This window comes from Acidimicrobiales bacterium, from assembly GCA_030747595.1.
In the GTDB taxonomy this organism is placed as follows: domain Bacteria; phylum Actinomycetota; class Acidimicrobiia; order Acidimicrobiales; family MedAcidi-G1; genus UBA9410.
The window spans coordinates 1-100,609 of record JASLKK010000011.1; the positions used below are offsets into that span (position 1 = coordinate 1).

General features: G+C 66.2%; 98 protein-coding genes and 3 tRNA genes. 32 read left to right on the top strand and 69 right to left on the bottom strand.

Features of this window, described 5'->3' with window-relative positions:
- Nucleotides 1–468 (bottom strand): SHOCT domain-containing protein (locus tag QF777_09235; protein MDP6911730.1); only part of this gene is annotated, 468 nt, incomplete at its 3' end.
- 674 nt (nt 469–1,142) lie between these two features.
- Nucleotides 1,143–1,775 carry a helix-turn-helix domain-containing protein gene (locus QF777_09240; protein ID MDP6911731.1) on the bottom strand — a complete coding sequence of 211 codons (633 nt, stop codon included), beginning with the start codon at nt 1,773–1,775 and terminating at the stop codon, nt 1,143–1,145.
- Nucleotides 1,776–1,840: 65 nt separating this feature from the next.
- Between QF777_09240 and QF777_09245 the strand changes: the two genes are divergently transcribed.
- The 8 genes from QF777_09245 to QF777_09280 all read left to right on the top strand — a co-directional run bounded on the left by QF777_09245 (nt 1,841) and on the right by QF777_09280 (nt 9,170).
- Complete coding sequence (locus QF777_09245) at nt 1,841–2,494, top strand: O-methyltransferase (protein ID MDP6911732.1); 654 nt, start codon at nt 1,841–1,843, stop codon at nt 2,492–2,494.
- Between the two features lie 3 nt (nt 2,495–2,497).
- On the top strand, nt 2,498–3,775 hold the full coding sequence (locus QF777_09250) for an MFS transporter (GenBank protein MDP6911733.1): 1,278 nt from the start codon (nt 2,498–2,500) through the stop codon (nt 3,773–3,775).
- Nucleotides 3,772–4,908 carry a zinc-binding dehydrogenase gene (locus tag QF777_09255; GenBank protein MDP6911734.1) on the top strand — a complete coding sequence of 379 codons (1,137 nt, stop codon included), beginning with the start codon at nt 3,772–3,774 and terminating at the stop codon, nt 4,906–4,908. Before QF777_09250 ends, QF777_09255 begins: the two co-directional genes overlap by 4 nt.
- Nucleotides 4,909–5,155: 247 nt before the next feature.
- Nucleotides 5,156–5,232 (top strand) — tRNA-Arg (locus QF777_09260).
- Nucleotides 5,232–6,152: an alpha/beta hydrolase gene (locus tag QF777_09265; protein ID MDP6911735.1), complete on the top strand. Its 921-nt coding sequence runs from the start codon at nt 5,232–5,234 to the stop codon at nt 6,150–6,152. The genes QF777_09260 and QF777_09265 overlap by 1 nt, the downstream gene beginning before the upstream one ends.
- Nucleotides 6,153–6,225: 73 nt before the next feature.
- Nucleotides 6,226–7,431 (top strand): cysteine--tRNA ligase, encoded by a 1,206-nt coding sequence (gene cysS, locus QF777_09270; GenBank protein MDP6911736.1) that lies wholly within the window; start codon nt 6,226–6,228, stop codon nt 7,429–7,431.
- Nucleotides 7,432–7,526: 95 nt separating this feature from the next.
- Entirely contained in the window at nt 7,527–8,912 is a 1,386-nt protein-coding gene (gene cysS / locus QF777_09275; protein ID MDP6911737.1) for a cysteine--tRNA ligase, read from the top strand.
- Nucleotides 8,913–8,978: 66 nt separating this feature from the next.
- The gene (locus tag QF777_09280; protein ID MDP6911738.1) at nt 8,979–9,170 is read left to right on the top strand and encodes a hypothetical protein; all 192 of its coding nucleotides are present in this window, start codon (nt 8,979–8,981) and stop codon (nt 9,168–9,170) included.
- An 11-nt stretch (nt 9,171–9,181) separates the two neighbouring features.
- On the opposite strand, the gene QF777_09285 is transcribed toward QF777_09280, so the two are convergent.
- Both QF777_09285 and QF777_09290 read right to left on the bottom strand, forming a co-directional pair.
- The gene (locus QF777_09285) at nt 9,182–10,108 is read right to left on the bottom strand and encodes a nucleoside hydrolase (GenBank protein MDP6911739.1); all 927 of its coding nucleotides are present in this window, start codon (nt 10,106–10,108) and stop codon (nt 9,182–9,184) included.
- Nucleotides 10,105–10,629: a hypothetical protein gene (locus QF777_09290; protein MDP6911740.1), complete on the bottom strand. Its 525-nt coding sequence runs from the start codon at nt 10,627–10,629 to the stop codon at nt 10,105–10,107. Before QF777_09290 ends, QF777_09285 begins: the two co-directional genes overlap by 4 nt.
- Nucleotides 10,630–10,788: 159 nt before the next feature.
- Here QF777_09290 and QF777_09295 point away from each other — a divergent pair, with 159 nt between their 5' ends.
- Entirely contained in the window at nt 10,789–11,757 is a 969-nt protein-coding gene (locus QF777_09295) for an LLM class F420-dependent oxidoreductase (protein ID MDP6911741.1), read from the top strand.
- Nucleotides 11,758–11,853: 96 nt separating this feature from the next.
- Here the strand turns inward: QF777_09295 and QF777_09300 are convergent, their stop codons facing one another.
- From QF777_09300 to QF777_09310, 3 genes are all read right to left on the bottom strand, one after another.
- The gene (locus tag QF777_09300) at nt 11,854–13,617 is read right to left on the bottom strand and encodes an NAD(P)/FAD-dependent oxidoreductase (protein MDP6911742.1); all 1,764 of its coding nucleotides are present in this window, start codon (nt 13,615–13,617) and stop codon (nt 11,854–11,856) included.
- A 144-nt stretch (nt 13,618–13,761) separates the two neighbouring features.
- Nucleotides 13,762–14,961 carry an acyl-CoA dehydrogenase family protein gene (locus QF777_09305; GenBank protein ID MDP6911743.1) on the bottom strand — a complete coding sequence of 400 codons (1,200 nt, stop codon included), beginning with the start codon at nt 14,959–14,961 and terminating at the stop codon, nt 13,762–13,764.
- Between the two features lie 171 nt (nt 14,962–15,132).
- Nucleotides 15,133–15,798, bottom strand: a complete 666-nt coding sequence (locus QF777_09310) for a DUF3499 family protein (GenBank protein ID MDP6911744.1) — start codon at nt 15,796–15,798, stop codon at nt 15,133–15,135.
- 107 nt (nt 15,799–15,905) lie between these two features.
- Between QF777_09310 and QF777_09315 the strand changes: the two genes are divergently transcribed.
- Nucleotides 15,906–16,595 carry an HAD family hydrolase gene (locus QF777_09315; protein ID MDP6911745.1) on the top strand — a complete coding sequence of 230 codons (690 nt, stop codon included), beginning with the start codon at nt 15,906–15,908 and terminating at the stop codon, nt 16,593–16,595.
- A gap of 104 nt (nt 16,596–16,699) precedes the next feature.
- On the opposite strand, the gene QF777_09320 is transcribed toward QF777_09315, so the two are convergent.
- Entirely contained in the window at nt 16,700–17,773 is a 1,074-nt protein-coding gene (locus QF777_09320) for an NAD(+)/NADH kinase (GenBank protein ID MDP6911746.1), read from the bottom strand.
- A gap of 81 nt (nt 17,774–17,854) precedes the next feature.
- Here QF777_09320 and QF777_09325 point away from each other — a divergent pair, with 81 nt between their 5' ends.
- Nucleotides 17,855–19,309 (top strand): MFS transporter, encoded by a 1,455-nt coding sequence (locus tag QF777_09325; GenBank protein ID MDP6911747.1) that lies wholly within the window; start codon nt 17,855–17,857, stop codon nt 19,307–19,309.
- Here QF777_09325 and QF777_09330 read toward each other — a convergent pair.
- The 3 genes from QF777_09330 to QF777_09340 all read right to left on the bottom strand — a co-directional run bounded on the left by QF777_09330 (nt 19,300) and on the right by QF777_09340 (nt 21,614).
- Nucleotides 19,300–20,157, bottom strand: a complete 858-nt coding sequence (locus QF777_09330) for a 3-hydroxybutyryl-CoA dehydrogenase (protein MDP6911748.1) — start codon at nt 20,155–20,157, stop codon at nt 19,300–19,302. The two genes, QF777_09325 and QF777_09330, sit on opposite strands and share 10 nt — an antisense overlap.
- Nucleotides 20,157–20,714: a peptidylprolyl isomerase gene (locus tag QF777_09335; protein MDP6911749.1), complete on the bottom strand. Its 558-nt coding sequence runs from the start codon at nt 20,712–20,714 to the stop codon at nt 20,157–20,159. Before QF777_09335 ends, QF777_09330 begins: the two co-directional genes overlap by 1 nt.
- 405 nt (nt 20,715–21,119) lie before the next feature.
- On the bottom strand, nt 21,120–21,614 hold the full coding sequence (locus QF777_09340) for a hypothetical protein (GenBank protein ID MDP6911750.1): 495 nt from the start codon (nt 21,612–21,614) through the stop codon (nt 21,120–21,122).
- 140 nt (nt 21,615–21,754) lie between these two features.
- Here QF777_09340 and QF777_09345 point away from each other — a divergent pair, with 140 nt between their 5' ends.
- Both QF777_09345 and QF777_09350 read left to right on the top strand, forming a co-directional pair.
- The gene (locus QF777_09345; protein ID MDP6911751.1) at nt 21,755–22,519 is read left to right on the top strand and encodes an ABC transporter ATP-binding protein; all 765 of its coding nucleotides are present in this window, start codon (nt 21,755–21,757) and stop codon (nt 22,517–22,519) included.
- A gap of 4 nt (nt 22,520–22,523) precedes the next feature.
- Nucleotides 22,524–25,250: an FtsX-like permease family protein gene (locus QF777_09350; GenBank protein MDP6911752.1), complete on the top strand. Its 2,727-nt coding sequence runs from the start codon at nt 22,524–22,526 to the stop codon at nt 25,248–25,250.
- Between the two features lie 149 nt (nt 25,251–25,399).
- Here the strand turns inward: QF777_09350 and QF777_09355 are convergent, their stop codons facing one another.
- Nucleotides 25,400–27,496 (bottom strand): AAA family ATPase, encoded by a 2,097-nt coding sequence (locus tag QF777_09355; protein ID MDP6911753.1) that lies wholly within the window; start codon nt 27,494–27,496, stop codon nt 25,400–25,402.
- A gap of 177 nt (nt 27,497–27,673) precedes the next feature.
- On the opposite strand from QF777_09355, the gene QF777_09360 reads away from it, so the two are divergent.
- The 5 genes from QF777_09360 (at nt 27,674) to lnt (ending at nt 33,477) form a co-directional block, all read left to right on the top strand.
- Entirely contained in the window at nt 27,674–28,708 is a 1,035-nt protein-coding gene (locus QF777_09360; GenBank protein MDP6911754.1) for a patatin-like phospholipase family protein, read from the top strand.
- 9 nt (nt 28,709–28,717) lie between these two features.
- Nucleotides 28,718–29,761: a uroporphyrinogen decarboxylase gene (hemE, locus tag QF777_09365; GenBank protein ID MDP6911755.1), complete on the top strand. Its 1,044-nt coding sequence runs from the start codon at nt 28,718–28,720 to the stop codon at nt 29,759–29,761.
- A 15-nt stretch (nt 29,762–29,776) separates the two neighbouring features.
- A complete protein-coding gene (gene hemG, locus QF777_09370; GenBank protein MDP6911756.1) occupies nt 29,777–31,240 on the top strand; it encodes a protoporphyrinogen oxidase in 1,464 nt (487 codons plus the stop codon).
- Between the two features lie 104 nt (nt 31,241–31,344).
- Nucleotides 31,345–31,944, top strand: coding sequence for an adenylate/guanylate cyclase domain-containing protein (locus QF777_09375; protein MDP6911757.1), 600 nt, complete (start codon nt 31,345–31,347; stop codon nt 31,942–31,944).
- Between the two features lie 36 nt (nt 31,945–31,980).
- On the top strand, nt 31,981–33,477 hold the full coding sequence (lnt, locus tag QF777_09380; protein MDP6911758.1) for an apolipoprotein N-acyltransferase: 1,497 nt from the start codon (nt 31,981–31,983) through the stop codon (nt 33,475–33,477).
- Here lnt and QF777_09385 read toward each other — a convergent pair.
- Nucleotides 33,454–34,239 carry a class I SAM-dependent methyltransferase gene (locus QF777_09385; protein MDP6911759.1) on the bottom strand — a complete coding sequence of 262 codons (786 nt, stop codon included), beginning with the start codon at nt 34,237–34,239 and terminating at the stop codon, nt 33,454–33,456. The genes lnt and QF777_09385 overlap by 24 nt on opposite strands.
- 1 nt (nt 34,240) lies before the next feature.
- A complete protein-coding gene (gene dtd / locus QF777_09390; GenBank protein ID MDP6911760.1) occupies nt 34,241–34,702 on the bottom strand; it encodes a D-aminoacyl-tRNA deacylase in 462 nt (153 codons plus the stop codon).
- A gap of 108 nt (nt 34,703–34,810) precedes the next feature.
- Here dtd and QF777_09395 point away from each other — a divergent pair, with 108 nt between their 5' ends.
- From QF777_09395 to QF777_09405, 3 genes are read left to right on the top strand one after another with little or no spacing between them, the layout of a single operon-like run.
- Nucleotides 34,811–36,106: a glycosyltransferase family 4 protein gene (locus QF777_09395; GenBank protein MDP6911761.1), complete on the top strand. Its 1,296-nt coding sequence runs from the start codon at nt 34,811–34,813 to the stop codon at nt 36,104–36,106.
- Nucleotides 36,107–36,139: 33 nt separating this feature from the next.
- Nucleotides 36,140–36,940: a class I SAM-dependent methyltransferase gene (locus tag QF777_09400; protein MDP6911762.1), complete on the top strand. Its 801-nt coding sequence runs from the start codon at nt 36,140–36,142 to the stop codon at nt 36,938–36,940.
- Nucleotides 36,927–38,048 (top strand): hypothetical protein, encoded by a 1,122-nt coding sequence (locus QF777_09405; protein ID MDP6911763.1) that lies wholly within the window; start codon nt 36,927–36,929, stop codon nt 38,046–38,048. The genes QF777_09400 and QF777_09405 overlap by 14 nt, the downstream gene beginning before the upstream one ends.
- 83 nt (nt 38,049–38,131) lie before the next feature.
- Here QF777_09405 and QF777_09410 read toward each other — a convergent pair whose 3' ends face one another.
- The 5 genes from QF777_09410 to QF777_09430 are packed head-to-tail and all read right to left on the bottom strand — an operon-like array spanning nt 38,132 to nt 42,444.
- Nucleotides 38,132–38,836 carry a class I SAM-dependent methyltransferase gene (locus QF777_09410; protein MDP6911764.1) on the bottom strand — a complete coding sequence of 235 codons (705 nt, stop codon included), beginning with the start codon at nt 38,834–38,836 and terminating at the stop codon, nt 38,132–38,134.
- A gap of 4 nt (nt 38,837–38,840) precedes the next feature.
- Nucleotides 38,841–39,317, bottom strand: a complete 477-nt coding sequence (locus tag QF777_09415; GenBank protein MDP6911765.1) for a GtrA family protein — start codon at nt 39,315–39,317, stop codon at nt 38,841–38,843.
- A 41-nt stretch (nt 39,318–39,358) separates the two neighbouring features.
- Entirely contained in the window at nt 39,359–40,405 is a 1,047-nt protein-coding gene (gene meaB, locus QF777_09420; protein MDP6911766.1) for a methylmalonyl Co-A mutase-associated GTPase MeaB, read from the bottom strand.
- A 6-nt stretch (nt 40,406–40,411) separates the two neighbouring features.
- On the bottom strand, nt 40,412–40,813 hold the full coding sequence (locus QF777_09425; GenBank protein MDP6911767.1) for a cobalamin-dependent protein: 402 nt from the start codon (nt 40,811–40,813) through the stop codon (nt 40,412–40,414).
- Nucleotides 40,813–42,444 carry a methylmalonyl-CoA mutase family protein gene (locus QF777_09430; GenBank protein MDP6911768.1) on the bottom strand — a complete coding sequence of 544 codons (1,632 nt, stop codon included), beginning with the start codon at nt 42,442–42,444 and terminating at the stop codon, nt 40,813–40,815. Before QF777_09430 ends, QF777_09425 begins: the two co-directional genes overlap by 1 nt.
- 61 nt (nt 42,445–42,505) lie before the next feature.
- Between QF777_09430 and QF777_09435 the strand changes: the two genes are divergently transcribed.
- The 4 genes from QF777_09435 (at nt 42,506) to QF777_09450 (ending at nt 45,347) form a co-directional block, all read left to right on the top strand.
- On the top strand, nt 42,506–43,012 hold the full coding sequence (locus QF777_09435; protein MDP6911769.1) for a MarR family transcriptional regulator: 507 nt from the start codon (nt 42,506–42,508) through the stop codon (nt 43,010–43,012).
- A 106-nt stretch (nt 43,013–43,118) separates the two neighbouring features.
- Nucleotides 43,119–43,316 (top strand): hypothetical protein, encoded by a 198-nt coding sequence (locus tag QF777_09440; GenBank protein MDP6911770.1) that lies wholly within the window; start codon nt 43,119–43,121, stop codon nt 43,314–43,316.
- 81 nt (nt 43,317–43,397) lie between these two features.
- Nucleotides 43,398–44,180 carry an acetoacetate decarboxylase family protein gene (locus QF777_09445; GenBank protein MDP6911771.1) on the top strand — a complete coding sequence of 261 codons (783 nt, stop codon included), beginning with the start codon at nt 43,398–43,400 and terminating at the stop codon, nt 44,178–44,180.
- Between the two features lie 36 nt (nt 44,181–44,216).
- Nucleotides 44,217–45,347, top strand: a complete 1,131-nt coding sequence (locus QF777_09450) for a hypothetical protein (protein ID MDP6911772.1) — start codon at nt 44,217–44,219, stop codon at nt 45,345–45,347.
- Between the two features lie 2 nt (nt 45,348–45,349).
- Here the strand turns inward: QF777_09450 and QF777_09455 are convergent, their stop codons facing one another.
- The 10 genes from QF777_09455 to QF777_09500 all read right to left on the bottom strand — a co-directional run bounded on the left by QF777_09455 (nt 45,350) and on the right by QF777_09500 (nt 56,377).
- Complete coding sequence (locus QF777_09455) at nt 45,350–46,222, bottom strand: Rieske 2Fe-2S domain-containing protein (protein ID MDP6911773.1); 873 nt, start codon at nt 46,220–46,222, stop codon at nt 45,350–45,352.
- Between the two features lie 5 nt (nt 46,223–46,227).
- Entirely contained in the window at nt 46,228–46,731 is a 504-nt protein-coding gene (locus QF777_09460) for a nuclear transport factor 2 family protein (GenBank protein MDP6911774.1), read from the bottom strand.
- A gap of 3 nt (nt 46,732–46,734) precedes the next feature.
- A complete protein-coding gene (locus QF777_09465; GenBank protein ID MDP6911775.1) occupies nt 46,735–47,523 on the bottom strand; it encodes a class II aldolase/adducin family protein in 789 nt (262 codons plus the stop codon).
- 63 nt (nt 47,524–47,586) lie between these two features.
- Nucleotides 47,587–48,531, bottom strand: a complete 945-nt coding sequence (locus tag QF777_09470) for an ABC transporter permease (protein ID MDP6911776.1) — start codon at nt 48,529–48,531, stop codon at nt 47,587–47,589.
- Nucleotides 48,524–49,534: an ABC transporter permease gene (locus QF777_09475; GenBank protein MDP6911777.1), complete on the bottom strand. Its 1,011-nt coding sequence runs from the start codon at nt 49,532–49,534 to the stop codon at nt 48,524–48,526. Before QF777_09475 ends, QF777_09470 begins: the two co-directional genes overlap by 8 nt.
- 138 nt (nt 49,535–49,672) lie before the next feature.
- Nucleotides 49,673–52,423: an ABC transporter substrate-binding protein gene (locus tag QF777_09480; protein MDP6911778.1), complete on the bottom strand. Its 2,751-nt coding sequence runs from the start codon at nt 52,421–52,423 to the stop codon at nt 49,673–49,675.
- A gap of 196 nt (nt 52,424–52,619) precedes the next feature.
- Nucleotides 52,620–53,651, bottom strand: a complete 1,032-nt coding sequence (locus QF777_09485; GenBank protein MDP6911779.1) for a dipeptide ABC transporter ATP-binding protein — start codon at nt 53,649–53,651, stop codon at nt 52,620–52,622.
- Nucleotides 53,641–54,681: an ABC transporter ATP-binding protein gene (locus QF777_09490; GenBank protein MDP6911780.1), complete on the bottom strand. Its 1,041-nt coding sequence runs from the start codon at nt 54,679–54,681 to the stop codon at nt 53,641–53,643. The genes QF777_09485 and QF777_09490 overlap by 11 nt, the downstream gene beginning before the upstream one ends.
- Before the next feature lie 4 nt (nt 54,682–54,685).
- Complete coding sequence (locus tag QF777_09495) at nt 54,686–55,855, bottom strand: M20 family metallopeptidase (protein ID MDP6911781.1); 1,170 nt, start codon at nt 55,853–55,855, stop codon at nt 54,686–54,688.
- Nucleotides 55,856–55,876: 21 nt separating this feature from the next.
- Entirely contained in the window at nt 55,877–56,377 is a 501-nt protein-coding gene (locus QF777_09500) for a GNAT family N-acetyltransferase (GenBank protein MDP6911782.1), read from the bottom strand.
- A gap of 98 nt (nt 56,378–56,475) precedes the next feature.
- Here QF777_09500 and QF777_09505 point away from each other — a divergent pair, with 98 nt between their 5' ends.
- Nucleotides 56,476–57,357, top strand: a complete 882-nt coding sequence (locus QF777_09505) for a PAC2 family protein (GenBank protein MDP6911783.1) — start codon at nt 56,476–56,478, stop codon at nt 57,355–57,357.
- Between the two features lie 40 nt (nt 57,358–57,397).
- Here QF777_09505 and QF777_09510 read toward each other — a convergent pair whose 3' ends face one another.
- The 12 genes from QF777_09510 to QF777_09565 all read right to left on the bottom strand — a co-directional run bounded on the left by QF777_09510 (nt 57,398) and on the right by QF777_09565 (nt 69,020).
- Nucleotides 57,398–58,168, bottom strand: a complete 771-nt coding sequence (locus QF777_09510) for an NUDIX hydrolase N-terminal domain-containing protein (GenBank protein ID MDP6911784.1) — start codon at nt 58,166–58,168, stop codon at nt 57,398–57,400.
- 54 nt (nt 58,169–58,222) lie between these two features.
- A complete protein-coding gene (locus QF777_09515) occupies nt 58,223–60,529 on the bottom strand; it encodes a [protein-PII] uridylyltransferase (GenBank protein ID MDP6911785.1) in 2,307 nt (768 codons plus the stop codon).
- Nucleotides 60,530–60,561: 32 nt separating this feature from the next.
- A complete protein-coding gene (locus QF777_09520; protein ID MDP6911786.1) occupies nt 60,562–61,800 on the bottom strand; it encodes an ammonium transporter in 1,239 nt (412 codons plus the stop codon).
- Between the two features lie 133 nt (nt 61,801–61,933).
- Nucleotides 61,934–62,443 (bottom strand): hypothetical protein, encoded by a 510-nt coding sequence (locus QF777_09525; protein MDP6911787.1) that lies wholly within the window; start codon nt 62,441–62,443, stop codon nt 61,934–61,936.
- Entirely contained in the window at nt 62,433–63,299 is an 867-nt protein-coding gene (gene larE / locus QF777_09530; GenBank protein ID MDP6911788.1) for an ATP-dependent sacrificial sulfur transferase LarE, read from the bottom strand. The genes QF777_09525 and larE overlap by 11 nt, the downstream gene beginning before the upstream one ends.
- 2 nt (nt 63,300–63,301) lie before the next feature.
- The gene (locus QF777_09535) at nt 63,302–63,985 is read right to left on the bottom strand and encodes a chlorite dismutase family protein (GenBank protein MDP6911789.1); all 684 of its coding nucleotides are present in this window, start codon (nt 63,983–63,985) and stop codon (nt 63,302–63,304) included.
- A 35-nt stretch (nt 63,986–64,020) separates the two neighbouring features.
- On the bottom strand, nt 64,021–64,806 hold the full coding sequence (locus QF777_09540; GenBank protein MDP6911790.1) for a formate dehydrogenase accessory sulfurtransferase FdhD: 786 nt from the start codon (nt 64,804–64,806) through the stop codon (nt 64,021–64,023).
- 139 nt (nt 64,807–64,945) lie between these two features.
- Nucleotides 64,946–66,565, bottom strand: a complete 1,620-nt coding sequence (gene groL / locus QF777_09545; GenBank protein MDP6911791.1) for a chaperonin GroEL — start codon at nt 66,563–66,565, stop codon at nt 64,946–64,948.
- A gap of 209 nt (nt 66,566–66,774) precedes the next feature.
- The gene (locus QF777_09550; GenBank protein ID MDP6911792.1) at nt 66,775–67,068 is read right to left on the bottom strand and encodes a MoaD/ThiS family protein; all 294 of its coding nucleotides are present in this window, start codon (nt 67,066–67,068) and stop codon (nt 66,775–66,777) included.
- Entirely contained in the window at nt 67,061–68,047 is a 987-nt protein-coding gene (locus QF777_09555; protein ID MDP6911793.1) for a glycerate kinase, read from the bottom strand. The genes QF777_09550 and QF777_09555 overlap by 8 nt, the downstream gene beginning before the upstream one ends.
- 56 nt (nt 68,048–68,103) lie before the next feature.
- Nucleotides 68,104–68,763, bottom strand: coding sequence for a LytR C-terminal domain-containing protein (locus tag QF777_09560; GenBank protein MDP6911794.1), 660 nt, complete (start codon nt 68,761–68,763; stop codon nt 68,104–68,106).
- Complete coding sequence (locus QF777_09565) at nt 68,760–69,020, bottom strand: DUF3263 domain-containing protein (GenBank protein MDP6911795.1); 261 nt, start codon at nt 69,018–69,020, stop codon at nt 68,760–68,762. Before QF777_09565 ends, QF777_09560 begins: the two co-directional genes overlap by 4 nt.
- A gap of 90 nt (nt 69,021–69,110) precedes the next feature.
- Between QF777_09565 and QF777_09570 the strand changes: the two genes are divergently transcribed.
- From QF777_09570 to QF777_09580, 3 genes are all read left to right on the top strand, one after another.
- Nucleotides 69,111–69,296 carry a hypothetical protein gene (locus QF777_09570; protein MDP6911796.1) on the top strand — a complete coding sequence of 62 codons (186 nt, stop codon included), beginning with the start codon at nt 69,111–69,113 and terminating at the stop codon, nt 69,294–69,296.
- 131 nt (nt 69,297–69,427) lie between these two features.
- Nucleotides 69,428–69,501 (top strand) — tRNA-Thr (locus QF777_09575).
- 85 nt (nt 69,502–69,586) lie between these two features.
- Nucleotides 69,587–70,204, top strand: coding sequence for a hypothetical protein (locus QF777_09580; GenBank protein ID MDP6911797.1), 618 nt, complete (start codon nt 69,587–69,589; stop codon nt 70,202–70,204).
- A 79-nt stretch (nt 70,205–70,283) separates the two neighbouring features.
- Here the strand turns inward: QF777_09580 and rlmB are convergent, their stop codons facing one another.
- From rlmB to ispD, 3 genes are read right to left on the bottom strand one after another with little or no spacing between them, the layout of a single operon-like run.
- On the bottom strand, nt 70,284–71,303 hold the full coding sequence (gene rlmB / locus QF777_09585) for a 23S rRNA (guanosine(2251)-2'-O)-methyltransferase RlmB (protein ID MDP6911798.1): 1,020 nt from the start codon (nt 71,301–71,303) through the stop codon (nt 70,284–70,286).
- Nucleotides 71,300–71,842: a 2-C-methyl-D-erythritol 2,4-cyclodiphosphate synthase gene (ispF, locus tag QF777_09590; protein MDP6911799.1), complete on the bottom strand. Its 543-nt coding sequence runs from the start codon at nt 71,840–71,842 to the stop codon at nt 71,300–71,302. The genes rlmB and ispF overlap by 4 nt, the downstream gene beginning before the upstream one ends.
- On the bottom strand, nt 71,835–72,509 hold the full coding sequence (gene ispD / locus QF777_09595) for a 2-C-methyl-D-erythritol 4-phosphate cytidylyltransferase (GenBank protein MDP6911800.1): 675 nt from the start codon (nt 72,507–72,509) through the stop codon (nt 71,835–71,837). The genes ispF and ispD overlap by 8 nt, the downstream gene beginning before the upstream one ends.
- Before the next feature lie 108 nt (nt 72,510–72,617).
- Between ispD and QF777_09600 the strand changes: the two genes are divergently transcribed.
- A complete protein-coding gene (locus QF777_09600; protein MDP6911801.1) occupies nt 72,618–73,277 on the top strand; it encodes a Crp/Fnr family transcriptional regulator in 660 nt (219 codons plus the stop codon).
- Between the two features lie 25 nt (nt 73,278–73,302).
- Here QF777_09600 and QF777_09605 read toward each other — a convergent pair whose 3' ends face one another.
- The 4 genes from QF777_09605 to QF777_09620 form a co-directional block, all read right to left on the bottom strand.
- Nucleotides 73,303–73,914: a dienelactone hydrolase family protein gene (locus tag QF777_09605; protein ID MDP6911802.1), complete on the bottom strand. Its 612-nt coding sequence runs from the start codon at nt 73,912–73,914 to the stop codon at nt 73,303–73,305.
- Nucleotides 73,915–73,991: 77 nt separating this feature from the next.
- Entirely contained in the window at nt 73,992–75,398 is a 1,407-nt protein-coding gene (radA, locus tag QF777_09610; protein ID MDP6911803.1) for a DNA repair protein RadA, read from the bottom strand.
- 33 nt (nt 75,399–75,431) lie between these two features.
- The gene (locus QF777_09615) at nt 75,432–76,970 is read right to left on the bottom strand and encodes a hypothetical protein (protein ID MDP6911804.1); all 1,539 of its coding nucleotides are present in this window, start codon (nt 76,968–76,970) and stop codon (nt 75,432–75,434) included.
- Between the two features lie 37 nt (nt 76,971–77,007).
- Nucleotides 77,008–79,545 (bottom strand): ATP-dependent Clp protease ATP-binding subunit, encoded by a 2,538-nt coding sequence (locus QF777_09620; protein MDP6911805.1) that lies wholly within the window; start codon nt 79,543–79,545, stop codon nt 77,008–77,010.
- Between the two features lie 175 nt (nt 79,546–79,720).
- Between QF777_09620 and QF777_09625 the strand changes: the two genes are divergently transcribed.
- Nucleotides 79,721–80,737 carry a polyprenyl synthetase family protein gene (locus QF777_09625; GenBank protein MDP6911806.1) on the top strand — a complete coding sequence of 339 codons (1,017 nt, stop codon included), beginning with the start codon at nt 79,721–79,723 and terminating at the stop codon, nt 80,735–80,737.
- A 22-nt stretch (nt 80,738–80,759) separates the two neighbouring features.
- Here QF777_09625 and lysS read toward each other — a convergent pair whose 3' ends face one another.
- From lysS to QF777_09695, 14 genes are all read right to left on the bottom strand, one after another.
- On the bottom strand, nt 80,760–82,199 hold the full coding sequence (gene lysS / locus QF777_09630) for a lysine--tRNA ligase (protein ID MDP6911807.1): 1,440 nt from the start codon (nt 82,197–82,199) through the stop codon (nt 80,760–80,762).
- The gene (locus QF777_09635; GenBank protein MDP6911808.1) at nt 82,196–82,984 is read right to left on the bottom strand and encodes a type III pantothenate kinase; all 789 of its coding nucleotides are present in this window, start codon (nt 82,982–82,984) and stop codon (nt 82,196–82,198) included. The genes lysS and QF777_09635 overlap by 4 nt, the downstream gene beginning before the upstream one ends.
- Nucleotides 82,984–83,937, bottom strand: coding sequence for a carboxylating nicotinate-nucleotide diphosphorylase (gene nadC, locus QF777_09640; GenBank protein ID MDP6911809.1), 954 nt, complete (start codon nt 83,935–83,937; stop codon nt 82,984–82,986). Before nadC ends, QF777_09635 begins: the two co-directional genes overlap by 1 nt.
- A gap of 157 nt (nt 83,938–84,094) precedes the next feature.
- Entirely contained in the window at nt 84,095–84,592 is a 498-nt protein-coding gene (gene folK / locus QF777_09645; protein ID MDP6911810.1) for a 2-amino-4-hydroxy-6-hydroxymethyldihydropteridine diphosphokinase, read from the bottom strand.
- On the bottom strand, nt 84,589–84,948 hold the full coding sequence (folB, locus tag QF777_09650) for a dihydroneopterin aldolase (GenBank protein MDP6911811.1): 360 nt from the start codon (nt 84,946–84,948) through the stop codon (nt 84,589–84,591). The genes folK and folB overlap by 4 nt, the downstream gene beginning before the upstream one ends.
- Nucleotides 84,945–85,478 (bottom strand): hypothetical protein, encoded by a 534-nt coding sequence (locus tag QF777_09655; GenBank protein MDP6911812.1) that lies wholly within the window; start codon nt 85,476–85,478, stop codon nt 84,945–84,947. Before QF777_09655 ends, folB begins: the two co-directional genes overlap by 4 nt.
- Nucleotides 85,479–85,503: 25 nt before the next feature.
- Nucleotides 85,504–86,286 (bottom strand): dihydropteroate synthase, encoded by a 783-nt coding sequence (gene folP / locus QF777_09660; GenBank protein ID MDP6911813.1) that lies wholly within the window; start codon nt 86,284–86,286, stop codon nt 85,504–85,506.
- A gap of 29 nt (nt 86,287–86,315) precedes the next feature.
- Nucleotides 86,316–86,900 carry a GTP cyclohydrolase I FolE gene (gene folE / locus QF777_09665; protein MDP6911814.1) on the bottom strand — a complete coding sequence of 195 codons (585 nt, stop codon included), beginning with the start codon at nt 86,898–86,900 and terminating at the stop codon, nt 86,316–86,318.
- Nucleotides 86,897–87,511, bottom strand: coding sequence for a hypoxanthine phosphoribosyltransferase (gene hpt, locus QF777_09670; GenBank protein MDP6911815.1), 615 nt, complete (start codon nt 87,509–87,511; stop codon nt 86,897–86,899). The genes folE and hpt overlap by 4 nt, the downstream gene beginning before the upstream one ends.
- A gap of 10 nt (nt 87,512–87,521) precedes the next feature.
- Nucleotides 87,522–88,487: a tRNA lysidine(34) synthetase TilS gene (gene tilS / locus QF777_09675; GenBank protein MDP6911816.1), complete on the bottom strand. Its 966-nt coding sequence runs from the start codon at nt 88,485–88,487 to the stop codon at nt 87,522–87,524.
- Nucleotides 88,463–89,584 (bottom strand): zinc-dependent metalloprotease, encoded by a 1,122-nt coding sequence (locus QF777_09680; protein ID MDP6911817.1) that lies wholly within the window; start codon nt 89,582–89,584, stop codon nt 88,463–88,465. The genes tilS and QF777_09680 overlap by 25 nt, the downstream gene beginning before the upstream one ends.
- A 41-nt stretch (nt 89,585–89,625) precedes the next feature.
- Nucleotides 89,626–89,760: a hypothetical protein gene (locus QF777_09685; GenBank protein ID MDP6911818.1), complete on the bottom strand. Its 135-nt coding sequence runs from the start codon at nt 89,758–89,760 to the stop codon at nt 89,626–89,628.
- Between the two features lie 70 nt (nt 89,761–89,830).
- Nucleotides 89,831–89,903, bottom strand: a tRNA-Thr gene (locus tag QF777_09690).
- Between the two features lie 85 nt (nt 89,904–89,988).
- Nucleotides 89,989–92,379, bottom strand: coding sequence for a UvrD-helicase domain-containing protein (locus QF777_09695; protein ID MDP6911819.1), 2,391 nt, complete (start codon nt 92,377–92,379; stop codon nt 89,989–89,991).
- Between the two features lie 115 nt (nt 92,380–92,494).
- Here QF777_09695 and QF777_09700 point away from each other — a divergent pair, with 115 nt between their 5' ends.
- Complete coding sequence (locus QF777_09700; GenBank protein MDP6911820.1) at nt 92,495–93,427, top strand: TIGR03621 family F420-dependent LLM class oxidoreductase; 933 nt, start codon at nt 92,495–92,497, stop codon at nt 93,425–93,427.
- Between the two features lie 47 nt (nt 93,428–93,474).
- Here QF777_09700 and QF777_09705 read toward each other — a convergent pair whose 3' ends face one another.
- The 7 genes from QF777_09705 to QF777_09735 form a co-directional block, all read right to left on the bottom strand.
- The gene (locus QF777_09705; protein ID MDP6911821.1) at nt 93,475–94,317 is read right to left on the bottom strand and encodes a hypothetical protein; all 843 of its coding nucleotides are present in this window, start codon (nt 94,315–94,317) and stop codon (nt 93,475–93,477) included.
- Between the two features lie 20 nt (nt 94,318–94,337).
- Nucleotides 94,338–95,165: a thioesterase family protein gene (locus QF777_09710; protein MDP6911822.1), complete on the bottom strand. Its 828-nt coding sequence runs from the start codon at nt 95,163–95,165 to the stop codon at nt 94,338–94,340.
- A gap of 7 nt (nt 95,166–95,172) precedes the next feature.
- Nucleotides 95,173–95,763 carry a TIGR03086 family metal-binding protein gene (locus QF777_09715; GenBank protein MDP6911823.1) on the bottom strand — a complete coding sequence of 197 codons (591 nt, stop codon included), beginning with the start codon at nt 95,761–95,763 and terminating at the stop codon, nt 95,173–95,175.
- The gene (gene guaA / locus QF777_09720) at nt 95,760–97,322 is read right to left on the bottom strand and encodes a glutamine-hydrolyzing GMP synthase (GenBank protein MDP6911824.1); all 1,563 of its coding nucleotides are present in this window, start codon (nt 97,320–97,322) and stop codon (nt 95,760–95,762) included. The genes QF777_09715 and guaA overlap by 4 nt, the downstream gene beginning before the upstream one ends.
- 18 nt (nt 97,323–97,340) lie before the next feature.
- Complete coding sequence (locus QF777_09725) at nt 97,341–98,504, bottom strand: GuaB3 family IMP dehydrogenase-related protein (protein ID MDP6911825.1); 1,164 nt, start codon at nt 98,502–98,504, stop codon at nt 97,341–97,343.
- A 141-nt stretch (nt 98,505–98,645) separates the two neighbouring features.
- Nucleotides 98,646–100,088 (bottom strand): pyridoxal-dependent decarboxylase, encoded by a 1,443-nt coding sequence (locus QF777_09730; protein ID MDP6911826.1) that lies wholly within the window; start codon nt 100,086–100,088, stop codon nt 98,646–98,648.
- 10 nt (nt 100,089–100,098) lie between these two features.
- Nucleotides 100,099–100,609 (bottom strand): CoA pyrophosphatase (locus QF777_09735; GenBank protein MDP6911827.1); only part of this gene is annotated, 511 nt, incomplete at its 5' end.

The window sequence follows — 100,609 nt, forward strand, 5'->3', positions numbered from 1 at the left end:
GACCCTGATTGACCGGAGCCATCGCTCCATCCCTTTCGCAGTCAACGACTTTTCTGGGGTTACAGATCTCGTCTCAGACACATACTCAATAACAAAGTCAAGTAACTCCTCGTCGTTCCACTTCCTGGAGTAGTTGCTGTGGAGCTTTTTCCCGGATCGAATACCAGCCGTGGCGCATGCAGCGGACCAGCTACCGAACACCTTGATAAAAATTGATGTTGTCGGACCATTCAGAAGCCCGAGGGTTCGAAGGTCGGAATACCGCTGAGCAGTCAATGGTTCTTGATGTGTGGCCGCCAGGCGCAAAACTGCCAATAATTCGTCGGACTCCCACGGCCTACGTCGGCTCCGGCCTCTAGGGCGTTCGCCTCTCAGCAGCTCAGCCTTCTGGTCTGCATACTCCGCTTTGGTGATGGCACCGCGGTCGAGTAGATCAGCAAGTTTCGACAGTTCGTCCGCAACAGCCACGTAAAGAGATTAGAGGGATGGAACTTTGGGCCGAAAGTGCCCTCTACGCACACCTACCCGGCGAATGGCCACCAGTTGACCACCAAACGGCCTGTTTTCGGGGTCTGGTAATGCTGTGACCTGCGCTTATGTGGTGTCGGAGGGGGGACTTGAACACCCCCCTCTTCGACGCAGAGTGGTCGCCCCATGCTGTCCGCTGTGTCGCATGGTCCCTAGTTCTCTAGGGGGTCGACCACGCTCCGTGTGCATGGTGTCCCACGTTGTGTGCCCAGTTTTCGCCGTTGGGCACCAACTAGGCGTCCCGGCTTCAGGTCGCAAGGGCGTGGGGTTACAAGTGCCCCCTCCTACCCCACCCAGGAACTGTCTGGACCGGTTCGGCCAAACCAGTTCAGGGCACTGTGAGACATAGAGGGCCATAGGAGATCAGTCCCGGTAGTCAGGCTTGGTGCCCTTCCCGAGATTGTGCCACTCGCAGCGGACGCAGAGGTTGTCGAAGTCATTTGTCCCACCCTTAAACAAGGGCACTTTGTGGTCGAGGTGCATTTTGACGCCGTCATCGGGAGGGTGGCGCGAAACCTCCAGACCCCTGTAACGAAGGGGTTCCCGGGTGCACTCCAATGACGCTGGGAACGCGTCAAGGGCGAATCAGGAACGCGGCCACGGCGTCTGGGACGTCACGCAGCTCCGCTGAGTTCACTTTCGAGGTCCCGTATGACGTGCAGCAGCTCGTCCCGCGTGTCATCGGTGGCCACGGCGAGCAGGCAGACACACATCGAGTAGAGCGCTTTGGCCCGGAAACCGGCCGGGTCGACCTCGCCCCGCGCCCACGAGACTGCCGCCCGGCGGAAGCCCTCGTAGCCCTCGGCGACCAGCAGATCGACACGGAGATCGCCGCGCAGCTTCCCCTCGTCAATCGCCTCCTCGACGGCAGTGTGTAGCCGTCTGATCGCGCGGGGGCCCTTGCGGAAGTCGTAGCCCTCGAGGAGCGCGGGCCGGGTCTTGTCGGCGCCGCGAACGACCCTTGCGACGCCCCGCTCGACCACCGCGAGCGCTCGGTCGACCGGCCGATCTACGGACCGGTCGACGTCGAGCCCACGATCGAGGTCGTCGAACGCACCGTCCCAGATGGCCGATCGGATCTCGTCCTTGGACCCGAACAGGTTGTAGATCGTGGGGACCGACACGTTCGCGGCGTCGGCCACCTTTCGCATCGACCACCCGTCGACGCCGTCGCGCTCGATCAGCTCACGCGTCGCGGTGAGGATCCGCTGACGGCGTCGCTCGATGTTGTCCTGCCGCAGTCCCATTGTTTGCACAGTGTACAAAAGATTGTACGGTGTGAAAAGCAACTCCCCCCGGAACGGAGACACCCATGGCGAAGGCACTCGGCCTCGACGACCTCCACACGTACGTCGTCGAACACAGTACGCCGCCCGACGAGATCCTCGAACGACTCACCGCCCGCACCGTAGAAGCAGCCGGCGTTTTCGCTCGGATGCAGATCGCTCCAGAACAGGGCGCCTTCATGACCTGGCTCACCCGCTTGATCGGCGCCGGCCAGGTGCTCGAGATCGGCACGTTCACCGGCTACTCCGCGATCTGCATCGCCCGCGGACTCTCCGCCGAGGGTCGGCTCGTGTGCCTCGACATCTCCGATGAGTGGACCTCCATCGGCCGAGAGGCATGGCGGGAGGCCGGCGTCGACGACCGCATCGACCTCCGCATCGGACCGGCTGCCGAGAGCCTCGCCGCGATGCCCGAGCAAGAGCAGTTCGACATGGCATTCATCGACGCCGACAAGGCGGGCTACGAGACCTACCTCGACCTCGTGTTCCCGCGGCTCCGGCCCAACGGCGTCGTGCTCGTCGACAATGTGTTGCGGAATGGTCGGGTCTTGGACCGCTCGGCCACCGACGACGACACCGTCGCCATCCGGGCCTTCAACGACGCCCGCGTCGGCGATCCCCGGTGGGATCTCGCCATGCTTCCGATCTCCGACGGACTCACCCTGCTTCGGAAGCGCTAGCGGTTGCGCCAGTCCCTCGCGCCAGAACCGACAAGTGGGCGGGACCCCCGTCGCACCTTCGCGTCGCTGAGGTTCCGAAACTACCGGCTGTACTTCTTCAGCCAGATCGTGTCGTTCAGCGGCACATGGATGCAGTCACTCGCCACCGCCTGGCTCGTCATCGAGCTGACCGGCAGCGGCACGGCGCTCGGCACGGTGATGGCGGCGAGGTTTGCCCCCACACTGTTTCTGGCTCCGTTCGGCGGCGTCATCGCCGACCGACTGGACAAGCGTCGGCTGATCGCAGCGACCCAGGCACTCCAGGGCGTGCTCGCGTTGATCTTCGGCCTCGTCACCGTCGCCGGAGTGGTTGAGCTCTGGATGGTCTACGCCCTGTCCGCCGGTTTCGGGGCCATCACCGCGCTCGACAATCCGAGCCGCCAGACCTTTGTGATGGAAATGGTCGGCCCCGACGACGTCAGCAACGCCGTGACGCTGAACAGCGTCGTCACCAACGGTGCCCGCGTGGTCGGCCCTGCCGTGGGTGGAGTCGTCATCGCCACCATGGGAGTGGGCGAGTGCTTCCTCATCAACGGTGCGAGCTACCTCACCGTCGTGATCGCGATGTACCTGATCCGGCGCGAGGACCTCCACCCGGCGGCACGCACGCCGCGCGCGCCGCGTCAGCTCCGGGACGGACTCCGGTATGTGTGTAGCGAGCCGATCCTTCGCACCACCCTGGCCATGCTGGTGCTCATCGGCACCCTCACCTTCGAGTTCGCCACGACCTTGCCGATGCTCGCCGAGTTCACCTTTGCCGCCGGCCCATCGGGCATCGCCGGCCTCACGTCGCTGATGGGACTCGGCGCCGTTGTCGGCGGGCTGATCGTCGCTTCGACGGGACCACCGACGCCGCGGCGCCTCATCGCCGTCGCGGCCGGATTCGGGATCGCCGTCGGCATCGTCGCGGTGATGCCGAGCATCGAACTCGCCTACCTCGCGATGCCCCTGGTCGGCGCAACGAGCATCGCCACCACTTCGCTCTCGAACGCAACCTTGCAGCTCAACTCCGACCCCGCGTTTCGGGGCCGCGTGATGGCCTTGTTCTCGGTCGCGATGATGGGATCGACACCCATCGGCGGCCCGATCGTCGGTTGGGTCGGCGGACACATCAGCCCCCGCGCTGCGCTCCTCGCCGGTACAGCCGGGGCTCTCCTCGCCGCTGCGATCGGCTGGTCACAGTTCCGCCGGCCAACACCGACCCCCGCCCACCGACCCGCTGAACAGGAGGCCCATCAATGAGCGCCGTCGACCAAGCCCTCCCGACGACGACCCTCGAACTCCGCTCGACCGTGGCCGACGACGCAACCGTCACGATGTCGCTGCACGAGGCCGGCGTAGCCCCACCCGACCGCCACGAAGTGACGGTCCGGATCGAAGCCGCGCCGATCAACCCCTCCGACCTGGGGGTGATGCTCGCCCGTGCCGATGTCGCCACCGCTCGGCCGCTTGCCGGTGAGACCACCGGGCTCCAGGCCGACCTGCCCCTGGGCGCGGCCGGGGCGCAGGCCGCCCGGCTCGGTCGGGCGGTGCCTTGTGGCAGCGAAGGCGGCGGAGTCGTCATCGCTGCGGGATCCTCTCCCGAAGCTCAGGCACTGCTCGGACTCACGGTCGGATTCGCATCTGGCAACTCCTACGCGCAGTTCCGCACCATCCCCGTCGCACAGTGCTTCCCCATGCCCCCGGGGACGACGCCCGAGCAGGCGGCGGCTCCGTTCGTCAACCCACTCACGGCGCTGGGGATGGTGGAGACGATGCATGAAGGGGGCCACCGTGCGATCGTCCACACCGTCGGGGCATCAAACCTCGGCATCATGCTCAACCGACTCTGCCAAGCCGACGGCATCCAACTGATCAACATCGTGCGGAGGGCCGAGCAGGCGGAGGTCCTGCGCGATCTCGGGGCCGAACACGTCCTCAATTCGACCTCTGACAACTTCGAGGACGACCTCGTCGAGCTACTCGGAGCCACTGGCGCGACGATCGGCTTCGACCCGATCGGCGGCGGCGAAATGACATCGACACTGCTCGCCGCGATGGAGCGCGCCGTCAGCACTCGCTACGACACGTACAGCCCACCTACGCACAAGCAGGTGTTCATCTACGGAGGCCTCGACCGCTCCCCGACGATGCTCCGACGCGACTTCGGAACCTCGTGGTCGGTGGGTTCCTGGCGACTCCGACCCTTCCTCGCTCGCATCGGCCCAGACCGTGCCGAGCCGCTCCGCCGGCGCGTTGCCAGCGAGATCACGACCACGTTCGCGAGCTCCTACGGCCTTCGGCTCTCACTTGCAGACGCCGTCGACCCCGACCGAGTACGCATCTACTCCCAGATGACCACCGGCAAGAAGGCGCTCATCGCCCCACAGGTCTGAGGGGCGGGGACTCGGGCCCGGTCCGGCGAGCCGTCCGAGTCGTTGGTCGACACTTCGACGCTCCGCGGGAGAGACCATCGAGATCGATACGCAGCCTCGTTGAAGTGGCCCAACGTGCGTGCATCGCCATCGACGACGGCAACCGCACCAAAGCTCGATCCCAAAGGGCCAAACCAGCCCCACCGGTAACCTTCACAGCGAGGAAGACCGTTATCGGCAGTAACGCGCCACATAACGCGCCGCCCTCGCCCTCGTAGCTCAGTCGGATAGAGCGACCGCCTCCTAAGCGGTAGGCCACAGGTTCGATTCCTGTCGAGGGCGCCATGAACCAGCCCTTAGACCCGACCCCGCAGGGCCCGACCTCACACCAAGACGCGCCTGCCTGGTACCGACACGCGCTAGACGTCCCACACGGTGACAGCACCGTCACTGTCGACGGTGCCGACATCCACTACCTCACCTGGGGCGAGCCCGACCGGCCCGGCCTCGTCTTCGTGCACGGCGGCGCCGCCCACGCCCACTGGTGGACTCACGTGGCCGCCCTGTTCGCCAGCAACTACCGCATCGCGGCGATCGACCTGTCCGGTCACGGTGACAGCGACCGTCGTGCCGTCTACTCCCTCAACGCCTGGACGGACGAGGTGGTAGCTGTCGCCGACGCCGCCGACATGGCCGGCCTGCCAATCGTCATCGGCCACTCCATGGGCGGCTTCGTCACTCTGGCCACCGCGGCCCGCCACTCCGACCGCCTAGCCGGCGGCGTAGTCATCGACTCGCCCGTCGTGAAGGCCGACCCCGAGATGGATACGGGCCGCCGTGACAACTTCCGGAATCCCAAGGTGTACCCGGACGCCGCCACGGCCATCGCCCGCTTCCGCACCGTGCCCGAACAGGACCACTACGAGCCCTTCGTGATGGCCGACGTAGCCGCCCGATCCCTGCACCCCTGCAACGGCGGCGTCACCTGGAAGTTCGACCCGCGGATCTTCCTGCCCGACCGCGCTGCCGCCGACGACCTGCTGCCCAGCATCACGTGTCGCATCGCCCTCTTCCGCGCCCAGCACGGTCTCGTCACCGCCGACATCGGCGCCTACATGTACGAACAGCTCGGACGGGTCACCCCGGTCGTCGAAATTCCTCTGGCCGGCCATCACGTCATGCTCGACCAGCCCCTGCTACTGGTCACCGCCCTTCGCACCCTGCTGGCCGACTGGGAACACTCTGTCCCGTTCGAGCGGGATTGACCCAGGGGTTCACTGGTCCGTTTCTCCCGGTGGGTCCCGCATCGGCCTCCCACGACCACTACCGTCGCCGGCCATGGGAATGCGCCTGCATGACACCGCTATAGGCGAGGTCGTCCCCTTCGAACCCGGCCCCAGGGTGACCATGTACGTCTGTGGCATCACGCCGTACGACGCCACCCACCTCGGACACGCCTTCACCTACCTGACGTTCGATCTCGTCGTCCGTCGACTGGAAGACCTGGGTCACGAGGTCCGCATGGTTCGCAACGTCACCGACGTCGACGACTCAATTCTCCCCAAGGCCCGCGAGCTCGGCATCGACTATCTCGAGTTGGCCGCCCGGGAGATGGACCACTTTCGCGCCGACCTGGCCGCGCTAAACCTGCGACCCGCCACGTCTGAACCCACGGCCACCGGTTCGATCGACGCCATGCTCGACCTCATCGGCCGCCTCGAAGCCAACGGCCACACCTACACCGTCGAGGGCACGACCTTCTTCGACGTCTCCACGTGGGACTCCTTCGGTTCGATGACCGGCTACGACGAAGCCACCATGCGGGCGTTCGCCGCCGAACGGGGCGGCAACCCCGACGACCCCCGCCTGCGCAACCCCCTGGATTTCGTACTCTGGCAGGCCAGCGCCGACGACGAACCCTCGTGGGACTCGCCCTTCGGCCCGGGGCGACCGGGCTGGCACATCGAGTGCTCGGCCAGGGCCAGGGCCGACCTCGGTGAGACCATCGACCTCCACGGCGGAGGTAACGACCTGACCTTCCCCCACCACGAGTGCGAAGCCGCCCAGAGCGAAGCAGCCACCGGCCAACCGTTCGCCCGCCACTGGATGCACGTCGGGATGGTCGCCTACGAGGGCACGAAGATGTCAAAGTCGCTGGGCAACCTCGTCTTCGTACGCAACCTGAGACACATCCACGACCCAAGGGCCATCCGCCTAGCCCTCATGGCCCATCACTACCGGGCCGGCTTCGAATGGTTCGACTGCGACATCGACGACGCGATCATCCGCCTCGACCGCCTCGTCACCGCAGCCCGACGCCCCAAGGGTCCGAACCCGGCACCCACGCTGGCTGCCGTGCGGGCTGCACTCGACGACGACCTCGACGCGGCCACCGGCTGCGAAGCCCTAGACATACTGGCCGGGGGGATCCTCTCGGGCACCGGCGACGACCCAACAGCCGCCGCCGGTCTGGCCACCGCAGCAGCCCTACTGGGCATCCACCTCGACGCCACCCTTCCCGAATCCTGGTCACGAACTACGTGATTCCCGGTCCACCCTCGGTAACCGAACCACCCCAGACCTGAGTCGGGCTGGTCATCACAGGCGGGCCGGTGGCGAGCGGACCGTATCCTGATCCGGTGCTGCGATTCACTGACAGCCTGACTGGCGAAAAAGTCGACTTCGTCCCACGCGAAGAGGGAAAGGCATCCGTCTACTGGTGCGGGCCCACCGTCTACGACGTCCCCCATCTCGGGCACGCCCGCAGCACGCTGGCCTTCGACCTGCTCGTCCGCTATCTGCGCTGGACGGGACTGGACGTCACAGCAGTGTCCAACATCACCGACATCGACGACAAGATCATCAACCGGGCGGCCGATGAGGACTCGACCGAACCCGAGGTGGCCCGCCGCTACGAGGTCACCTTCATTGAGCAGATGGATCGCCTCAACGTCGCCCACCCCGATCTACGACCCCGGGCCACCGAGTACGTCGACCGCATGGTCGAAGTGATTGGAGAGTTGGTCGAACGGGAGATGGCCTACACCACCGATTCGGGCGTCTATTTCGACGTCGATCGACTCGGCGAGTACGGCGCTTTGGTGGGCCGCTCGGTCGACGACCTCCGCGAGGGTGCAGGCGCCCGGGTCGACGTCGACGACGACAAGGCCGACCCGCTGGACTTCGCCCTCTGGAAGGCCGCCAAGCCCGGCGAACCCACCTGGGACTCGCCGTGGGGTCCGGGTCGCCCCGGCTGGCACATCGAGTGCGTGGCCATGTCGCTGCACCTCCTGGGTGACAGTTTTGACATCCACGGCGGCGGCGATGACCTCGTCTTCCCCCACCACGAGAATGAACGGGCCGAGGCACTGGGCTGTGGCCGGCCCTTCGCCCGCTACTGGGTCCACAACGGGATGGTCCAGGTCGACGGCGAGAAGATGTCCAAGTCGCTGGGTAACTTCACCACGCTGGCCGGCCTGCTCGACACGTGGGACCCAAGGGCGTTACGTCTGCTGGTGCTCCAGACGCACTACCGACGGACCATGGAGATCGGATCGACCACACTCGACCAGTCGGCCGCCGCACTGGCCCGCCTCGACCAGTTCTCCGATCGGATGGCCAACGCCGACCTACCCGAGGTCGGACCCGACGCCGACGTAGTGGCTCGGTTCCGGGCCGCCATGGACGATGATCTCGGCTCACCACAGGCCCTGGCCGTGATCTTCGACGCCGTCCGTGACGCCAACCGGGCGTTGGACGCCGAGGACGACAATGCCGCTGCTGCGTTATCGACCGCCGCCCTGGAACTGGCTGGCGTTCTCGGCCTAGTGCTGGGGCGAGCCGCTCCTACCGATGCCAGTGGCAACTCCGACGACGACGCCGAGATCGACGCCCTGGTCGATCGCCGCCTTGACGCCAAGGCGAAGAAGAACTTCGGAGAAGCCGATCGGATACGCGACGAGTTGACGGCCCGCGGCGTGGTGCTCGAGGACACGCCACGCGGCACCGCCTGGCGACGGGGCTGAGGGACTTGTTCTCCCAAGGCACTGTTCTCTGGAAGCTCTGGCACACTCCATCGTCCTGACGGGCCTATGGAGACGACGGCCACGCGTGCGAGGCCTGAGGACCTGGCCCGATCCGTCGCCGCCCTCGCTGACGCTCTGGCCTATGGCTGGGTGACCCTCACTGAGGCCGTGGCCGCAGCGACGCTGGAAGTCGGTGGCGACCCTGATCGGGTCGACCGGATTCTGGACTGCTTCGAGATGCCGTCGCTAGCAGGCTGACCCACGATTCGTCAGTCGGAGCAGGCAGCGTAGAGGCGGTCCTTGAAGGCGGCTTCGTCGACTTGCCAGACCACCCGGAGATTGGGCAGATCAGCCAGGAACCGGCGATCGGGGAGAGCCGCGCCACGGGTGGGCTCATCGAGCCCGACGATAAGTCGTTCTTCTGTGGATTCTGTGACGATCGACTCGTCGAGGGCGACGGCCATAGCGACCGGGTCCGGTAAATCCATACCAACCAGACCTCTGCCGCGACAGAACCGGTCGACCTCTGAATTGATGTCCACCGCGAACTCGCCGAGCCGGCCACACGACCGGAGTCGAGCCGACTCCTGAGGTGCCATGACCGCGTAGGTGCGGCTGATATTCCAGCCAATCATGGTCTTGGCCCCATTGGCGTCGAACACAATGGAAGCCGCTTCCGGATCAGCCCACACGTTGTACTCGCCGAGGGCGTTCATATTGCCCACACCGTCAGGAGAGCCAGCCATCAGGTAGGTGTGGGTGAAGCGAGTGAGTAGGTCGGGATTCTCGTTGAGGGCCATGGCGATGTTGGTGAGTGGTCCGAGTGTTACCAAGCCGTGCCGGTCGGGTTCGTCCGCGGCTACCCGAAGCAGCGCTTCGACGGCATCCTCGGCGCTAGGCCCGCGCGAAGGGGCGGGCAAGTCTGCGCCTCCCATCCCGTCTTCACCGTGTACCGACTGTGCCGTTTCCAGCGGCCGTCGCAGGGGCCGATCAGCTCCTACATGAACTGGTACCGAGCAGTGGTCAACGAGGTCAAGGGTGACAATTGCGTTTCTTACAGCCAGATCCAGCGGGACGTTGCCGGCAACGACCGTGACCATGCGGATTTCCACCTCTGGATCGCGTGCCGCGAGCACGATGGCTACAGCATCGTCGGAGGCGGTGTCAGTGTCGATGACAAGGCTCCGGTCCGTCACGTGCTGGCTCCATGGAGGTCGGTGATGGCTGGCCTCGGTGGCACGTCGGCCGGAGCCCGTTGCGACGCGCGTTCCTCGAGATACTCCTTGTGGTCCTGGTAGTTCCCGTCGATGACGAAGCCCCAGCCGCGGCCGTGTGGCTTGCCGGCAGCGAAGATCGTCCATACCGGACGGTCGCCCAAGGTGCTGACGATGCGGTGGATGGTGTCCGCGTCAATTCGGTTGACCTGCCCTGGGCGGTACCTGCGTACGTCGTCGCCATAAGGACCGCGTTCTTCGATGTAACTGCCCTTCACGATAAGGCTGCGTGACCACGAGAACGGATGGGTATGGGGGTAGGGGTCGCGGTCGGGAAGATTGATGGAATGCAGGAAGATCGAACCGAACGGTGTGTCGAATCGCCACCGCTCCAGATAAACCCGCTCCGGTTCGACAACGTCGTAGATGAGTTGTCGTCGGGCAAACGACCATCGCCATTCGCCATCGACCAGATTTTCTCTACGACGCCAACTCCATTTCATTACGGCTCAGGGTACCGAATCTCTTCCTACGGATCAGAAGGTTGGAGGGTCGAGCCCTCCCCGAACATCAAGTCACGCCTGCCCTGATGGCTACTGATGCCCAGAGGGATAGTTGAATGATCCACCGCCAACAATTGAAGCGACCCGAAAGACCCATCCATGACCCGTCTCGGCTATCAGATTCCGAACTTCACCTACCCAGGTACTTCGGAAGCAGGCATTTTCGATTTAGTCGTAGCCCAAGCCAAGGCGGCAGAAGCTGCCGGGTTTGACAGGGTCTTCGTCATGGACCACTTCTACCAACTTCCGGGAATTGGAAACCCGGAAGAACCGATGCTTGAGTGCTACTCGATCCTGTCAGCACTCGCCCAGCACACGAAGACAGTCCGTCTCTCGGCGTTGGTGACTGGCAACACCTACCGGCATCCCACCCTTTTGGCTAAGGCGGTAACCGCTCTTGATCACGTTTCATCGGGCAGGGCAACTCTGGGGATCGGTGCCGGTTGGTTCCAACTCGAACACGACTCCCTCGGCTTTGAGTTCGGCACGTTCACCGACCGGTTCGAAAAGCTCGAAGAGGCATTGCAGATCGTGATCCCAATGCTTCGCGGGGAAACAGTGAGCCTTGCGGGAAAGCACTACCAGGTTTCTGAGGCAGTCAACTCTCCGCGGCCTGTTTCCCGTATCCCGGTCATGATCGGTGGCAGCGGTGAGAAGAAGACACTCCGAATGGTTGCCCAGTACGCCGACGAGTCCAACCTCGCGACCGGCCCAGTCAGCGACATTCCTCACAAGCTTGAAGTACTAGAGGAACACTGCGACCGCCTGGGACGCGACAGATCTGAGATCGTGGTCACCAAACTGCAGATGGTTTGTGTTGCCCCAACCATGGAAGAGGCGGAATCGGACTTACGTGAGATTGGAGCAGCGAAAGGGTGGTCCGACGAGGTCATCGAGATGGCCAAGATGATCCTGATCTACGGAGATTCCGACACCGTCGGAGAAAAACTCCAGGCGTGCATGGACACCGGCATCGACGGGATGACCATCTGCCTCCCGGCCAATGGGCACAAGATCGAGCGCATTGGCCTCCTCGGCGAAATCGGATTGGCAGCAACGGCGAGTTGACCATTGGGATCGGTTGAAACCTGTCGACCCACTCGGACAGTCGGTTAGCCCACTCGTCCTGCGGTCCGGGTTTTTCGGCGGATGTTCCGCCGGGGGTCAGTCGGTGAACTCCAACCCGTCGAAGTTCCCGTCGGCCCGCCACCCTTCGAGGAGTTGGAAAAACTCGATGGATCCGCCCCCGTAGGGCGCGGCCTGGATGGCGCTTGGTTCGCGGGCTTGCCCTTCGTTGTTGTAGTAGCCGGGGGTGCAGTCCGCGCCGCCGAGCGTTCCCATGGCGCCGAGGCCTTTTTCGACGATGGTGGCTACCCATGCTTCTTCGCCTTGTTCGGACACTTCGACGGTGGCCGCTCCCTGTTGGAGGGCGTGGCCGATGATGTGGGCCAGGTGGGTGGTGAGTTCGTCGAGGAGGTGCGGGAAGTTCGCGGTGAACGCGGCTTGGCTGATCTGCATGAAGAAGCAGTTCGGGAACCCGCGGCTCTGCATGCCGTGCAGTGTCGACATGCCGGTGGCCCATTTTTCGGACAGGGTCTGGCCGCGGCTTCCGACGATTTCGTAGCCGGCCCGGCGGGCGTAGGAGGTTCCCACTTCAAAGCCGGTGGCGAAGATGATGCAGTCGACTTCGTATTCGACTCCGTCGACCACCAGGCCGTGTTCGGTGATCCGGTCGACGCCTTTCCCGGCGGTGTCGACGAGTTCCACGTTGGGTCGGTTGAACGCCGGCAAGTACTCGTCGTTGAACGTGGGGCGTTTGCAAAACATCCGGTAGTAGGGCTTGAGTTTCTCAGCGATTTCCGGGGAGTCGACGAGGCCGTCGACCCGGGATCGGATTTCGTTCATCTTGTCGAAGTTGGCCATCTCGAGGATCTCGGCAATGTCGGCGCTGCCGTCGGCTTGGGCGTCGCGGAAGCGGCGGATCATCATGCCGATCAGATCGGTCCACCCGTCGTCGACCAGGTCTTCGGTTTGGGGCACGCCGGAGACGAGGCCGTTGAAGTTCTCCATTCGCTGTTTCTGCCATCCGGGTTGAAGACCGGCGACCCATTGGGAGTCGGTGGGTTTGTTGCCTCGCACATCCACCGACGAGGGGGTGCGTTGAAACACGTAGAGGTGCTGGGCTGTCTCACCGAGAAACGGCACGCATTGGATGGCGCTGGCACCGGTGCCGATCACCGCGACCCGCTTGTCGCCCAACCGGTCAAGGTCCCCGCCGGGCCCGCCGCCGGTGTAGTCGTAGTCCCATCGGCTGGTGTGGAACGCGTGGCCTTGGAAGTCGCTGATGCCGGGGATGCCGGGGAGTTTCGGCCGGTTGAAGGGCCCGTTGGCCATGGCCACGAACCGGGCTCGCAGAGCGTCGCCCCGGTTGGTGGCGACGATCCACCGGGCGGCATCTTCGTCCCAGGTCATACCGGTGACTTCCGTTTGGAACATCACCCCGTCGTAGAGCCGGTAGTGCTCGCCGAGCCGCCGGCTGTAGTCGAGGATCTCCCGGGCGTACGAGTATTTCTCCTGGGGGATGTAGCCGACTTCTTCGAGGAGCGGCAGGTAGATGTAGGACTCGATGTCACACTGGGCTCCCGGGTACCGGTTCCAGTACCAGGTGCCGCCGAAATCGCCGCCTTTTTCGATGATCCGCAGGTCTTCCACGCCGGCTTCGCGGAGGCGGGCTCCCATCTGGAGGCCACCGAAGCCGCCTCCGACGACGATCACGTCGACCTCGTCGGTGAGCGGCGGCCGGTCGATGGGAGATTCGACGTACGGGTCGTCGGTGTAGTGGGCGAACTCTCCGACGACCTCTATGTACTGGTCGTTTCCGTCGGCGCGCAGCCGTTTGTCCCGCTCGACGCGGTAGCGGTCCCGCATAGCGTCGGGATCGAAGCGGCCCTCGGCGGGGCTGGCAGTTTCAGCCTGCCGGCTGGTGGTACTCAGCGTTGGGGTCCTTCTCCACGGAGCTGCGGTGCTGTCAACAAACGCATCGGTGAACGGTCTTTCAAAATACTCGACTGGTCAGTTGCGGGGCACGTCAGCCCAGGCGATCTCCTTGTCGACCCGCACGTCGCCGGGCAGGCCCAAGATCCGTTCGCCCAGGATGTTTCGCATGACCTCGGACGTTCCACCCTCGATGGTGTTGGCCCGAGACCGGAGAAATGCGTACCTGGGATGGATGCCCGGCCCCCGGAGGCCGGTAGGCCGCTTGCGTTCGTATCCGGCCTCGTAAACCATTCCGTCGGCACCCAGGAGGTCCATGCAGGTCTCGTAGATCCGCTGGTTCATCTCAGCCGACATCATCTTGGTGACCGACCCCTCGGGGCCAGGGTTGCCGGACTTAGAGGTCTCCCGGGCCCGCCAGTTCGTTAGGCGAAGTGCCTCGGCCTGACTCCACAAGTCGGTGACCCGGTCGCGCATCACGGTCCGCGTTACCGGGTCCAGCGAGTCCCTCGTCTCGCCCCACAGATTCACCAGGTCGCCAATGGGGCCCGAACCCTTCTTCGGCACGCCACCACCAAGGGCCACCCGTTCATTCATCAACGTGGTGACCGCCGCGGCCCAGCCGTTGCCGACCTCGCCGAACACCCGGTCGTGGGGAATCCGCACGTCGGTCAGGAAGATCTCGTTGAACTCGGCTTCACCGGTGATCTGGTGCAGGGGTCGAACTTCAACGCCCTCGGACTCCATGTCCAACAGGAAGTACGTAAGTCCCTTGTGCTTCGGCTGGTCCGGATCGGTTCGGGCAACCAACATCCCCCACCGAGATACATGGGCCAGCGTCGTCCACACCTTCTGGCCGTTGACGATCCACTCGTCGCCGTCACGAACCGCCCGACTGGACAGCCCCGCCACATCCGAGCCAGCACCCGGCTCACTGAACATCTGGCACCAGACCTCTTCACCCGTGTACATCGGACGGAGAAGGCGCTGCTTCTGTTCATCGGACGCGTAGGTGAGCACCACCGGCGCGCCCATCCCGATGCCGATCGGGTTGATGTTGAGATCGTGGTAGGTCACCCCGGCAGCCCGTAACTCACCGTCGACCACCGTCTGGAGCCGCCGGCTGGACAGACCCAGACCGCCCAGCCCCTCGGGGAACTGCACGAGGGCGAGGCCGCGATCGAACTGCGCGCCCCGGAACTCGAACTGGTCAACCTGGTCCGGCGGCACGTCGGCCACCAGCTGCCGCGCCATCTCCCGGACCTCTGCTTCGGTCACCTCAGTCATGATCGCTCCCGGTTCACATGGTTGTCCGGGCGGTCCCGGAGCCGGGCGCGAACCTACCCAGCGGCAACTGTCAGCCCCGAACCGGGGACCCGCAGCTTGCGCCGAAGCAGTCGTCCGCTAGCTGACTCAGATGCCCAGACAGCCAGGCTGACTTAGCCGGGATCAGGCGACCGGGTCGCCACCGAACGTGAGCTGGCCCGTCATCTGCGGACTCGCCGGCGAACCGGTCTCAGGAGCGGTCGACGCAGCCATCTCCGTGTCCCACTCGTCGCTCTGGTCCCACTGGTGACCGGCGAAGGGGTCCTCATGGTTCAGTGGTTCTTCTCCCGGCTGACCGCCGGCATCGGCGGGTGTCGCGCTACCTGTCGCAGGATGCCGGTCGACGCCGAGGAAAGCCCTAGCTAGGAGCGGGGTCTCCTCCGTGTCGGGAATCAACTCGGCGACGGGTTCGTCGGCCTCGGTAATCGCCTGTCGGGCCTTCTCGAGGGGATGAACCGCCGCCTCCGATCGAACACCAGGGCGAATGGGCTCCACGTCGGCTACCGGACGAAGAACCTCGCTGGACCTGTCGCCCGCCATGTCGGCTGCCTCGTCGGTCGTCATGGAGCGCCCCGGCAGCGGAATCACCGTGCCGACCCCACGGGCATCGATCAGTTCCCATCCGACTGGCGCCCGGAGACGGTCTATGTGGGTCGCACACAGCACCACGGCACCCGGTCCATCCACCTCGTCGAGATCGTGGATGGTGAAGGTCAGATTAGAAACGTCCATCACCACCAGGACGTCAGCCGGGCCCAGGCAGGCCGAACGCATACACAGATCCCGCATGGGGCTCAAAGGTACTTCCGGACCTGCTTCTCGACGGGGACACCCCCGGACCCCCACCCGGCCCTCAAGCCCTTCGGCGGAACAGCCATGAGCCCTAGGCTCGCCGGATGCTGCCCGTACTCGGCGTCGATGCCGATGACACCCTGTGGGAAAATGAGGAACGCTTCCACGAGGTGGAGCAACGCTTCCGCGACCTCGTGACCCCGTGGGCCGACAGTGAGACGGCCGATGCCGCCCTCCTGGCCACCGAGCGGACCAACATTGCCCGCCACGGCTATGGCATCAAAGGTTTCGTCCTGTCGATGGTGCTCACCGCTGTCGAGATCTCCGACGCTGCGATCGACGCCCGTTCACTGGCCGGCATCGTCGGCTGGGGTCACGAGATGCTGGCCCATCCAATCGAACTACTCGACGGGGTGCCCGAGGCCCTCGACGCGCTGGGCTCTACCCACCGACTGCTCCTCATCACCAAGGGCGACCTGGGCGACCAACTGAGCAAAGTCCGACGCAGTGGTTTGGCTGACCGGTTCTGGCGAGTCGAAGTGGTCCCCGAGAAGGACCCACAGACGTACCGAGACGTGCTGGACCGCCACGGTGTCGACCCCGCCGAGTTCACCATGGTCGGCAACTCGGTGAAGTCAGATGTGCTGCCCGTCCTGGCCATCGGCGGACGGGCTATCCACGTGCCCCACACCACCACCTGGGTGTTCGAGGAACCCAACCCTGACGAACTGGCCGGCGTGGAGTTCCCCATCGTGGATCGGCTCGGAGACGTGTCCAGACTCATAGCCGGCTAAACCCGGCCCGAACACCCGAGTCCGAGAACAGACTCGGTTTCGGATTCCAACTCACGGCCCGCGGCTCAAGTCTTCCTCGCAACCCTCAAGCCCACTTCCGGAACTCAGACCCTCCCCGGGAACACGTACGCGCCGTCGGCGGCTACCCGGGCCATCACATCGGCCACGTCCACCACCCGGGGCCCGTCGCGCACCACCGACAGGTAGACCCGTTCGCCCGCCACCAACCGCCGCTTCCGCTCCCCGTCAAAGGCCAGTAGTAACGGTCCGTTGACCTCCACCTCCTCGCCGGGCGCCAAGCGCCGTGCCTCGGCGAGCCCCAGATCGGCGTAGTGCCCAGGAGCGGTCGGCCCCCGCACCACTCGGTCACAATCCTCAGCCGGGCCGAATCGCAGCAACAGGCCCGCATCCTCGTCCAACCCCACCGGTTCGACCAGTCCACCCACTCCGGCGAAACCGACTGATGCCGGGTCGGCTCTCGATAAAACAGCAGTCCGCAGGTTCGCCGGCTCAAACAACTCGAAGGAACCCAGATACGGATCGTCCACCGCCACCGCGTCGACCAACGCCAGGTCATCTGGGGTCGAAGCACCGTCGGGCCGGACCCGCACCACCATTGCCCGCCGGGTCACCTCATCGACCGGCACCCGTCCAGTAGCCACGTGGCCAGCCGCCGCCCCGGCAATCGTGGCTTCGGCGAGCACCGGGAAGGCATTGTTCGTCCCCGTCGACAACGGAACCACCACCAGATCGGGCCATGCGCGCGCTGCGGCCCGGTTCGTCCCATCACCACCCAGCACTACGACCACCCCGCAGCCGAGATCCCGCATAGCGGCCACCGCGGCCACCGTGTCCTCCTCGGTGAACGTCATCTCGTAATCCAGCCAGTGGAGGTCGAGGCCCCGCATGGTCTCGGTGGCCCGCTGCACGATCCGATGGGTGTCGGTGTGTACGACGAACCGATCGACCCCCGCTTCCCGGGCCCCCAGCACGACGCGCCGAACCACGTTGGCCTTGTCCTCGATGGTCACCGCCCCAGCCGCAGCCACCGCCCGTCGCACGTCGGTGCCCGACCGGGGGTTGACCACCAGGCCGACCGCCAGAGGAAGCGGGAGCGGTGATCCGGCGCTGCCGATCGCGGTGTCGGTACCGGTCGCTGCGTCTGTGTTCGCGTTCATCACGGCAGGTGACCGTAGCCACTCGGTCATGCCCGGGTCCGCTAGGGGCCCCGTCAGAGAGCACACCTATGGTCGATCCGGATGGACGACCATGCCGATCACGCCGATACCGGCGAGCCCCCTCCCGGGCGGTGGCTATCCAGAACACGTGAGCGGATCCGCCGACGGCCGGACTACCGACGCCTCGTCCTCATCACCGCCCTGTTCGGCACCGCAGCTGGCAGTTACCCGGTCACCGTGCTGTCGGCCTCACTCCCCCACATCGCCCGGGATCTGGGCACCACCGACGACATCATCACCTGGGTCATCGCCGCACCCATGCTGGCCTTTGCCGTGATCACGCCGATCATCGGCAAGATCGGCGACCTTTACGGCCACCGCCGCACCTACCTGGTCAGTTTCTCTCTGGGCACGGTTCTGGCCCTGGCCACCTCGCTGGCCTGGGGCATCACCTCACTGATCGTGCTGCGGACACTCGCTCAGGCCGCCAAGGCCGCGTCAGGCCCGTCGGCCATGGCGATGATCCTGTCGGTCTTCCCGCAGCGCGACCGGACCCGGGCGCTCGGCATCTGGGCAGCGGTGGTCGCCCTGTCACCAGCCGTCGGCGTCGTCACCGGCGGACCGCTCGTCGAGTGGTTGGGCTGGCGGATCCTGTTCGTGGTGCAGGGCCTCACCGTGGGCCTGGCCCTGTTGGCCGCTCTGCTCGTCGCCCCGGAGACCCCGCGGCGGTCCGGCATCCGCTTCGACGTGCCCGGCGCCATCACCCTCGGGATCGGGGTCAGCGGACTCCTGCTGGCCGTCAACCGGGGCATCAGTTGGGGCTGGACCAACCCGATCGTGCTAGTCGCCGCGATGACGGCTCCCGTCAGCCTCGGGTTGTTCGTGGCCGTCGAGAACCGGTCCAATGCGCCGCTTCTACCACCGGCACTGTTGCGACGACGGGCCTTCACCCGCCCCATGACCTCCCAGGCGGTCCTGCAATCGGGCTACATGGGGGCCATGGTCATGGCGCCGTTCCTCCTCGAACGGCGCTGGGGGTTCCGTCCCACGGTCATTGGACTGGTGATGCTTCCCCGACCCCTGTCGTTTGCCTTGTGCGCCCGACTGGGGGGCCATCACGACCCGAAGCATGGGGCGCGACGGGTGACTGTCACCGGAATGCTGGTATTCGCGTTTGCCATGGTGCTCGCCGGGGTGGGCGCCCAGCAGCGATGGCTGCCGATGTTCCTCAGTGGGGCGATGCTGGCCGGCGCTGGGAGCGGTTACATCCGGCCTACGGTGGCCAACTCGGTCACCGCTGCCGCCGGAGACGCCGACATCGGGATCGCCGGTGGATCGATGAACATGCTTCAGCAGATCGGCGCAGCGGTCGGTATCACCGTGCTGACCGCTCTGATGGCCGACTCCCTGAGCGGCACCCGGTTCCTGTTGTTGCACCTGGCGGCGGCCGGAGCGGGGCTCGTGGCGGCCTGGTTGGCTCTAGGCATCGAAGACACGCCGGCGGGCAGTGACCCAACTCACCCGCGTCAGCTGTAGTCGTAGAAGCCGCGACCGGTCTTGCGGCCCAGGTGTCCCGCGGCGACCATGCGACGTAGAAGTGGGGGCGGCAGATAGAAGTCGTCGCCGTACTCAGCGAACAGCGTCTCGGCCACCAGCATCATGGTGTCCAGGCCAATCATGTCGCTGAGTTCCAGCGGGCCCATCGGATGGGCGGCACCCAACTTCATACCATTGTCGATGTCGGCGGCCGTGGCGTGGCCGTCGGCATACATCCGCATCGCGGCATTCAAATACGGCACGAGCAACATGTTGACCACGAAGCCCGCCCGGTCCTTGGCGGCCACCACGACCTTGTCCAGCACGTCGGTGGCGAACGCCGTCATCGACGCTGTCACCGCCTCGTTGGTCCGCACCGACGGGATGACCTCGACCAGCTTCATCACCGGCGCCGGGTTGAAGAAGTGGAGGCCGATTACCTGTTCCGGCCGTCCGGTAGCCATGGCGATGTCGATGATCGGAATCGACGACGTGTTGCTGGCCAGCACGGCATCCGGTGAGGTGACCGCCTCGTCCAATGCGGCGAAGATCTCCGCCTTTAGGTCGAACGACTCGACCACCGCCTCAACCACCAAGTCGGCGTCGGCTAGGTCTTCGTAGTCAGTGGTGAAGGTGAGGTTGGCCAGCGCCGCTGCGTGGGCCGCCTCGTCGAGCTTTCCCCGCTCCAAGGCTCGGTCCAAGGAACGTCGGATCCCGACCTCGCTGCGCTCGGCGGCCTCGGCGGACACCTCCTTGATCACTGTGGAGAGTCCCGCCTTGGCTGTGAGCTCGGCCACACCACCGCCCATCTGGCCACCGCCAACCACAGCGACTCGCTGAATGCCCATCACTCGGCCTCGGTCACGGTCACGGACTCGATCACTACGTCGGCCGTCGGCCTATCGCCGGGCCCAGTGGCCACCTCCTGGATGGCGGTCGCCACCTCGACGCCCTTGATCACCTTGCCGAACAGCGCATAGGCGGGCGGCAGGCCGACACCGCTCGGACCAGTAACGACGAAGAATTGGCTGCCGTTGGTGTCCGGACCGGCGTTGGCCATGACCAACGAACCGATCTCGTAGCGACCGGGCTTGGGTAGCTCGTCGGCGAAGCGGTAGCCAGGGCCGCCGCGACCCGAACCCTCGGGGCAACCACCCTGGATCACGAACCCGTTGATGACCCGGTGGAAGATCAGCCCATCGAAGTAGTGCCAGCGCGCTAGGTACACGAAGTTGTTGACCGTCTGGGGGGCAGCGATGGGATCTAGGTGGATGGTCATCGAACCCATGGAGGTGACCATCTCGGCGGTGTATGTCTTTGCCGGGTCGATGACCATCGGCGGGGCGGCCGGGAAGGTGGTCCGTCGTTCGCTGGAACCGTCGACTTCGGGAATCAGATCGGACATGGGGCCTCCTCGGCCTACGGGTTGCTCTTCATCGGCACTGGGCCGGGGTGCAGGCTACGGCGACCCAGCCTTACCTCCGACCGGCCACGGCATCACCCAGTGACGCGCGGGCCTTCGCTACGGTGCCGCGCATGGCACCCCGGTCGACACCGAGGACTCCAGACCCCCGTGTCCTGGACCCCTCGTTGGACCATCCGCTACGGAACGGACCCCTCCATCGGCGCCCTGCCTTCCGCAGGGGGACTCCGTCTGAACCGGCCAACTGGGTTGGTCTGGTATGCCCGTCGTGCGAGGTGGCGTGGCGAGGAGACCCGATCGAGCCGTGCTGGTCCTGCGGATCGGCTGGTAGACGCCCAGCCGGCACCACCGTCGTCAGCGAGTAGACCTGCCCCGGGCACGCGCCGGTCAAAGTTTCCGGGCGTACATCCGAACGGTCTTCCCGGTTCCCTCATCAGACTGTTCCCCGACGTCCGAAAACCCCATGGCGTCGTGGAAGGCCAAGGACCGTTCGTTGCGGGGCACCGTGTTGACCTCGGCACACAGGTGGGTATGCCCGTCCGAGGTAGCCATGAACGCCTCGTAGAAGGCACGACCTACGCCGGCGCGGTAAGCCGATGGATCGACCACCACCCTGTCCACATACAGAAACCTGTCGAAGCGCTCGCTGAACCACCTGTAGTTGCGGCTGTCGTAGCCGATGCCGGGGCCATCGAGGCCTACCAGCAGGGCCGCTGGTCCCGAGACCGTGGAACTGGGCACCTCGGCCACCACGCAGCACCGAGCCACGGCGAAGAACCAGGCCATCTCATCCGGGGTCAGTTCATTGACCGCCGGAACCGCGGCGTTGTTCAACTCGAGCATGCGGTCCAGATCGTCGGAGGTAGCGGGTCGAATCAACACTCGTAAATCCCACCACGGATCCACGACGGGGTGCCACCCGGCGACACCGGGATGACCCCAGATCCAAGGTTTTTGTTCTTTACGCGCCCCTAACGCTTTGGCTGCTTCTTTTGACTATTCGACTCCTACGATTCGACTCCATGACCTCTACGAAAACCGGTGAAAGCACCACGCCCATGGAAACTGCTGCCGCCCGCATGGTCAGCGGCTCAAAGGTCTACGGAACCGGAGACACCGAGGTTCGTGCCCTCGATGGCGTGGACGTCGAATTCGAACGGGGCCGGTTCACCGCCATCATGGGTCCATCGGGGTCGGGCAAGTCGACACTCATGCACTGCTCGGCGGGGCTCGACGACCTGACCTCGGGAACCGTCCACATCGGCGACGTTGAACTCGGTGACCTCTCCGAGCGAGACCTCACTCTCTTGCGACGCGACAAGGTCGGGTTCGTCTTCCAGGCGTTCAACCTCATCCCGACCCTGACGGCTGAGGAGAACCTCACACTGCCGTTGGACCTGGCGGGACGGAAGCCCGATGCCTCCTGGATGGTCGACATCATCGAGACGGTCGGGCTTCAGGACCGCCTCCGACACCGGCCAGATGAGCTGTCCGGCGGTCAACAGCAACGGGTCGCTGTGGCACGGGCCCTGGTCAGTAGACCCGAGATCGTCTTTGCTGACGAGCCGACCGGCAACCTCGACTCGGTAACTGGAGGCGAAGTCCTCAAGTTCCTGAGGGGTGCGGTCGACGATCTGGGGCAAACACTCGTAGTGGTCACCCACGATGCCGGTGCCGCTGCGATGGCCGACCGCGTGCTGTTCCTTGCTGACGGACAGATCGTCGACGAGATGTCAAACCCGGACGCCGACCGTATTCTCGATCGCATCAAGGCCATCGGCGGCTGACCGGGTGCTCCGACTCACCTTCCGGAACATCACGCGCCGCAAGCTGCGGTTTGCCCTCACGACTCTGGCGGTTGTGCTGGGCGTCGCATTTCTGTCGACGTCGTTCTTCCTGACGGACCGACTCCGCGACAGCTTCGATGAGCTCGCTACCGACATCAGTGGGGATATAGACCTCGTCGTCAGAACGTCGATCGACGAAGGGGGCGACCGGATCAACCGTCTCCCCTTTCCGGAAGAGGTTCTCGACCTCCTGACTGATGTCCCCGGTGTCCGAAATGTGTGGCCGACGGTCCAGGCGTGGAACGTGGTTCCCCTCTACATCGACGAGGACGGCGATCTCAAAGCGATCGGCACCAGCGGTGGGGCACCACAGTTCGGCTTCAACGTCACGCCTCCGGACGGATCCGACTACGGAAACACGACGAATGTGAGCGAAGGGAGCCAGCTCTTTCTCACCGATGGCCGCCTCCCAAGCCGCACCGAGTCGGTGTTGGACCCCGCCACCGTCGGCGAGTTCGCACTCGACAACAAAACCGCTGATGATTTCGGGTTTGAAATTGGCGAGACCTACACCGTCAGTGCACCTGGCGGTAACCGCCAGTTCGTCCTCGTAGGAACGGCCAACTTCGGCGACCCGGATGAGGACAAGAACTTTGGCGCCAACCTCAGCCTCTTCGACGAGGAAACCACCCAGGAGATTGCCAACAAGGTCGGGCTCTACGACGAGATCTCGATCTACCTCGAGGACGGAGCGGACGAGGCCGCGACAATGGGTCAGATCCAGGAACGACTCGACCTGGCGACAGACGAATTCAGGGCCGTCCTAGCGGGCCTCCCGGAAGATCAGCAGATCCAACTTTCGGCGTTCGGCCAAACCGAGTTGGAGGTGGTCACAGCTGAAACCAAGATCGCCGAAGACCAGAGCGACTTCGACCAGTTCATAGACATCATCTCTTCGGTATTGCTGGCTTTCGCCATCATCGCCGTGGTGGTCAGTGCGTTCATCATCAACAACACGTTCTCGATCGTGATCGGGCAACGGGTGCGCGAACTGGCCCTACTACGGGCGCTGGGGGCCACGGGTCGCCAGATCAGCAGGTCGGTGAAGTTGGAAGCAGTCGTGATTGGCGTGGTCGCCACAGCCCTCGGCCTCGTCGCCGGCTACCTGCTATCGACGTTGCTCGTCTGGGTCCTCGTGAACATCGGCTTCGGCGATTTGCCTGGTTCGATCCCGGTCCGGCCTCGGACCATTGCGGCTGCCTCGATCGTGGGGGTAGGCGCCACCCTCCTCTCCGCGATCGGACCCTCACGCCGAGTCCGCAAGATTCCACCGGTTGCAGCCCTCCGAGACGACGTTCGACTTACCCCCACCGGTATGCGACGACGCCTCATCGTGGGTAGCGCTGTCGCCCTGGCCGGCATTGGGGCCCTCGCAGCAGGGATGACCATCGAACTGTCCACCCGCGCCGTACTGACTGCAATCGGCGGAGGGGCCCTTGCGGCATTCATGGGCGTCTACCTACTCAGTCCAGCAGTGACCCGGCCGGTCGCCATGGTGCTTGGGTGGCCCATCCGCAAGGTGTACCGGATACCAGGACGACTGGCGACTGACAACGCCCGTAGAGCCCCACGCCGCACAGCGGCGACCGCCGCAGCCCTGACCATCGGACTCGCCCTGGTGAGCCTCGCCGCGGTTGTGAGCGACTCCATCAAGGCGACGTTCCTAAGCACCCTCGACCAGAGTGTCGAAGCCGATCTCTTCGTCTATCCAGGAACGTTCAACCCGCAGGCAGGCTTCTCAGCCGAGTTGGGTTCCGACCTCCAGAACCTCGCAGCCGAACAGCCCGACCTCGTCGAGTCGGCCATGACGATGCGTTGGACCATGGGTGGGGTGAAGATCGGGGGTGACTTCAAGGACTTGGTGGCCGCCGAGTTGGAAATTCTGGCCGAACATATGAACATTCAGGTGATCGAAGGCTCCGAGTCCGGCGCCGGAACCAACGGATTGCTGGTCCACGTTGATCCGGCAGGTGACCTGGGACTTGCAGTTGGCGATCCAGTCCCCATTGATTTCCCAGGTGGTCGAACGAGCGAGTTGACCGTGGCGGCGATCTTCGAGGACTCAGCCCTTCTTGGGAACTGGGTGGTTGATGTATCGGTCTTCGACACCTACCTTCCAACCGCTCCTGTTTCTTGGATCTCGGTTTTGTTCCCTGATGGCGCTGACGACATTTCCTCCCGAGCTGCTGTCGAGGTGTACACCGACTCCTACCCTCAGGTCGCCGTTGAGGACCAATCCGAATTCCGCAAGTCCCAAGAAGATCAACTGGACCAGTTGCTGTCCATCATCCAGGTATTCCTCGGCCTTTCTTTGCTCATTGCCGTTCTGGGCATCACCAACACCCTCGCCCTGTCGGTCTACGAACGGACCCGGGAACTGGGCCTGCTTCGAGCGGTCGGCATGACCCGACGCCAACTCCGGCGCATGGTCCGCTGGGAAGCGGTCATCATCGCCCTATTCGGTGGCCTCCTCGGCGTAGCCATGGGCGTGCTGTTCGGCCTAGCCGCCATCGCGGCGATCCCACAGGAGTTCGTCGACATCGTGTCGATCCCTTACCAAAGCCTGCTGGGCTACCTGGTGGTGTCGGGAATCTTCGGCATGGTGGCAGCCATCCTCCCAGCCCGCCGGGCGGCCAGACTCAACGTGCTTGACGCCATCTCCCACGCATAGGCACTACCCCGGCCTGGTGATGGCCATAGCGGCCAGCGCCCGGCCCCAGGATTCGGACGCCGTCATGAGAAAACCGGTGACCGGCTCTCGTGAAACCGTGGGGAGAAGGGTTGTGATAGCGGCGGGCGCACCCAGCCGACCGACCCCAATCAGTCAGACAAGGCGGCAGGGAGAGGCTCGGTGTGAACCACGGCCACTCGCTTGGTGGCGCGGGTGAGCGCCACGTACAACGCCCGCATGCCCTGGGACTGCTCCCGCAGGATTCGGGCTGGTTCGACCACGACCGCCCCGTCCACCTCCAGGCCCTTGACCAGTCCGACGGGCACCACGGTTACCCGGGCGTCAAGGCCACGACGGGTCGGGCGACCGAAGGCCACGCCGGCCCGCTCGAGAGCCTCCTCGACGTCATTGGTCTGGGAATCGGCAGCGATCACGGCGAGGTTGCCGGCACCTACCGACTCCAACTCGACACGCACCACTTCGACCAGGCCTTCAAGCTTCTCGGCCTGTTCGCCGGTCAACCCGATGAAGCGGGGTGCCTCGCCGTCACCGCGCACAGAGCGGGGTGGAGCGAGGTCCGGTGCGGCCACGGCCAGCACCCGGGCCGCCACATCCATGATGGGCCCCGGGATCCGGTAGCCCACGGTGAGCTCGTGGCGGACTGTCGGCTTCCGATCAGGAAGGTGGGCGAGGATCCCCTCCCAGTCATCGTGGGCCCACGAACCCGTGGCCTGGGCGATGTCGCCCACCACAGTCATGGACCCGTTCAACGACCGGCGGTCCAGCATCCGCAGGTCCATCGGTGAGAGGTCCTGAACCTCGTCAACCACGATGTGCCCGTAGGTACGGACCGCATCACGGGCCTTGCAACCTGGTCGGGCCCCCAATACAGCGCGGGCCTCGTCCAGCAGAGGCGCATCTGACGCCGTCCAGTACACGTCGTCGGCCACCTCCTCCCGAGGCCGGAAAAGTGCGTCGACCTGATCGGCGGTGAGGGTCCGGTCGGCAGCCCGGATCAACGCACGCGACCCGAACAGATCGTTCAGCAGTTGCGCCGGCGTGAGAACCGGCCACATCCACTCCAACGCCTCACGCACGATCATTTCGCCCCGGATCCGTTCGCGCACCGCCTCGGGATCGAGATCGCCCCGACCCGATGCGACCAGCGCCTTGTAGAACTCTCCCTCCACGAACTTGCGAGCAGCGTTGTGGGTCCGGTAACGACGCCTCGCTTCGGACACGATGCGACTCGACTCCTCAACCGACAGGCCCAGCCACTGCAGGCCGTACCCAAGCCGCAGATCGGAGCGGAGCGGACGCTGACGGGTCCTCACGGCTCGCGAGATGAACCTGACCATGCGGAGGTCACCCTTAAGGCGACCCTTGTTGGCCACCTCACGACGGTCGTCGATCCGAACGCCGCCGACGACATCGCCAACGGTGGCCAGCGTGACCCCGGCCTCGCCGAGCGACGGCAGAACCTGCTCGATGTAGGCGAGGAACAGTCGGTTGGGCCCGACGACCAGCATGCCCTGGCCCTCCAACGGGAAGCGGTGGGTGTAGAGCAGGTAGGCCGCACGGTGGAGGGCTACCACGGTCTTGCCGGTCCCCGGGCCGCCCTGCACGGCGTGCACCCCGGACAGGGGTGCACGGATGATGTCGTCCTGCTCGGACTGGATAGTGCCGATGATGTCACCGAGACGTCCGGTTCGGCTCGTCTCCAACGCGGCGATGAGCGCACCCTCGCCCTTGAGGCGGGTGCCATCGCCGTCACCCTCCCGGAACCGTTCAAGGTCACCGAACAACTCGTCCTCGAGGCCCAGCACGGTACGACCGCGGCTCACGATGTAGCGACGGCGCTGGAGGCCCATGGGCGCCAGACCGGTAGCCCGGTAGAAGGCCTCGGCCACCGGGGCCCGCCAGTCCACTACCACCGGGTCCTGTTCCTCGTCCCAGACGCCGACCCGGCCGATGTGGAACACGCCGCCCCCAGCTTCGACCTCTTGGTCTATACGGCCGAAGACCAACGAGGCATCGCCCAGATCAAGGTGCTCGAGACGGGCCACCACTGACTCGATGATGGCCTCGCGTTCGAAGCGGGCCTGGTTGGTCCCACCCTTACCGACCTCGACCATGCGGGTCAGCTCGAGGGCTCGTTCACGGGCTGCATCGAGGCATGCATGGGCGTGGTCGATGTGGGCCTGCTCGGCCTCCAGTTCTGGGTGCTCGTGGACGTTGTCGCTCATAGTGCTCGGCCCCGCCGGGGCGCCGTACGTTCATCAAAACTGGCCGATTCGGCGAATTCAGCCGAAGATCGATCCTATCGGTGGTCCGTGGGGCGACCTCAGCACACCGGAAGGCCCACAGGTGGCGGAAAAGCCCGGTCCACGTGCGACGATGGGCGTCGTGATTCTGGTGTGCACATGACAGCCGTCGGCCTGGTGCTCGGCTCCGGAGGTCTCCACGGCGCGGCCCAACACGCTGGCGCGCTCGCTGCACTGGTCGAGGCGACCGGATGGGATCCACGAACAGCCGACGTCGTGGTGGGTACGTCGGCCGGTGCCACCACCGCTGTGAGTCTCCGGGCCGGCCTGTCGGCCGCCGACCTCCACGCTCACTACGCCGGGACGCCGCTGTCAGACGAGGGTCGGGCCATCGTCGACCGGGTAACCACGCCCCTCGACCTCGGCGGGCAGGTAACCGGGGAACCGGCCGCTGAAGAACGGTCCGGTTCCAGTTCCGGCGGCCCATGGTCCTGGCGGCCGGCCAATCCGTTGCTGGTATTGCGGGACCTGTGCTCCACCGCTCGGCCCCGCCCTGTGGTCGCCCTCGCTGGGCTGCTTCCGACGGGCACCCGCGACGGTTCGTCGCTCAGCGCCCGCAATACCGAGATCCATCCTGATCCGTGGCCCGACCAGCCAACCTGGATCTGCACGGTGGATCTCCAGACGGGTAAGCGGGTCGTGCTGGGACGTGACGATGTGGACGTGGCGATCGGGCCGGCGGTGCAGGCATCGGCGGCCATTCCCGGCTGGTTCCGACCGGTGGAGGTCGACGGCCGTCGTCTGGTCGACGGCGGCGTGCACTCGACCACCAATGCCGACCTGGTGGCCGCTCTCGGCCTCGATGTCGTGGTGATCTCGTCGGTCAGGACGGTCGGGGGTACGGCCGGGCCCACCGACTACCGGGGCACCGTGGCCCGCGCCTGGCACGCCCGGACCCTATGGCGCGAAGTTCAGGCCATCCGTCGCCGGGGTACCGCTGTTCTGGTCTTGGACCCCACGGCCAGCGACCTGGCCGACCGCAAAGTGCTGGCCGACGGATCTTCGGATCGGAATAAGCATGGCCTGTCCGATATCTGTGAGGCAGCCCGGGTCTCCGCTCTGGCCCGCCTCGCCTTGCCTGAAGCCACCCGGGCACGGCGACTCCTGACCAGTGCCGCCGAAACTCCCCGGTAGCGTCGATCCGTGGACGATCCCTCCCTCAGAACCAGCCCCTTCTTGGCCGCGTGTCGGGCCGAACCACACGACCACACTCCTGTCTGGTTCATGCGCCAAGCCGGCCGGTCGCTCCCCGAATATCGGGCCGTTCGGGGGACGGGCAGCATTCTGGACGCCATTGCCGATCCGGAGCTATCCGCCGAGATCACCATGCAGCCGGTCCGACGCTACGGCGTCGACGCGGCCATCCTCTACTCCGACATCGTCGTCCCGGCCCACGCCGTCGGCTTCGGTGTCGACGTGAAGCCCGGCCTCGGGCCAGTAGTAGACCGACCCTTCGAGCGGGCCGCCGACCTCCAACGTCTCCGCCCGCTGGAACCCGAGATCGATACCCCGTACGTGCTTGAAACGGTCCGACAGGTGGTAACCGAGGCCGACGTACCGCTAATCGGCTTCGCCGGGGCGCCATTCACCGTGGCCTCCTATCTGATCGAGGGTGAACCGTCCCGCACCTATGGGAAGACCAAGGCCCTGATGCTCGGTGATCCGGGCCTATGGCACGACCTCATGGAACGTCTGGCCGACATGGCCATTACGTCGTTGCGGTCCCAGATCGACGCCGGGGTGTCGGCCATCCAGCTGTTTGACAGTTGGGCCGGAGCGCTCAGCCCACCGGTCTACGAACGATGCGTCCTGCCGTACAGCCGACGGGTGTTCGAAGGGGTGGTCGACACCGGCGTGCCCCGCATCCACTTCGGCGTGGGAACCGGTGAGATCCTTCCCCTGATGGCCGACGCCGGCTCCGACGTGGTCGGTGTGGACTGGCGGGTGCCGCTGGACGAGGCACGTCGTCGACTCGGGCCGGACGCCATCCTCCAGGGCAACCTCGACCCCGCGGTCTGTCTCGGTCCCCTCGAGGTCATCGAAGCCGAGGTGGCCGACGTCCTGGCCCGCAACGGTGGTCACCCCGGGCACGTGTTCAATCTCGGCCACGGCGTGCTTCCCGAGATCGACCCTGCCGTCCTGGAACGGGTCGTTTCTCAGGTCCACGCCTTTCCACTCGGGGCCTGATCAATGGTCAGCCGGATGCCTGAGCGACGGGTACCTGCACGTCAGATATTGGTGATCGGTGGCGGCATCACCGGCCTGACCGCCGGATACCGACTAGCCGTCGACCACCCTGAGATCGACGTCACGGTGCTCGAGGCATCAGACCGGCCCGGTGGTTACCTGCGTACTGGGCCTCTAGACGACCCGATGCTGGACGGGCTGCCGATCGATGCCGGCGCCGATGCGTTCCTGGTTCGGGTGCCGTGGGCCCTGGACCTGTGCGTGGAGCTCGGCATCGATAACGAGCTGGTCTCTCCGTCGGCCCGAAAGGCCTCGTTGTGGTTGGACGACGCCCTGTGGCCCATCCCGTCACCCAACGTTCTAGGCGTGCCACTCGACCCTCGAACGGTCGCCCCCGGGCTGCTGGCACCAGCCGACCTAGAACGGCTGGCCGGCGACGGCGTGCCCGACGTGCCTATCGGCGGCACCCTTGACGGCGCCCGTGGAACGAGCGGCGATCTCAGCGTCGGGGCGGTCATCCGGGCGTGTGTCGGTGACCGGGTGTTCGAACGGCTCGTGGATCCGATGCTCGGCGGGATCAACGCCGGACGGGCCGACGACCTGAGTTGCGCCGTCATGGCGCCCCAACTGCTGGCTCCTGCCCGATCCACCGAGGGCCTACTGGCCGGTCTACGGCGGACCGCGGCCGCTCCTGCCGCTCCGGTCTTCAACTCACCGGCGGCCGGGATGGAACGAATCGTCGAGGCCCTGGTGGCCGTCCTCGAGGATCGCCTCCGCACCGGATCTCCGGTCACCCGCCTGGATCGTGCACCTGACGGCGACACTTCTGATCGACAGGTCGCGGGCTGGGTAGCCACCACCGCGTCTGGGACCTATCGCGCCGACGCCGTGGTCCTCGCCGTCCCGGCCCACGTGGCCGCCACGCTTGTGGCTCCCCATAGCAGCGACGCCGGTCAGTTCCTTGCCGGCTGGCGCCACGCCTCGGTGGCGTTGGCCACCTTCGCCTTCGACCGGGCCGACCTCGAGGTTCCCGCCGACCAGAGCGGCTTCCTCGTTGGTCGGGCCACCAACCAGGGACCGAGCCCACTCATGACCGCCTGCTCGTTCGCCGGATCCAAGTGGGCCCATCTCGACCACCCGGAACGCACCGTGCTGCGGGTGTCGTGCGGTCGGATCGACGACAAGCGTCCCGCCGGGCTGACCGATGATGAACTAATCGCCGCGCTGCGGGCCGACCTGGCCACCACCCTGGGCGTCGAGGCGCCACCCACCGCCATCCGCCTCGAACGTTTCCCCGACTCGCTCGTGCAATTCCCGGTGGGTCACATCGACCGGATCACCGCCCTCGACAGCCTGCTGGACGACGCAACGCCCGGCCTATTGGTGACTGGAACCGTCCGCAACGGGGTGGGCATTCCGGCGTGCATCCGGTCGGGCACCGAGGCCGCCGAGGCAGCGGTAGCCGCAGCAACCAGATGAAATCCGGGCCTCTGGGCAGGCTCGCGGACGGCGACTGTGTGCCCGGACCGGGATTTCCTCCAAACCGCCGTGGTCCGGGGCCTCCGGCGTGGTTCGATGGAGGGATGTCCCCGGCGACCACCCCCGCACGCGACGCTGCCGACTCCCGCCCTGGCAGCGGCACCGAACACCCAGACGAACTCGGCCTCCTCGATGACGAGACCTCCGTGCACCTGTCAGTCGAGCGGACGTTCTGCTTCGCCGACCTCAGCGGCTTTACCCGCCTAACCGAGGAGAAGGGGCCCCACGAATCTGTCGAGATCCTCGAGGAGTTTCGTGCGATGTCCCGTCGAGTGGCGGCATGGCGGGGCGTACGGGTGGCCAAGTGGTTGGGCGACGGCGTGATGCTGGTCGGCACCGAACCAACGCCGACCATTGCCTGGGCTGGACATCTGATCGACCACTTCGCCACCGCCCGCAAGATCAACCTGCGGGTCGGGCTGGCCACCGGCGAGGCCCTGTTGTTCGAAGGCGACGACTACATCGGTAAGCCGGTGAACTTGGCAGCCAAACTCTGCGCGGTGGCAGCACCGGGCGAGATCCTGGCAAGCTGCGAGGTAGCCGACCTACCGTCGTGGATCCGCGTTGAGTCGGTCGACGACCTCAATATCCGTGGTGCGGGCACCTTCGGGGGCATCCAGCGCCTGGCCGTCGTGGCCCACTGACGTGACTACTCATTGACGGTTGATCGTGAAGTCTGGGTGCCCCGGGGGCTGGCCGCTGGGCTGCTGATCGCCGCGGCGGTCCCCCCGTGGGGATGGTGGCCGGCCGCCTTTATAGGGCTGGCCCTTCTGGATCGTCTGGTGGCCGACCGGCCGCTCTCATCGAGGTTCCGTCGGGGCCTGCTGGTAGGAGCAGCCTGGGCCTTCCCGTCAACGGTCTGGATGCTGGACCTGACCCCGGTCGGCTGGCTGGCCGCCGGCCTGCTTCACGCCGGATGGCTGGGCCTGGCCGCCGCCGCCGTCCCACCCGGGAGATGGCGACGCCTTGGCCTTGTCGGCACAGTGACCCTCGCCGAACTCGTTCGGTGGAGTGTGCCGTTCGGCGGTGCCCCGTTGGCCAGCATCGCGCTCGGACAGGCCGGTGGTCCGCTGGCACCGGTAGTCCGAATCGCCGGCCCGCTGCTGCTGGTGGCGCTCACAGTGGCCGTCGGCATGGGCCTGTCGGTGCTGTTTGACGGGCGTCGGGCCGACGGTGCCTCGGCAGCCACCGGGGCCGTGGTCGTCGCCGTGCTGGCCGTAGCAGTCGTCCTGTCCGCCGTGGCTCCGACCGGCCGACCGGTGGGCACCCTTGACGTGGCCGTTGTCCAGGGCGGCGGACCTCAGCGCACACGGGCCACCCCGACCGGTGCCGCCCGTGTGTTCGCCAACCAGTTGGAGGCCAACCAGCAGGTGGCGACACCGGTCGACCTGGTGCTTTGGCCCGAAAACGTGGTCAACCCGGTGCCGCTGCCTACCTCCGGATGGCGTCTTGAGGACCGCCTCTACGCTGACGACGCCATGACCGCCCTGACCGCCGAGGCGGCCCGCCTGGATGCCGTGCTGGTGCCTGGCTGGTTTCACCGGGCGGCCGACGATCCGACGGCCAACCTCAACTACCAGACGGCGATCGAGCCCGACGGCACGGTGGCCGACCGGTACGACAAGGTTCGCACGGTGCCGTTCGGTGAGTTCGTGCCCATGCGGGGGCTGGTCGAGTTGCTGGCCGCCGACATGCTTCCGTCGAGGGATCTCAGACCCGGGACGGGCCCAGCGGTGCTGGAGACTTCGATAGGGACCATGGGGGTGACCATCTCATGGGAGGTGTTCTTCGACCACCGGTCACGCGACGCGGTCCGCCACGGCGGCGAGGTCATCCTCAACCCGACCAACGGAGCCAGTTACTGGATGACCCACGTTCAGACTCAGCAAGTGGCCTCAAGTCGTCTACGGGCGCTAGAGAACGGACGGTGGGTGCTCCAGGCCGCACCCACCGGATTCAGCGCTGTCGTGGACCCGCAGGGCCGGGTGCTGCAGCGCACAGCAGTCAGCGAACAGGCGGTGCTCCATCACCGGATCGAACGCCGGACCGGCCTGACGTGGGCTACTAGGGCAGGGGCGTGGCCCATGGCCATCCTGGCCCTGGCACTTTGGTCAGGCAGCCTGGTCGGCAGCCGATTCTCGACAGATCTCGCTTCAGCCAGGCGATCGAGCAACTGACGCCCAGACTCTGTGCGGTGCAATCAGGTAGTCGCCCGGGAACTGTTCGGTCAGTACCTTTCGGAGCTGGGCATCGAAGGCGGCAGCGGCTTCGGCGCTGAGATCCAAAATTGCCGCGCTGGCTCCAATACGCCGATGCCAGGACTCCACTGCGTACGGGACGTCGATGTCGAAAGTGAAGGTCTCGAGCACCTCAAGGCCCGCATCTTCTAGTTGGCGTCTGACCGACGGACCGGGGTCTCTGATGCCTCCCAGCTTCCACGATGGGTTGTGGGTCTCTATGAGTGCCTCTGTAACCCCTGAGACCGTGCCAGGTAGAGGCAACCAATCGAACCCGCAGACTGCCACGAGTCCGCCAGCTAACAACAAGCGTCGCACTTCAGATGCAGCTGCCTCGCCGTCGAACCAGTGCCAGCACTGGGCTGCGGTGATCACATCGAACGACCCCGGCGAGAAGCCTGTTTCCTCTGCGTGGCACTCCAACCACTCGATCTGCAAGTCCGCTTCAGCAGCCAGGTCACGGGCTGCGGCGAGCATCCGTACGTCTATGTCAACGCCGGTAACCGTGCAGCCCCTAGAAGCAAACTGCCTGGCAAGGGTTCCTGTACCGCAGCCCAGATCCAAAAGCCTCTGCCCAGAAATCCCGACACCTAGAGCCACCAAACGCTCAATCCCCGCTACTGGAAAGTCAGCCCGGTGGAGTGCGTAGTCATCTGCTAGCGACCCAAACTGGTGGCCGCTGACACCCCACTTTTCGACCATCTCAGGTCTCCAACATCAGTGTGGCCGGCCCCTCGTTGATCAGGTCGACGACCATGTCGGCCCGGAATCGGCCCGTAGCCACCTCGATCCCCCGCTCCCGCAGGCTCGCGACCAGCCGGTCGATCAGCGGTTCAGCCTGGTCGGGCTTCGCCGCGGCCAGCCACGTAGGTCGTCGCCCCTTGGAGGCGTCCCCGTAGAGGGTGAACTGGCTGACCACCAGCACGGCCCCGTCCACGTCGACCACCGAGAGGTTCATCACCCCGTCGGCATCGTCCATGATCCGCAGCCCGGCCAGCCGCTCGGCCAACTGATCGGCCTCGGTGGGACCGTCATCGTGGGTCACCCCCACGAACACGCACAGACCATGGCCGATGGCGCCCACTAACTCATCAACTGCATTACCAGCCGGCGTCCCAGGCACCGTGACCGAGGCCCTCGAAACTCGCTGCACCAAAGCTCTCACGGTGTGAACCTATGACGCGAAAAGCGCATCCCGCAGCCACACACCCCGATACCGACTGACACCACGCCCGGTGGAGGGATCAACGCCCGACGCCGCCAGACTTGACGGATGTCCAATTTCCCCGGCGACGCCCCTACCGGCCATACAGACGAACCGCTTCGCATCGCCTACCTGGCATACCGCGGTAAGCCCCACTGTGGCGGCCAGGGCGTCTACACCCGACACCTGACGAAGGCCCTCGCCGACCTCGGGCACCACGTTGAGGTTTTGGCCGGCCCCCCCTACCCGGTGCTCGACGAGCGGGTCGGGCTGGTCACGCTGCCCAGCCTCGAATTGTTCAACGACTACTTCCCAATGCGCAAGGCACGAGTCTGGGAGATGAAGTCCAAGTGGGACGTCGCCGAGGCGATGTCGTTCAACACCGGCAACTTCTCCGAGCCCATGGCCTTCTCGATGCGAGCCTGGGAGCACCTTCGTGGCCGTCGCGGCGAGTTCGACCTTGTGCACGACAACCAATGCCTGGGCTGGGGGCTGCTGCTCATGAAGCAGCGCGAACAGTTGCCGGTGCTCTCCACCATCCACCATCCGATCACCGTGGACCGACGGATCGAAATCGAGCACGCCCGGACCCGCTGGGAGGAGTTCGGCAAGCGTCGCTGGTACGCCTTCACGAAGATGCAGACACAGGTGGCCAAGCGGATGACCCGGGTCATGACCGTCTCTGAATCGTCGGCCGGCGACATCGCTGCGGACCACAAGGTCGACCCGGACCGCATCAACGTGGTGCCCGTTGGCGTGGACCCCGACCTGTTCCTCCCGGTGCCCGGCGTGGATCGCGTGCCGGGTCGAATCGTGACCACGGCCAGCGCCGACGTCGCCATGAAGGGCCTCAAGTACCTGCTGGAAGCCATCGCCAAGCTGCGTACCGAACGCCACGTCGAGCTGGTCATCATCGGGAAGCCGAAGGAGGACAGTGCCTCGACGAACGTGTTCGAGGACCTGGGGCTCACCGACTGCGTGTCCTACGTGCACGGAGTGCCCGACGAACGCATAGTGGAGCTGTACAGCGAGGCCGAGCTGGCCTGCGTGCCCTCGCTCTACGAAGGGTTCTCACTGCCGGCTATCGAAGCCATGTCGTGTGGCGTGCCGCTGGTGGCCACCACCGGCGGGGCCCTGCCCGAGGTCACCGGTACCCACGGCGATACCTGCTTCCAGGTGCCGCCCGGCGACAGCGATGCCCTGGCCGCCATGATCCGCACTGCGCTGGACGACCCAGACGCCCGCCAGCGGGTGGGCGCGGCGGGCCGCCAGCGCGTCATCGACCAGTGGAGCTGGCGACACACTGCGCTTCGCACCGTCGAGCAATACCGCTCCCTTCTGGCAGAGACCCAGCAGGCCGGCTAGGCGCCTGATCACCTGCCTTCCAGAACCTGACCCATGCTGACCGCCGACTACGAACGACTGGGCCTCATAGCCGGGGAGACCGTGCTGGACCTGGGCTGCGGATTTGGCCGCCATGCCTACGAGGCCCTGCGGCGCGGCGCCCACGTGGTGGCGTGCGATCTCGGCTTCGACGAGCTGCGTCAGGTCCGCTCCATCGGCGACGTGATGCGGGCCGACGGCGAACTGACCAACGACGTCGTGCTGGAGACGGCCAACGGCGACGCCATGATGCTTCCCTTCGCCGACGGCTCCTTCGATCGGATCATTGCCTCGGAGGTCATGGAACACATCGACGACGATGCTGGCGCCCTAGCCGAACTGACACGCGTGCTGCGACCGGGAGGCGTGCTGGCCGTGACCATTCCGGCCCGTCTGCCTGAACGGATCTGCTGGGCGATATCAGACGACTACCACGCCCCAAATCAGCCCGGTGGCCACGTACGGATCTACGGCAACGGCCAGTTGCGGGCCCTCATGGCCGACGCTGGCCTCGAGCCCACCGACGAACACCGGGTCCACGCTCTGCACAGTCCCTACTGGTGGCTTCGATGCGCTGTGGGGCCCAACCGTCCCGTTGCCGATAGCCGTCTCGTGTCGCTCTATCACCGGTTCCTGACATGGGACATCGTGAAGGCGCCCCGCACCACAAGGCTCGCTGAACGCCTCTTGGCCCCGGTGCTGGGCAAGAGCCTCGTGATCTACGCCCGCCGGCCCGTCGCTGGCGCCCCCCCGATCCCCCATCGAGACGCATCAGACGGACCCGGGACCAGGGAGGGCGAGCATGTCGCTGCCTGAGGTCCCGGGCGTCCTGAACGCCGAACAGCTGGTGGTCACAGCCGGCACCATTGCCGAGTGGCAGCTACCCGACGGGATGATCCCGTGGGTCCCCGGTGGGCATGCAGACCCTTGGAACCACACCGAGGCCGCCATGGCTCTCGCGGTAACCGGCCACCTTGATCAAGCCGAGGCCGCCTACCAGTGGTTGATTGCAACCCAGCACGAGAACGGCGCCTGGCACCAGTACTACGTGGCCGACGGCGTGGAGGACCCGAAGTTCGACGCCAACGTGATCGCCTACGTGGCCACTGGGGTGTGGCACCACTGGCTGTTGACCGGCGACCGAGGCTTTCTTGAGTCCATGTGGGAGGTCGTAGAGCGGGCCATCGACTTCGTGCTCGACCTGCAGACGCCACGTGGCGAGATCCTTTGGGCCCGCCACCCCGACGGCACGCCGTGGTCCTTCGCCTTGCTCACCGGATCGTCCAGCATCTGCCACAGCCTCCGATGCGCTGTGGCGGTGGCCGAAGAGACCGGTCACGAGCGTCCCGACTGGGAACTGTCCCTCGGCCATCTGGCCCACGTGGTGCGGACCCGGCCCGATGGTGCGTTCACCCCCAAGGACCGGTGGGCCATGGACTGGTACTACCCGGTACTGGGCGGGGCGATCAGCGGCAGCGACGCTCTGGCCCATCTAGATGCCCGGTGGGACGAATTCGTGATCATGAACCCTGCCGACGGTGCCATCGATGGAGTTGCCGACGGCGGATCACTCGGCGTCCGCTGCGTATCGGACAAGCACTGGGCGACAGCGGCTGAGACCAGCGAGTGCGCTATGGCCTACCTGCTGGCCGGTGACCGGGCCACGGCGACCGACCTGTTCCGGGCCACGCTTCCCATGCGTCAGGCCGACGGCCGGTACCTGACCGGAATCGTCTACCCAGACCTGGTGACCTTCCCGACCGAGGAATGCTCGACATACACGTCGGCTGCGGTCGTGTTGGCCGCTGACGCTCTGGGCGGATGCAGCCCTGCTTCGGGGGTCTTCGTCGACCACCGCTCTCTGCCCGACCTGATTGCCGTGGACGGGCTACCTCTGAGAACACCGGTCACCGAGAACGACTGAGTTCCCGTTGTCGACCCGCCTCCAGTATGTGGCGGCAGTCCCGTACCCGCTAGCGGGCGTGTTGCCCAGACCGGGAAGCGGCGTCAGATGCCGGAGCCGGTGCGCCGTAGGACTCGGAGCGACCCGACCGCGTTGACCTCGGTGAACGCCCCCGATCCGACTGCTCGGCTCCAGATCTCGAACGGCGGGCGACCGCCATCGGCCGGAGACGCGAAGACGTCGTGGATCAGAAGGAGGCCGCCGATAGTTAGATGCGGTACCCAACCCTCGTAATCCCGATGGGCCGGCTCGGTGCCGTGCCCCCCGTCGATGAACAACAGGGCGAGCGGGGTCTGCCACACGGCAGCCACCGATGGTGAGTCCCCCACGATGGCCACCACGGTGCCCTCCAGCCCGGCATCGTGGATGGTGCGCCGGAAGATCGGCAGGGTGTCCATCCGACCGATAGCCGGATCGACGAGGTCGGGTTCATGGTGTTCCCAGTCGGCCTGGTTCTCTTCTGAACCCCGATGATGGTCCAGGGTGAACAGTTGGCGACCGGCGGCTTCAGCCGCGGCGCCGAGGTAGCAGGCGGACTTCCCGCAGTAGCTGCCGATCTCCAACCACGGACCGTCGATGCCCTGTTGTCCGACGCTGCTGGCATGGTCGAACAGGGCGAGTCCCTCGTCGGGCGGCATGAAGCCGCGGGCGGCTACCGCATGGGCCAGTACCTCGGTGGAACGGTCCGACCGGGCGTCGTCTGTCGAGAAGATGCCTCCGGGAGAGGGGGCTTCAGGTACAGAATCCACCGATTCAGATTCCGTTGGAGTCTCCGCCGGCGATCTCTCCCGCCGGGGCTTCAGCCTTGTCCCCCCAGATCACGTGATGAAAGATCAGGTACCGCACGATCCACAGGGCTGCGAAAGCGCCGGCGTTAGCCAGCTGAACCGACAGGGCACCGCCGAAGATGGAATCGACCACGCCGACCGCTGCGGTCGACAGGAACAACCCGGCAAACGAGAGCATCCAGAACGGGGCGATCTCGCCCACCGTGTGTCCTCCTTGCTCCTGTTCCCAGACGTAGTGGCGGCTCAACCAGTAGGCGGGCCAACTACTGATGGCCACCGCCGCCATGTTGGCGAAGGCGCCGGGCCAGCCGATGACGCTGTGAAACAGGAACAGCAGGGACTGGCCGATGAACACGTTGATGAGTGACACCCGGGAGAACCGGATAAGCGTCGCTCCATGTTCCCGCCAGAGTCGCACTGGAAGAGAGAGGGGGTTGGACACCACAGATGGGGAGCCTAACGATCCCCATCCGCGGCGCCGCCCTAGTACCCAGCTGGTTCACCCGCCGCACTGTCACCCTGGATTCGATGGCCGAGGAGACGGTCGGCCACCCACTCAGAGAGCGAGCGGGCTACGACACCCGGAGCACCGCTGACGGGAAGGGTCCCAGCCGTAGCGCTGCGGGACGCGTCCAACAGCAGCCGGTCTAGGTGTGATCGGACCTCGGCGCGCCACCGATTCTCTCGGCGGCCTGCCAGGGCACCGGCAGCGACCTGGGCTACCAGGTGGGCATCGGCGACATCCGCGAGTTCGTCCACGCCGACCCCGGTGGTGGCCACCGTCGAGATGATCCTCGGACGGGTGCCCGTACCCGTGCCGGCGCGCCTATGGCCGGTCAAGTCCGAGAGGTCGAGCATGAGCTCGAGGTCACGCCGTGTATCCGCGGCATCGGGCCGATCAGACTTGTTCACCGCAAACACGTCGGCCACCTCGAGTAGACCGGCCTTGTTGGCCTGTACCGCGTCACCCATGCCCGGGGTCACCACCACCAGCACGGTGTCGGCCGTGGAGGCCACGTCGACCTCTACCTGGCCGACGCCCACCGTCTCGACGATCACCGGGTCAAATCCGGCCAGCTCTAGCACCCGCACCATGCCGGGCACGGCGAGCGCTAGGCCTCCTGCATGACCCCGGGTGGCCATGGATCGGATGAACACGCCCGAAGCCGTGGCCTCCGCCATGCGAACCCGGTCGCCAAGGATGGCACCCCCGGTAAGTGGGGACGACGGATCGACGGCCAGTACGGCCGGCCGTCGCCCCCGTTCGACCAGTCGGGTTGTCCAGGCGGCGACCAGGGTGGACTTGCCGGCACCCGGTGGCCCGGTCAGACCGATCACGTGGGAACGATGCCCGTTGCCAGTCGCTCCGCCAGAAGCCCTTTCGCCGAGTTCCGACCAGGCCCGTTCGGCCACCTCGTCGGCCGGTGGCCCGCCCCGTTCGACGAGGGTCAGGAGCCGAGCGGTGGCCCGACGTTCGCCACCCCGGGCGGCGGCCACTAGTTCGGCAATGGACCTGGTCTCCCCGGGCACCGCCGATCAGCTCCGGGTGTCGGCGGCCGCCCGGATGCAGGCCACGACCTCCTCGGCCGAAGCCCCCGGACCGAGCACCCCGGCCACGCCGGCGGCGGCCATGGCGGGTCGGTCTTCGTCGGGGACGATGCCACCGATCACCACCGGCACGTCCAGTCCGGCGTCCGCCAGCGCCTGGACCATGCGGGGGGCCAGCGTCAGGTGTCCGGCGTTGAGCATCGAAATGCCGACCACGTCGACGTCCTCCTGCTCGACCGCGTCGATGATGGTGTCTGTGGTCTGGCGTAGGCCGAGGTACACGACCTCCACGCCGCCGTCACGCAACATCCGGGCCACCACCTTGAGGCCCCGGTCGTGGCCATCCAACCCCAACTTGGCCAAAACGACCCGCAACGGCGTCTCGTTCATCACACCACCGCCCGTTCTACGTATGTCCCGAACTCGGCCTCGAGCGTGTCGACGACCTCGCCGACGGTGGCCCGGGCCCGGACGGCATCGACCAGAGCAGGCATGAGGTTGACGGTGGGCTGGGCGGCGTTGGCGGCCACCTGGGCCAGCGTCGAGGCCACCACTGCGTCATCGCGCTCCTGTCTGACGGTAGCCAGGCGTTTGCATTGGAGGTCCTCTGTGTCCTGACTGATGCGCAGCAAGCGGCGGCGCTCCGGATCATCGCCCTCGGTGAACGCGTTGACGCCCACCACGATCCGCTCTCCGGCGTTCACCTCACGCTCGTAGCGGTAGGCGGCATCGGCGATCTCGCCGACAAACCAGCCGCTGTCGATCCCGGCGTACACACCCTCGAGCAGCGAGCCATCCCCTAGACCTTCGAGGTGGGCGAAGACCTCCTCGGCCCGGCGTTCCATCTCGTCGGTCATCCACTCCACGTAAGCCGAACCGCCCAACGGGTCGGCCGTGTTGACCACACCGGTTTCATGGGCGATGACCTGCTGGGTACGGAGGGCGACACGAACCGCTTCCTCACTCGGAAGCGCCAGGGCCTCATCGTAGGAATCGGTATGGAGGCTCTGGGTGCCGCCCAGGACGCCGGCTAAAGCCTGGATGGCCACCCGGGCGATGTTCACCTCGGGCTGATGAGCAGTAAGCGACACGCCGGCGGTCTGCGTGTGGAACCGTAGCTTCAGGCTTCGTTCGTCATTTGCGCCGTAACGATCACGCATCCAGCGGGCCCAGAGGCGCCGAGCCGCCCGGAACTTACCCACCTCCTCGAAGAAGTCGTTGTGGCTGTTGAAGAAGAAGCTCAGCCGCGGGGCGAAATCGTCGACGTCCATGCCGGCGGCCACTGCCGCCTCCACATAGGCGAACCCGTTGGCCAACGTGAAGGCCAACTCCTGGGCGGCCGTCGAACCGGCCTCACGGATGTGATAGCCGGAGATTGACACCGGGTTCCAACGGGGCATTTCGGCGGCAGTGAATGCCATGACATCGGTGACCAGTCGAACCGACGGGCGTGGCGGGAAGATGTACTCCTTCTGGGCCTGGTACTCCTTGAGGATGTCGTTCTGGAGCGTGCCGCTCAGGTGACCCCGGGTGACACCACCCTCCTCGGCGACGACGACGTACATGGCAAGGAGGATGGGCGCCGGCCCGTTGATGGTCATCGACGTGGACACAGTTCCCAGGTCGATGCCGGCGTACAGGTCGACCATGTCCTCGACGGTGTCGACGGCCACCCCGGCACGGCCAACCTCGCCAAGTGCCCAGTCGTGGTCCGAGTCGCGGCCCATGAGCGTGGGCATGTCGAACGCCGTGGACAGGCCGGTGCCCCCGGCGGCCAGTAGTTCGCGAAAGCGGGCGTTGGTGTCGGTAGCCGTGCCGAAGCCAGCGAACATCCGCATGGTCCACAGGCGGGACCGGTACATGTCGGCGTGCACCCCCCGGGTGTACGGAAACTCGCCGGGTAACGGTCCGTCGCCGTACACCCGGTCGACGGGAATCCCCGACAGGGTGCGATACCGGTCATCCGGTGACGATGCTTCCGAGGTGCGACCTCTGGCCCTACCGGTGTTCTTATCAGTCATCCCTCAAGGGTACTAGGACATCCGACTATCTACCAACCAACTGTCCCGCTACGCTGGAGGGATGCCTCCCCCGGACGCCCCCCTCCCCTTCGACCCGATCTCCGAGGCCCGTCGCAACTGGGAGGCCAGAGGTTGGGGAGCCGTGGACGCCATGGCAGCCGCCACGTCGATCACCCGGGCCCACCAGATCCTTCTCAAGCGGATCGACACGACCCTCGAGTCGTTCGACCTGATGTTCAGCCGCTTCGAGGCTCTGGCCCTGCTGTCGTTCACCCGGACCGGCACCATGCCCATGGGTCGCATGGGCGAACGGCTCCAGGTGCATCCCACCAGCGTCACCAACACCGTCGACCGGTTGGAGGCCCAAGGGCTGGTGGCCAGAATTCCCCACCCGACTGACCGGCGGACCACGCTGGTCGAGATCACTCCTGCGGGACGCACACGTGTCGAGAGGGCTGCCGCCGCGCTGGGCGACGTGGGGTTCGGTCTGGACGGCATGAAGACATCGGATCTGACCGCGGTCACCAACAGCCTCCACTCGCTGCGCGCCGCCGCCGGGGACTTCTGATTCCGCTCATTACCCGTAACGGGTCCTCCTGCCACAGGTCCTCCAGTGCCCGGCCCTCCAGAAGCGGGTCCGACGGCAACGGGTCCGCTCCCCTAGGGTCCGCCCCGTGATCGTCTCCACCGCTATCGGGCTTCTGGCCCTCGTGATCGGCCTCATCATCGGCTGGCCGGTGCTGGTGCTCCTGTCCATCATCTTCACCATCGTGCAGATAGTGATGCTGGCGGCCAAGACCGCCGTAGAGCGAAACGACGTGAAGGTGGCCGAGCGCCTGGCGGCCAAAAAGGCCCGCCACGAACGCGGCTGAGCACCCATCGCTGGATCCAATCGGTCCGGCGGCCTCCGGACCGATTGGACCTCCGGGCCGACGATCCGGCAGGCTGACACCATGTCTGACACCACCTCAACCACACCCACGGCCCGGCCAGCAGATATCGCCGCCCACCCGAAGCTAAACATCGTCTACCGGACCGATCCTGACCGGATCGCACCACTGCTGCCACCGGGGATTGAACCCACCGGCAGCCCGAACGTGTACGTCGGGATCTACTGCGTACCCATCCGCAACGAACCCGAGTACGGCGTGTCCACCAAGGTCGACGCCGTGTGGAACGGAATCGAAGGCCAGTACTCGTTCGGGATCGGTATCGACCAGGAAGCGGCGATCTTCGTCAGCTCCGAGACCAACGGCCAGCCCAAGTTCCCGTGCACTACCCGCTACTTCCGCCTCGGTGACCGCATCGAGGCCACCTGTACCCATCAGGGGTACACGTTCCTGGAGTTCCGGGGCACGGTCACCGGCGAAGCGGACACCGACGGGTCCGATGTCGTGCACGACGAGTGGTGGACGAAGTACTCCCGGGCCATCGGGGGCGCCGAGGGCCAGTGGGATTTCCCCCCGCATGTGGTGCACGTCCACCAGGTCAGCGAACCGGTCCACGTCGAGACCCTCGACGGCGAGCTGGTGCTGCGGGACAGCCCGTGGGATCCATACACCGAACTCCTGCCCATGGAAGACCTGGTTGATGCCCGACTGGTGACGTCCCGACACAAGGAACGCTCGATCACCAACGGCGGGCCCCTAGATCCAGTGACCTTCTGGCCGTACGCCGACACCATTGGCGGCTCGCGTTGGCCCGGCGAACGTGGCGGCCCGAAGTTGGCCTGGTAGCAACCGCATCTAGATCCGAGAAACAGGAGCACACCCGTGCTGAGCAGGTTTGACGACTATCCGATCCACCAGACGCCCGATCCGATCGCCATGCCGGCATCCAGCGACAAGGACGTCTACGAGCGCTACTGGTTCAACGGCTACTCCACGACCGGCGATATGTACTTCGGGATCGGCACCGCCCTGTACCCCCACCTGGGGATCCGAGACTGCGGCATCAGCATCGCCGTGGACGGCGTACAGCACGCATTCCACGCCTCGTGTCGAATCGAGGGCGACCCGGCCGACCAGATCGTTGGACCGTTCCGCCTGGATGTCCTCGAGGCCATGCGTTCGTGCCGGGTGGTGCTCGAATCCAACGAGACTGACTTCGCGTGTGACCTGACCTTCGAAGGCCGGACCGGCAACGTGGAGGAACCCCGGCACCACTGGGGTGGCGACATCCGCCGCACCATGGACACCACCCGGTTCACCCAAATGGGTCGCTGGGCGGGTTGGATCGAGTTCGACGGCCGTCGCATTGATTTCGATCCCGACACCACCCGGGGCACCAAGGACCGCTCCTGGGGCATACGGCCCCTGGCCGGCGGTGATCAGCGAGGCGCCCCGGTCCCGCCGGCCCGATCCAGCCTCTTCTTCCTGTGGGCACCGCTGAACTTCGACGACCTGTGCGTGCACTACCAACTCTTCGAGGATTCGCTAGGGCGGCCGCTGTCCAGCGTGGGCGCACTGCTGCCCACCTACGACACGCTGGCCGACCTGCCAGGCATCGAGGACCCGGGGGCCCGCCACATGCGGGCCCATGAGCACCGCCTGCAGTTCGACGCTGGCAGTCGACTGGCCCATACCGCCGACCTCTCGTTCACTGCGGTAGACGACGGATCACGCCACGAGTTCCATTTGGAACGGATCTTCACCTTCCGGATGAAGGGCATCGGCTACCACCACCCCGAATGGGGCCACGGCGCATGGAAGGGCGACCTGGCCATGGCTTCGGAGAAGTGGGACATGGACGCCGTTGACGACCAGGCATTCGAGAACCAGCACTGCCAGCACCTGATGCGGGCCGCTATGGGCGACCGGGTCGGCATCGGCGTGCTCGAGCAACTGTGCGTCGGGCCGTACAAGCCCTACGGATTCGACGGGTTCGTCGGCCGTTCCGGCTGAGCTCAGCCAGCCGGGGTCTCCCCGGCGCCAGCAGCGCTCGCCCGCCTGCGAGCGGCGCGACCGGAACGGGCCGGTACCGGGGTAGGTGTCATCGAATGATCGAACCGTCGGTACCAAGCTCGAAAGGCTGAGAGGTCGGCTCCAGTCGGACCCACGTCCGGGACCTGGGTGCCAGTGACCGTCCGGACCATCACGGAGAACCCGTCCACTGGGGTCACGTGCACCACTTCGTCCGCACCATCAGGCAGCCGGACGACCAGCGCACCCGGGCCGCACACCCGGGCCCGTAGCCCGTCCGGCCCGATTCCCACCCACATACCGGGGTCATCAACGGAAGGTGCTCCGTCGATCGCCCCGGCATAGGCCAAGATTCCGGCCAGCACGTCCTCAGGATGCCCCGGACGGACCTCCGGTCTATAGCCGGCCTCAGCGGTGGTTCGATATCGGGTTTCAACGCCGGTGTCTGCGACGGCGTCGAGAACAGGCGGTGGCGAGGTCGGCGGCTCACCCTCACGACCGTTGAACGCCCACACGGTGCCGCCGACCACCTCGGTGGGCCACACCCTCAACCGGGCCGTTTTCGGGATGGGGCCATCGGCGGCCGACGTGCACGCCCCACTGTGGCTGAAACACCACTCGTGCAGCGGGCACACCACCTCGTCATCGTCGATCCGTCCGCCGACGGCCAAGTCGGCGCCCAGATGCGGGCAGACCGAGTGGGTGACCAGTGCCCGACCGTCCGGAGTCCGTCCGACAGCCAGGTCCTGACCGAACACGGCCAACGGAACAAGGACACCCACGGGAAGATCGTCGACGCCAGCCACGGCGAACCAGCCCACAGGAAACGGCGGCCGATGCAGCGGCGGTCCGACCACCCCGGCTACTCCTCCTCCTCGTCGTCGGGCAGTCCGTCCCCGGCATCGAATTCGTCAGGGCTACCGGACACCACCGGGATGAGAGCCTCGGCGGCCACCATCGGGTTGGGGAACTCCTTGACGCCACAGACCTTCCCATCCCGGAAACGCCAAAGGGCAATGTAGGTGTTTCGGTAGGGCCTACCGGTGTGGGTCACGTGGCCGTCGGACTCGTATTCCACGACCAGCAGATCGGGATCCAGGCACTCGTGCACGGTAGTCAGCGAGAGGGTGAACACGAAGGTGCCCAGGCGCGAAGCCAGGTAGTTACCGATCTCACGACCGCCTTCGAGACGCACCGGTGGGTCGGCAAACGGGAGCTCGAGGACCCAGTCCGGGGTGTAGCACTCGGACAGTTCGCCTGCCCGGCCGGTCCCGAACAGCGAGATGACGTGCTCGAGCAACGCCCGGTTGGCCGCTCGTCGTTCGACCTGGCCGCCCGATGCACGATCGTCGGACGCCTCAGCCACGGCTTAGTCCCGGTACGACGGGTCGTCGCGGTCGAGCAGGGTCTTCTGCTCGGCGAAGTGGGCCACACCCTGGTCGGTGAACCGGGTCCACATGCGGGCCACCGAGTCGGCCAGATCGTCGCCCATGGGGCTGAGCGGTCGACCGGTGCTCAAGGCCAGCACCGTGGTCCGACAGGCTCGCTCCAAGAAGTAGAGCTCCTCGAACGCGTGGGCCACCGACTCACCGACCACGGTCACCCCGTGGTTGCCCATCATCATCACCGAGTGTCCATCGATGGCCTCGGCCACCCGGGCACCCTCGACCGGGTCGTCGGGCGGCCCGCCCATCTCCGAGTCGTAGACGATCCGGCCCCAAAACCGGGCCGGAGCCGGGTGCACCGGGGGAATGGTCGGATCGGTCAGACCGATCAGAGCTGCGGCGTACGGCGGGTGGCAGTGCAGAACGGCCCGGGCCGTGGGGATGCGCTGATGGATGGCCCCGTGGATGCACCAGGCCGAAGGATCCGGCGCATCGGGTCGCTCCATGGTCGACGGGTCGTCGGCGTCCAACAGGATCAGTTCGCTGGCCCGAACCAGAGAGAAGTGCCGCCACTTCGGATTGCAGAGGAACCGCTTCCCGTCGGGCGAGACCGCAGCGCTGAAGTGGTTGGCCACCGACTCGTGAAGGTCGAATCGGGCAGCCAAACGAAAGGCAGCTGCCAGGTCGACGCGAATCTGAGCCTCGTCGAGTTCCTCCAAGCCTGACGGTTCACCCTCCGCGTAGTAGACGTCAGATTCGTCAATGGTGGTCATGGCGTCAGTCTGGTCCAGTTCCGCCGTCGATACGAGCCCCGGATGGTCCAGCAGCCCAGCGGCTCAACGGCTACGGAGCTTGGGATCCAGTGCGTCCCGCAGGCCGTCGCCGATGAAGTTGACGCTGATCACGGTGAGTGAGATGAGCACCCCCGGTCCGACGACCCGCATCGGGGTCAGGTTGATGAAGTCCTTACCGTCGTACAGCAGCCGACCCCACGTCGGGAAGTCCGACGGGAACCCGAGACCCAGAAACGACAGCGCCGACTCGGTGATGATGGCGACCGCCATGCCGAGCGCCGCGGCGACCATGACCGGGCTGAGGCAGTTGGGGAGAATATGGCGGAAGATCACGTTGCGGCGCCGGGTCCCGATGCTGTGGGCGGCGGCCACAAACTCCTGCTCCTTGATGGTCAGCACCGCGCCCCGTACCACCCGGGCGGTCTGCATCCAGCTGGTGATGCCGATGATGAACACGATGAGCATGAAGATGCCCTGTTCCGGACCGAAGGTGGCCCGCAGACTGTCACGGAACAACATGATGATGACCAGCAAAAGGGGCAGCACCGGCAGGGCCAGGAACAGATCGGTGAGGCGCATGAGCACCCCGTCGAGCCGCTTGAAGAACCCGGCCAGAACACCGATCGTGGTGCCCAGGAAGACCGACAACGCCATGGCCGTGATGGCCACCAGCAGTGAAATACGGCCCCCAACCATGGAGCGGGCCACCATGTCACGGCCCAGATTGTCGGTGCCCAACGGATGGCTCCACGTCGGGCTCAAGTTTCGCATCTTGATGTCGATCTCGACCGCGTCGTAGGGCATCAGGTACGGCCCGACGAAGCTGGCCACCGTCACGAACAGGAAGGCACACAGGCCTACGAGAGCGCCCTTGTGACGGCGAAACTGGCGCCAGACGTCGCCGCGGAGCGACCGGTGCTTGGGGCCCGCTCCCGACGCGGTAGCGACGACCACCTCCGGGCTCGCGAGGACCTTGGACTCAGTCATAACGGATCCTCGGGTCGAGCATCCCGTAGACCACATCGGCGACGAGGTTGAACAGCACCGTGAGTGCGGCGATCAGGAAGGACAGCGTCTGGACCATCGGAATGTCACCACCGTGGATCGAGCTGATCAGCAGGTGGCCAATGCCGTTGATCCGGAAGATCTGTTCGGTGATGAGGGCGCCGGCGAAGATCCCCGGCACCTGCAGGGCGATCAGGGTGACAACCGGGATGAGGCTGTTGCGCAACACGTGGCGCACCAAGACCCGCTTCTCCTTGAGGCCCTTGGATCGAGCTGTCCGGACGTAGTCCTCCGAGAGGTTGTCCAGCATCGACGACCGGGTGAATCGGCTTAGGGCCGCGGCGTTGAACATTGAGAGCACGCCCACTGGGAGCACGATCTGTTTGATCTGGGCCACAAACGAACTCCAGTCGGTGACCTCGAGCGTCGTGTCGTAGTACGACGGGAACCAGCCCAGCTTCACGCTGAAGATGACAATGGCCAACAGGCCGGTGAAGAAGGTCGGCACCGAGTAGCCCACCATGGAGATGAAGGTGCCGATCTGGTCGAACACCGAGTACTGCCGGTAGGCGGAGATCACACCGACCGGGACGGCGATGAGGATCCNGAACACGAAGGCCAGGCCCATCACCCATGTGGTCTGGGGAAGACGCTCCGCAATGGTCTCGACCACCGGACCTCGTGACTGCCAGGAGATGACCCGGGTCCGCTCGCCGCTGCCGATCTGGACGTTGAACAGCTGTTCGATCAGGCTGATTGGCTCGTGGATCATGACCTGCTTGACCCACAGGAGCCACTTGACCAGGAACGGGTCGTTGACCCCCATGGACTCGCGGATCTGTTCCCGAACCTCTCGGGGGATGGTTAGCGGCAGGTGGGAAGTTGGATCGCCGGGCGCCAGATCAAGGATGGCGAAAATGATGAAGCTGATGGCAACCAGCGTCGGCACGGCAATCGCCGCTCGGCGACCGATAAACCAGAGCATCTCCCTCCCCCTCTCTCGCCTAGCGGGCCGAAATCATGAGGCGGGATCCCGCCGAAAACGAACCCGACCGGAGGGGCCCGCGGCACAGTATGCCGCGGGCCCCTCCGGTCTGACGGTTCTCAGATCAGGTCAGGACGATTAGTCCCGAGCCCACTCCTCCAAGTTCCACAACTCTGCATCCCATGGGTTGAGCTTGTACCCGGTCAGCGAGTTGGACGCTGCCGAGACGCTGCCCCGGTGGATCAACGGAATGATCGAGTAGTTGCCAACCACCAAGTCGTTCAGGGCAATGGTGATCTCGTTACGGCGATCGATATCCGCGGTCTGGGTCAGCTCGGCGTACAGAGCGTCATACTCGTCGCTCTGGAAGCGCTGAACATTGCTGCCCTGCCAATTGGTGCTCTCGCCGCTGATGTTCGACGAGGTCCAACTGCCCATGTAGGCCTGCGAATCCACACCAGCTGCACCGTTGGTGTACATCTCGATGTCGGCGTAGAACTTGCCGTAGGTATCCGGGCTACCCGGATCGCCACCGAAGAACACCGAAGCATCAATGTTTCGAAGTTCGGTATCCACACCGATCTTGGCCCAGTCCTGCTTGACGAGCTCCTGGGTGGCCTGACGCACCGTGTTGGTGGACGTCTGGTACAGGATCTTCATCGGCATGCCGTCGGGCGTCTCGCGCACCCCATCACCATCGGTGTCGAGGTAGCCAGCATCGTCCAACAACTGGTTGGCCAGATCGATGTCCTGGGTCAGACACTCGTCGTTAGACGTCGACGTCTGGGCAGGCGGCGCAGGCCACACGTTGCAAGTCGGACGACCGGCCTCGCCGTAACCGACGTCGACCATGGTCTGACGGTCCAGGGAAATGGAGAGGGCACGGCCGACCACCGGATCGGTAAGGAACGGGTGGGGGTTGGTGCCGTCGAGCCACTCGGAACGGTCGTCGCCGAGACCCGGGTCCGGGTTGGTCTGGTTGACCATCATGCGCTCGACCATGGTCGAGAAGGCCGAGATGACCCTGCCCTTTCCGCCGGCCAACATGCTGGCCAGGATCTCCGGCTCAACCTGCAGGTTCCATGCATAGTCGGCTTCACCGAGCTCCAGAACGGAGCGGGCCGTCGAGGGAGCATCGCCGCCGCCCTTGATCACGACACGCCCGAAGTAGGGCTTACCGTCGGGCACGCCGCGGTAGTTCTCGTTCATGACGTAGACCGCGGTGTCATTCGTGGTGAACGACTCGATCTTGAACGGACCAGTACCGATCGGACCAAAGTTCTCATCCGTGCACTCGGCCGAGGCCGCGCCCACGCAGTCGCCGAACTGGGCCCGAGAAATAACCGGGAAACTGTTCGAAACGAACGGCACGTAGGGGAACGGAGTCGCCTCAGCAAAGTTGATCGTGATCGTGAGATCGTCGTCAGCAACCACAGAGGTCACACCGTCGAAGCCCGACGCACCGGTACAACCGGTATCGGGATTCGAGCAGTACTCCCAACTGAAGACCACATCGTCGGAGGTCAACGGGGTGCCATCAGAGAACACCACACCCTCGTGCAACTTCCATGTGATGCTGGTCAAGTCCTCGGAAACGCCACCATTGGCAACCGTCGGGATCACGGTGGCCAGCGCGGGAACGAGCACGCCCTGGTCATCGAACTCGGCCAACGGCTCAAGGATCACAGAAGAAGCATCACGGTCCTTCCAACCACCCGACAGGTACGCGTTCAGCGTGGATGCGGCCTGCCAGTAAAGGATGGTCACGGTGCCGCCTTCGCCGGCGCCGCTGGACGTCATCACGACTTCGACGTCGCTGATGTTGCTCAGGAACGACGTGTTCACGAACGCGTCATAGGAGTCCAACGCCTCAGGGATCTCACCCTGCTCGACGAAGAAGTCCATCTGCTGCTTCATCACGTCCTGGACGGTCCCGCCCAACCACGCGTCGGACAACTGGGTCGCCCGATCCGGGAACGAGAACATGTCCAGTAGGGCATTGGAGCCCTCCACCGTCATGCCCGCCGCTTCGGCAATCGTGGCCTCCAGGGCACGGCGGCCACCGGCGTAGGCCGCGTTGGCCTCCTCGGTCACCTGCAGGAACGTCTCGACGACGTCCGGATGATCGATGCCGAACTGGGTCGGGATCGAGATGATGTCGAAGACGCGGATGCCGATGGCCTCCTGCTCCGAACCGGTCATCACCAAGTTGCCGCCGGCGTCAAGCATCGACAGCACACCGCCGCCGAAGGCACACGCCATGGCCACGTCGCCGCTCTCGAAGGCTGCAACCGCTGCCGCACCACCGTCGGAGGGAACGTGCTCGAAGCTGTCCAGCGGCACCCCGAGGTGCCCCAGCATCTTCAGCAACTTGTAGTGGGTGACGTTGCCGACCGGGGCGTAGATCTTCTGTCCGGCCAGTGTCTCGGCCGCGTTGGCCGCCGTCACGCCGTAGTCCGGATGCGCTACGCAGTTGTCGGCGTCCGCATAGCTCACGGCCACACCGACGATCTCCAGTTCGGACCCTGAGGTCACGAAGTTGGCGAACGGGGTCAAGCCCTGGCTGTAGGCAATGTCGATGTCGCCGGACTCCATGGCCAACGCCATGTCGCCGCCGGAACCGAACGGCAGCCAGTTCACGGTCATGCCGAGACGCTCGTCGTAGGTCTCTTCAACCTGGGCGACCTGGTTGGCCGTCGGCCACTCCAGGAAGTACGCCACGTTCAACTCGGACAGCGACTCGGCCGGAGCCTCGGTCGCTGCCGGAGCCTCGGTCGCTGCCGGAGCCTCGGCCGCTGCCGGAGCAGCTGCGTCATCGTCGCTGCCGCATGCCCCCGCAACCAAAGTAAGGGCCGCTAGTACGGCGACCAGACGAATAATTTTCTTCAAGGTGATTCCCCTCGTTTCGAAGCACGGCCATTCAGCCGAGCTTCCCCTCCAATGACTAGGTGACTTTAATCACCTAGAAACCGAACGCTCAACTTGTCGCCCATGACGATTAGACGACGATCCCCGCTAGTCAGCACCCCAAAGGCGCGGCGGGGCCCAATACCAAGCCCCAGAAGCCTCGGCCATGAGGGCAGAACTAGATGGCCGGCACCAGGTGACAGGCCACCCCGTGGCCGGGAGACACTTCGCGCCAGACAGGCACCTCACTCCGGCACCGGTCGACGGCTTCGGGACACCGGGTGGAGAACACGCAACCTGGTGGGGGTGACGAGGGGCTGGGGATATCGCCTTCGAGCACAATCTTCTCCCGGGTGGCCTCGGCCGCTGGGTCGGGAACGGGCGCCGAGGACTGCAACGCCCGGGTGTAGGGATGCAACGGGTTGTCGTAGAGGCCGTCGACGTCGGCCAACTCCATGATCCGGCCGAGGTACATCACCGCCACCCGGTCAGCGATGTGGCGGATCATGCCAAGGTCGTGCGAGATGAACAGGTAGGTCAGGCCCAGCAGGTCCTGGAGTTCCTCCATCAGGTTGACCACCTGAGCCTGGATGGAGACATCGAGGGCGGCAATCGGCTCGTCGCACACGATGAGATCGGGGTTCAGGGAAATGGCCCGGGCGAGGCCGATTCGCTGACGCTGCCCACCCGAGAACTCGTGGGGGTAGCGGTTTGCGTGCTCAGGGTTCAGCCCTACCAGTCCGAGTAACTCCTCGACACGTTCGTTGCGTTCACGCGACGTCATCGAGAGGTGCTCGACTAGGGGCTCACCGATGATCGAACTGACGGTCATCCGTGGATTGAGGCAGGCATGCGGATCTTGGAAGACCATCTGCATCCGCGGCCGGACCTTCCGGAGCTCCCTGGCCGACAGGTCGGCCATGTCGCCGCCATCGAAGACCACCGTGCCCTCCGTCGGCTCCTCGAGGCGCAGGAGTGTGCGACCAATGGTCGACTTGCCTGACCCTGACTCGCCGACCAGACCGAGGGTCTGACCACGCATGATTTCGAACGACACGCCGTCGACGGCCCGCACGGCGCCGACCTTGCGGCGGAGTGCTCCCTTGGTCACAGGAAAGTGCTTCTTCAGATCACGGACCGAGACCAGTACCTCAGGCACTTCGGGTGCCTCAGGTGCCTGTTCCTGCACGACTGTCAGCTCAGCGTCCATGGCCGACCTGCCCTTTGGCTGTCTCGTCGCTCTGGGCGCCGACCAGTACTGGCACCTCGTTCAGCCAGCAGGCGACCTTTCGAGTCGCCGAAACGGCTACCAGGACCGGGTTCTCCCGGTCGCATCGGTCGAAGGCGTGCGGGCATCGGGGAGCGAATGAACAACTGGCGGGCGCCGACCGGAGATCCGGAGGCTGCCCCTGGATATTGACCAGCTTGTCCCCACGGGAGGTGGCCGACGGTAGCGAAGCCAATAGGCCCTGTGAGTACGGATGGCGGGGCTGGGCATAGAACTCGTCGACCGGAGCATCCTCCACGATCTGGCCGCCGTACATGACCAGCACCCGGTCGACCAGGCCGGCCACCACGCCGAGGTCATGGGTGATCCAGATCACCGCCATGCCGAGTTCCTGCCGGAGGCCCTTCACCAACTCCAGGATCTGGGCCTGAATGGTCACGTCTAGGGCTGTCGTGGGCTCGTCGGCCACCAAGATTTTCGGGTTGCAGGCCAGGGCGATGGCGATCATCACCCGTTGGCGCATCCCACCGGACAGCTCGTAGGGGTAGCACCGGAGGCGCTCCTCCGGAGACGGGATGCCAACCAGTTCCAACAGTTCAAGCGCCCGTAACCGCATCGCCTTCCGGCGACCCGGTTGATGGACGGTGAGGGACTCCACGATCTGGTCGCCCACGGTGACCACCGGGTTCAGCGATGTCATCGGATCCTGGAAGATGAAGCCAACCTTGCCGCCCCGGACCTCCCGCAGATCCCCGAAGTCCATCGAAAGGAGGTCGTCGCCCTCGAAGATCGCCTGGCCGGCCGAGATCTCGCCGGGTGGCGAGGGGATGAGCCGCAGCAGCGACATCATCGTGACGCTCTTGCCTGAGCCGCTCTCGCCGACCACGCCGACCACCTCGCCGTCGGCCAGGTCGAACGACACCCCGTTGACGGCGTGCACTGTCCCGTCCTGAGTGTTGAACCGCGTCGTCAGATCAGTGACCCGCAGGACCGGCGTGGTGTCCACCGTCATCGATTCAAGCCCCGAGTCTGTCCCAGACGTCCTGTTCGGCCATGTCGATAACGGTGTACGCCATGCCGAGCGCCCCGTCACGCAGAGCCAACTCGCCGCCGGGCTCCACGGTCCGGTCGGCGAACTCGGGCTGATGGTTGACCGCGTCGCCGCAGTCCATGCCAAGCATCGGATGGATTGACGGGACGATCTGGCTGACGTTGCCCATGTCCGACGAACCCGAGCCCCCACCCTGTTCGGCATGGGTGGGCATAGGGCGACCGATGGCCTCCGAGTTGACGGCGTACAGCTCGGTCATGACGTCGTTGTTTCGCATGCTCTCGTACGGATGGGCCGTCTCGTGCCACTCGAACCGACAGCCGGTGGCAATGGCCGCCCCCTCGAAGCACGCCTTCACCTTGGGAATCAACTCAGCGAGACGCTCCACGCTGCCCGAGCGGATCAGCCACTCAGACTTCGTATGCGACGGCACGACATTAACGGCGTCGCCACCGTGGGTCACCTTGCAGTGGATCCGATCGTCGTCGACCATGGCCTGGCGCAGGGTGGAGATGTTCACGTAAGCCTGCACGAAAGCGTCCAGGGCATTGATCCCTTCCTCCGGGGCAAAGGCCGCATGGGAGTCCTTACCGAAGAACTCGACGTCGTAGTGCTGACACGCCTGGAACCACGGATCTAGCTCGTCGTAGGGGCCGGGGTGGACCATCATCGATGCCGCGGCGTCCTCGAAAGCACCGGCCTCTATCAGCTCGACCTTGCCGCCACCACCCTCCTCGGCTGGGGTGCCCAGCACGGTAACCCTGATGCCCAGCTCCTCGGCCAGCGGCGCGAGGGCTGCGCCGGCACCAACGGCCGAGGTGGCGATGATGTTATGGCCGCAGGCGTGCCCCACTTCGGGCAGGGCGTCGTACTCGCAGCAGATGACGACCCGTGGTCCGCTGGTTCCAGCGGTCGCCTCAAAGGCCGTGTCCAGTCCGTGACTGGGATAGGTCACGTCGAAGCCGTTGCGCCCCAGGAACGAACTCAGGCGTTCCGACGCCTCGAACTCCTCGTATCCCAGTTCGGGGTTCTCGTACATCCACCGAGAGAGGTCCCGGAGTTCGGTTTCGACCTTGCCAAAGGCTTTTCGTGCCGCGACCTTGCTTGGACCCTCGGTGATCGTCGTGTCCGTCATCCGACGGAAGGTATCAGCCGGTCAGAGATCCAGACGATAGACGTTAGTTAATCGTTCCTCGAAGCCAAGCCGACGATAGAGCCGGTTGGCGGCCTCCCGGGAGGGGCGCGACGTCAGGTCCACGGTGGTGGCGCCCTCACGGCGGGCCCGTTCGATAGCTGCCCGGTTCAGCGCTTCGCCGACACCGCGGCGGCGAGCCCCTTCGTCGACGACCACGTCCTCGATCCAGGCCCGCAGGCCCGTCGGAACATGGAACAGGGCCAGCGTCAGGCTCCCCAGGATCGCCGCCTCACCGGTGGTCGCCGGGTCGACGGCCAGCAGCAAGATCGACGCGTCGGACGACACGATGACCTCCAGCGCCATGGCATCCGGCGGCGGATTGGAGCTCGACAGTTGTGGAATGAGCCGGGCCATGGCACCCAGCAGGGCCCCATCCACCTCTGTGACTTCACGAACCTCGACCGGGGTCGCCTCTCCCTTCGAAGATTCCTCGTCCGGTGATCCAGCATCCTGCGTTCCCATGGGCGGCGAGCCTAGAACCCGGTCCCGGCCCGCCAGAGGCGGACGGAGCGTGACGGCACCGGCGCGCCTTGGAGCGCGTCTGGTTAGCCTCCGGCTGGATGCCCATCGACTCCGCTCCGCACCTCGCTCCGCACCTCTCGTGGCACGTCGAAAAACTGCCCATCAAGTTGCGGTCGCCGGTCCTACTGGCCGCCTTCGAGGGCTGGAATGACGCTGGCGAAGCCAGCTCTACGGCCGCCCGCTACATCCGGGACCACTACGAAGCGGTCCACGTAGCCACCATCGACGCCGAGGACTTCTTCGACTTCACGGTGGCCCGCCCCAGCGTCTGCCTCGACGAGGACGACGTTCGCCAGATCGTGTGGCCGTCGACCTCGATCTACGTGGCCCGGGTACCCGACGCCGACCACGACCTGGTGTGCGCCATCGGACACGAACCCCAGTTGCGTTGGCGGACCTTCGTGGACCACATCGCCCATACCGCCGAGGTGTTCGATGCGGCAATGGTCTGCACGCTCGGCGCTCTACTCACCGACGTTCCCCACACCCGTCCCACGCAGGTGTACGGCGGGACTGAGGATGCCCGCCTAGCCGAGCGTCTTGACCTGTCGCCATCGACCTACGAGGGCCCGACGGGCATCGTGGGCGTGCTGGCCGCCGGTCTGCGGGACCGAGGCGTCGTAACGGCGTCGTTCTGGGCCAGCGTCCCCTCGTACGTATCCAACGCCCCGTCTCCCAAGGCGGCCCTCGCTCTGGTGGAGCGCCTCTGCCGGGTGTTCGAAATCGATGTGGCCCGTACCGATTTGGAAATCCTGGCCGCCGACTACGAACGCCAGGTCACCGAACTGGTCTCCGAGGACGACGGGACCGTCGAGTACGTGGAGCAGTTGGAGGCCGACTTCGACGAAGAGACGGCTGATGCTCCGGACCGCCTGGTGGCCGAGGTCGAAGACTTCCTCCGGAACCAGCCCGGCACCTGAGTCGTCTCCGACCGAGATCCCGACCGACCCGTGCGGTAGGTCAGCCGATACCCAGATCAGCTTCGAGGGTTACGTCTTTCTCAGAAGCGGCCTCTCCCTCTGAAGCCGCATCGCCCTCCCACATGGGCTCTCGGGGATGGTCGTAGCGGACCTCCATCGGTTCGCCCCGGATGGCAGCGAAGGCCTCGTCCACCCACTCGGCTGGAAGGGCGTGCCCCTCGGGCATGGAGTCAGCCGCGAAGAAGCCCACGTCGAGGCACTCGAGCGGGTGGGCCGCTAGTTCGCCGCCCGTCATCCGACAGTGAAAGACCAGTGAATAAAGCGGGATGCCGGTGATTCCCAGGCGAAGCCCGTCGAGGATGGCGATGGGGCGAACCACCTCGCACTCGATGCCCGTCTCCTCGAGGACTTCCTTGACCACCACCTCGGCAGGTGAGTAGCCGACGTCGGCCCACCCGGTGGGGTACAGCCACACGCCCGACCCGGACCGCTGGACCAGCAACATCTCGCCGGCATCGTTACCGACCACCGCACCGACGGTGGTCTTGGGGGTGACGTATCCCCTGACGCCAGAACCCACGGTGTCGTACCACTCGGCCACAAGGTTGTCGGGATCCACGGTGCGTCCCGACAGGGCGTCGGACCGGGACCGGATCTCGGCGGCTACGTGGAGGACCTCCTCGTAGCGCTCCTTCTCGTAAAGCGACTCGGTGAAGCCCATACCGGTGCGGGCCGACGCCGAGAGCGCCTCGGCCCATCGCAGCAGGTCGGCCTGACCGGGGGGCGGAGGTACACCGGGATCAGAGTTCATGGATGCACCGTAGGCGGACGACATGACGTGGTTAACGACGGGGACCCGGCGGGATCAGAAATCGACGGCCACCCATCGCAGCACCGACAGTTCCACCTCTGCGAGGTGCTCGGGGTCGGTGATCTTGGCGCCGAACTGATCCCGCACGTAGAAGGCGTCGATCACGTCCGATCCGAGGGTCTGGACGTGGGCCCGGACGATGTCAAGGTCCAGTTCAGCGAAAGCCCGGGTGATCCGATACAGCACGCCGACACCGTCGGGGCACGTCACCTCCAGCACGGTGGCGGTGGCCGACGAGACGTTGTCGACGGTCATAGTTGGGCGGGCTGGGCGAGCGGTTAGGTGGATGGGTCGGTAGGTGCGCGACCGGTCACCGAGGCGGGCCGCCACGGCCAGGCGGCCGGCCAGGGCCCGGTTGACCTGTTCGTCGATCCGCGCCCAGTCGGGTTCGCCGCCCAGCACCGATCCAACACGGAACACCGAGAGTGCCCGCCCATGCTCGGAATGAGCCGACGCACCAAGGACATCAGCCCCGTTGAGGGCTAGCACGCCGGCCACTTTGGCAAACGTGCCCGGGCGGTCTGCGGCCACCACGGTCAGTTCCAGCCCCTCTCCACGCACCACGAACGTCCCGTCGTCGAGCAGGGCCTGCTGGGCAGCATCCGGAAAGGAACCCCCGACCACATCACCGACGTCGCCCCCACCCAATACGTGGGAGGTTCGTTCCACCAACTCACGGACTAGGCCGGCCTTCCAGTTGCTCCATGCCGACGGGCCGGTAGCGATCGAATCGGCTTCGGTGAGGGCCCCGAGGAGGCCCAGCAACACGGTTCCGCCAACTGCATCAGCCACCTGGCGGATAGTGCCGTTGTCGTCGAGGTCGCGCCGGGTGGCCACGTCGGGCAGCAGCAGGTGGTGTTCGACCATGGCGACCAGCAAGTCGACGTCGTCGCCCTCATAGCCCATTCGGGCGGCAATGGTCGTCAGGAGGTCGACGCCGACCACCGTGTGGTCACCGGGATAACCCTTACCGATGTCGTGGAACAGGGCACCGACCAGCAACAGGTCGGGCCGCTCCACCTGGCCGACCAGCCGGGACGCCTCAGCCGCCGCCTCCATCAGGTGACGGTCCACTGTGAACCGGTGGTAGGCGTTGCGCTGGGGCCGTGAACGGCAGGGTTCCCATTCGGGCACCAGTAGTACGAAGAGGCCCACCTGGTCGAGGTCCTCGATAACCGGAATGGCCGCCGGTCCGGCCGCCAACAGGTCGACAAACAAGCCCCGTGCCTCGGCGGGCCACGGCGCGGGCAGCGGCTCGGCGTGATCGGCAAGGCGTTCCAGAGATCCACGCTGCAGGTAGGCGTCGTGGCGGGCTGCACTGGCTGCGTACCGCAGAACGAGCAGTGGGTCGCCCAGATCAGCATCATCGGTCAACTCGAGGCGGCCGTCATCGAGCACCAGGCCGGGGGCCACCTCCCGGCGTCGGATTCCGGAAAGTGCCTTCATCGGTCCGCGTCGACGCGAGGCCCGCAACGTACGACGGGCAGCACCCTCCCCCGTCCAGGCAATGGTCCGGCCCGCTGCCGAGACCTCCGCCATCAGGACGTCGGCATCAGCTAAGCCCAGCGCAGCAGCTACGTCATCTTGGAGTTCCAACAGGAGCTTGTCGGCTCGCTGACCGGTCAGCCGGTGGAGTTCAACACGGACTTCCAACAGCGTCTCAAAGGCTGCGGCCAGGCCGGCCGACTCAGCCTCACGCAAGATGGGCACCGTGGCCTGCTCCACCCAGAACAAGCTGTGCACGTCTCGCAGACCGCCGCGGGCCTCCTTGATATCCGGCTCCAGAAGGAACGCCACCTCACCGAACCGGGCGTGACGCTCCGCGACCGCCCCCTGGAGTTGGTCAAGATTCTGGCGCGACCGTCCCTTCCACTGGGCCAGCGCCCGCTCAGCCAAGTCGTCGACCAGAGCCTCTCCGTCGGCCGAGCTAGCAGCCACCACTCGGGCAGCCAGCAGGCTGGTGGCCGTCTCCAGATTCTCGGCGCCCACATCAAGCAACTGGGCCACCGTGCCTACCTGGTGGCCGAGCTTCAGGCCGGCATCCCACAGCGGATACCAGACTCGTTCGGCGATGTCGCCCATATCCATGCCGGGGATGTGCACCAACGCCACGTCCAGGTCGCTGCCCGGGCACTGCTCGCCCCGGCCGTAGCCACCGACGGCCACCAGCGCCACCCCAGGAGGCACATCGGCCGCCGCGAACACTGCAGCCAGATAGTCGTCAAAGCGGCCAGTCAACGCGGCACAGAACGCCGGACCCTGGAGGGATCGATCGTCCAGTAGGTCGGATATGTCGAACACGGTCACGTTCCTGACCGTGGGCCCGAGGTCGATCAGGCCACCACCGAACCCTTGGGGCCTTCGTTGTAGGCCGACTCGGCGTGGATCCGCTGGTCGAGTCCGACCACCTCGGTCTCTTCGTCGACCCGGAGGCCGACCACCGCGTCGATTGCCTTGACGATCACCCAGGTCATGGCAAACGAGAAGACCACGACCGAACCGATGGCCACCGCCTGGTCCAAGAAGAGCTCGATACCGCCACCGAAGAACAAGCCATCGTCGAAGCCGCCGCCCGGTATGGCGCTGGAGTCAGCGAATAGGCCCAGCAGCAGACCACCGAGGATGCCGCCCACGCCGTGGATGCCCACCACGTCAAGGCTGTCGTCGAAGCCGAACCGGGTCTTGAGGGTCAGGGCTAGATAGCAGACGCTGCCGGCCAGGAGGCCGAACACGATGCCGGCCAGCCCACCCACGTAGCCTGCGGCCGGGGTGATGGCCACCAACGCGGCGACCACGCCGGAGGCGGCACCCAACGAGGTGGCCTGACCATCACGTAGCTTTTCGGTGGCTAGCCAGCCGACCATGCCGGCCGCCGCGGCGAGAAACGTATTCAACAGGGCCTGCACGGCCTGGCCATTGGCCGCACCGGCCGATCCGGCGTTGAACCCGAACCAGCCGAACCACAGGATGCCGGTACCGATCATCACCAGCGGCATGTCGTGCGGGGGCATGGCCTCCGTCGGCCAGCCCTTCCGCTTTCCCAGGACCAGAACGAAGGCCAGGGCGGCAGCCGCCGCGTTGACGTGGATCGCCGTGCCGCCGGCGAAGTCCAACGCTCCATTGCCGTGCTGCCAGCCGCTGTACACCCAGTAGGTGACCGGGCTGTAGACCAGCACCAGCCAGACGGGCACGAACAGCACCCACGCCGAGAACTTGAGTCGGTCGGCCACCGCTCCCGAGATGAGCGCCGGGGTGATGGAGGCGAAGGTCATTAGGAAGGCCACGAACACCAGGCCCTCGGTGTCGCCGGCCATGCCCTTGAGGCCGATGAAGTCGAAGTTGCCGATCCAGTCGCCACCGAAGAAGCCGTCCCCGTCGGGCGAGTTGCCAATCGAGTACGAGACCAGCACCCACACGATGGGCACGATTCCGATGCAGTACATGTTCATCATCAACATGTTCAGCACGTTCTTAGAGCGGACCATGCCGCCGTAGAACAGGGCCAGTCCCGGCACCATGAAGACGACGAGGGCCGTGCTGGTCAACATCCAGGCAATGTCACCAGAATCCATTGGGGGGTCCTTTCAGGTTTCGCGACGGGCGCGAGATGTGGGTGGTCGGTCGACAGGTTGACCGCTGTGCATCACGGCATGGTCACGCCAGTGTTTCAGGACGGTGAACTGTTCCGGTCAGACGACCCGTCGCTCAGGAAGATCCATCTCCCTCGAGGTGACGTCGACGGTGAACGAAGGCCTTGGCTGCGCCCCACGCCAGGCCGGGGCCCTGCAGATCAGGATGAACGTCGGCAAACGAGGAGGGCGTCAGGTCGTAGAGATCGTCGGGGAACATCCGGACGGCATCGCCGTCGCGGTCCACCGGCGGAACACCGGCAGTCCGCAGCAGCTCGGTCGGGAATCGAACGGCGTCGCGCAGTACGGCCAGCGGTCCGGTCCACTGCTCGTCGACGTCGGCATCCAGCAGGGCCCGCAAACGCTCCCCCACCTCGTCGGCAGCCCTACGGCCTGCATCGGCTAGCCGCTCGGCCGGCACCTCGACCGTGCCACCCGCCGGATCCTCGCTCCAGGCCTCCGCGACCCGGGACACGCACTGCTCCACCCAGCCGGGAAGGGCCGCCACCAGTCCGTCGACCAGCACGTCAGCCAGCTCGGCAAGGCGAGCCTCAGGTTCCCGTGGTGGTCCAGAATCAGGCTCCATCGGACCCCAGGGCGGCGTTGAGGTTGCCGGACCGCAGGCCCTCGAGGTCCAGGGTGACGTAGCGATACCCCGAACTGGTCACCGCGGCCACCACGGCATCACGGCGCTCAACCACGTCGGCCAGGCGATCCGTCGGTACCTCGATGCGGGCCGTGTCGTCGTAGTGACGGACCCGGAGGCCGTCAAAACCAAGGCGCCGCAACGCGGCCTCGGCCCGCTCGACGCCGGACAACACGCCAACGGTGACCTCGGTCCCGTAGGGCACCCGCGAGGCGAGACAGGCGGTGGCCGGCTTGTCGGCGGTCCGCAAGCCCAAGGCCCGAGACCGTGCCCGGACGTCGTCCTTGGTCAGGCCGGCTTCCACCAGGGGAAAGCGTGCTCCCCGGTCGGCCGCAGCCTTCTGGCCGGGCCGGTGATCGCCCAGATCATCGACGTTGACACCGAGCACCACGGTGGCCGACTCGGCGACTGCGATGGGGGCCAGCACGTCCATGAGGGCGTCTTTGCAGTGGGCACAGCGATCGGCGTCGTTGGCCCGGTAGGCAGCGTGGGTCATCTCGTCGGTCTCAACGGCCGACCAACGCAGGCCCCACTCGTCGGCCAACGACGCAGCGTCGGCCCGTTCGTCGCTGGCCAACGACGGCGACACGGCGGTGACCACGTGGACCCGGTCGGGGCCCAACAATGTGTGGGCGGCGTGGGCCAGCAGCGCCGAGTCGGCACCGCCGGAAAAGGCCACCACCACCCGGTCCAGATCGCGCAGGACCCGATGCAGCGCCTCCGACTTCAGGGCACTCGGCTCCGACACGTCCAGACGGCGCATGTCGGGTTCCGAAAAGGCGGGGACCGATCCCATGGTCAGGTGCAGCCAACCCGCTTCAGCACGACGTCCAGCTCGTCGACCATGCCGGCGTAGAAGGCTCCGAACTGACCGAAGCGGGCCGAAGCCCGGTCGTAGCGCATCGTGTAGACGACGTCCTTGAGGTCATCGGGGTGCTGTCCGAACAGGGTCACGCCCCACTCGAAATCGTCGATACCCGTCGAGCCGGTGACCACCTGGAGGATCCGTCCGGCAAAGGTCCGGCCCGACGTGCCGTGCTCCATCATCAGTTCGTGTCGGTCGTCGTAGGGCAGCTCAAACCAGTTGGCGCCCACGTCACGACTCTTGGACATCGGGTAGAAGCACCATGCCGGCATGCCCTCGGGCGGCAGAACCGGGTAGAGGCGGGCCCGCTTCATCTCGTCGGGAACACCCTGGGCGTATTCCGACACCTCGGTGAGGCTGAGGTAGCTATCGACCAACTCGAGGCCGGCGGCCACCAGGGCGGTCTGTAGGGCCCTGAGCCGCCACAGGTCGGTCCCGAGCGTCATGACGGCCACATCGGCCTTGTGGCCGAGAATGGCCACGGGGACGACCTGGTCGCCAGCCTCGGTGGCCGCGTCGACGGCGACACGAACGGCGGCAGCGTCGCTTTGGCCGCACACCTTGAGGAACAGGTGGAGAACGGCCAGGCCGTCGGAGGGGGAAACGGGTTCGCTCATCGCGGCGAGTCTAGGGAGCGGCCCTGCCGGCCCTCTCAGTCGCCGGTGTAGAGGTTGAGCCGGTCGCCGCGGGCGAAGCCGGCCAGTTGAAGGTTGGCGGTCCGGGCCGTCTCGACGGCGAGTGCCGATGGTCCGCTGACCGCCACCAGGCTGGCGAACCCGGCGGCCCACGCCTTCTGGGCCATCTCGAACGAGGCCCGGCCACTGACCCACAGGCCTAGATCGCCGGCCGGCAGGAGACCGTCCATGTGAAGCCGACCCACCACCTTGTCGACCGCGTTGTGGCGACCGATGTCCTCACGTAGCAGTAACGGCTGACCCGTGCGGTCGAAGGCCACGGCGGCGTGCACGGCCCCGGTGGTCGAGAAGAGAGCCTGACCGTCGATGTGGTCGGTCATGGCGGCAAGCACCTCGACGTCGAAGGGTTCGACGTCGAGTGGGCGAAGGCGTTCACGCAGTTCGTCGATGGCCACCGTTCCGCAAATACCGCAGGACGACGAGGCGGGGCCGAGCCGAGGCGTGGGGACGGGCGCCCGACCACCGGTGTCCACGGTGACGTCGTTGTACTCGGCCTCCGACGCCAACCCCTGTCCGCAGTAGCGGACCGAGCGGACCGGAGTGTCAGCCAGAACACCCTCGGTGATGCAGAACCCGACGGCCAGCTCAAAGTCATCACCCGGGGTTCGCATGGTGGTGGCCACCAGCTCACCGTCGAGGCGGATCGACATGGGTTCCTCGACGATCAGCTCGTCGGGGACGCGACGGTTGCCATCAGCGTCGACACGGCGGGTCAGCACCCGAGCGGTCCGGCCCCGGCTCATGTCCGGGCCCAGACGAATGTGTTCACCAGCCTCATGCCCACCAGTGAACAGGCTCGGCTCCCAAAACGCGGAACGGGCGCCCCGCAAGGCGCCCGTCTCACGTATTCGGAACGGGAAGTACCGTTCCGGAAATCCCGTTCTAGAAATCCATATCCGGCATGCCGCCGCCTGCACCCTCGGCCGGGGCATCGGCGACGACGGCCTCAGTGGTGAGGAACAACGCCGCTATGGAGCCTGCGTTCTGGAGGGCCGAACGGGTCACCTTGGCGGCATCGATGATGCCGGCGACAACCAGGTCCTCGTACTCGCCGGTGGCGGCGTTGAAGCCAACCGAGCCTTCGAGGTTGCGGACCTTCTCGACAATGACGCCACCCTCGAGGCCAGCGTTCACAGCGATCTGGGTCAACGGACCCTCGAGTGCCTTGGCCACGATGCGGGTACCGGTGGCCTCATCGGCGGCCAGTGACTCACCGGCCTCCAGAGCGGCCGCCTGGGCACGAAGCAGCGTCACGCCACCGCCGGCCACGACGCCCTCCTCAATGGCTGCCTTGGTGGTGCTCACCGCGTCCTCGATGCGGTGCTTCTTTTCCTTGAGTTCGACCTCGGTGGCTGCGCCAACCTTCAGGACGGCCACGCCGCCGGACAACTTGGCTAGACGCTCCTGGAGCTTCTCACGGTCGTAGTCCGAGTCGGTGTTCTCGATCTCGCCCTTGATCTGGGCGATGCGCCCCGAGATGTCAGCGTCGTCGCCGGCACCCTCGACAATGGTGGTCTCGTCCTTGCTGACGACGACCTTGCGGGCCTGACCGAGCATGTCGAGTGTCACGGCGTCGACCTTGAGCCCAACCTCCTCGGAGATGACCTGACCACCGGTGAGGATGGCCATGTCCTGGAGCATTGCCTTGCGACGGTCACCGAAGCCCGGGGCCTTGACGGCCGCGGCGTTGAAGGTGCCACGGATCTTGTTGACCACGATGGTGGCCAGGGCCTCTCCCTCGACGTCTTCAGCGAGGATAAGCAGCGGACGGTTGGTCTGCATGACCTTCTCGAGGGCCGGCACTAGATCACGCACAGCGGTGATCTTGGAACCGACGAACAGGATGTACGGGTCCTCGAGGACGGCTTCCATACGGTCGGGGTCGGTCACGAAGTACGGCGAGATGTAACCCTTGTCGAAGCGCATGCCCTCGACGAGGTCCATCTCCATACCGAAGGTCTGACCCTCCTCGACGGTGATCACGCCGTCCTTGCCCACCTTGTCGATGGCCTCGGAGATCATGGCGCCAATCTCGGGATCAGCGGCCGAGATGGCGGCCACGTTGGCGATCTGTCCCTTGTCGCTGGAGACGTCCTGAGCCGAGTTGCGGATGGAATCCACAGCGGCGGCCACGGCGGCCTCTATGCCCTTCTTGATGGACATCGGGTTGGCACCGGCGGCCACGTTTCGTAGGCCCTCGCGGACCATTGACCAGGCCAGAACGGTGGCCGTGGTGGTGCCGTCACCGGCGACGTCGTCGGTCTTCTTAGCGACCTCCTTGACCAGCTCGGCGCCGATGCGCTCGTACGGGTCTTCGAGGTCAATCTCCTTGGCGATGGAGACGCCGTCGTTGGTGATGGTAGGGGCGCCCCACTTCTTCTCCAGGACGACATTGCGACCCTTTGGGCCGAGCGTGACGCGCACGGCGTCGGCCAGCTGGTTCATGCCCCTCTCGAGGGAACGGCGGGCCGTCTCGTCGAACGTGATGATCTTCGCCATCAGGAATGCCTCTCAGTCAGGTTTTCGGTACGTACTCAAGTGATGACCGGTCGGTCGGCAACCGGTCGACATGGCCGGCAGCTCACGGGCGCGGCTGCTGGCACTCTCTTGCTACGAGTGCTAATCCAACCAGCGGATCGGCGGTTTTCCAACGTCGGAAGGTTGTCCGACAGGCCACCGTCGACCGCTGAAGCGGCCGACCAAAAGCTGGCTCAGCCTCCGGCAACAGCCGGGACGATGGCCAGCGCAGCGCCGTCGGGCACCTCGGTGTCAAGCCCATTCAGGAAACGGACGTCCTCGTCGCTCACGAACACGTTCACAAAGCGACGCAGGGTGCCGGACTCGTCGGTGATTCGCTCGGTAAACCCTGGGTGGGTGGCATCAAGAGCTGCCAGGGCCTCGCCCACGGTGCCGGCCTCGACGTTGACCTCGGGCTGACCGGAGGTCAGCGGACGGAGGGTGGTGGGGATGCGGATGGTGACGGCCATGGCCGGCACGTTATCCACGGGCCAGCGCCTCACCGATGACGATCTCCAGGAGGGCGGTGGGCTCAGCCATGGCCCGAGCCATGCCGAAGCGTTCCGACAGCGAGACGACCCCATCGCGGTCCGCCACCTCCGGTTCGGCACCTCCCACCACCACCAGGAGGGGCACCCCGGCCGCAGCGGCGTAGACGCCCACGCCGCCGACCACTTTCCCCTCATACGAGGTCGCATCGAGCCAGCCCTCACCAGTGACCACCAGGTCGGCGTCGGCTACGTGTTCGTCCAGGCGGAGCTCCTCGGCCACCAGGTCGATCCCGTCGACTAGTTCAGCGCCCATGGCGGCCAGGCCTCCGGCTAGCCCACCGGCCGCCCCGGCCCGATCGAGGGTCGACACGTCTACGTCGAAGCGTTCGCCGTAGACCTGCACGAGACGTTCGAGTCGACCAGTCAACATCCGGACGTGAGCATCGGTGGCGCCCTTCTGAGGGCCGAACACCTCGGCCGCGTCAGCAAACCGGGTCCGCACGTCACAGGCCACCAACAACTCCACGCCCCGGTACCGGGCAGGTGAGCCCATGGCGTCGAGCGCACCCAACCCACCGTCGGTGGTGGCCGACCCGCCCATGCCGATGACGACCCGTCGAGCCCCGGACTCCACGGCGCTCAAGATGAGCTCCCCGACACCAGCCGTCGTGGCGTCCAGCGGATGGTTTCCATCGGCGCCTCCGGCCAGTTCCAGGCCCGCTACCCGGGCCATCTCGATGACCGCCGTGCCCCTGTCCAGTCGCCAGCCGGCCTCTACCGGAGCGCCCAGCGGTCCGGTGACCACCGTGGTCCGGTCCGGTCCACCCAGGACGTCGAGCAGGCCTTCGCCGCCGTCGGCCATGGGGATCTCGACGCAGTCGGCCCCGGCGGTGGCGGCGGCCCGCCCAATGGCCGCGGCGACCTCACGGGCCGTGCCGGTGCCCCGGAACTTGTCGGGGGCGGCGACCACCTTCATCGAAGCGACCAGTTTCCGTTCCGGATCGCCCTATCCGATAAACAGGTCGACCGGGGTCAGCCGCCCTGGATGGCCAGGTCGGATCCAAGGATGACCACGATGTCGGCGTTGTCAATCCGGTCCAGTGTGCCGTCAGGGACCGAGAGGCCGCCCGCCGGGAACTGCGAGAGGATGCTCGGGGCCTCACCGAAGTGTTCCTGGATTACCTGAGCGTCGCTGGCGTAGCCCGTCTTGTAGTAGATCCCGGTGACCGAGGTCTTGTTGGCGTTGGCCGGAGACTCCATGGCCCAGCCCAGTGGGCTGAGCATGTCCGTGACCTTGCCGGCTGCGCCGGATACGCCCGAGCCGTTGGCCACCAGAACATTCACCTCGTTGGGGGCGTGCGTGGGCTTCGGAAAGAGATCCTGGGTAGTGGTCGGGGCCGGGGCTTCCGTGGTGGCTGGCGCATCGCTTCCGGAATCGGCCGATGCGTCCGTATCGGCGTCGGCCGGTATCTCGTCAGCAGAGGCATCGCCAGCCTCGGCGGGCGTCTCGCCGGTCAACGAATCGGCAGTGGCGGCCTGGTCGGCAGCCGGCGTCATGGTTCCCGGAGTCGAGTCGACGGCCTTCCAGAGCAGAACCAGTCCAAGGAGGACGGCAATGGTGATCAACAGGAAGGCCCGGGGGGCCGCGGCGGCGTTGCTCGGACCGAACCCACCGCGTGAGCGGGTATTCATCGGGTGCCGTCTTCCTCGATCATCCGGGGCTCGAGGCGGGCCCGACGACGACGGTCACGCTGGCGCTGGAGGCGACGTACGACCAGCGGGTCGTAGGCCATGGCGTCGTCGGTATCGAGCATCTCGCCGAGCAGCTGGTAGTAGCGGGTAGCCGAGAGTTCGAACCGCTCACGGATCTGAACGTCCTTAGGCGCGGTGGCCGACCACCACGATCGTTCGAAGTCGAGAATGTCCCGGTCTCGCTGCGTCAGTGCCACACCCTGATGATTGTTCACCCGGGGTGGCCATTCAAGTACCCCCGGCGATGGGAATCCCCACGCAGTGGGCAGGTACTGATTCTGGTCAGTGTGGGCGCCAACGCGAAGCAGACCGGCCGTATCTCATCGTCGCTGGCCCAAGCCGGGTACGACTCCGATTTCGGGGCCCTGGTCAACCACGAAGTGGCCTTCGCCGGCATCAGGCTGGCCATGGTCTGGACACTGATTGTCACCACCATCATGTTCCGGGGTGCCAGTAGGTCGGCCTCGGCCTAAGGCCGGAGGCGTCAAGACGGGGAACAGCCGGCGGAATGGGTCGGACGAAACGTCCGGCCCATCTCAGTAGCCTCGTCAGGGAGGGAGGCCCGGCCACGTCGATTAACTGGTCGGAAGACCCGCACCATCCCGCCCGGGTAGCTCAGTTGGTCAGAGCAGGCGCCTTGTAAGCGTCAGGTCGTCGGTTCGAATCCGACCTCGGGCTCAAGGTCCCGCAATCCAGCTGGATCCGTGCGATGCTCGCGATCCCGGCGGGGAACGGACCCTGCCACTGGCGGGAGGAGTCCCCCTTGCAACGCTTCATCGAACGCTTCGGCGCCCTGTTCGGGGCCGTTTCGATCATCGGCATGATCGTCATGATGGCCATCGAGGGCGATCCGCCGGATGTATCCGAGAAGACCACCGAGCAGATCGTCGCCCACTGGGTGGACATGGGCGACGGGGCCTGGTTTGCCCTGTGGGTGGGGGTCCTCGTGGGGATTCTCATGTTGCTCTGGGGGCTCTGGACCAGCAACGCCCTCCGGGAACGAGGGGTGACCCTCCTGGCCCCCACTGCAGCCGTGGGCACCGTCTGCATGGCCGCCGGCATGGCCATGGACTCCGCTTCCCGGCTCGCCCTCCTCGACGCCGCCGAGCACATGCCCACCGCTGCAGTGGTGGCGGTCAGCGCCATGCTCCAGTACCTGTGGGTGCCCTTCCTTTTCGGCATGGTCCTCATCACGGTCGGTGTGAGCGCCTCAGCAAAACAGACGGGCCTCATTCCCTCGTGGTTGGCCTGGATCGGCTATGCGACAGCTCTCATCCTCGTGATCCCCCACCCGATCTCCTTCATCGGCTTCCTGGTGTTCGCCATCTGGCTGCTGCTCTCCAGCATCATCATGTTCCGCAAGACGGGCGCGACAGCCTGACCACGGTCACAGGTCGCGGGCCCGGGGCGTGCACGCCCCGGGCCCGCTGCGACCTAGGCCGTCCCGCCGTACGCCGGGCTCAGGTCCGACAGCGGGCCACCTCAAAGAGGGCAACGGCGGCAGCCGCCGAGACGTTCAGCGAGCCGAGTACCCCAGCCAGCGGGATGTGGGCAATGGTGTCGCACCGCTCCCGCACCAGGCGGGACAGGCCAGTCCCCTCGGCGCCCATGACGAGGGCCACCGGCTGGTCGGCCACCGCGAGTTGGTGGATGGCCCCATCTCCACCAGCGTCGAGGCCCACGGACCACACGCCAGCATTCGACATCTGTGACAACGCCTTGGGCAGGCCTCCAACCCTGGTCATCCGAAGGTGCTCGATAGCCCCAGCTGCCGACTTGGCCACCGTGGCCGTCACCCCAGCCGCCCGGTGACGGGGCAGAACCACACCGGTCACCCCGGCACACTCCGCTGAGCGCAGGATCGCCCCGAGGTTGCCGGGATCGGTCACACCGTCGAGTAGCAACAGGAACGGGTCTCGACCGGCAGCGTCGGGCACGAGGAGGTCGTCGAGCTCGTACTCCTGCAGCGGCTGGGCGAGGGCCAGAACCCCTTGGGCAGCCTCGGTGCGGGTCATGGACTCGAACTTGTTACGTGACACCTCGCGAATGGTGACCTTGGCCTCGTCGGCCAAATCGATGATGTCGTCGAGGATGGGGGCTGAGTCGAGATCGCCGGCCAGAACTACCTCACGGGTCCGGCGGGTGCCGGCCAGCAGGAGCTCTCGAACGGCCTGACGGCCCTCCACCTGGTCGCCACCCAGACCTTTGGGCCCGTCGCCACCGTCACGATTACCCAACGGCGAGGTGCCCCGCTGGCCCGAGCCACGGACCCGGCCGGAACCGCCCCCGGGCTTGTTGGGTCGACCGGTTGACGACCGGCGGGGCGGCGGTTCAGGGCGAGCCGCACCACGGTTGCCCTTGCCGACGTTCTGAGGACCGCCGCGACGGGGGCCACCCCTACTCGAACCAGCCTTACTCGGACCGCCTTTGCGGGCGCCACCGCCCGAACCCCTTCCACTTCCACCTCGGGAACCACTCACGAGGTGCCTCCATCTTCTCGCCCCGACGGGGCAACGGATCGAACCAACAGGACGACGGCGAAACAGGCCACACCCTCACGACGGCCCAGGGCACCGAGACCCTCGGCCCGCTTGCCCTTGATGGTGACCGGGCCACCGACTACTCGAGTCAAGCCGACCTCCATCTCATCACGACGGGGTGCCAACTTCGGGGTCTCGAGGACCACTGTGCAGTCCACGTTGGCCACCGTCCAACCCTCAGCAGCCACCGCGGCAGCCGCATTGGCCAACAGAGCCATGCTGTCGGCACCGGCGAAGGCAGCGTCGGTGTCTGGGTAGCGCTGCCCTATGTCACCTAGACCAGCGGCCCCAAGTAGGGCGTCGGTAACGGCGTGGGCCACCGCATCGGCGTCGCTGTGACCTGCCAGACCAGGGCCGTCGAACGTCACGCCGCCCAGGACCATGGGCCGGCCGGAATCCTCGCTAAACGGGTGGACGTCAAAGCCCTGCCCGATACGCAGTTCGGGGATCGTCGGTCGATCAGACCCGGAGTCAGCCATCGAAACCGCTCCCATCATCAGCCGACCCGAGGGACTCGGTGGCCAGCACAAGGTCCACCGGTCGGGTGATCTTGAGGTTCGCCGGCTCGCCATCCACGACCACCACTGTGCCACCGACGGCCTCCACGAGGGTGGCGTCGTCGCTAGCGTCGGTCCCAGCGGCATGGGCGGCCCGGAGTCGATCGGCTGGAAAGCCCTGGGGCGTCTGCACCGCCAGCACTCCGTCACGATCCACTACACCACCGTCGACCGCCCGGAGCGAGTCAGAGACCGGCACACCGGGCACCACAGCATCGGCGCCAGCCCGAACAGCAGCCACCACTCGGGCAAACAGCGCCGCGGTGGCCAAGGGGCGGGCACCATCGTGTACCAGCACCACCTCAGCGTCATCGGGGACGGCAGCCAGCCCGGCCCGCACAGACGCGGATCGGGTCGCGCCGCCTGCCACCAGGGTCACCACCGTCGCCTCGCCGCCGAGGCCGGCCAATAGCGCCTCAGCGGCCACAAGTCGTTCGGAAGCCACCACCACGACCACACCATCGGACGCTTCCATCGAGGTGGCCACGCTCCGGGACACCACCGGGCGACCACCGAGGTCGGCGGCCTGTTTGTCGCTACCGAACCGCTCGCCACGACCGGCAGCCACCACGATCGTCCAGACACTCATCGGGACCCCCTGCGGCATCTTTCCCAGTTCGGCACGCAACATCCCAAGGTCGGAGCAGATGCTGGTGTCGGCCGGGCGCTTTGCATCTCACTAGCATGGCCAATCGACATGCCGGACACCACGCTCTTTCGCGAAACCACCCTGTTCGCCGGGTTAGACGATGACGTCCTCGGGGAGATCGTCGCCGCCAGCCAGGACCTCGAGTTGCGGCGCGGGGACGTGCTGTTTCGTGAGGACGAACCGCCCGACGAGTTGTACGTCGTGGTGTCGGGCCGGATCGCCATCGCCAACAAGTCCATCGACGGCCGGGAATCAATGGTGGCCCTCATGGAGGAGGGCGACCTGTTCGGCGAGATGGGCCTGTTCGACGGGCGGGGCCGCTCGGCCGGAGCCCGGGCGCTGGAAACCTCGGTGGTCACCACCGTGCCGTACGGACCGGTACGCGACATCTACGAAGCCGACCCGACCCTGCTGTGGCGGGTGGTCGACATGCTGACCGGGCGACTGCGGACCATGGACGCCGCTCTGGCCGACTCGGTGTTCCTGGACGTGACCGGACGCACCGCCAAGCGACTACTGGAACTGGCTGGCGAGGATGACGAGTTCTCGCTGCCCATCACCCAAGAAGAGCTAGCCGGAATGGTCGGCGCATCACGGGAGCGGGTCAACAAGGCCATCGCATCGTTCATCCGACTGGGGTGGATCGAACAAATTGACCGCACCTACCGGATCACTAACCGCGAACAGTTGACGATCCGCTCCAGGTAGCTCGCTCCAGTTGGCCAGGTCCGGCTCAGCCGGCCAGCCAGTCGAGAACCTTCGCCCACGCATCCGCCGCGTCGTCGGCCCGGTGGGCCGGTCGCGATGCGTCGTGCACGAAACCGTGGTCGGCGCCCTCGTAGCGAAGAACCGTCGCGCCGGCGGCCTCGAGTTCGTCAACGTGGCCTGGTGGCGTCCATGCGTCGGCCGTGCCGATCACCGCCAGCACCGACGACGGATCGCCAGCAGCCATCGCATCCAACGGCTCCCGTTGGCCCGGGCCCTGCCAGGCCTCGGGCACGTGAATCATTCCGTAGAACGGGCACGACCGCTCGAAACGCCCGGTTCCCACCGCCTTGAGGGCGTACATCCCGCCCATGCAGAAGCCCAGAATCGACACCGTGCCAGCCCCAGTGGCCTCCGCGGCAGCCATGGCATCGCCCAGTACCCGGTCGTCGTGCAGCGTCGAAGCGGCGACCAGACGGTCACCCACGTCGAGTTGCTCGCGACCCGGATAGAGCTCGAAGGCAGCCACCGTCCAACCGGTCTCGGCGGCCAGACGCGCCACAAGGTCGTCGAACAGGGGTCGCATCCCCATGACGTCCGGGATCACCACCAGACCTCTTTCTGAAGGGGCTTGATCCACAGGACCCGACGGCGATTGAACCAGTTCGGCGGCGGTGCCCGAGGGCAGTTCGATTCGCACGGGGACGTTCCTAGCAGTCAGCGATCCCGGCTGGCACCCCCTGCGGGGAGCAGGCCGACGGCGGCGACGGCCTCGGCGAGGGTGGCAACGCGGACCAGTTCGATGCCGTCGGGCAGACCAGGTGTGGACGCCGGAACGACAGCACGCCGAAAACCCAGGCGGGCGGCCTCCATAAGGCGCCGACCGGTGCCAGTCACCTGACGCAGCTCCCCACCGAGGCCCACCTCGCCGAGGGCCACAGTGTCCGACCCCAGTGGACGACCCACCACGGCGGACACAATGGCGAGGGCGAGGGGAAGGTCAGCGGCCGGTTCGGTGGCCTGAGCGCCACCCACCACGGTGGCGTACACGTCAAGTGCTCCGGGATCGATGCCGACGCGACGTTCCAGAACCGCCAGTAACAGCGCCAGCCGGCGCCCGTCGAGACCCTGGGGTGAACGCCGAGGGTGATGTGTGGACGAACGGACCACTAGGGCCTGAACCTCCAATAGGAGCGGCCGATGCCCCTCCAGCGCGGGCAGGACCACTGAACCAGCAACGTCGGGGGCCCGGTCGGCCAGAAAAAGTCGACTGGGGTCGTCGACGGACTGCAGCCCGTCGGCGTCCATCGCGAACAGGCCGATCTCGTCGGTTGGACCGAAACGGTGCTTGACGACCCGCAGCATCCGCAGGGCGTGATGGCGATCACCGGTCAGCTCTGCCACCGTGTCGACCACGTGTTCCAGTGTCTTGGGTCCGGCCAGCGAACCATCCTTGGTGACATGACCGACCAGCACGGTGGCCAACGCACGGGCCTTGGCCTCGACTACCAGGCGTTGCGCCGACGCCCGGACTTGGCCGGCCGAACCGGGCGCACCGCCCTCGACGGCTAGGTGGACGGTCTGCACCGAATCCACGATGAGTAAGTCGGGTTCGAGTTGATCGAGATGGGCCAGGATCGCCTCGACAGAGGTATCGCTGGCCAACCAGAGGTCGTCGTGCACAGCGCCCAACCGCTCGGCCCGCAACCGAACCTGACCCGCAGACTCCTCGGCGCTGACCAGCAGGACCCGGCCGCCAGCACCGACCCGTGCGGCGGCGAGTTGCAGGGTGAGGGTCGACTTCCCGATGCCCGGCTCGCCGCCCAGCAGGGTGACCGAGCCGGGCACCAGGCCCCCTCCGAACGCCCGATCGGCTTCAGCCATACCGGTAGGCACCGCGGCCGACTCGTCGGGGGCCAACGTCGACATGGGCCGAACCTCGCCGATCCCGAGGTTCGCCGCGGCGAGCACGCTCGAGCCACCGGACCGGACTACCGGAACCTCCATCAGGGCGTTCCAGTCGCCGCAACTACCGCACCTGCCAACCCAACTGGGGTGTGGGGTGCCACACGAGGTGCACTCGAACGTGGTGCGGGTACGGGATCCGGTGGTGAGGCTCGCCATAGGACCGAACCTACGAACCGCCTGTGACAGGGGTCAGGTGGGGCGGGCCCGGAAGAGGCCAGCGAACCCGTCGATGACCGGGTGGGAGAACCCCTCGGGCACAAGTGCCGAGCCACGCAGCAACACCGTGGAAATGCCCAAGCTTCGTGCCGCGTCCAGGGTGACCGGTTCCGAATCGATGAGCAACATGTCGGCGTACTCCACGCTGGACATCCGCCGCAGAGCTTCGAACATGGCCGGACTGGGCTTACGGGCCCCGATCTCCCCGGAGGCCACCCACGGATCGACCCGCTGGTCCAGCCCGAAGCGACGCCGCAACTGCATCGACCACGGCAGCACCGCATTGGTCAGACACGCCACGGGCAGGCCCCGCTGCTCCATCCGATCTAGAAACGGCTGGACGTCGGCCCGCATCCGCACCCGCGACAGGTAGGTCGAATCGAGCGTGTCGGCCTCGCCCGGCACGCCGACGGCGGCCCAGAACTCGCCGCTGGAGAGATGTCCAAGGCTGGCCGCCCGGTACCGGTCGGCAACCTCACCGGGATCCACCACACCGCCGTTATCGCGCACGAACGGCACGAGGAGTCCCTCGGGATCGCTGCCCGGATCCCACACCACACCGATGCCGCCCAGAACCACCAGGCGCAACGTCCGGCCCTCCGATGACGTGGCCGGCCGAACCATCTCGATGACCGGCTTGGGCGCCGTTACCGAGGCCTGTCCCGATCGGTCGGAACCCGGCCCCTCGACCGCGGCCTTCCGTCGACGACGGGCCATCACCAGACGGAGGATCTGGAAGACCGACACCAGAAGGAACAGGCCGCCCGAGATGATCGACACCGTGCGCCACGTCCGTGGGGTGGAGTCGGTAAGCACCCCGGTGGCGTGAAAGAGGGTGGGCGCCGGGTCTCCGAGCACCACCGTCCACGATCCGCTAGACATCCCCTCCTCGACACCAAGCCCGGTGACTTGCTCGGGGACCTGCTCCGGATTGGTGGGCATCTCGGCCAGCAGGGTGAGAGAAAACGATGCCGTCGGGTCACAGGATCCGTCGGGGCATCCAGCCAGGTCCGCTAACTCACCGTCGGAGCGGGCGAACGGCAACCCGTCGAGGACCTCGGCGAGGTCGGCGTCAGCCAGCAAGTCCAAGCCCGGCGAGAGGTCAATCCGACCATCGAGGCGCCACGTGGTCTCGGCAAAGGCCCGCTCACGCACCAGCCGAACCTGGGAAATAGCGGTTGGCCCGACCACCTCGGCCAGCACGGCAGCCAGCCGATCCGGATGATCGAAGGCCTTGCGGGCGCTGATCCGGGCCGACCCTCCAATGGTCTCGGGCCCGCTGATCACCCAGCCAGCCTCAACGAGGTCACCCACCCGGACCCGCTCATCGAGTCCGCCGAGGGCCTTGACTGCCGACGAGTCCAGTTCGACGAGGAGGTCGACGTGTCCCGTGCCGTTTTCGGCGACGTCCACGGTGACCGTGGCATCGACCCGGCAGGCGGCGCTGGTCAGGACCACCAACAACAGGCCGAGGATGGCCGACGCGCGTCCTAACCGAATAGGGGTGTTCATCGGACCGGGAGACAGACCGAGCGAAAGGGAGGTGCGGCTACTCCGCGCCCTCGACCGCCATCTCGACGGTCGGTGGCTCGAATCCGGCGCCGGCCCGGAAGACCACCTGCCTGGTGCCTTTGGCGTCGCCGTCATCGGGCGCGTCCTCAACGTCGACCACGACAATGTCGCCAGCAGCGAACTCCTTGTGAAGCAGGCGCTCGGACAACGGATCCTCGACAAGACGCTGGAGGGCCCGACGCAACGGACGGGCACCCATCGACGGGTCGTAGCCTTGCTCGGCCAGGTGGTGCTTGACCGCCTCGGTGAGCTCCAGGCCCATGCCCTGGCCCGACAACTGGGTGGACAACCGCACGACCATCAGGTCGACGATGCGGGTCACCTCGGCCAGCGAGAGCTCATGGAAGACAATCGTGTCGTCGATGCGGTTTAGGAACTCCGGCCGGAAGTGCGCCTTGAGGGCATCGTTGACCTTGGCCTTCATCCGCTCGTAGCTGACCGCCTCGTCGGCCTTGGCGAAGCCAAGGTTGGCCTTTCGCAAGTCGGCCGTACCGAGATTGGACGTCATGATCAGCACGGTGTTGCGGAAGTCGACGCTGCGACCCTGCGAATCGGTCAGGCGACCCTCCTCGAGAATCTGGAGCAGCGTGTTGAAGACGTCCGGGTGGGCCTTTTCAACCTCGTCGAACAGCACCACGGAGAACGGGCGGCGACGCACCGCCTCGGTGAGCTGGCCGCCCTCTTCGTAGCCCACGTAGCCGGGGGGCGAACCGACGAGACGGCTCACCGTGTGCTTCTCCATGTACTCCGACATGTCAAGTGAGATGAGGGCCTGCTCGTCACCGAACAGGAACTCGGCCAACGTCTTGGCCAGCTCGGTCTTACCCACGCCCGACGGGCCCAGGAAGATGAACGACCCCGACGGGCGCTTTGGATCCTTGAGGCCGGCCCGGGTGCGCCGAATGGCCTGGCTGACCGCTTTGATGGCGTCCTCCTGGCCGATGACCCGCTTGTGGAGTTCGTCCTCCATCTTTAGGAGCTTCTGGGTCTCCTCCTCGGTCAGCTTGTAGACGGGGATGCCGGTCCACACCGAGAGGACCTCGGCTATGGCCTCCTCGTCAACCTCGTCGAACAGGTCCTGACCGGACGACTTGAGTTCGGCCTCCTTTGCCTCCTTGCGGGTCAGAAGTTCCTTTTCGGTGTCGCGCAGGCGACCAGCCTCTTCGAAGTCCTGAGACTCGACGGCCGCCTTCTTACGCTGCACCACCTCGGCCAGATCAGTTTCGATCTCACGCATGTCGTCGGGCGTGTCCATGCGCTTGATCCGCATGCGGGAACCGGCCTCATCGATGAGGTCGATGGCCTTGTCGGGGAGGTGCCGGTCCGAGATGTACCGGTCGGCCAGGTTCGCCGCTGCGACCAGGGCCTGGTCGGTGATGGTGACCCGGTGGTGGCTCTCGTAGCGCTCCCGAAGACCCTTGAGGATCTCGATGGTGTGGGGCACTGTGGGCTCGTCGACCTTCACGGGCTGGAAGCGGCGCTCCAGGGCGGCGTCCTTCTCGAGGTGCTTGCGGTACTCGTCGAGCGTGGTGGCACCGATGGTCTGGAGCTCACCACGGGCCAGCATGGGCTTCAGGATGGATGCCGCATCGATGGCGCCCTCGGCGGCACCGGCGCCGACAAGCGTATGAATCTCGTCGATGAACAGGATGATGTCACCCCGGGTCTTGATCTCCTTGAGGACCTTCTTGAGGCGCTCCTCGAAGTCGCCGCGGTAGCGGCTGCCCGCCACCAGGGCGCCCAGGTCGAGGGTGTAGAGCTGCTTGTCGCGGATGGTCTCCGGGACGGCGTCGTCGGCGATCATCTGGGCCAGACCCTCGACGATCGCCGTCTTGCCCACGCCAGGCTCGCCGATAAGGACCGGGTTGTTCTTGGTGCGACGCGACAGCACCTGCATGACCCGCTCGGTCTCGCGGTGGCGGCCGATGACCGGGTCGAGCTTGCTGTCTCGGGCGGCCTGGGTGAGGTTGCGGCCGAACTGGTCGAGGACGAGCGAGCCGGACGCCGAATCGCCGCCGCCGCCGCCGCTGGTGGCACCCGCCTTGTCCGAGGATTCGGACGGGCCCTGGCCGGAACCGGCATAGCCCGACAAGAGCTGGATGACCTGCTGGCGGACCCGTGAAAGGTCGGCGCCCAGCTTCACGAGGACCTGGGCGGCCACGCCCTCACCCTCGCGGATCAGACCCAACAGGATGTGCTCGGTGCCGATGTAGTTGTGCCCCAGTTGCAGCGCCTCGCGCAGCGAGAGTTCCAGGACCTTCTTGGCCCGGGGAGTGAACGGGATGTGGCCGCTGGGCGAACTGGCACCGTGACCAATGAGCTCCTCAACCTGGCTGCGGACGGCCTCCAACGAGATGCCGAGCGATTCGAGGCCCTTGGCAGCCACGCCCTCACCCTCGTGGATTAGCCCAAGCAGGATGTGCTCGGTGCCGATGTAGTTGTGGTTGAGCAGCCGCGCCTCTTCCTGGGCGAGTACCACGACCCTGCGGGCCCTATCGGTGAAACGCTCGAACAACGCCGATGCCTCCTGCGCTCAGTGAACTGGCTCTGCCAGCTCTGGTGACGTCTCCCCCGTCATTTCAAAGTGTACCGGTGGCCCGTGACGCCCCATTGGCGCGTTTCCCACCCCGGGATTCCCCTCCGGGGCGGGTCCGTTTCGCCCGGAACGGGCGGCGCCGTATCCTCACCGGGTGGCTTCCGTCTCCCCAGCGATCACCGGCGTGTCGGTGAACCGACTTCTAGACCTTCCCGGGATGGCCGACGCGTTGGCCCGCACCGAAGCTGAACTCCGAACCGTCGTGGAATCTGGCGACCCCTTCCTAACCGAGGTGGCCCGCCATCTCATTGACGCCGGCGGCAAACGAGTCCGTCCCGCACTGACCGTCACTGCCGCCCAGGTACTGGATGCCGATCCTGGCGTGGCCTCCCACGACGTCATCCGGGGCGGAGTGGCCGTCGAGCTGGTGCACCAGGGATCGCTGTACCACGACGACGTGATGGACGGCGCCGAGACCCGACGCACCGTCCAGAGCGTGAACGCCCGCTGGGGCAACCCCGAGGCCATCCTGGCCGGCGACTACCTGCTGGCCCGCGCCTCGGAGATCGCCGCGGACCTAGGTACCGAGGTGGCCGGACTGCTGGCCTCGACCATCGCCTCACTCTGCGAGGGTCAGGTTCGCGAGCTTCGCCATGCCTTTGACGTGGACCGAACCGAAGAGGCCTACCTGGCTTCGATCACCGGCAAGACCGCCTCATTGCTGTCCACCGCGGCCCGGGTCGGAGCCATCGTGGCCGGCCATCACCGTGAGGTGATCGAGGCGCTGACCGACTTCGGCCACCACTACGGCATGGCCTTTCAGGTGGTTGACGACCTCCTCGACGTGGTTGCCACCGACGATCAGCTGGGCAAGCCAGCCGGCAACGACCTAGTGGAGGGCACCTACACGCTGCCCGTGATCCGGGCTCTGGCTGGACCATCGGGTAGCGAGCTACGGGACCTGCTGGGCGGACCGATCGACGCCGCCACCCGGGACCGGGTGCGTGACGTGATCCGGACCGATGAGGCCATCGGGGCCACCCGCGACACCGCTATCGAATTTCTGGGCTCGGCCCGAGGGGCGCTCGACGGGCTGCCGGCCAACCCGTCGGTCGGCACCATGCAGGCCACCTGCGACCTGCTGTTGGACCGCCTCGACGGGTCGTTCTAACTCAGGACCTGTTACTCAGGTCCTATTGCTCCGGTCTGAGTGTCGGGAAGAGGATCACGTCGCGGACTGTGGTCGTGCCAGTCAAGAACATGACCAGACGATCCATACCGATCCCCAACCCACCGGTGGGTGGCAGCCCATACTCCAGTGCCCGCAGATAGTCCTCGTCGACGGCCATGGCCTCGGCATCACCCGCGGCCTTCTCGGCCTCCTGGGCCACGAAGCGAGCCCGCTGCTCGTCGGGGTCCACCAGTTCACTGAAGGCGTTGCAGAGCTCACGACCAGCGACGATCCCCTCGAAGCGTTCTACCCAGCCCGGCTGCTCCCGGTGGTCACGCGACAGCGGCGAAACCTCCTTGGGGTAGTCGGTCACAAAGATCGGGCCCCACAGCTCGGCCTCGGTCGTCTTCTCGTACAACTCCAATATGAGCTTGCCGGGCCCGTAGTGGTCCTTGACCGGGATGTCGCGCTCCTCGCACAACCGGATTAGCTCGTCACGTGGGGTGTCGAGATCAACGGTCAGGCCGCCGTATTCGGTCAGCAGCTCGAGCATGGTGGCCCGACGCCACGGCACCGACAGATCCAGATCGCGACCGTCGTAGGTCAGCGAGGTCGTGCCGCACACCTCCATGGCTAGATGGGCCACCAACTCCTCGACGAGGGACATGATGTCGGTGTAATCGGCATACGCCTGATACAACTCGAGCATCGTGAACTCAGGGTTATGACGAGGTGACAGACCCTCGTTTCGAAACACCCGTGCGATCTCGAACACCCGCTCGAAGCCGCCCACGGTGAGGCGCTTGAGGTACAGCTCAGGAGCGATGCGTAGGTAGAGCTCCATGTCCAACGCGTTGTGGTGTGTGGTGAACGGGCGGGCCAGGGCCCCACCGGGAATCGGATGGAAGGTCGGCGTCTCGACCTCGAGAAAGTCCCGCTCCTCGAGCCAACGGCGAGTGGCCGACAGGATCCGGCTGCGAGCCACAAAGGCGGCCCGAGACTCGTCGGTCACCCACAGATCGACGTAGCGCTGACGGAAGCGGGTGTCGACGTCGGTGATGCCGTGCCACTTGTCGGGGAACGCCCGACGGGCCTCGGCCAAACGGATCCACGAATCGACCCTGATACTCAGCTCGCCGCGCCGGGTCTTGAGTACCTCGCCGGTCACTCCGATCCAGTCACCCAGATGAAGGCCGGTGAAGCCCGCGAAGTTGGGGGTGGACCGCTGTAGGGCGAACAGTTGCACCCGGCCGGTGGAGTCCTGGAGGTCGCCGAAGGCCAACTTGCCCTGGTCGCGGCGAAGCATGAGGCGTCCGGCCACGGTGACCACCACGCCGGTCTCCTCGCCGTCGGCCAGATCCGCGTAGTCGGCCACCACAGCGCCCGCGGTGGTCGTCGGATCGAACCGGTACGGCACCTGCTCCTCAAGGCCAGGCTCCTCGGATACCTGCTCGTCGGTCATAGGTTTCGCTCGTGGACGAGACGGAGACCGTGCAGGGTCAGGAACGGTTCGACGTGCTCAATGGTCGCCGTCGACGGGGCGATCAGGTGGGCTAGACCACCGGTGGCTACCACCGTGCAGCCACCCAACTCCTCGCGGAACCGCTCGACCATGCCGTCGATCTGAGCGGCGAAGCCGTAGACAGCGCCCGACTGCAGCGACTCGACGGTGCTCTTGCCGATCACGTTGCGGGGTTCGGCCAACTCCACGGCCCGCAGTGCTGACGCTCGGCCGAACAGGGCGTCGAGGCTCACTTCCACACCGGGGGCGATGGCCCCGCCCAGGAACTCGCCGTCGGCGGAGATCACGTCGAAGTTATTACCGGTACCGAAGTCGACGACCACCGTCGGGCCACCATAGAGATCGTAGGCCCCCACCGCGTTTGCGATCCGATCGGCGCCGACCTCCCTGGGGTTGTCGTAGAGGATCGGCATGCCAGTTTTCACACCTGGTCCGATGACCACCGGTTCGAAGTCCACGTAGCGGTCGATCATGGTTCGAAGGCTGGCCAGCACCCGGGGCACACCGGCACATATGGCCACGCCGGTGACCTGCCCCTCGAGGTCGTGGCCGCCCTGACGTAGCAGGTTGCGGATGAGCACCGCGTGCTCGTCCGCCGTCCGGTCATGGTCGGTACGGATCCGCCAGTGGTCGACCAGCCCGGAATCGGCCGCGGCGACCGGGGAGCCAACCTCGTAGAGGCCGAGCACCGTCTGGGTGTTGCCCACGTCAACGGTCAGCAGCATCAGGCTGGCGCCCCTCTCTGAAGATCCGGGTCGAGGTCCAGACCAAGGTCCAGAGACGGCGCCCCGTTGGTCAGGGCGCTGGTCGAGATGCAGTCCACTCCTGTCGCCGCATAGTCGGCTACCCGGTCCAGGGTGATCCCACCGGATGCCTCGACGAGCGGTCGCGTGCCGTGGCGTTCGCCATGGGCATGCACCTCGGCGATGCAGCTGATTATCGATGTGGGGGTCATGTTGTCGAGCAGCAGCGCATCAGCGCCGGCCTCCAGCGATTCGCGGACCTGGTTGAGAGTCTCGCATTCGACATGCACGGTACGCGCCGGCCAGAGCGAACGCGATGACGCCACGGCAGACGCTATGTCGGTGCCGGTGAGGTGGTTGTCCTTCAACATGACCCAGTGGCTGAGGTTGGTCCGGTGGTTCCATCCCCCGCCGGCCCGCACGGCGGCCCGCTCTAGTGCTCGGAGGCCCGGCGTGGTCTTACGGGTGTCCCAGATCCGAGTGGCACCAGCCCCCTCGACCCAGAGGGCGGTGGTGGTGGCCACCCCGGAGAGATGACAGAGAAAGTTCAACGCCGTGCGCTCGGCGGTCAGGATCGGGGCCAGCGGACCCCGCACGGTGGCCACCACGTCGCCGGGAGCGATCCGGTCACCGTCAGCACGCAGCCAGAGAACCTCGATGGCGTCCGACACCTGTGCAAAGGCCTCCGTGGCGCACGCTGAGCCGGCCAGTACCCCGTCGTCCCGGCTAGCTAGCACTCCGTCGGCCATCGCGTCGGCCGGTACGAGCGACGCGCTGAGGTCACCGTCGGGCGTGAGATCCTCATGGAGGGCCAGCACCACCGCGTCGGCTACCTCGTCGGCCTGCGGCTCGAGGGAACCCGCCTGATCGGCCAGGTGGGCTATCAGCGAGGAAGGCAGTCGTCCAGCCGAGCTCTGGGGGTTGGGATCATGCACGGGCCAAGCCTGCCCGGGGTCGGTGCCGGATCGGCTCATCCGGCTGGCGCTCCGACGTTGTAGATGAGGCGAGCCTTCCCGAACCGGCAGGCCACCAGTGCCCCATGGATCGAATCACCGGCCCAATCGCCACCGATGATCCGGACCGACGGCACGGTCAGCTCGCACTACTGAAGCCCACGGTGAGCAGCGCGCCGAGCGACGTGATCTCATCGCATCCGTCCGACCCCTCCGTCAGCAAGTCGAGCAACGGATCGGCCACTAGGTCGGCGGCCACGTCGCGCAACGGCACCAGGACAAACATCCGCTCAAACATCCGGGGATGGGGCACCACCAGGTCGGGCTGGTCGACCTCCTCGCCGTCGACCCACAACAGGTCCACGTCCAACGTGCGCGGACCCCAACGTTCGAGTCGCACCCGCTTGGCGGCCGCCTCACAACGCTGAGCCACCTCCAACAAGGCGCGGGCCCCCAGGTCGGTCTCGAGGCGCACCACAGCGTTGAAGTACGAACCCTGATCGGGTCCACCCACCGGCGAGGTCTCGTAGACGTCAGAGACTGCGACCACGTCGGGCAGGCCGTCGACGGCGCCCTGCAGCAGGGCCCGACGGTCACCCAGATTGGAACCCAAGGCCAGCAGGGCCCGGTGGGTCATGAGGTGCGGTGGATCCGCACCCCGCTGGTGGCGAGATCCACCGGGACCGGCGGGCGAAGCTTGCGAACCACCACGGTAACGGCGTCCACCCCGCCGATGCCCAGGACGGCATCGGCGATCCGACCGGCGAACCGCTCCAGCAGATCGAACGACTCGCCGTCGGCGATGCCGGCCACTAGACCGGTCAGGCCCCCGTAGTCGACGGTGTCAGCCAGGTCGTCGCTGACCGAGGCTGTCGACAAGTCGGCGTGCACGTCAAGGTCTACCTCAAAGGGCTGGCGACGGGTCTTCTCCTCAGGGAGCACCCCACAGATGGCCACCACCCGAAGGCCCCGTAGCTCGATCCGGTCACTCACCCGGCATCCCCATCTTCACTCGCGGGCGGATCGGCCGGGGCGACGAGGCCCACGATCTCGCGACCAACGGTGCCCAGCGGGCGCTCGGTCAGACGCTCGGCGAACGAGATGGCCTGCGGGCCGGCCGCCACGAGGCCCGACCACAGGAGCCACGCCCCCATCACGCCGCACACCACGTCATTGAGTTCCTCGCGGTGCACCAATACGCAACGGCCCTCAGCACTGTGCTCGTCGATGGCCCGGCAAACCTCCTCGAGACGCGCCACACCGTCAGTGGCGCCGCTGAACGGCAGGTGCACCCATGACTGGTCGAAGTCGTCGTAGTTGTGGAGGTTGTGGTCGCTGGCCAGCAGGGACAACACGGTCTGGAAGCCATTCTCACGGATCCAGATGATTTCCTCCTGACGTCGGACCCGGCGGTGGCCCTCCCCGACACCTCCCGGTCGTTCGCTGACCGCTATCCGGTCCTTGACAATCCATGTGAACCCGCGGGGAACGATCCCCTCAGCCCACTTCCCGCGCATCACCATGAGGACACTGTGCCGCAGATCGTGGTCATCCGACCACCCTTGCTGCTCCGACCGTGGCTCGCACGTCGTGGGCACGCACAATCTGCACACCGCGGGCGAACGACCAGGTAGCCATGGCCACCCCCGCCTCAGCCCGATCCTCCGGCGGAGTTACCCGATGATCGCCATCGCTGGCGGCCGTCAACTCGCCGAGGAACCGCTTGCGGCTCACCCCAAGGACCACTGGCCATCCCGACGCCACTAGTACGTCGATGTGTCGGACCAAGGCCATGTTGTGAGCCGTCGTCTTGCCGAACCCGATGCCCGGATCGATCCACACCTCGGGTACGCCGGCTGTCCGAGCCACCGCTGCCCGGTCCAACAGGAAGGTCTGGACCTCGGCCACCACGTTGTCGTACACGGGTTCCTGCTGCATGGTCCGCGGGTCGCCCTGCATGTGCATGGCCACCCATCCCACCCCGAGGTCGGCTGCCACCTCGTGCAGCCCAGCACTCACGTCGTTGATGATGGACGCGCCGACCGCCACGGCGGCAACCGCAACGGCGGCGTGGCGGGTGTCGATCGAGAGACGGACCAGCCCGGCGGTGACTACTGGGTCGGCAGCCAACGCCTCGATGACGGGCACCACCCGGGCCAACTCCTCTTCCTCGCCGACCGGATCCGCACCGGGTCGGGTCGACTCGCCCCCGACGTCGACAATGCACGCCCCCTCGTCGACCATGGCCCGTCCATGGGCGACGGCCGCTGCGAGGTCGAGATAGCGCCCACCGTCGGAGAATGAGTCGGGTGTGACGTTGAGGACGCCCATGACGCCGCCAGTAGGGCCGAGGGCCATCGTCAGCGGCGGCGGTTGCTCTCGATGAACCGCATGGCCTCGAGGCGGGTGGAGACCTCGTCGCGGAACACCCCGTGGACGGCCGACGTCACGGTCTCCGCACCGGGCTTCTGTACTCCACGCATCGACATGCAGAGGTGCTCGGCCTCGATCACCACGAGCGTGCCCTGGGGGTCGAGCGTGCGCTGGATGGCGTCGGCCACCTGGGAGGTAAGCCGTTCTTGAATCTGCGGGCGACGGGCATAGCCCTCGACCAGGCGAGCCAGCTTGGACAGGCCGGTGATCATCCCGCCCCGACGGGGGATGTAGGCCACGTGGGCCACCCCGAAGAACGGCACAAGGTGGTGCTCACACAGCGAGTACAGCGGGATGTCACGGACCATGACCATCTCGTCGTGGTCGACGTCGAACGTCTTGATGAGGTGGTCGGCGGGTTCCTCGTGCATGCCGCTGCACACCTCGGCGTACATGCGAGCCACCCGGGCCGGCGTCTCGCGGATCCCGTCACGGGTAACGTCCTCGCCGATCGCCTCGAGGATCTCGGCCACCGCTGCCTCGATACGGGGAAGATCCACCTCGAATCTCACGCGGGGGACCTCGCCACCGTCGGGTCGGCGGCGGACTCCTCGGGAGCCACGTCCACGATGCGGATGTCAGGCAGGTTGCGGAATTTCTCGTCCACGTCGAGGCCGTAGCCGACCAGGAAGTCTGACGGGACCCGGTAGCCCTCGTAACGCAGGATCGACTCGTCCACCTTGTGGTTCTCGCGCACCAGCAGGGCGCACACCTCGAGGCTGGCCGGGTTGCGGGCCAGCAAGTTGCGACGCAGGTAGTTCAGCGTCAGGCCGCTGTCGATGATGTCTTCCACGAGGATCACGTCACGACCAGCCAGGTCCAGGTCGAGGTCCTTGACGATGCGAACCACGCCCGACGAACGGGTGGAGTGGCCATAGGACGAGACGGCCATGAAGTCGAACTCGACCGGTAGGTCAATTGAGCGGGCCAGGTCGCTCATAAACATGAAGGCGCCCTTAAGGACGCCAACCAGAAGGGGTTCGCGGCCGGCGTAGTCAGCGGTGATTTCCTCGCCGAGAGCCTGCACCCGTGCCTTTAGGTCGGCGGCCGAGACCATCACCGAGGACGCGGTATAGCGGCCCACGGTCAGCGGATCCGGCACGGCGGAAGAGTCGCTGGCCATGGCGGCGACCCTAGCGGGGCTCAAAGACCAAGAACCCCGCCGAACGACGGACCCGGTGTCCACCGGCCACCTCGGTGGCTACCACACGACCTCGTACCACGTCGAGCACCCGGTCGACCGATGCCTGATCAGGTGGCGGACCCGTGGGGTGACCGGCAATCGGGCCGGTGAGCTGGACAGTGAGCCAGCGACGCACGGCCAGGCGGACCAGGTCGTCAGGCAGGTCGGCCACGGACCGCACGTCGGCCGGGTCCACGTCGACCACCAGCCCAGCGAGCAAACCAGTGGCCTCGCCGGCCAGCGTGGCGTGACGAGCCAACAAGGGCACGGGATCTCGCCCGGCCACATCGGCCAGCAGGGGGAGCACCTCGTGGCGGACCCGGTTACGGGTGAAGCGGGGGTCGTCGTTACTCGGATCGTCGACCACCTTCAGGCCGAGCGCCGTACACAGTCCTCGGGTCTCAGTCCGACGCAGGGCCAGCAACGGGCGGCGATCCGGCTCACCAATACCCGCCGTTCCGGGCACGCCGGCACCCCGGAAAAGGTTCAGTAGCACGGTCTCGGCCTGGTCGTCCGCGGTGTGGCCGGTCAGCACCCCGACAGGCAGGGCGGCCCGCCGGATGTCACGGGCCCGCTGTTCGAGGTCGGGGCCATCGACCACCAGCCCGTCAACCGTGATGGTCGAAACCCCGAGGCTCAGAGCGTTGTGGGCCACCAGACGAACCTCGTCCGCCGAGGTAGAACGCAGCCCGTGGTCCACGGTCCAGCAGGTGACCTCCAGGCCGGCGGCGACGGCCAGCACCAGTAGCGCCGTCGAGTCCGGCCCACCGGATACCGCACAATCCACGGCGGTTCCAGCGGGCGGGAAGGCACACCGATCCAGCAACGGCGCCGTCGGATCGGCACCGTTGGCCACCGGTTCCCCGGGCGGGTCAACCGACTGGGGCCCGGTCAGGCCTTCAGTCGCTCGATCCACCGGTCCGGCTCACGGATCTCTCCCAGATCGGGCAGGTGGGACGGGTCCTCCCAGACCCGGTCCAGTAGCGCCGTACCCCCGTGGGCCTCCACTGCTCCGATGAACGCCTCACCCTGCGCGTACTGCGCCAACTTGGCCTCAAGGCCCACAAGCTTCTGGAACAGCCGGGTCACCCCCGAAGCGTTGCGGCGGCGATCAGCCATGACGCCGGCCATGCGGTCGGCGCCGTGCACGATGCCCTCACCGGCCCGGCCCATGGTCACGTCGCCATGTCCCTCCAGGAGGCTCATGAGTCCGGCGATACGGTCCAGTGCCACCTGCTGTTCGGGCGATGAGATGGCACCCAGCACCCCCGAACCAGCTGCACCGGACTCCCCGCCGCCCCCGGCCGACCGCTTCGCTGCCCGGTTGTCAACCAGACCCTTCAGCGAGGCCACCAGGTCGAACGACTCGGGTTGGGCGCCGTCCAACAGGGACTGCACGAGTCCCAGGTAGTGCGACCGCATCCACGGCACGCCGGTGAACTGTGCCCGGTGGGTGACCTCGTGGAGGGCCAGCCAGAGCCGGAAGTCGTGGCGGGGGAAGGCGTAGCGCCGCTCGAGGGCCACCAGATTGGGACCCACGTAGTACACGATGTCCTGGTCCTCGGCCGCCTCGTCCTCCACCACCAGCAGGTCGTACTGACCGAGCACCCGGGTAGACATCCAGCCCAGGACCACCCCCAGTTCCATGCCGCCCATCCGGACGGTCAACGCCGAGGGGGCATCCGACTCGTCGCTATCGGTCCCGCCTTCAGCAGCGTCGCCGAGGCGCTCGAAGAGGGGTCGTAGCAGGCGCTGCATGGAGGCCACGTTGGCCCGGATCCAGTCGTCCCGACCGACCACCCGGGCCCGGGCGCTGCCCGACAGCGAGCGTAGGCCGGTGGTAGCCGCCACAAGGTCTTCGGCACGCGAGGTGTGGACGTGGAACTCTTCGGTCAACCCGTCGAGGTGGTGGGCGCCGCCGAACGGCGCCCGATCAGCAATGCGGATCGCCACCCGCTCGGCCAGGTCCCAGTCCACGAACGACGATGCGCCCGAGGACGGGTCATCAGACATCGAACGGACCGTCGCCGGAACCGCCTGGGCGGACGACGTGCTCAGCGCTTCGGGAAGCGGGTCGAGGAGACCTTCTGGAAGTAGCCGACCAGGGTGGCCACGGTCAGAGCCAACCCGCCGATAGCCAGCGGCACGGCCAACCAGTAGTGCCAGATCACGCCTGCGAACAAGTTCATGGGTTAGATCCTAGGGGTTTGGCCCCCGCCGGCATGAAGCCGATCGGCGGGAGGCGGTGGATGCTCGGCGAGCCCGCGCGGGGAATCGAACCCCGGACCTATTCATTACGAGTGAATCGCTCTTCCGACTGAGCTACACGGGCCTGTACCGGCCCCAAGGGGTCGGCTACCCGGGCAGCGTAACGGCCTGCCTACTCCTCGGGTCGCCCCTCGAACGTCTCCCCGGAGCTACCCGGACCCCTCTTCGGGGACGTCACCGGGTCGGACCAACGGCGCCCAGGCCAGCAGCAGGCGCTTCTCGCCCTTGGAGGCGAAACGCACCACCGCCTCGGCCCGATCACCGTCTCCGTGGACGGCCAGGACCACTCCATCGCCCCATGCCCGGTGGACCACATCGTCGCCGACCCGGAGGCCCAACTCATGTGCCCCCGATGAGGACTCCCCGGGGCTACGGGTAGATCCCCCATTGCTCGAACCCCCGCCGAACACCCGGCCGGATGGTTCGGCGTCACGATTGGAAGATCGTCGGGGGGCGCCCAACCAGTCGGTGTCAGCGGACCGCGACCTCGATGCACCGGCACCAGAACCCGGCCAGCTGTCATCCTTTCGCCGGTTGGCCTTTCGGGTTCCCTCGGCGTCGACCAGCAGCTCTGAGGGGATCTCGTCGAGGAACCGGCTGGGCGGGTTGTACTGGGTCTGCCCGTGAAGCATCCGGCTCCAGGTGTGAGTCAGCATGAGGCGCTCGCGGGCCCTGGTGATGCCGACGTAGGCCAGGCGCCGCTCCTCCTCGAGTTCTTCGGGGTCGCCGAGGGCCCGCACGTGGGGGAAGACGCCGTCCTCCATTCCCACGATGCACACCACCGGGTACTCGAGGCCCTTGGCGGCGTGCATGGTCATGAGTACGACCTGCCCGGGATCAGTATCACTGGCAGCTAGATCGCCACCTTCCGGGTCGCCGCCTTCAGTGTTCTGGGCAGGAAGGTCATCGGTGTCGGCCACGAGTCCCACCCGCTCGAGAAACTCGTCCACGTCGTCGAACTCGCTGGCCACCCCGACCAGTTCGGAGAGGTTCTCCAGACGACCCTCAGCCTCGATCGACCGATCAGCCCGGAGCTCTTCGAGGTAACCCGACCGCTCGAGGGCCACCTCGAGGATGGTGGCCGGACCGTCGTCGACCGCTTGGGCGAGGGCATCAACCAGTTCGAGGAACGAGCGAATACCGGTGGCGGCCCGTCCCAACACCCCGGCAGCCTCAGAATCACGCAGGGCGTCGACAAACCGGACGTCCTTGGACGCCGCGTGGGCGTCTAACCGGGCCACTGACGTGTTGCCTACCCCCCGCTTGGGCACGTTCAGCACTCGCTTGGCTGCCACCTCGTCGGCCGGGTTGGTAGCCAACTTGAGGTAGGCCATGGCGTCCCGAACCTCGCGGCGGTCATAGAAGCGAAGACCGCCTACCACCTTGTAGGGCACCCCCAACATGACCAGCTGCTCCTCGACGGCCCTGCTCTGGGCGTTGGTCCGGTAGAAGACGGCCATGTCGGTCCACGGCCGACCTCCGTCGTGCAGGCGCCGGAGTTGGCTGACCACCCAACGGGCTTCGTCATTTTCGTCGTCGGCTCGGAAGCGGGTGATCGGTTCACCCGAACCTGCATCGGTCCACAGTTCCTTGGGCTTGCGGCCCCCATTCCTGGTGATGACGGCGTTGGCGGCATCGAGGATCGTCTGGGTGGACCGGTAGTTCTGGTCGAGCACGACCACCGTGGCATCGGGGAACGAACGCTCAAACTCCAGGATGTTGCGGATATCGGCGCCCCGAAACCGGTAGATCGACTGGTCGCTGTCTCCCACCACGCAGACGTTGCGGTGACCCGATGCCAGCAGCATCACTAGGTCGTTCTGGACCACGTTGGTGTCCTGGTACTCGTCGACCAGGACGTGCTCGAAGCGCTGTCGGTAGTGGTCCAGAACATCGGGGTGCTCCCGGAGGAGGCGGACCGCGTTGCCGAGGAGATCGTCGAAGTCCATGGCCCCGGCCGCCAGCAGGCGAGCCTGGTAGTTGACGAAGACCTCGCCGATCCGCTTCTCGTACGGGCCCGTGGCGTGCTCCACGTACTGCCCTGCCGTGCGTCCCTCGTTCTTGGCCGCCGAGATCGCCGAGTGCACGGCTCGGGCAGGGAACCGCTTGATGTCGAGCCCCTGGTCGCGCACCACGTAGCCGGTGAGGCGCACCGCGTCTCCCTGGTCGTAGATGCTGAAACTGGATGGAAAGCCAAGGCGATCGCCGTCGCGCCGCAGGATCCGGACACACGCCGAATGGAAGGTCGACACCCACATGCGGTTGGCCACCGAACCGACCAGTTCGGCCACCCGCTCCTTCATCTCGCCGGCTGCCTTGTTGGTAAAGGTGATCGCCAGAATGGCGAACGGCGACACGTCCCGTTCACCGATGAGGTGGGCGATACGGCGGGTAAGAACCCGGGTCTTGCCTGATCCGGCACCGGCCACCACCAGCAACGGGCCCGTCAGATGGGTGACGGCGTCGAGCTGGTCGGGGTTCAGCCCCGATCCGGTGTCGGAACCGCCATCCGGCGCAGATTCGGGTTCTGAGAGGGCCATCGGCCGCACCCTACCGGTGCCCGGTGACGGCCTTCCGGGCCGATCCGGGTTCGGAGGGAACCGCCACCGAGCCTCCCTTCGGACCGGGCCACCGGCCTGTTCTATTGTGCGGGCCATGACTCGTTCCTTCCGTTTTAGCGTCCAGGCCTCGGCACCCCGCCCCGCAGCTGAATGGCGTGAACTCGGCCGCCGGGCCGAGGACCTCGGCTACTCAGCACTCTCGGTCTCGGACCACCTCGACGCCGAGATGGCCCCGCTGATCGCCTTGGCTGTGACTGCCGAAGCCACACGAGATCTGCGACTGACCACCCTCGTGCTGGGCAATGACTTCCGGCACCCGTTGTTCCTGGCCAAGCAGGCCGCCACGCTGGACCTTCTCTCGGACGGCCGCCTGGAGCTGGGGCTGGGAGCCGGATGGAAGACCAGTGACTACGACCAGTCAGGGATTTCGCTGGATTCACCGGGTGTGCGAATCGCCCGCCTCGCCGAGTCCGTCGAGATCCTGAAGCGCTCCTTCGCCGAGGGGTCGTTTGACTTCGACGGCGAGCACTACACGGTGCGCGAACACGACGGGCAACCCACCTGTATCCAGTCGCCCCATCCGCCGTTCCTGCTGGCCGGGGGTGGAAAGAAGATGCTCTCGCTGGCTGCCCGGGAAGCTGACATCGTGGGCGTCAACGCCAACATGGCCGCCGGGGTCATCGACCAGCGGGCCGGCGCGTCGGCAACCGTGGAGGCAACCGACGAAAAGTTGGGCTGGATCCGCGAGGCGGCCGGCGACCGGTTCGAGGACATCGAACTCCAGACCCGAGTCCACATGTCCCAGATCACGGACGACCCGATCGGCCTGGCTGAGTTGATGGCCCCGGCTCTCGGACTGGACGCCGAGGCGGCGCTGTCGTCACCTCACGTGCTGATCGGTTCCACCGGCCAGTGCGTCGAAACGCTGCTGGCCTGGCGCGAGCGGTGGGGCCTGACCTACATCGGCCTCAACGAAGATTCGATGGTCGAGTTCGGACCCGTGGTCGAGGCCCTGGCCGGCGTCTGATCTTGGTGGTCGGGCCCGCCCACCAGAAACCGCCCATCTGAGCCCGACTACCAGAGTTGATCTGTGTAGCGGTCGGTACCGACCACGGTGCGCAGAAACGGTGATGCCGACGTGACCCTGCCCAGTCCAGAGGCCTCGAGGCGAGCCGCGTAATCCACGAAACGGTCCCAGCAGTCCCGCGGGTCGGTCTCCACGAAGAACAACTGCATCGTGGCCTCCGGCCCGATGGGTGGCGAGCCCAGATCCATGGGTGCGTTGTCGGTCATCTCGTCGCGGGGCACGGCCGCCCACTGGGCGCACGACGCCACAGGCCCGTCGGCCATGAGGCCGGGCAGGCCCTCGCCGTCTAGCCAGGCGGACAGGTCGTCGCCGGCGGTTCCATCGGGGGGCTCGACCACCGGTTCCACAACCACGGAGACCAGTGCGGCGTAGTGGTGGTCGAGGGCCACGTCGACGGGGACCGGATCGGCGTCGCGGTATCGGTTAGAGCGGTGCTTGTAAAGGACAGTGTGGGCGTGGCGCCGCTCCTGGAAGCCTCGGCCAGCCATGTAGAGCTTCACCACTTGGTCGGCACCCCAGGCGAAGTGGTCGTCGTGGTGGCCGTTCTCCACCCAGTAGACAGCCAGGTACGAGCCTCGGTCCACCGGTTTGTTGACCGAGTTGTCCTCAACGGGGAACCGCAGGTCCTTCATGGCCCGGGTGGCCACCCAGCGGCTTCCGGCAAAGCACCACGGCCCGGTCATACAACCGCCGTAGAAGTGGTCGCGCTCGTACCACCGGTTGTAGGCCACCTCGTAGCCCTTCTCGGGGTCTACCAGCGTGTAGAGCATGCTGCCCGCCGTCACGAGGTGCATGGGACCCATCTCGGGATCGTGGTTGTCGTCGGTCATGGATTGGTCTCCGGATCAGTTCAGCGGGGTTCGATGAGGATGGACGCGGTGGCCCGGCCGACCCGACCGTCCAGGTCGTAGAGCACGGCCTCGGACAGGCCGATGCCGTCACCGTCGTTCTTGTGGAGTCCCCGGATGCCGACCCAGTCTCCTACCGGGTCACGGAACGCGGTGACCGCGAGGTCGGCGTTGATGGTGGTCCATTCTTCGGGCGAGAGGTACTGGGCCGCCATGGAAGCCATGTCGGCCACCGTGGCCAGACGCACGAAGGCACTCGTTGGGCGCCCCTCGACCATCGTGTTGTGCATGCGTAGCCAGACCAGACCCGGTGCACCATCGCGGTACTCCCCGGTCCGACGGAACTCCACGGCCTGCAGGAAGGCCGGCACACCGATGCCGAACATGGTCAACAGAACCGGCTCGTCGGGCACCGGATGGGGCTCGTCGTCGGAATGTGCCGTCTTGTTCGGGTCAACGGGATTGGGCGTGTCCGAGACCCGCATCCTGAGTGAGGTGGCTCGGGCCACCTCCCGATCCTCGCCATCGAACAACGAGGCCCGCACGACCTGGATGCGACGGCCCGACCGAAGCACCTCGACCTCGGGGCGTAGCGGCGTCATGGGCGCGCCACGCATCATGTCCACGGTGTGGCGGGCCGTGCGCATGGGCGACGGGGCGGGCACCGCCTCGACCAGGTGGGCCAGGACCCCCGAGATCGGTCCGCCATGTTGGATCGTCGGATCCCACGGGCCGCCGGTCAGCCGACCGGGAATGAGCAGGCCGTCCTGTTCGGCGTAGAACGGCTCGTCGGAGTACGCGTGGTCCGTCTGGGCTGGTTTCCCGGTCACCGTCAGATCATGCCGTCCGGCCGAGCAGCGACAGGAGTCGGACACCCGCCGGTGCACCGTCGGGCGGCATGACCGTCGGACCGAAGTGGCCCGAGAGCGCGTCTGAACCAGCCAACGGCATCCAGAAGTCGAGGCACCGTTCGGCCAGGGCCTCGGGCAGCGCGATATCGGTTCCGCACGCCCGGGCTAGGTCCCAACCGTGGACGAGGTTCTCGGTCACCCGGAAGCCGATGATCACCGCGCCGGGCAGCTCGCCCACCGCGTAGGGGTGCATGGCGTCGAGCACACCGTCGACCGAAGCCGACTCGATGGCTGCCAGCACCGTGCCCCTCCAGGCGGCCATGGGGTTGAGTCCCAGGATCGACGGGTCGGCTTGGGACTCCCATGCCCCACCGTCGCGGAGCACCCGTGTGACCAGCGCCTCGCCGGTGACCACGTGGGCGACCAGCATGCGGACGTCCCAGTCAGGGCACCCAGTCTCGGCCATCCAGTCCAGTTCGGTTACCTCGGCGAGGCGTTCTCCGAAGAAGGCGCACGCCGAGGTGTAGGCGGCGAGGGTGTCAGTTCGTTCGCCGTCGGTCAACGGGCCCGGGCTCACTCCCACTCGATGGTGCCGGGCGGTTTGGACGTGATGTCGTAGGCCACCCGATTGACGCCGTCGACCTCGTTGATGATGCGGTTGGACATCTTCTCGAGCAGGTCATAGGGCAGTCGGGCCCAGTCGGCCGTCATGGCGTCCTCGCTGGTGACCGCTCGGATGATGATCGGTTTGGCGTAGGTGCGCTCGTCGCCCAAGAAGCCCACAGACCCGATGTCGGGGAGCACGGCGAAGGCCTGCCAGACCTCGCGCTCCAAGCCGGCGCTACGAACCTCCTCGCGGACGATCAGGTCAGCGGCCTGAAGGATGGCCGTGGCCTCCGGGGTGACCTCGCCGATGATGCGTACACCGAGGCCGGGACCGGGGAACGGTTGGCGCCAAACGATCTCGTCGGGCAGCCCCAACTCGGAGCCCACGGCCCGCACCTCGTCCTTGAACAGGTTGCGAAGCGGCTCAACGAGGGCGAAGTTCATGTCGTCGGGCAAACCACCTACGTTGTGGTGGCTCTTGATCTTGGCCGCATCCTTGGTGCCCGACTCGATGACGTCGGGGTACAGCGTCCCCTGGACGAGGAAGCGGGCGTCGGTGATCCCGCCCGAGGCATCCTCGAAGATCCGGATGAAGAGTTCGCCTATGGCCTTGCGCTTGCCCTCCGGATCGGTGACCCCGGCCAGCTTTTCGAAAAAGCGGTCGGCGGCCCGCACGTGGATGAGTTCGATGCCCTGAGTCTTCTGGAAGGTCTCGACGACCTGCTCGCCCTCGCCGGCTCGCATGAGGCCGGTGTCAACGAACACGCAGGTCAGTTGATCCCCGATGGCATTGTGCACCAGCGCGGCGGCGACCGCTGAGTCGACGCCACCGGACAGCCCGCAGATGGCCTGTCCGGTGCCCACCTGTTCGCGGATGGCATCCACCGACGAGTCGATGACCGAGGCCATCGTCCAATCCCCGGCACAGCCGCACACGTCGCGGACGAAGCGGCTGAGCAGATCCTGGCCGCATGGCGTGTGATGGACCTCGGGGTGGAACTGGACGGCGTACAAGCCGGCGTCGGGCGCCTCAAAGGCGGCCACCGGGGCGTCGGGCGACGAGGCGGTCACCGCGGCGCCGGCCGGCGGCTCGGTGATGGCGTCGAAGTGGCTCATCCAGACTGGATGGGTGCCGGTTCCAGCGTCAACCAGCAGGGCGCCTGGTTCGGCAACGGTCAGGTCGGTGCGGCCGTACTCTCCCCGCTCGTTGCGACCCACCGTGCCGCCACGCTGGTGCGCAACGAGTTGGGCTCCGTAGCAGATGCCCAGGATGGGCACGCCGAGGTCGTAGACGCCGGGGTCGATGCGCGGGGCGCCGGCCACGTGGACCGAAGCCGGCCCGCCACTGAAGATGATCCCGGACGGTGCCCGGGCGGCGAACTCCTCGGCCGTCAGGTCGTGGGGGACGATCTCGCTATAGACGTCGGCTTCGCGTACCCGTCGGGCGATGAGTTGCGCGTACTGAGCCCCGAAGTCGACGACCAGGATGCGGTCGTTGGCGTGGGCCCTCCCACCAGGGATCTTGGTCACTGGGTCGGAGCGGTAGGCCTAGTGGCCCATCCCGACGCCCTGGGACTTCTGCAACGCCTTGCCCTCGGTCTGGAGCGCCGGGGCCACCATGACCTCGGCCTTCTGAAACTCCTTCACGTCGACGTAGCCGCAGGTCGCCATCGAGGTACGCAGTCCTCCGAACAGGTTCAGTTTGCCGTCGTTCTCGTTGGCCGGGCCGAGGAGGATCTCCTCCAGCGTGCCCCGGGTAGTGGTCTGGACTCGGGCGCCGCGCGGCAGCGTCGGATGGAAGGTGGCCATCCCCCAGTGGTAGCCGTGGCCGGGCGCCTCGCTGGCGGCGGCCAACGGCGAGCCGATCATCACAGCGTCGGCGCCACACACGATGGCCTTGGAGATGTCGCCCCCGGTAGCCATGCCGCCATCAGCGATGACTTGGCAGTAGACGCCGGTCTCGTCGAGGTGGCGCATACGGGCCGCCCGAACGTCGGCGATGGCTGTGGCCTGCGGAACGCCGAGGCCGAGCACCCCGCGGGTGGTACAGGCGTGGCCGGGTCCGACGCCGACCAGCACACCGGCCGCCCCGGTACGCATCAGATGGAGGGCCGCCTTATTGGTGGCACAGCCGCCCACGATTACTGGGATATCTAGTTGACGGATGAACGTCTTGAGGTTCAGCGGTTCAACGGTGGACGACACGTGCTCGGCCGACACGACAGTGCCCTGGATGACCAGCATGTCGGGCTCGCCGGCCAAGATCTCGTCCAGCAGGGCATTGGTGCGCTGTGGTGTGACCGACACGCACGACACGACCCCGGCGGCGTTGATCTCGCGGATCCGCTCGGTGACCAGGCCGGGGATGAGGGGCTGCTGGTTAAGCTCTTGCATCCGCTTGGTGGCCTTTTCGGTCGGCAGTTCAGCGATCTCGGCAAGGACGGAATCGGCGTCCTCGTAGCGGGTCCACAGGCCCTCAAGGTTGAGCACGCCCACGCCGCCCAGGCGGCCAATCTCGATAGCGGTGGCTGGGCTGACCACGCCATCCATGGCTGACGCCATGAGAGGTAGCTCGAACCGGTAGGCATCGATCTGCCAGGAGATGTCGACGTCCTCGGGGTCGCGTGTGCGGCGGCTGGGGACGATGGCGATGTCGTCGAACCCGTAGGCCCGTCGTCCGCTCTTGCCCATCCCGATCTCAATCTCGGCCATGGTCACTCCCTGCCGAAGGTAATCGACTCCGCCCGGACGAGCCTCGGCGCTAGCCCCCGGAAAGAGTCGATTCTAGTCACGTGTGTCCCCGTCCGAAGGGGGACGCCAACCGTCATTTCGGGGCCCGCCAACGGGTACCGGTCAGGCCAGTTCGTCGAGTAGGTCGGCCAGTTCGGTGACGTGTTCAGCGGTGGTCCAGGTTCCGCCCACGGCCACCCGCAGCACGTACCGGTCGTCCAGGCGGGTGTGGGTCAGGAAGGCCCGACCGGAACCGTTGACGGCAGCCAGGAGGCGTTCGGAGGCCTCGTCGCCGTCGACGTGACGGAGGCACACCAGACCGAGGGACAGGGGTGCCACCAACTCGAGAGCCGGGTTGGCAGCCATCCGGTCGGCCAGGTCAGCCGCTGCCGCCACGTGGGCCCTGATGTGGGCTCGGAGGCCCTCTATCCCATAGGAGCGCAGCACGAACCACAGTTTGAGGGCCCGGAAACGGCGGCCCAGGGGCACCTGCCAGTCGCGGTAGTCGACCACCTCGCCGGCGTCGCTGGCCGCGTTGCGGAGGTAGTCCGGGACGATGGACAGCGAGCCGACTAGTGGCGCAGAGTCAGCCACGTAGAACGCCGAGCAGTCGAAGTTGGTGAGAAGCCACTTGTGGGGATTGAAGCAGTAGCTGTCGACCCGATCCAGGCCATCCAGCAGGTGCCGGTGCTCGGGGCACACGGTGGCCGACCCAGCCCACGCTGCATCCACGTGCACCCACGCCCCCAACGGTTCGGTGATGTCGCAGACCCGGGCCACCGGGTCGATGGCTCCTGACGACGTGGTGCCCACCGTGGCGACGACCAGGCACGGCAGGAGGCCCTCGGCCACGTCGGCGGCCACCATGTCGGCCAGAGCATCGGCATCCATGGCGAAGTCAGCGTCGGTGGGCACGGCCCGCAGTTGCTCGCGGGCGAACCCCGCCACCAGGACGTCCTTTTCGATCGACGAGTGGGCCTGGGCCGACGTGTAGATCCGCATTCTTGGCAGTTCGGCGGCACCCCCCGACCGGTCGCGGGCGGCAAGCACGGCACATAGCGACGCCGACGAGGCCGAATCCTGGATCACGCCACCACCGGGACCGGAGGAATGGAACCGGTCGGGAAGTCCGCAGGCCTCGATCAGCCAATCCAGGACCAAGGTCTCCAGCTCGGTGCAGGCCGGACTAGTCGACCACATCATCCCCTGTACGCCGAGGCCAGCCGAGAGCAGTTCGCCGAGGATGGCCGGTGGGGAGGAATTGGCCGAGAAGAACCCGTAGAAGCCGGGATGCTGCCATTGGGTAGTGGCCGGAGCGATGAGACGATGGACGTCGCCCAATAGATCAGCGAACGGCTCTCCGGTCATGGGTGGTGAACCCGGCAGCGATCGGTAGACCTCGCCGGGAGCCACATCGGACACGATCGGTCGGGCGTGCCCCCCATCGCGGTGATCGTCCAGGAAGTCCGCAATCCAGTCCACGGCGGCTCGTCCGGCGGCCCGGAACTCCTCGGACGTCATGTGTTTGGGGCCAGCCACGGATCCTCCTTCAATCGCATCGGTCATCGAGCCATCCTCATGAATCGGCCCGGTAGTTCCGGTGGTCGTCCACCCCGAGAGCAACGGCCAACAACTGGCGAAGCATGGCTGCCGTGGCGCCCCAAACAGTATCGCCGACCAGTTCAAAGAAGGTAATGATCCAAGGCTCTCCGTAGCGTGACCACTCCTCTTCCCGGTACACCTCATCGAGCAGTAGTTCGGACAATGGAACGTGGAGAACAGCCTCCACCTCGTCGGGATTGGGCACGAGGTTTGGTGGCCCGTCAAGAACGGCCACGTAAGGATGAATCAGGCTTCGACTACCCACTGTTACCAGGGGGTCCAGACGACCCAGCAGCCGGACGTCGGCCGGGTCCAGAGCAACCTCCTCGGTGGCTTCACGAAGGGCAGTGGCCCAGAGGTCGGGGTCTGTCGGATCATGGCGTCCACCGGGAAACGAGACCTCATGAGTGTGACTATCCAAATGCGGTGACCGGCGCGTCAGAACCACATGCGGTCCACCTCTGATTGGGTCGTCGTAGAGGGCG

What these genes read in the sequence shown, in the direction of transcription:
- QF777_09695 (MDP6911819.1), bottom strand. Translation starts at nt 92,379, where the DNA reads ATGGCCCTCTCAGAACCCGAATCTGCGCCGGATGGCGGTTCCGACACC.
- folK (MDP6911810.1), bottom strand. Translation starts at nt 84,592, where the DNA reads ATGACCCACCGGGCCCTGCTGGCCTTGGGTTCCAATCTGGGTGACCGT.
- hpt (MDP6911815.1), bottom strand. Translation starts at nt 87,511, where the DNA reads ATGGCCAGCGACTCTTCCGCCGTGCCGGATCCGCTGACCGTGGGCCGC.
- QF777_09600 (MDP6911801.1), top strand. Translation starts at nt 72,618, where the DNA reads ATGCCGGACACCACGCTCTTTCGCGAAACCACCCTGTTCGCCGGGTTA.
- QF777_09505 (MDP6911783.1), top strand. Translation starts at nt 56,476, where the DNA reads ATGCCCATCGACTCCGCTCCGCACCTCGCTCCGCACCTCTCGTGGCAC.
- QF777_09540 (MDP6911790.1), bottom strand. Translation starts at nt 64,806, where the DNA reads ATGAGCCGGGGCCGGACCGCTCGGGTGCTGACCCGCCGTGTCGACGCT.
- QF777_09240 (MDP6911731.1), bottom strand. Translation starts at nt 1,775, where the DNA reads ATGGGACTGCGGCAGGACAACATCGAGCGACGCCGTCAGCGGATCCTC.
- QF777_09355 (MDP6911753.1), bottom strand. Translation starts at nt 27,496, where the DNA reads ATGAGCGACAACGTCCACGAGCACCCAGAACTGGAGGCCGAGCAGGCC.
- QF777_09310 (MDP6911744.1), bottom strand. Translation starts at nt 15,798, where the DNA reads ATGCGGGATCTGTGTATGCGTTCGGCCTGCCTGGGCCCGGCTGACGTC.
- hemG (MDP6911756.1), top strand. Translation starts at nt 29,777, where the DNA reads ATGCCTGAGCGACGGGTACCTGCACGTCAGATATTGGTGATCGGTGGC.
- QF777_09730 (MDP6911826.1), bottom strand. Translation starts at nt 100,088, where the DNA reads ATGACCGATGCGATTGAAGGAGGATCCGTGGCTGGCCCCAAACACATG.
- QF777_09315 (MDP6911745.1), top strand. Translation starts at nt 15,906, where the DNA reads ATGCTGCCCGTACTCGGCGTCGATGCCGATGACACCCTGTGGGAAAAT.
- QF777_09375 (MDP6911757.1), top strand. Translation starts at nt 31,345, where the DNA reads ATGTCCCCGGCGACCACCCCCGCACGCGACGCTGCCGACTCCCGCCCT.
- QF777_09320 (MDP6911746.1), bottom strand. Translation starts at nt 17,773, where the DNA reads ATGAACGCGAACACAGACGCAGCGACCGGTACCGACACCGCGATCGGC.
- QF777_09295 (MDP6911741.1), top strand. Translation starts at nt 10,789, where the DNA reads ATGACCCGTCTCGGCTATCAGATTCCGAACTTCACCTACCCAGGTACT.
- QF777_09700 (MDP6911820.1), top strand. Translation starts at nt 92,495, where the DNA reads ATGACTCGTTCCTTCCGTTTTAGCGTCCAGGCCTCGGCACCCCGCCCC.
- QF777_09655 (MDP6911812.1), bottom strand. Translation starts at nt 85,478, where the DNA reads ATGGTGATGCGCGGGAAGTGGGCTGAGGGGATCGTTCCCCGCGGGTTC.
- lysS (MDP6911807.1), bottom strand. Translation starts at nt 82,199, where the DNA reads ATGACCGACGAGCAGGTATCCGAGGAGCCTGGCCTTGAGGAGCAGGTG.
- QF777_09280 (MDP6911738.1), top strand. Translation starts at nt 8,979, where the DNA reads ATGGAGACGACGGCCACGCGTGCGAGGCCTGAGGACCTGGCCCGATCC.
- QF777_09405 (MDP6911763.1), top strand. Translation starts at nt 36,927, where the DNA reads ATGTCGCTGCCTGAGGTCCCGGGCGTCCTGAACGCCGAACAGCTGGTG.
- larE (MDP6911788.1), bottom strand. Translation starts at nt 63,299, where the DNA reads ATGGGATCGGTCCCCGCCTTTTCGGAACCCGACATGCGCCGTCTGGAC.
- cysS (MDP6911736.1), top strand. Translation starts at nt 6,226, where the DNA reads ATGGGAATGCGCCTGCATGACACCGCTATAGGCGAGGTCGTCCCCTTC.
- QF777_09245 (MDP6911732.1), top strand. Translation starts at nt 1,841, where the DNA reads ATGGCGAAGGCACTCGGCCTCGACGACCTCCACACGTACGTCGTCGAA.
- QF777_09725 (MDP6911825.1), bottom strand. Translation starts at nt 98,504, where the DNA reads ATGGCCGAGATTGAGATCGGGATGGGCAAGAGCGGACGACGGGCCTAC.
- QF777_09685 (MDP6911818.1), bottom strand. Translation starts at nt 89,760, where the DNA reads ATGAACTTGTTCGCAGGCGTGATCTGGCACTACTGGTTGGCCGTGCCG.
- ispD (MDP6911800.1), bottom strand. Translation starts at nt 72,509, where the DNA reads ATGAGTGTCTGGACGATCGTGGTGGCTGCCGGTCGTGGCGAGCGGTTC.
- QF777_09265 (MDP6911735.1), top strand. Translation starts at nt 5,232, where the DNA reads ATGAACCAGCCCTTAGACCCGACCCCGCAGGGCCCGACCTCACACCAA.
- QF777_09255 (MDP6911734.1), top strand. Translation starts at nt 3,772, where the DNA reads ATGAGCGCCGTCGACCAAGCCCTCCCGACGACGACCCTCGAACTCCGC.
- QF777_09535 (MDP6911789.1), bottom strand. Translation starts at nt 63,985, where the DNA reads ATGAGCGAACCCGTTTCCCCCTCCGACGGCCTGGCCGTTCTCCACCTG.
- QF777_09385 (MDP6911759.1), bottom strand. Translation starts at nt 34,239, where the DNA reads ATGGTCGAAAAGTGGGGTGTCAGCGGCCACCAGTTTGGGTCGCTAGCA.
- QF777_09470 (MDP6911776.1), bottom strand. Translation starts at nt 48,531, where the DNA reads ATGACTGAGTCCAAGGTCCTCGCGAGCCCGGAGGTGGTCGTCGCTACC.
- QF777_09500 (MDP6911782.1), bottom strand. Translation starts at nt 56,377, where the DNA reads ATGGGAACGCAGGATGCTGGATCACCGGACGAGGAATCTTCGAAGGGA.
- QF777_09635 (MDP6911808.1), bottom strand. Translation starts at nt 82,984, where the DNA reads ATGCTGCTGACCGTTGACGTGGGCAACACCCAGACGGTGCTCGGCCTC.
- QF777_09330 (MDP6911748.1), bottom strand. Translation starts at nt 20,157, where the DNA reads ATGGGCATTCAGCGAGTCGCTGTGGTTGGCGGTGGCCAGATGGGCGGT.
- radA (MDP6911803.1), bottom strand. Translation starts at nt 75,398, where the DNA reads ATGGCGAGCCTCACCACCGGATCCCGTACCCGCACCACGTTCGAGTGC.
- QF777_09510 (MDP6911784.1), bottom strand. Translation starts at nt 58,168, where the DNA reads ATGAACTCTGATCCCGGTGTACCTCCGCCCCCCGGTCAGGCCGACCTG.
- QF777_09520 (MDP6911786.1), bottom strand. Translation starts at nt 61,800, where the DNA reads ATGGATTCTGGTGACATTGCCTGGATGTTGACCAGCACGGCCCTCGTC.
- QF777_09485 (MDP6911779.1), bottom strand. Translation starts at nt 53,651, where the DNA reads ATGGACGCTGAGCTGACAGTCGTGCAGGAACAGGCACCTGAGGCACCC.
- QF777_09445 (MDP6911771.1), top strand. Translation starts at nt 43,398, where the DNA reads ATGTCTGACACCACCTCAACCACACCCACGGCCCGGCCAGCAGATATC.
- QF777_09680 (MDP6911817.1), bottom strand. Translation starts at nt 89,584, where the DNA reads ATGTCTGATGACCCGTCCTCGGGCGCATCGTCGTTCGTGGACTGGGAC.
- QF777_09290 (MDP6911740.1), bottom strand. Translation starts at nt 10,629, where the DNA reads ATGAAATGGAGTTGGCGTCGTAGAGAAAATCTGGTCGATGGCGAATGG.
- QF777_09400 (MDP6911762.1), top strand. Translation starts at nt 36,140, where the DNA reads ATGCTGACCGCCGACTACGAACGACTGGGCCTCATAGCCGGGGAGACC.
- QF777_09360 (MDP6911754.1), top strand. Translation starts at nt 27,674, where the DNA reads ATGACAGCCGTCGGCCTGGTGCTCGGCTCCGGAGGTCTCCACGGCGCG.
- QF777_09425 (MDP6911767.1), bottom strand. Translation starts at nt 40,813, where the DNA reads ATGAACGAGACGCCGTTGCGGGTCGTTTTGGCCAAGTTGGGGTTGGAT.
- QF777_09430 (MDP6911768.1), bottom strand. Translation starts at nt 42,444, where the DNA reads ATGACTGATAAGAACACCGGTAGGGCCAGAGGTCGCACCTCGGAAGCA.
- QF777_09495 (MDP6911781.1), bottom strand. Translation starts at nt 55,855, where the DNA reads ATGACGGACACGACGATCACCGAGGGTCCAAGCAAGGTCGCGGCACGA.
- QF777_09560 (MDP6911794.1), bottom strand. Translation starts at nt 68,763, where the DNA reads ATGAATACCCGCTCACGCGGTGGGTTCGGTCCGAGCAACGCCGCCGCG.
- ispF (MDP6911799.1), bottom strand. Translation starts at nt 71,842, where the DNA reads ATGGCTGACTCCGGGTCTGATCGACCGACGATCCCCGAACTGCGTATC.
- QF777_09325 (MDP6911747.1), top strand. Translation starts at nt 17,855, where the DNA reads ATGGACGACCATGCCGATCACGCCGATACCGGCGAGCCCCCTCCCGGG.
- QF777_09705 (MDP6911821.1), bottom strand. Translation starts at nt 94,317, where the DNA reads ATGACCGACGACAACCACGATCCCGAGATGGGTCCCATGCACCTCGTG.
- QF777_09465 (MDP6911775.1), bottom strand. Translation starts at nt 47,523, where the DNA reads ATGACCACCATTGACGAATCTGACGTCTACTACGCGGAGGGTGAACCG.
- QF777_09555 (MDP6911793.1), bottom strand. Translation starts at nt 68,047, where the DNA reads ATGAAGGTGGTCGCCGCCCCCGACAAGTTCCGGGGCACCGGCACGGCC.
- QF777_09345 (MDP6911751.1), top strand. Translation starts at nt 21,755, where the DNA reads ATGACCTCTACGAAAACCGGTGAAAGCACCACGCCCATGGAAACTGCT.
- QF777_09395 (MDP6911761.1), top strand. Translation starts at nt 34,811, where the DNA reads ATGTCCAATTTCCCCGGCGACGCCCCTACCGGCCATACAGACGAACCG.
- QF777_09490 (MDP6911780.1), bottom strand. Translation starts at nt 54,681, where the DNA reads ATGACGGTGGACACCACGCCGGTCCTGCGGGTCACTGATCTGACGACG.
- QF777_09435 (MDP6911769.1), top strand. Translation starts at nt 42,506, where the DNA reads ATGCCTCCCCCGGACGCCCCCCTCCCCTTCGACCCGATCTCCGAGGCC.
- QF777_09615 (MDP6911804.1), bottom strand. Translation starts at nt 76,970, where the DNA reads ATGAACACCCCTATTCGGTTAGGACGCGCGTCGGCCATCCTCGGCCTG.
- folP (MDP6911813.1), bottom strand. Translation starts at nt 86,286, where the DNA reads ATGGGCGTCCTCAACGTCACACCCGACTCATTCTCCGACGGTGGGCGC.
- QF777_09525 (MDP6911787.1), bottom strand. Translation starts at nt 62,443, where the DNA reads ATGGAGCCTGATTCTGGACCACCACGGGAACCTGAGGCTCGCCTTGCC.
- QF777_09335 (MDP6911749.1), bottom strand. Translation starts at nt 20,714, where the DNA reads ATGTCCGATCTGATTCCCGAAGTCGACGGTTCCAGCGAACGACGGACC.
- QF777_09300 (MDP6911742.1), bottom strand. Translation starts at nt 13,617, where the DNA reads ATGCGGGACCGCTACCGCGTCGAGCGGGACAAACGGCTGCGCGCCGAC.